Source organism: Mycolicibacterium sp. Y3 (genome assembly GCF_051188035.1).
Classification (GTDB): Bacteria; Actinomycetota; Actinomycetes; order Mycobacteriales; family Mycobacteriaceae; genus Mycobacterium; species Mycobacterium fluoranthenivorans.
The window spans coordinates 343280-458622 of record NZ_JAVQLT010000001.1 but is presented as its reverse complement, the minus strand read 5'-3'; the positions used below and the strand labels follow the sequence as shown (position 1 = coordinate 458622).

The 115343-nt window shown below is 66.7% G+C and carries 109 protein-coding genes, 3 tRNA genes and 1 pseudogene (2 of these 113 running past the window's edge); 64 read left to right on the top strand and 49 right to left on the bottom strand.

All coding sequences use genetic code 11. From position 1 onward, the window contains the following. From gyrB to QN239_RS02190, 6 genes are all read left to right on the top strand, one after another. Positions 1 to 1624, top strand: partial view of a DNA topoisomerase (ATP-hydrolyzing) subunit B gene (gyrB, locus tag QN239_RS02215; RefSeq protein ID WP_499016503.1) — the 3' portion only. 443 nt of this gene lie to the left of the window's left edge; the window shows 1624 of its 2067 coding nt (coding positions 444–2067); the start codon falls outside the window, past its left edge; its stop codon occupies positions 1622 to 1624. 26 nt (positions 1625 to 1650) lie between these two features. Next, a complete protein-coding gene (gene gyrA / locus QN239_RS02210) occupies positions 1651 to 4161 on the top strand; it encodes a DNA gyrase subunit A (protein ID WP_187097529.1) in 2511 nt (836 codons plus the stop codon). Between the two features lie 54 nt (positions 4162 to 4215). Continuing rightward, complete coding sequence (locus QN239_RS02205; RefSeq protein WP_499007993.1) at positions 4216 to 5100, top strand: DUF3566 domain-containing protein; 885 nt, start codon at positions 4216 to 4218, stop codon at positions 5098 to 5100. Between the two features lie 68 nt (positions 5101 to 5168). Then, a tRNA-Ile gene (locus QN239_RS02200) sits at positions 5169 to 5242 on the top strand. A gap of 115 nt (positions 5243 to 5357) precedes the next feature. Further along, positions 5358 to 5430 (top strand) — tRNA-Ala (locus QN239_RS02195). Between the two features lie 289 nt (positions 5431 to 5719). Next, the gene (locus QN239_RS02190; RefSeq protein ID WP_499007991.1) at positions 5720 to 6352 is read left to right on the top strand and encodes a hypothetical protein; all 633 of its coding nucleotides are present in this window, start codon (positions 5720 to 5722) and stop codon (positions 6350 to 6352) included. A 6-nt stretch (positions 6353 to 6358) separates the two neighbouring features. On the opposite strand, the gene cwsA is transcribed toward QN239_RS02190, so the two are convergent. Further along, positions 6359 to 6685 (bottom strand): cell wall synthesis protein CwsA, encoded by a 327-nt coding sequence (cwsA, locus tag QN239_RS02185; protein ID WP_499007990.1) that lies wholly within the window; start codon positions 6683 to 6685, stop codon positions 6359 to 6361. Between the two features lie 141 nt (positions 6686 to 6826). Between cwsA and QN239_RS02180 the strand changes: the two genes are divergently transcribed. Further along, a complete protein-coding gene (locus tag QN239_RS02180; protein WP_499007988.1) occupies positions 6827 to 7354 on the top strand; it encodes a peptidylprolyl isomerase in 528 nt (175 codons plus the stop codon). A gap of 66 nt (positions 7355 to 7420) precedes the next feature. Here QN239_RS02180 and QN239_RS02175 read toward each other — a convergent pair whose 3' ends face one another. Next, the gene (locus tag QN239_RS02175; protein ID WP_499007987.1) at positions 7421 to 7837 is read right to left on the bottom strand and encodes a PH domain-containing protein; all 417 of its coding nucleotides are present in this window, start codon (positions 7835 to 7837) and stop codon (positions 7421 to 7423) included. 155 nt (positions 7838 to 7992) lie between these two features. Beyond that, positions 7993 to 8274, bottom strand: a complete 282-nt coding sequence (gene crgA / locus QN239_RS02170) for a cell division protein CrgA (protein ID WP_090359595.1) — start codon at positions 8272 to 8274, stop codon at positions 7993 to 7995. Positions 8275 to 8291: 17 nt separating this feature from the next. On the opposite strand from crgA, the gene QN239_RS02165 reads away from it, so the two are divergent. Together QN239_RS02165 and QN239_RS02160 are read left to right on the top strand one after the other, a co-directional pair. Then, the gene (locus QN239_RS02165; protein WP_499007986.1) at positions 8292 to 9101 is read left to right on the top strand and encodes a DUF881 domain-containing protein; all 810 of its coding nucleotides are present in this window, start codon (positions 8292 to 8294) and stop codon (positions 9099 to 9101) included. A 30-nt stretch (positions 9102 to 9131) separates the two neighbouring features. Beyond that, positions 9132 to 9785 (top strand): aminodeoxychorismate/anthranilate synthase component II, encoded by a 654-nt coding sequence (locus QN239_RS02160; protein WP_167154685.1) that lies wholly within the window; start codon positions 9132 to 9134, stop codon positions 9783 to 9785. A 12-nt stretch (positions 9786 to 9797) separates the two neighbouring features. Here QN239_RS02160 and pknB read toward each other — a convergent pair whose 3' ends face one another. The 7 genes from pknB to QN239_RS02125 form a co-directional block, all read right to left on the bottom strand. After that, a complete protein-coding gene (gene pknB, locus QN239_RS02155; protein WP_499016502.1) occupies positions 9798 to 11609 on the bottom strand; it encodes a Stk1 family PASTA domain-containing Ser/Thr kinase in 1812 nt (603 codons plus the stop codon). 62 nt (positions 11610 to 11671) lie between these two features. Continuing rightward, positions 11672 to 12871 carry a protein kinase domain-containing protein gene (locus QN239_RS02150; protein WP_499007984.1) on the bottom strand — a complete coding sequence of 400 codons (1200 nt, stop codon included), beginning with the start codon at positions 12869 to 12871 and terminating at the stop codon, positions 11672 to 11674. Next, positions 12868 to 14343 carry a D,D-transpeptidase PbpA gene (gene pbpA / locus QN239_RS02145; protein WP_090359601.1) on the bottom strand — a complete coding sequence of 492 codons (1476 nt, stop codon included), beginning with the start codon at positions 14341 to 14343 and terminating at the stop codon, positions 12868 to 12870. Before pbpA ends, QN239_RS02150 begins: the two co-directional genes overlap by 4 nt. Next, complete coding sequence (locus QN239_RS02140) at positions 14340 to 15749, bottom strand: peptidoglycan glycosyltransferase RodA (protein ID WP_499007982.1); 1410 nt, start codon at positions 15747 to 15749, stop codon at positions 14340 to 14342. Before QN239_RS02140 ends, pbpA begins: the two co-directional genes overlap by 4 nt. Further along, a complete protein-coding gene (locus tag QN239_RS02135; RefSeq protein WP_499007981.1) occupies positions 15746 to 17299 on the bottom strand; it encodes a PP2C family protein-serine/threonine phosphatase in 1554 nt (517 codons plus the stop codon). The genes QN239_RS02140 and QN239_RS02135 overlap by 4 nt, the downstream gene beginning before the upstream one ends. Then, entirely contained in the window at positions 17296 to 17763 is a 468-nt protein-coding gene (locus QN239_RS02130) for an FHA domain-containing protein FhaB/FipA (protein WP_090359607.1), read from the bottom strand. The genes QN239_RS02135 and QN239_RS02130 overlap by 4 nt, the downstream gene beginning before the upstream one ends. A gap of 105 nt (positions 17764 to 17868) precedes the next feature. After that, positions 17869 to 19293, bottom strand: a complete 1425-nt coding sequence (locus QN239_RS02125; RefSeq protein ID WP_499007979.1) for an FHA domain-containing protein — start codon at positions 19291 to 19293, stop codon at positions 17869 to 17871. A 216-nt stretch (positions 19294 to 19509) separates the two neighbouring features. Between QN239_RS02125 and QN239_RS02120 the strand changes: the two genes are divergently transcribed. The 9 genes from QN239_RS02120 (at position 19510) to QN239_RS02080 (ending at position 33330) form a co-directional block, all read left to right on the top strand. Beyond that, a tRNA-Leu gene (locus QN239_RS02120) sits at positions 19510 to 19592 on the top strand. 386 nt (positions 19593 to 19978) lie between these two features. Then, entirely contained in the window at positions 19979 to 21529 is a 1551-nt protein-coding gene (locus QN239_RS02115) for a type I restriction-modification system subunit M (protein WP_499007978.1), read from the top strand. Continuing rightward, on the top strand, positions 21526 to 22767 hold the full coding sequence (locus QN239_RS02110; protein ID WP_499007977.1) for a restriction endonuclease subunit S: 1242 nt from the start codon (positions 21526 to 21528) through the stop codon (positions 22765 to 22767). Before QN239_RS02115 ends, QN239_RS02110 begins: the two co-directional genes overlap by 4 nt. Positions 22768 to 22811: 44 nt before the next feature. After that, positions 22812 to 26093, top strand: a complete 3282-nt coding sequence (locus QN239_RS02105) for a type I restriction endonuclease subunit R (RefSeq protein WP_499007975.1) — start codon at positions 22812 to 22814, stop codon at positions 26091 to 26093. Between the two features lie 106 nt (positions 26094 to 26199). Beyond that, positions 26200 to 27393 carry a hypothetical protein gene (locus tag QN239_RS02100; RefSeq protein WP_499007974.1) on the top strand — a complete coding sequence of 398 codons (1194 nt, stop codon included), beginning with the start codon at positions 26200 to 26202 and terminating at the stop codon, positions 27391 to 27393. After that, on the top strand, positions 27375 to 28457 hold the full coding sequence (locus tag QN239_RS02095; protein ID WP_499007972.1) for a hypothetical protein: 1083 nt from the start codon (positions 27375 to 27377) through the stop codon (positions 28455 to 28457). The genes QN239_RS02100 and QN239_RS02095 overlap by 19 nt, the downstream gene beginning before the upstream one ends. Positions 28458 to 28731: 274 nt before the next feature. Then, complete coding sequence (locus QN239_RS02090) at positions 28732 to 30159, top strand: hypothetical protein (RefSeq protein WP_499007970.1); 1428 nt, start codon at positions 28732 to 28734, stop codon at positions 30157 to 30159. Then, positions 30156 to 32768 carry a phospholipase D-like domain-containing protein gene (locus QN239_RS02085; RefSeq protein ID WP_499007969.1) on the top strand — a complete coding sequence of 871 codons (2613 nt, stop codon included), beginning with the start codon at positions 30156 to 30158 and terminating at the stop codon, positions 32766 to 32768. Before QN239_RS02090 ends, QN239_RS02085 begins: the two co-directional genes overlap by 4 nt. 343 nt (positions 32769 to 33111) lie before the next feature. Then, entirely contained in the window at positions 33112 to 33330 is a 219-nt protein-coding gene (locus tag QN239_RS02080) for a hypothetical protein (protein ID WP_499007968.1), read from the top strand. Between the two features lie 142 nt (positions 33331 to 33472). Here QN239_RS02080 and QN239_RS02075 read toward each other — a convergent pair whose 3' ends face one another. Further along, positions 33473 to 34186: an SDR family NAD(P)-dependent oxidoreductase gene (locus QN239_RS02075; protein ID WP_499007966.1), complete on the bottom strand. Its 714-nt coding sequence runs from the start codon at positions 34184 to 34186 to the stop codon at positions 33473 to 33475. Positions 34187 to 34297: 111 nt separating this feature from the next. On the opposite strand from QN239_RS02075, the gene QN239_RS02070 reads away from it, so the two are divergent. Beyond that, positions 34298 to 34900, top strand: a complete 603-nt coding sequence (locus QN239_RS02070) for a TetR/AcrR family transcriptional regulator (RefSeq protein WP_499007965.1) — start codon at positions 34298 to 34300, stop codon at positions 34898 to 34900. A 51-nt stretch (positions 34901 to 34951) separates the two neighbouring features. On the opposite strand, the gene QN239_RS02065 is transcribed toward QN239_RS02070, so the two are convergent. After that, positions 34952 to 35947 (bottom strand): AraC family transcriptional regulator, encoded by a 996-nt coding sequence (locus tag QN239_RS02065; RefSeq protein WP_499007964.1) that lies wholly within the window; start codon positions 35945 to 35947, stop codon positions 34952 to 34954. Between the two features lie 262 nt (positions 35948 to 36209). Here QN239_RS02065 and QN239_RS02060 point away from each other — a divergent pair, with 262 nt between their 5' ends. From QN239_RS02060 to QN239_RS02035, 6 genes are all read left to right on the top strand, one after another. Continuing rightward, positions 36210 to 37028 (top strand): alpha/beta fold hydrolase, encoded by an 819-nt coding sequence (locus QN239_RS02060; protein ID WP_499007963.1) that lies wholly within the window; start codon positions 36210 to 36212, stop codon positions 37026 to 37028. Between the two features lie 77 nt (positions 37029 to 37105). Then, positions 37106 to 37978: an SDR family NAD(P)-dependent oxidoreductase gene (locus tag QN239_RS02055; protein WP_499007961.1), complete on the top strand. Its 873-nt coding sequence runs from the start codon at positions 37106 to 37108 to the stop codon at positions 37976 to 37978. A gap of 8 nt (positions 37979 to 37986) precedes the next feature. Then, the gene (locus QN239_RS02050) at positions 37987 to 38460 is read left to right on the top strand and encodes a MerR family transcriptional regulator (RefSeq protein ID WP_499007960.1); all 474 of its coding nucleotides are present in this window, start codon (positions 37987 to 37989) and stop codon (positions 38458 to 38460) included. Positions 38461 to 38957: 497 nt separating this feature from the next. Then, the gene (locus QN239_RS02045) at positions 38958 to 40952 is read left to right on the top strand and encodes a GIY-YIG nuclease family protein (protein WP_499007959.1); all 1995 of its coding nucleotides are present in this window, start codon (positions 38958 to 38960) and stop codon (positions 40950 to 40952) included. A 100-nt stretch (positions 40953 to 41052) separates the two neighbouring features. After that, positions 41053 to 42195: a leucine-rich repeat domain-containing protein gene (locus QN239_RS02040; RefSeq protein ID WP_499007958.1), complete on the top strand. Its 1143-nt coding sequence runs from the start codon at positions 41053 to 41055 to the stop codon at positions 42193 to 42195. A 115-nt stretch (positions 42196 to 42310) separates the two neighbouring features. After that, the gene (locus QN239_RS02035) at positions 42311 to 42655 is read left to right on the top strand and encodes an Imm51 family immunity protein (RefSeq protein WP_499007957.1); all 345 of its coding nucleotides are present in this window, start codon (positions 42311 to 42313) and stop codon (positions 42653 to 42655) included. 476 nt (positions 42656 to 43131) lie between these two features. On the opposite strand, the gene QN239_RS02030 is transcribed toward QN239_RS02035, so the two are convergent. Then, entirely contained in the window at positions 43132 to 43281 is a 150-nt protein-coding gene (locus QN239_RS02030; RefSeq protein WP_499007955.1) for a hypothetical protein, read from the bottom strand. Between the two features lie 61 nt (positions 43282 to 43342). Between QN239_RS02030 and QN239_RS02025 the strand changes: the two genes are divergently transcribed. After that, positions 43343 to 43759: a hypothetical protein gene (locus QN239_RS02025; RefSeq protein WP_499007954.1), complete on the top strand. Its 417-nt coding sequence runs from the start codon at positions 43343 to 43345 to the stop codon at positions 43757 to 43759. A gap of 326 nt (positions 43760 to 44085) precedes the next feature. Here the strand turns inward: QN239_RS02025 and QN239_RS02020 are convergent, their stop codons facing one another. After that, positions 44086 to 44628, bottom strand: coding sequence for a GNAT family N-acetyltransferase (locus QN239_RS02020; RefSeq protein ID WP_499007953.1), 543 nt, complete (start codon positions 44626 to 44628; stop codon positions 44086 to 44088). A 150-nt stretch (positions 44629 to 44778) separates the two neighbouring features. Further along, positions 44779 to 46611, bottom strand: coding sequence for a fatty acyl-AMP ligase (locus tag QN239_RS02015; protein ID WP_499007951.1), 1833 nt, complete (start codon positions 46609 to 46611; stop codon positions 44779 to 44781). 418 nt (positions 46612 to 47029) lie between these two features. Between QN239_RS02015 and QN239_RS02010 the strand changes: the two genes are divergently transcribed. Then, a complete protein-coding gene (locus QN239_RS02010) occupies positions 47030 to 47479 on the top strand; it encodes an STAS domain-containing protein (protein WP_499007949.1) in 450 nt (149 codons plus the stop codon). A 43-nt stretch (positions 47480 to 47522) separates the two neighbouring features. On the opposite strand, the gene QN239_RS02005 is transcribed toward QN239_RS02010, so the two are convergent. Then, positions 47523 to 48278: an STAS domain-containing protein gene (locus QN239_RS02005; protein WP_499007947.1), complete on the bottom strand. Its 756-nt coding sequence runs from the start codon at positions 48276 to 48278 to the stop codon at positions 47523 to 47525. 190 nt (positions 48279 to 48468) lie between these two features. Between QN239_RS02005 and QN239_RS02000 the strand changes: the two genes are divergently transcribed. The 5 genes from QN239_RS02000 (at position 48469) to katG (ending at position 53357) form a co-directional block, all read left to right on the top strand. After that, positions 48469 to 49476 carry a helix-turn-helix transcriptional regulator gene (locus tag QN239_RS02000; protein WP_499007946.1) on the top strand — a complete coding sequence of 336 codons (1008 nt, stop codon included), beginning with the start codon at positions 48469 to 48471 and terminating at the stop codon, positions 49474 to 49476. A gap of 35 nt (positions 49477 to 49511) precedes the next feature. Beyond that, a complete protein-coding gene (locus tag QN239_RS01995; RefSeq protein ID WP_499007945.1) occupies positions 49512 to 50228 on the top strand; it encodes a GAF and ANTAR domain-containing protein in 717 nt (238 codons plus the stop codon). Positions 50229 to 50299: 71 nt separating this feature from the next. Beyond that, a complete protein-coding gene (locus QN239_RS01990) occupies positions 50300 to 50578 on the top strand; it encodes a GlsB/YeaQ/YmgE family stress response membrane protein (protein WP_187097394.1) in 279 nt (92 codons plus the stop codon). Between the two features lie 145 nt (positions 50579 to 50723). Next, the gene (locus tag QN239_RS01985; RefSeq protein WP_181953126.1) at positions 50724 to 51128 is read left to right on the top strand and encodes a Fur family transcriptional regulator; all 405 of its coding nucleotides are present in this window, start codon (positions 50724 to 50726) and stop codon (positions 51126 to 51128) included. Positions 51129 to 51167: 39 nt separating this feature from the next. After that, positions 51168 to 53357: a catalase/peroxidase HPI gene (gene katG / locus QN239_RS01980; RefSeq protein WP_499007943.1), complete on the top strand. Its 2190-nt coding sequence runs from the start codon at positions 51168 to 51170 to the stop codon at positions 53355 to 53357. 65 nt (positions 53358 to 53422) lie between these two features. On the opposite strand, the gene QN239_RS01975 is transcribed toward katG, so the two are convergent. Beyond that, positions 53423 to 54304: an SDR family oxidoreductase gene (locus QN239_RS01975; RefSeq protein ID WP_499007941.1), complete on the bottom strand. Its 882-nt coding sequence runs from the start codon at positions 54302 to 54304 to the stop codon at positions 53423 to 53425. A gap of 84 nt (positions 54305 to 54388) precedes the next feature. On the opposite strand from QN239_RS01975, the gene QN239_RS01970 reads away from it, so the two are divergent. After that, positions 54389 to 54952: a TetR family transcriptional regulator gene (locus QN239_RS01970; RefSeq protein WP_499007940.1), complete on the top strand. Its 564-nt coding sequence runs from the start codon at positions 54389 to 54391 to the stop codon at positions 54950 to 54952. A 40-nt stretch (positions 54953 to 54992) separates the two neighbouring features. Continuing rightward, the gene (locus tag QN239_RS01965; protein WP_499007939.1) at positions 54993 to 55370 is read left to right on the top strand and encodes a hypothetical protein; all 378 of its coding nucleotides are present in this window, start codon (positions 54993 to 54995) and stop codon (positions 55368 to 55370) included. Here the strand turns inward: QN239_RS01965 and QN239_RS01960 are convergent. Both QN239_RS01960 and QN239_RS01955 read right to left on the bottom strand, forming a co-directional pair. Beyond that, positions 55351 to 55773, bottom strand: a complete 423-nt coding sequence (locus tag QN239_RS01960; RefSeq protein WP_499007938.1) for an EVE domain-containing protein — start codon at positions 55771 to 55773, stop codon at positions 55351 to 55353. The genes QN239_RS01965 and QN239_RS01960 overlap by 20 nt on opposite strands. A gap of 31 nt (positions 55774 to 55804) precedes the next feature. Then, a complete protein-coding gene (locus QN239_RS01955) occupies positions 55805 to 56749 on the bottom strand; it encodes a DUF808 domain-containing protein (RefSeq protein WP_499007937.1) in 945 nt (314 codons plus the stop codon). Between the two features lie 76 nt (positions 56750 to 56825). Between QN239_RS01955 and QN239_RS01950 the strand changes: the two genes are divergently transcribed. The 3 genes from QN239_RS01950 (at position 56826) to QN239_RS01940 (ending at position 58682) form a co-directional block, all read left to right on the top strand. Next, positions 56826 to 57437, top strand: a complete 612-nt coding sequence (locus tag QN239_RS01950; RefSeq protein WP_499007936.1) for a TetR/AcrR family transcriptional regulator — start codon at positions 56826 to 56828, stop codon at positions 57435 to 57437. Continuing rightward, positions 57434 to 58093, top strand: a complete 660-nt coding sequence (locus QN239_RS01945; RefSeq protein WP_499007934.1) for an enoyl-CoA hydratase-related protein — start codon at positions 57434 to 57436, stop codon at positions 58091 to 58093. Before QN239_RS01950 ends, QN239_RS01945 begins: the two co-directional genes overlap by 4 nt. A gap of 70 nt (positions 58094 to 58163) precedes the next feature. Beyond that, the gene (locus QN239_RS01940) at positions 58164 to 58682 is read left to right on the top strand and encodes a pyridoxamine 5'-phosphate oxidase family protein (RefSeq protein ID WP_499007932.1); all 519 of its coding nucleotides are present in this window, start codon (positions 58164 to 58166) and stop codon (positions 58680 to 58682) included. Here QN239_RS01940 and QN239_RS01935 read toward each other — a convergent pair. From QN239_RS01935 to QN239_RS01925, 3 genes are read right to left on the bottom strand one after another with little or no spacing between them, the layout of a single operon-like run. Then, positions 58660 to 59457: an acyl-CoA thioesterase domain-containing protein gene (locus QN239_RS01935; RefSeq protein ID WP_499007931.1), complete on the bottom strand. Its 798-nt coding sequence runs from the start codon at positions 59455 to 59457 to the stop codon at positions 58660 to 58662. The two genes, QN239_RS01940 and QN239_RS01935, sit on opposite strands and share 23 nt — an antisense overlap. Then, positions 59454 to 59723 carry a GNAT family N-acetyltransferase gene (locus tag QN239_RS01930; RefSeq protein WP_499007929.1) on the bottom strand — a complete coding sequence of 90 codons (270 nt, stop codon included), beginning with the start codon at positions 59721 to 59723 and terminating at the stop codon, positions 59454 to 59456. Before QN239_RS01930 ends, QN239_RS01935 begins: the two co-directional genes overlap by 4 nt. Further along, positions 59713 to 60669 (bottom strand): pirin family protein, encoded by a 957-nt coding sequence (locus QN239_RS01925; protein ID WP_499007927.1) that lies wholly within the window; start codon positions 60667 to 60669, stop codon positions 59713 to 59715. Before QN239_RS01925 ends, QN239_RS01930 begins: the two co-directional genes overlap by 11 nt. A gap of 266 nt (positions 60670 to 60935) precedes the next feature. Between QN239_RS01925 and QN239_RS01920 the strand changes: the two genes are divergently transcribed. Further along, positions 60936 to 61406, top strand: coding sequence for a cupredoxin domain-containing protein (locus QN239_RS01920; RefSeq protein ID WP_499007925.1), 471 nt, complete (start codon positions 60936 to 60938; stop codon positions 61404 to 61406). Positions 61407 to 61466: 60 nt separating this feature from the next. Here QN239_RS01920 and QN239_RS01915 read toward each other — a convergent pair whose 3' ends face one another. After that, complete coding sequence (locus QN239_RS01915) at positions 61467 to 61757, bottom strand: WhiB family transcriptional regulator (protein ID WP_090364731.1); 291 nt, start codon at positions 61755 to 61757, stop codon at positions 61467 to 61469. A 322-nt stretch (positions 61758 to 62079) separates the two neighbouring features. Between QN239_RS01915 and QN239_RS01910 the strand changes: the two genes are divergently transcribed. Next, positions 62080 to 62757: a transcriptional regulator gene (locus QN239_RS01910; protein ID WP_499016500.1), complete on the top strand. Its 678-nt coding sequence runs from the start codon at positions 62080 to 62082 to the stop codon at positions 62755 to 62757. Positions 62758 to 62781: 24 nt separating this feature from the next. On the opposite strand, the gene QN239_RS01905 is transcribed toward QN239_RS01910, so the two are convergent. Then, on the bottom strand, positions 62782 to 64155 hold the full coding sequence (locus QN239_RS01905; protein WP_499007923.1) for a MinD/ParA family ATP-binding protein: 1374 nt from the start codon (positions 64153 to 64155) through the stop codon (positions 62782 to 62784). Between the two features lie 371 nt (positions 64156 to 64526). On the opposite strand from QN239_RS01905, the gene QN239_RS01900 reads away from it, so the two are divergent. The 4 genes and pseudogenes from QN239_RS01900 to eccD all read left to right on the top strand — a co-directional run bounded on the left by QN239_RS01900 (position 64527) and on the right by eccD (position 68014). Beyond that, the gene (locus tag QN239_RS01900) at positions 64527 to 65549 is read left to right on the top strand and encodes an EspA/EspE family type VII secretion system effector (protein WP_499007922.1); all 1023 of its coding nucleotides are present in this window, start codon (positions 64527 to 64529) and stop codon (positions 65547 to 65549) included. 6 nt (positions 65550 to 65555) lie between these two features. After that, positions 65556 to 65876 (top strand): type VII secretion target, encoded by a 321-nt coding sequence (locus QN239_RS01895; RefSeq protein WP_499007921.1) that lies wholly within the window; start codon positions 65556 to 65558, stop codon positions 65874 to 65876. Further along, positions 65876 to 66337 (top strand): annotated as a pseudogene (locus QN239_RS01890) (ESX secretion-associated protein EspG); the annotation flags it as partial. The gene QN239_RS01895 and the pseudogene QN239_RS01890, both read left to right, overlap by 1 nt. 138 nt (positions 66338 to 66475) lie before the next feature. Continuing rightward, positions 66476 to 68014 carry a type VII secretion integral membrane protein EccD gene (eccD, locus tag QN239_RS01885; RefSeq protein ID WP_499016499.1) on the top strand — a complete coding sequence of 513 codons (1539 nt, stop codon included), beginning with the start codon at positions 66476 to 66478 and terminating at the stop codon, positions 68012 to 68014. Here eccD and pyrE read toward each other — a convergent pair. Both pyrE and QN239_RS01875 read right to left on the bottom strand, forming a co-directional pair. Further along, positions 68011 to 68577, bottom strand: a complete 567-nt coding sequence (gene pyrE / locus QN239_RS01880; protein WP_499007920.1) for an orotate phosphoribosyltransferase — start codon at positions 68575 to 68577, stop codon at positions 68011 to 68013. The genes eccD and pyrE overlap by 4 nt on opposite strands. Positions 68578 to 68610: 33 nt before the next feature. Further along, a complete protein-coding gene (locus tag QN239_RS01875) occupies positions 68611 to 69426 on the bottom strand; it encodes a HugZ family pyridoxamine 5'-phosphate oxidase (RefSeq protein WP_499007919.1) in 816 nt (271 codons plus the stop codon). A gap of 73 nt (positions 69427 to 69499) precedes the next feature. On the opposite strand from QN239_RS01875, the gene QN239_RS01870 reads away from it, so the two are divergent. Together QN239_RS01870 and QN239_RS01865 are read left to right on the top strand one after the other, a co-directional pair. Next, complete coding sequence (locus tag QN239_RS01870) at positions 69500 to 70726, top strand: maltokinase N-terminal cap-like domain-containing protein (RefSeq protein ID WP_499016497.1); 1227 nt, start codon at positions 69500 to 69502, stop codon at positions 70724 to 70726. Positions 70727 to 70809: 83 nt separating this feature from the next. Further along, entirely contained in the window at positions 70810 to 72594 is a 1785-nt protein-coding gene (locus QN239_RS01865; RefSeq protein WP_499007918.1) for an ArnT family glycosyltransferase, read from the top strand. Here QN239_RS01865 and QN239_RS01860 read toward each other — a convergent pair. Genes QN239_RS01860 through QN239_RS01845 form a run of 4 tightly spaced genes read right to left on the bottom strand, consistent with a single transcriptional unit; the run spans position 72554 to position 75019 of the window. Continuing rightward, positions 72554 to 72901 carry an SDR family NAD(P)-dependent oxidoreductase gene (locus QN239_RS01860; protein WP_499007916.1) on the bottom strand — a complete coding sequence of 116 codons (348 nt, stop codon included), beginning with the start codon at positions 72899 to 72901 and terminating at the stop codon, positions 72554 to 72556. The genes QN239_RS01865 and QN239_RS01860 overlap by 41 nt on opposite strands. A gap of 51 nt (positions 72902 to 72952) precedes the next feature. Then, positions 72953 to 73699, bottom strand: coding sequence for an ABC transporter permease (locus QN239_RS01855; protein WP_499016496.1), 747 nt, complete (start codon positions 73697 to 73699; stop codon positions 72953 to 72955). Positions 73700 to 73754: 55 nt separating this feature from the next. Then, positions 73755 to 74567 carry an ATP-binding cassette domain-containing protein gene (locus tag QN239_RS01850; RefSeq protein WP_499007914.1) on the bottom strand — a complete coding sequence of 271 codons (813 nt, stop codon included), beginning with the start codon at positions 74565 to 74567 and terminating at the stop codon, positions 73755 to 73757. Further along, on the bottom strand, positions 74564 to 75019 hold the full coding sequence (locus tag QN239_RS01845) for a MarR family winged helix-turn-helix transcriptional regulator (RefSeq protein WP_167154532.1): 456 nt from the start codon (positions 75017 to 75019) through the stop codon (positions 74564 to 74566). Before QN239_RS01845 ends, QN239_RS01850 begins: the two co-directional genes overlap by 4 nt. A gap of 72 nt (positions 75020 to 75091) precedes the next feature. On the opposite strand from QN239_RS01845, the gene QN239_RS01840 reads away from it, so the two are divergent. Further along, the gene (locus QN239_RS01840; RefSeq protein WP_499016495.1) at positions 75092 to 75892 is read left to right on the top strand and encodes an enoyl-CoA hydratase/isomerase family protein; all 801 of its coding nucleotides are present in this window, start codon (positions 75092 to 75094) and stop codon (positions 75890 to 75892) included. 6 nt (positions 75893 to 75898) lie between these two features. Here QN239_RS01840 and QN239_RS01835 read toward each other — a convergent pair whose 3' ends face one another. The 6 genes from QN239_RS01835 to QN239_RS01810 all read right to left on the bottom strand — a co-directional run bounded on the left by QN239_RS01835 (position 75899) and on the right by QN239_RS01810 (position 81777). Then, entirely contained in the window at positions 75899 to 77452 is a 1554-nt protein-coding gene (locus tag QN239_RS01835) for an HNH endonuclease signature motif containing protein (protein WP_499007912.1), read from the bottom strand. Between the two features lie 98 nt (positions 77453 to 77550). Beyond that, positions 77551 to 78099, bottom strand: a complete 549-nt coding sequence (locus QN239_RS01830) for an isochorismatase family protein (protein WP_499007910.1) — start codon at positions 78097 to 78099, stop codon at positions 77551 to 77553. Between the two features lie 9 nt (positions 78100 to 78108). Then, positions 78109 to 79380 (bottom strand): hypothetical protein, encoded by a 1272-nt coding sequence (locus tag QN239_RS01825; protein ID WP_499007909.1) that lies wholly within the window; start codon positions 79378 to 79380, stop codon positions 78109 to 78111. Next, positions 79377 to 79787: a hypothetical protein gene (locus tag QN239_RS01820; protein WP_267291915.1), complete on the bottom strand. Its 411-nt coding sequence runs from the start codon at positions 79785 to 79787 to the stop codon at positions 79377 to 79379. The genes QN239_RS01825 and QN239_RS01820 overlap by 4 nt, the downstream gene beginning before the upstream one ends. Continuing rightward, complete coding sequence (locus QN239_RS01815; RefSeq protein ID WP_499007908.1) at positions 79784 to 79954, bottom strand: hypothetical protein; 171 nt, start codon at positions 79952 to 79954, stop codon at positions 79784 to 79786. Before QN239_RS01815 ends, QN239_RS01820 begins: the two co-directional genes overlap by 4 nt. Next, positions 79951 to 81777, bottom strand: coding sequence for a hypothetical protein (locus tag QN239_RS01810; RefSeq protein ID WP_499007906.1), 1827 nt, complete (start codon positions 81775 to 81777; stop codon positions 79951 to 79953). The genes QN239_RS01815 and QN239_RS01810 overlap by 4 nt, the downstream gene beginning before the upstream one ends. A gap of 137 nt (positions 81778 to 81914) precedes the next feature. On the opposite strand from QN239_RS01810, the gene QN239_RS01805 reads away from it, so the two are divergent. From QN239_RS01805 to mmpH, 4 genes are all read left to right on the top strand, one after another. Next, positions 81915 to 82427, top strand: coding sequence for a hypothetical protein (locus tag QN239_RS01805; RefSeq protein WP_499007904.1), 513 nt, complete (start codon positions 81915 to 81917; stop codon positions 82425 to 82427). Positions 82428 to 82519: 92 nt separating this feature from the next. Continuing rightward, positions 82520 to 83752 carry an MMP alpha-(1->4)-mannosyltransferase gene (gene manT / locus QN239_RS01800; protein ID WP_499007903.1) on the top strand — a complete coding sequence of 411 codons (1233 nt, stop codon included), beginning with the start codon at positions 82520 to 82522 and terminating at the stop codon, positions 83750 to 83752. A gap of 4 nt (positions 83753 to 83756) precedes the next feature. After that, a complete protein-coding gene (locus QN239_RS01795; protein ID WP_499007901.1) occupies positions 83757 to 84473 on the top strand; it encodes a class I SAM-dependent methyltransferase in 717 nt (238 codons plus the stop codon). Between the two features lie 6 nt (positions 84474 to 84479). Further along, positions 84480 to 85550 (top strand): MMP endo-(1,4)-3-O-methyl-alpha-D-mannosidase, encoded by a 1071-nt coding sequence (gene mmpH, locus QN239_RS01790; protein ID WP_499007900.1) that lies wholly within the window; start codon positions 84480 to 84482, stop codon positions 85548 to 85550. On the opposite strand, the gene QN239_RS01785 is transcribed toward mmpH, so the two are convergent. Further along, positions 85547 to 86860: a cytochrome P450 gene (locus tag QN239_RS01785; RefSeq protein WP_499007899.1), complete on the bottom strand. Its 1314-nt coding sequence runs from the start codon at positions 86858 to 86860 to the stop codon at positions 85547 to 85549. The two genes, mmpH and QN239_RS01785, sit on opposite strands and share 4 nt — an antisense overlap. Positions 86861 to 86908: 48 nt before the next feature. Continuing rightward, complete coding sequence (locus QN239_RS01780; RefSeq protein WP_499007897.1) at positions 86909 to 87559, bottom strand: class I SAM-dependent methyltransferase; 651 nt, start codon at positions 87557 to 87559, stop codon at positions 86909 to 86911. 53 nt (positions 87560 to 87612) lie between these two features. On the opposite strand from QN239_RS01780, the gene QN239_RS01775 reads away from it, so the two are divergent. Together QN239_RS01775 and QN239_RS01770 are read left to right on the top strand one after the other, a co-directional pair. Beyond that, positions 87613 to 88182 carry a TetR family transcriptional regulator gene (locus QN239_RS01775; protein ID WP_499007896.1) on the top strand — a complete coding sequence of 190 codons (570 nt, stop codon included), beginning with the start codon at positions 87613 to 87615 and terminating at the stop codon, positions 88180 to 88182. A gap of 133 nt (positions 88183 to 88315) precedes the next feature. Further along, the gene (locus QN239_RS01770) at positions 88316 to 89674 is read left to right on the top strand and encodes a cytochrome P450 (protein WP_499007894.1); all 1359 of its coding nucleotides are present in this window, start codon (positions 88316 to 88318) and stop codon (positions 89672 to 89674) included. Here QN239_RS01770 and msrA read toward each other — a convergent pair. The 6 genes from msrA to QN239_RS01740 form a co-directional block, all read right to left on the bottom strand. Then, on the bottom strand, positions 89664 to 90176 hold the full coding sequence (gene msrA / locus QN239_RS01765) for a peptide-methionine (S)-S-oxide reductase MsrA (RefSeq protein WP_499007893.1): 513 nt from the start codon (positions 90174 to 90176) through the stop codon (positions 89664 to 89666). The genes QN239_RS01770 and msrA overlap by 11 nt on opposite strands. Continuing rightward, positions 90173 to 90625 (bottom strand): peptide-methionine (R)-S-oxide reductase MsrB, encoded by a 453-nt coding sequence (msrB, locus tag QN239_RS01760; protein WP_090362122.1) that lies wholly within the window; start codon positions 90623 to 90625, stop codon positions 90173 to 90175. Before msrB ends, msrA begins: the two co-directional genes overlap by 4 nt. A 26-nt stretch (positions 90626 to 90651) precedes the next feature. Then, positions 90652 to 91563 carry an alpha/beta fold hydrolase gene (locus tag QN239_RS01755; protein WP_499007891.1) on the bottom strand — a complete coding sequence of 304 codons (912 nt, stop codon included), beginning with the start codon at positions 91561 to 91563 and terminating at the stop codon, positions 90652 to 90654. A 29-nt stretch (positions 91564 to 91592) separates the two neighbouring features. Further along, entirely contained in the window at positions 91593 to 91901 is a 309-nt protein-coding gene (locus tag QN239_RS01750; protein WP_499007889.1) for a putative quinol monooxygenase, read from the bottom strand. Beyond that, a complete protein-coding gene (locus tag QN239_RS01745; protein WP_499007887.1) occupies positions 91901 to 92575 on the bottom strand; it encodes a type 1 glutamine amidotransferase domain-containing protein in 675 nt (224 codons plus the stop codon). The genes QN239_RS01750 and QN239_RS01745 overlap by 1 nt, the downstream gene beginning before the upstream one ends. Before the next feature lie 93 nt (positions 92576 to 92668). After that, a complete protein-coding gene (locus QN239_RS01740; protein ID WP_499007885.1) occupies positions 92669 to 93100 on the bottom strand; it encodes a VOC family protein in 432 nt (143 codons plus the stop codon). 201 nt (positions 93101 to 93301) lie between these two features. Between QN239_RS01740 and QN239_RS01735 the strand changes: the two genes are divergently transcribed. The 8 genes from QN239_RS01735 (at position 93302) to QN239_RS01700 (ending at position 102696) form a co-directional block, all read left to right on the top strand. Then, positions 93302 to 96490: an ATP-binding protein gene (locus QN239_RS01735; RefSeq protein WP_499007884.1), complete on the top strand. Its 3189-nt coding sequence runs from the start codon at positions 93302 to 93304 to the stop codon at positions 96488 to 96490. 58 nt (positions 96491 to 96548) lie between these two features. Then, a complete protein-coding gene (locus tag QN239_RS01730; protein WP_499007883.1) occupies positions 96549 to 97649 on the top strand; it encodes an NAD(P)-dependent alcohol dehydrogenase in 1101 nt (366 codons plus the stop codon). Positions 97650 to 97659: 10 nt separating this feature from the next. Beyond that, the gene (locus tag QN239_RS01725; RefSeq protein WP_499007881.1) at positions 97660 to 98463 is read left to right on the top strand and encodes an alpha/beta hydrolase; all 804 of its coding nucleotides are present in this window, start codon (positions 97660 to 97662) and stop codon (positions 98461 to 98463) included. Further along, on the top strand, positions 98463 to 99347 hold the full coding sequence (locus tag QN239_RS01720; protein WP_499007880.1) for an AraC family transcriptional regulator: 885 nt from the start codon (positions 98463 to 98465) through the stop codon (positions 99345 to 99347). Before QN239_RS01725 ends, QN239_RS01720 begins: the two co-directional genes overlap by 1 nt. 92 nt (positions 99348 to 99439) lie before the next feature. Then, the gene (locus QN239_RS01715; RefSeq protein ID WP_499016494.1) at positions 99440 to 100252 is read left to right on the top strand and encodes a DUF4349 domain-containing protein; all 813 of its coding nucleotides are present in this window, start codon (positions 99440 to 99442) and stop codon (positions 100250 to 100252) included. 42 nt (positions 100253 to 100294) lie between these two features. Then, a complete protein-coding gene (locus QN239_RS01710) occupies positions 100295 to 100801 on the top strand; it encodes a nuclear transport factor 2 family protein (RefSeq protein ID WP_090362104.1) in 507 nt (168 codons plus the stop codon). Continuing rightward, complete coding sequence (locus QN239_RS01705) at positions 100798 to 101814, top strand: NAD-dependent epimerase/dehydratase family protein (RefSeq protein ID WP_499007878.1); 1017 nt, start codon at positions 100798 to 100800, stop codon at positions 101812 to 101814. Before QN239_RS01710 ends, QN239_RS01705 begins: the two co-directional genes overlap by 4 nt. Positions 101815 to 101922: 108 nt before the next feature. After that, positions 101923 to 102696, top strand: a complete 774-nt coding sequence (locus QN239_RS01700) for a class I SAM-dependent methyltransferase (protein ID WP_499016492.1) — start codon at positions 101923 to 101925, stop codon at positions 102694 to 102696. Between the two features lie 36 nt (positions 102697 to 102732). Here QN239_RS01700 and QN239_RS01695 read toward each other — a convergent pair whose 3' ends face one another. Then, entirely contained in the window at positions 102733 to 103200 is a 468-nt protein-coding gene (locus QN239_RS01695; protein WP_499007876.1) for an SRPBCC family protein, read from the bottom strand. 65 nt (positions 103201 to 103265) lie between these two features. Between QN239_RS01695 and QN239_RS01690 the strand changes: the two genes are divergently transcribed. Both QN239_RS01690 and QN239_RS01685 read left to right on the top strand, forming a co-directional pair. Continuing rightward, a complete protein-coding gene (locus tag QN239_RS01690) occupies positions 103266 to 103628 on the top strand; it encodes a DUF427 domain-containing protein (RefSeq protein WP_499007875.1) in 363 nt (120 codons plus the stop codon). Between the two features lie 9 nt (positions 103629 to 103637). Beyond that, positions 103638 to 104522 carry a DNA-3-methyladenine glycosylase family protein gene (locus QN239_RS01685; protein ID WP_499007874.1) on the top strand — a complete coding sequence of 295 codons (885 nt, stop codon included), beginning with the start codon at positions 103638 to 103640 and terminating at the stop codon, positions 104520 to 104522. On the opposite strand, the gene aqpZ is transcribed toward QN239_RS01685, so the two are convergent. From aqpZ to QN239_RS01670, 3 genes are all read right to left on the bottom strand, one after another. Then, a complete protein-coding gene (aqpZ, locus tag QN239_RS01680; protein WP_499007872.1) occupies positions 104519 to 105289 on the bottom strand; it encodes an aquaporin Z in 771 nt (256 codons plus the stop codon). The two genes, QN239_RS01685 and aqpZ, sit on opposite strands and share 4 nt — an antisense overlap. A gap of 101 nt (positions 105290 to 105390) precedes the next feature. Then, on the bottom strand, positions 105391 to 106749 hold the full coding sequence (locus QN239_RS01675) for a chloride channel protein (RefSeq protein ID WP_499007871.1): 1359 nt from the start codon (positions 106747 to 106749) through the stop codon (positions 105391 to 105393). A gap of 32 nt (positions 106750 to 106781) precedes the next feature. Continuing rightward, positions 106782 to 107606 (bottom strand): PaaI family thioesterase, encoded by an 825-nt coding sequence (locus tag QN239_RS01670; RefSeq protein WP_499007870.1) that lies wholly within the window; start codon positions 107604 to 107606, stop codon positions 106782 to 106784. Between the two features lie 543 nt (positions 107607 to 108149). On the opposite strand from QN239_RS01670, the gene gltB reads away from it, so the two are divergent. Next, the gene (gene gltB, locus QN239_RS01665; RefSeq protein WP_499007869.1) at positions 108150 to 112754 is read left to right on the top strand and encodes a glutamate synthase large subunit; all 4605 of its coding nucleotides are present in this window, start codon (positions 108150 to 108152) and stop codon (positions 112752 to 112754) included. Continuing rightward, entirely contained in the window at positions 112747 to 114213 is a 1467-nt protein-coding gene (locus tag QN239_RS01660; protein ID WP_090362080.1) for a glutamate synthase subunit beta, read from the top strand. The genes gltB and QN239_RS01660 overlap by 8 nt, the downstream gene beginning before the upstream one ends. A 740-nt stretch (positions 114214 to 114953) precedes the next feature. Here the strand turns inward: QN239_RS01660 and QN239_RS01655 are convergent. Beyond that, on the bottom strand, positions 114954 to 115343 hold the 3' end of the coding sequence (locus tag QN239_RS01655; RefSeq protein WP_499007867.1) for an LLM class F420-dependent oxidoreductase. It continues 453 nt past the right edge of the window; only the last 390 of its 843 coding nucleotides appear in the window; the start codon falls outside the window, past its right edge; its stop codon occupies positions 114954 to 114956.

Here is a 115343-nt window from a genome sequence, read left to right as displayed (position 1 = left end):
GGAAGCCGATGTCCGCAAGGACGGTATGGAGTGGTTCCAGACCTATGACCGGTCGGTCCCGGGCACCCTGCGCCAGGGCGAGCCGACCAAGAAGACTGGAACCACCATCCGGTTCTGGGCCGACCCGGACATCTTCGAGACCACCACCTATGACTTCGAGACGATCGCCCGCCGCCTGCAGGAGATGGCCTTCCTGAACAAGGGCCTGACCATCGAACTGACCGATGAGCGCGTGACACCGGAACAGGTCGTCGACGAGATCGTCAGCGATCACGCGGAGGCTCCGAAGTCCGCCGAGGAGAAAGCGGCCGAGGTCGCCGCACCGCACAAGGTCAAGCACCGGGTGTTTCACTACCCGGGCGGCCTGGTCGATTTCGTCAAGCACATCAACCGCACCAAGACCGCGATCCAGCCCAGCGTCATCGATTTCGAGGGGAAGGGCCCCGGTCACGAGGTTGAGATCGCGATGCAGTGGAACGCGGGCTACTCCGAGTCGGTGCACACCTTCGCCAACACCATCAACACCCATGAGGGCGGCACCCACGAGGAGGGTTTCCGCGCGGCCTTGACCACGGTGGTCAACAAGTACGCCAAGGACAAGAAGCTCCTCAAGGACAAGGATCCCAACCTCACCGGCGACGATATCCGTGAGGGTCTGGCCGCGGTGATCTCGGTGAAGGTGTCCCAGCCTCAGTTCGAGGGTCAGACCAAGACCAAGCTCGGTAACACCGAGGTCAAGTCGTTCGTGCAGAAGATCTGCAACGAGGAACTCCAGCACTGGTTCGATGCCAACCCGGCGGAAGCCAAAACCGTTGTCAACAAAGCGGTCTCGTCGGCACAGGCGCGTATCGCGGCTCGCAAGGCGCGTGAGCTGGTGCGCCGCAAGAGTGCCACCGATATCGGTGGTCTGCCCGGCAAGCTGGCGGACTGCCGCTCCACCGACCCGAGCAAGTCCGAACTCTATGTGGTGGAGGGTGACTCGGCCGGCGGCTCGGCCAAGAGTGGCCGGGACTCGATGTTCCAGGCGATCCTGCCGTTGCGCGGCAAGATCATCAACGTCGAGAAGGCCCGTATCGACCGGGTGCTCAAGAACACCGAAGTCCAGGCCATCATCACCGCGCTCGGTACCGGTATCCACGACGAGTTCGACATCGCCAAACTGCGCTATCACAAGATCGTGCTGATGGCCGACGCCGATGTCGACGGCCAGCACATCTCGACGCTGCTGTTGACCCTGTTGTTCCGTTTCATGAAGCCGCTGGTGGAGAACGGGCACATCTTCCTGGCGCAGCCGCCGCTGTACAAGCTGAAATGGCAACGCTCCGAACCGGAGTTCGCCTATTCGGACCGCGAGCGCGACGGTCTGCTGGAAGCTGGAAAGAAGGCCGGTAAGCGGATCAACGTCGACGACGGTATCCAGCGTTACAAAGGTCTCGGTGAGATGGACGCCAAGGAGCTGTGGGAGACCACCATGGATCCGTCGGTGCGGGTGCTGCGCCAGATCACCCTCGACGACGCGGCCGCTGCCGACGAGTTGTTCTCCATCCTGATGGGCGAGGACGTCGAAGCGCGTCGCAGCTTCATCACCCGCAACGCCAAAGACGTTCGCTTCCTTGACGTTTAACGTCAGAAAAACGCGATAGGAATCAGATGACTGACACCACTCTGCCGCCTGGCGACGACGGCGCAACGACTGACCGCATCGAACCGGTCGACATCCAGCACGAGATGCAGCGCAGCTACATCGATTACGCGATGAGCGTCATCGTCGGCCGTGCGCTACCGGAGGTCCGCGACGGCCTCAAGCCCGTGCACCGCCGCGTGCTCTACGCCATGTTCGACTCCGGCTTCCGCCCCGACCGTGGGCACGCCAAGTCCGCCCGCTCGGTTGCCGAGACGATGGGTAACTACCACCCACACGGTGACTCGTCGATCTACGACACCCTGGTCCGGATGGCCCAGCCGTGGTCACTGCGCTACCCGCTGGTCGACGGGCAGGGCAACTTCGGTTCGCCGGGTAACGACCCCGCCGCCGCCATGCGTTACACCGAAGCCCGGCTCACCCCGCTGGCGATGGAGATGCTGCGCGAAATCGATGAGGAGACAGTCGATTTCATCCCGAACTACGACGGTCGGGTGCAAGAGCCGACGGTTCTGCCCAGCCGGTTCCCGAACCTGCTGGCCAACGGCTCCGGCGGTATCGCCGTCGGTATGGCCACCAACATCCCGCCGCACAACCTCAACGAGCTCGCCGAGGCGGTGTACTGGTGCCTGGAGAACCACGAGGCCGACGAGGAAGCCACGCTGGCCGCGTGCTGCGAGCGGGTCAAGGGCCCGGACTTCCCCACCCACGGTCTGATCGTCGGTTCACAGGGCATCAACGACACCTACACCACGGGTCGCGGCTCCATCCGCATGCGCGGTGTCGTTGAGATCGAAGAGGATTCGCGCGGCCGGACCTCGATCGTCATCACCGAGTTGCCCTACCAGGTCAACCACGACAACTTCATCACGTCGATCGCCGAGCAGGTCCGCGACGCCAAGCTGACCGGTATCTCCAATATCGAGGACCAGTCCAGCGACCGCGTGGGTCTGCGAATCGTGGTGGAGCTCAAGCGCGATGCCGTGGCCAAGGTGGTGCTGAACAACCTCTACAAGCACACCCAGCTGCAGACCAGCTTCGGTGCCAACATGCTGTCCATCGTCGACGGGGTGCCGCGCACCCTGCGCCTGGACCAGATGATCCGGTACTACGTCGAGCACCAACTCGATGTCATCATCCGGCGCACCCGCTACCGGCTGCGCAAGGCCAATGAGCGCGCCCATATCCTGCGCGGTTTGGTCAAGGCCCTCGATGCGCTCGACGAGGTCATCGCGTTGATCCGGGCGTCGGCCAACGCCGATGTCGCGCGCAGCGGGTTGATGGAGCTGCTCGACGTCGACGAGATCCAGGCCCAGGCCATCCTCGATATGCAGCTGCGCCGGCTGGCCGCCCTGGAACGTCAGCGCATCGTCGACGATCTGGCCAAGATCGAAGCCGAGATCGCCGACCTCGAGGACATCCTGGCCAAGCCGGAGCGCCAGCGCGCGATCGTCCGCGATGAGCTCAAGGAGATCGTCGAGAAGCACGGCGACGAACGTCGCACCCGGATCATCGCTGCCGACGGTGACGTGACCGACGAAGACCTCATCCAGCGTGAGGATGTCGTCGTCACCATCACCGAGACCGGGTACGCCAAGCGCACCAAGACCGATCTCTACCGCAGCCAGAAGCGCGGCGGCAAGGGTGTGCAGGGTGCAGGCCTCAAACAGGACGACATCGTCAACCACTTCTTCGTCTGCTCCACCCACGACTGGATCCTGTTCTTCACCACCCAGGGCCGCGTGTACCGGGCCAAGGCGTACGACCTGCCCGAGGCGTCCCGCACGGCGCGCGGCCAGCATGTGGCGAACCTGCTGGCCTTCCAGCCGGAGGAACGCATCGCCCAGGTCATCCAGATCCAGAGCTATGAGGACGCGCCGTACCTGGTGCTTGCCACCCGTAACGGCTTGGTGAAGAAGTCCAAGCTCGTCGACTTCGACTCCAACCGCTCCGGTGGCATCGTCGCGGTCAACCTGCGTGACGGGGACGAACTGGTCGGGGCCGTGCTCTGCTCGGCCGAGGACGACCTGCTGCTGGTGTCCGCGAACGGGCAGTCGATTCGGTTCTCGGCCACCGACGAGGCGCTGCGGCCGATGGGCCGGGCCACCTCGGGCGTACAGGGTATGCGGTTCAACGAAGACGACCGGCTGCTGTCGCTCAACGTGGTGCGCGAAGGCACGTACCTGCTGGTCGCCACGGCCGGCGGGTATGCCAAGCGCACGGATATCGAGGAGTACACGGTCCAGGGCCGCGGCGGTAAGGGCATCCTGACGATCCAGTACGACCGGCGCCGCGGCAGCCTGGTGGGTGCCTTGATCGTCGACGACGACACCGAGCTGTATGCGATCACGTCGGGCGGCGGTGTCATCCGCACCGCGGCGCGCCAGGTGCGCAAGGCCGGGCGGCAGACCAAGGGCGTGCGCTTGATGAACCTCGGTGAGGGCGACACACTGATTGCCGTTGCACGCAACGCGGAGGGCCCCGAGGAGCCCGAGGACGACGAGACGCCCGATGAGTAGCGTGAATGCTGATTGCCACCGGCCCCCCGGGGCCAGAGCTAAGGAGCACCTCTGGTGACGTCCCCCAAGGAACCGGGTCACTCACGGGCGGGTGAGGGCCCCGGCGGCGCCAACGGCACGGCCGGCGCTCCCTCAGCCACGCCCGACGGTGAGGTGCCCCCGTGGCAGCGCGGCCCGGCGGCCCGGGCCGGTGCGGCCCGCCCGGCCGAGCAGCCGCCCCGCCCCGCTGAGGGCGGCGCCAGGCCGGTACCGCACGCCCCCGGCGTGGACGCCCGGCTGAACCGTTTCATCGCCGGCGGTAACGCCCCGGCTCGCGACACCCCGCAACGGGAGGCTCCGCAGCGCGAGGCCCCGCAGCGTGAGACCCCCCAGCGCGAGACGGAGGTGATCCCCACGCGCGTCGAGGCGCCGCGGCCCGAGCCGACCCGGTCGGAGAACTACGCGAGTGAGCTCCCCGACCTGTCCGGCCCGGCACCGCGTCCCGCACGCGCGTCCGCCCCACCGGCACCGGCTCCCGCGGCCGAGTCCCGGCCCGCTCCGGCGGCTACCCGGGTGCAGGTCGCCAACCGCAAGCAGGGCCCGGTACGGGCCAGCATGCAGATCCGGCGGATCGACCCGTGGAGCACCCTGAAGGTCTCGCTGGTGCTCTCGGCGGCGCTGTTCTTCGTGTGGATGATCGCCGTGGCGTTCCTCTACCTGGTGCTCGGCGGTATGGGCGTGTGGAGCAAGCTGAACAGCAACGTGGGCGATCTGCTCACCAGCAACAGCGGGACCGGCGGCGAACTCGTCTCCAGCGGAACCATTTTCGGTGGCGCGGCGCTGATCGGCCTGGTCAACATCGTGCTCTTGACGGCGATGGCGACCGCCGGCGCGTTCATCTACAACCTCACCACGGACCTGGTCGGCGGCGTCGAGGTGACCCTCGCCGATCGCGACTGATTCCACCGGTTTGGGAAGACGGGTGCCGTTACGGTAATCTCGTCGCTCGGCCGTAGTGCGGTACATACGGGCCTATAGCTCAGGCGGTTAGAGCGCTTCGCTGATAACGAAGAGGTCGGAGGTTCGAGTCCTCCTAGGCCCACGGAAGGGTTACACCTTGAGGCTGGTGGTGGTGCTGGCGGTGATCGCAGCCGCAGCAGTCGTGTGGCGGTCGCGACACGGCGCCGAAGTGTGGCACACCGCCGATCACCCGTAGAGGGGCCTTAGCTCAGTTGGTAGAGCGCTGCCTTTGCAAGGCAGATGTCAGGAGTTCGAATCTCCTAGGCTCCACAACCTCTCTTTCTCGCCGCGCCGTAGATGCGCTGGCCCCCCTCTCGAGCACCGATCGGATTCGGTTGAGCGCGCGCAATTTTCGTTAAGGTAACCGCCCGATCTCTTACTCCGCGTTTAGTAAACCGGGCATCCTCTCATCAACCCGCCACAGCTCGACGCTGTGAAACGCATAGGGTTCGAACGGTTACCGTGCCGTGTTAAAAATGTGACCTTTGTAGCCCAACGTTACCGAAGTGACATCGCGTCTCGATCCACGCGATGCCATCGGGGAACAAAGGGGAACGACATGACCATTGCGCTTTACCACCAGACACTGCCGGACTGGGCCAACCGCCGGACCCTCGGACGTGCCCTGGTGCGCACCGGAGACGTGATCGCGACGGTGCTGCGGCCCGTGGTGGTCGCGGTGGCCATCCTGATCGCCGCGATGTGGTGGTCGATGCCGCGCGCCGCGGCCGATCCGGTCACTACCGTCCTCAACGATGTGGGCGTCGGCAACAACGGACCGATCAGTTCGATGATCGCGCAAGTCGGTGAGATGTTCTGCCCGCTGATCGCGCAGGCCGGCACCAACTTCGCCAGCGGCTCCTACAAGTCCAACGGCAACCCGATCGGCGGTGCGATCGCGGGTGGGGTGACCAACGCCGTCATCCAGAACCAGTGCCCGTCGTGGATCAACGACATCGCCAACGGGCATCTACCCGGCGTGCTGACGGGTGCGAGTTCGGCACTCAATCCGCTGCAGTCGGTGACCGGTGCGACGACCAATCCCCTGCAGGCACTCACCGGTGCGGCGACCAATGCCGCCCCGCTGCAGACACTCAGCGGGACGGCGGCCGCCATCCCGGGACTCTCGACCGCCGGGATCCCTTCCGTCCCGACGACAGGGCTGCCCGCGTTGACCGGCGCGGCGGGCTGAGCGGCGCTACGGCTTCGGCGCGACCTCGACGCTCGGCGGCAGCGGCGAGGGGTCCGGGCGGGTCGAGCGGCGCACGATCGAGAAGGTGGCGGCTCCGCCCGCCAACACCACCACACCGATCACGATCCACAGCAGCAGCCGACGGCGGCGCGGTTCCTCGACGGCCTCGTCGCTGCGGAGCTTGCTTCCGAGCCAGGATGCCGAGGACGCAGCCGATTTCAGGCCGACGCCGAGGCCGCCGAGGGTGAGGTCGACAGGGCCCACCACGGAGTACTTCAGGCCACGCGCGAGTCGTTGTCCCGACGTCAGCCGGACATCCGTGTCAGAACTCATGGGCACCTCTTTCGCAGGCGAACGGGAAACGCCTCCAGCCTGCCATCAACCGCGCCGGGGCGGTACGGGATGTGCCCGCACGGGGCGCCGGCGCAGGGGCCGTGAAATCGGCCCCGATGAGCGAGTGGCAGACTGCAACTCGTGACGAGCCCCATTCAGACAGCCACCGCGACGCTGCACACCAACCGCGGCGATATCAAGATCGCCCTGTTCGGTAACCACGCCCCCAAGACGGTCGCCAACTTCGTCGGCCTGGCGCAGGGCACCAAGGACTACAGCACCGAGAACGCCTCCGGCGGAACCTCGGGTCCGTTCTACGACGGCGCGGTGTTCCACCGGGTCATCGACGGATTCATGATCCAGGGCGGCGACCCGACCGGCACCGGTCGCGGCGGCCCGGGCTACCGCTTCGCCGACGAGTTCCACCCGGAACTTCAGTTCGACAAGCCCTACCTGCTGGCGATGGCCAACGCAGGGCCGGGCACCAACGGTTCGCAGTTCTTCATCACCGTGGGCCAGACCCCGCACCTGAACCGCAAGCACACCATCTTCGGTGAGGTCGTCGACGAGGAATCGCAGAAGGTCGTCGACGCCATCGCCACCACGTCCGTCGACCGGAGCGATCGGCCGACCGAGGCCGTCGTGATCGAGTCGGTCACCATTTCCTGAACTACGCAGTCCTGAACTACGCACGACCAGCGCACGTCCGCAGCACGCGGGCGTGCGCTGTTTGCGTTATCGGCCGGTGTAGCCGGCGTCGGTGAGGGCGTCGAGCACGTCGAGCGGGCTGGTTCCCAGGTCCCAGCGGGTGAACACGTAGAGCCGGTCGTCGGTGGTGTCGAGCTCGAGCAGCCGGACCTTGCGGGCCAGCCTGCGGAACTCGGTGATCCGGACGAGGGCGATGTCCTCCCGCCGCAACACCCGGGTGCGCCACCATCCCCGCACCGCCAGCCCCTCACCGGAGATTGCCAGCTTCGGGCGTGTGACCCACGACATAGTTGCAAACGCCAGCAAACCCACCGCGGCAAAGCCACCCAGAACACGTCCCGGACCGTCTGTGACCACAGTCACAACGGCTACGGCCATCAGTAATCCCGCGAATCCGATCGCGGCGATGCCCGCGGGTGCGGGGCCCCAACTTGTTTGCTGCATCGCGTCAATACCTGGTCTCACCGTGCAGTTTGGAGTTATCCACAGGCGCTATCCCCAATGGGGATGAATAACAACGTTGTGATTGGATGACGCTGCGGTTGCGAGATGGGTAACACTCCGCAGCCAGAATGAATTCATTCCGGCGTGCTGCGGTCTCAGCGCCACCGCATGGTGAGCAACAGACCTGAGATCATGAAGGCAAAGGCGATCGCGTAGTTCCACGGACCGAGGTTCGCCATCCAATTCAGCCAGGTCGGAGCGTTCAGTCCGGTGGCTCCCAGCTGGAACACCAGCAGCCAGAACAGGCCGACGAGCATCAGCCCGACGAACAGCACCACAAACCACACGCTCGACGGCCCGGCCTTCACCTTGACCGGGGTCCGGCTCACCGGGTTGATGGTGAAGTCGTTCTTCTTGCGAACTTTGGACTTGGGCATGGTTACCTTTGGAGACGATGGGTGATGACGGCCGAAAATTTAACCCCGAGCCTAACGCAGCGCCTGCCCGCGTCGAGAATTCTGCGAGGTCGCGTTCGGCCTGGCGATTCGGTGTGCCGGTGGTCTGTCTGCTCGCCGGCCTGCTGCTGGCGACCACCCACGGGGTCTCCGCCGGTGGCGAGATCCGCCGCAGTGACGCCCCGCGGCTGGTCGATCTGGTGCGTGAGGCCCAGAGCGGGGTGGATCGGCTCACCGCACAGCGGGACCGACTGGTATCGGCCGTCGACAATCATCACGGCGGCTCCCCCGGTGCCACGGCCGCCCTGCAGGCCATCACCCGGCGGTCCGATCAGCTGGCCGAGCAGGCCGGATTGAATCCGCTGCGTGGACCCGGGCTGGTGGTCACCCTCAACGATGCGCAACGCGACGCCGAGGGCCGCTTCCCCCGGGACGCCGCGCCCGACGACCTGGTCGTTCACCAGCAGGACATCGTGGCGGTCCTCAACGCGCTCTGGAGCGCCGGCGCCGAAGGCATCCAGGTCCAGGACCAGCGCATCATCGGCACGTCCGCGCCGCGCTGCGTCGGCAACACCTTGCTGCTGGGCGGGCGCACCTACAGCCCGCCCTATGTCGTCAGCGCGATCGGCGACGTGCGCGCCATGCAGGCTGCGCTGACCGCTGCCCCGTTGGTCACGCTGTACAAGCAGTACGCCGTGCGGTTCGGCCTCGGTTACACCGAGGTGCCCGGTTCGGCCGTCGAGCTGGCGGGATACTCCGCGCCGGTCCGGATGAAGTATGCCAAGCCGGCCGGGCCGCTCGGGTATTAACCGTTTTGCGTGCCCACGTACCCTGACCGCATGCAGGTTCTGGTCGTCGACAACTACGACAGCTTCGTGTTCAACCTGGTCCAGTACCTGGGCCAACTCGGCGTGCAGGCGCAGGTCTGGCGCAACGACGACGAGCGCCTGGCCGACCCCGGCAGCATCGCCGAGCAGTTCGACGGCATCCTGCTATCCCCCGGCCCCGGTACCCCCGAGCGGGCCGGCGCGTCCATCCCGCTGGTCCACGCCGCCGCCGAAACCGGCACGCCGCTGCTCGGGGTGTGTCTGGGGCACCAGGCCATCGGGGTGGCGTTCGGCGGCACCGTGGACCGTGCCCCGGAACTGCTGCACGGCAAGACCAGCCTGGTACATCATTCCAATGTCGGTGTGCTGCAAGGACTTCCAGATCCTTTTACCGCCACGCGCTACCACTCGCTGACCATCCTGCCGGAGACCAAACCCGACGTCCTGGAGGCCACCGGTCACACGGACAGCGGAGTGATCATGGCGGTCCGGCACACCGAGCTGCCGATCCACGGGGTGCAGTTCCACCCCGAGTCCATCCTCACCGAGGGCGGGCACCGGATGCTGGCCAACTGGCTGGGCTTCTGCGGTGCGGCCCCGGACGAGCAGCTGGTGGCCAAGCTCGAGCAGGAAGTCGCCGACACCGTCCGGAGGGCAGGAGCGTAGCGACCGGGGAAGCTACGAGGCGAAGCTCAGGGTGATCGAGTCGCCGTAGCCGACGCCGCTACCCGGCGCCGGGCTCTGCGTCACCACGGCGTTCGAGCGCAGTCCGCTGTTGTCGACGTTGGCACCCTTGATCAGCACGCCGGTCCACCCCAGTGCCCGTAGGTTCGGTTCCGCGTCCACCCAGAACTGGCCCGTCAGGTTCGGCATCACGAACTGGTTGCCCAGGGACACCTTCAGCGTGACCGGCGCATCCAGCGGCACCACCGTGCCAGCGATCGGATCGGTGGCCACCACCTCCCCGGCCGGGCGCGGGCTGGCCACCGGAGCGGTCAGGATCGCGGTGAAGCCGAGGATCTTCAGGTTGGTCGTCGCGCCGTCGGCGGTCTGATTGGTGACATCGGGCAGGGCTTTGGTCTGCGGGCCGGTGCCCACCACCACGGTGATCTCGTTGGTGATCGCCGACGTCGAGTTCGCCGGCGGCACCGTGCTCACCACCCGGTCCTTGAGCTCGGGCACGGAGGACGACGGGGCCTGTTTGAACTTGCCGAAGCCGGCGTCGGTGAGCTTGCGCACCGCGTCGGCGTAGCTCAGGCCGGACACGTCGGGCACCTCACGCTGCTCGGGTCCGGTCGAGACGTTGATGGTGATCTCGTCCCCTGCGCTCACCGAGGTGTTGGCATTCGGGTCGGTACCGATGACGTGATCCGGCGGCACCTTCGAGTCGGGGTTGCGCTGGACGTTGGTCTTGAAGCCGCGGTTCTGCAGTGTCGCGATGGCGTCGGCCGACGCCTGGCCGGCCACATCGGGAACCTGCACGTCGCGGGGCTTGCCGCCGATCGCGTTGATCGCGATGGTGACCACCACGGTCAGCACGGCCAGCACGGCGACGGCGATCAGCCAGCGCCCCACCGATCCCCCGCCCGAGGGCGGGTTGTAGGCGCCGGTGGCCGGGATGTGCTCGGTCGGCAACGCCCGGGCGTGCGGCTGGCTGATGGTCAGGATGTTGGTGCGCTCGGCGTCGGTGAGCACCTTGGGTGCCTCGGGCGCTTCGCCGCTGTGCACGCGGATCAGGTCGGTGCGCATCTCGGCCGCGGTCTGGTAGCGGTTCTCCGGATTCTTGGTGAGCGCCTTGAGCACGACCGCGTCGAGTTCCGGGGAGATGCCCGGGTGACGCTTGGACGGTGGGTCGGCGTCCTCGCGGACATGCTGATAGGCCACGGCCACCGGCGAGTCACCGATGAAAGGTGGCTCCCCCGTGAGGATTTCGTACAACACGCAGCCCAGCGAGTACACGTCGGAGCGGGCGTCGACGGGCTCGCCGCGGGCCTGTTCAGGCGACAGATACTGCGCTGTGCCGATCACCGCGGCGGTCTGGGTGACGCTGTTGCCGGTGTCGGCCAGGGCGCGGGCGATGCCGAAGTCCATCACCTTCACAGCGCTGTTCTTGCTGATCATGATGTTCGCGGGCTTGACGTCGCGGTGGATGATGCCGTGCTGATGGCTGAAGTTCAGGGCCTGGCACGCGTCGGCGATGATCTCGATGGCGCGCTTGGGCTCCATCGGTCCGTCGGTGTGCACGATATCGCGCAGCGTCACCCCGTCGACGTACTCCATCACGATGTAGGGCAGCGGGCCGGTGGGGGTCTCCGCCTCCCCGGTGTCGTACACGGCGACGATGGCCGGGTGGTTCAGCGCAGCGGCATTCTGCGCTTCGCGGCGGAACCGCAGATAGAAGCTCGGGTCGCGGGCCAGGTCGGCGCGCAGCACCTTGACCGCGACATCCCGGTGCAACCGGACGTCGCGGGCGATGTGGACCTCGGACATCCCACCGAAGCCGAGGATCTCCCCGAGCTCGTAACGGTCCGACAGATGCTGAGGTGGGGTTGTCACGGTGACCCGCTGGGCGGTGCGCCGCTGGGCGGCGGCACGCCGATGACGGTGGTGCTGGTGGAGGTCTCCTGCTGCACCGGGCGGTCCTTCTTGTCCTGTGCGTTGAGCACGATCAGCACCGCGATGATGATGGCCAGCGCACCCAGCACACCGGCGGCCCACAGCAGTGCGCGCTGACCGGGCGAGAAGGTACGGCGCGGCGGCGGCGTGCGGTGGCTACCCGTGACCGGGCGGGGCCGTGCGGCGGTCGGCGGTGGCCGGTACTCGGCGGCTGCTGCGGCCCGGGCCTGGGTGGTCGACGGGATGGCTGCGGGGGTGGCCCGGCCGATGGTGGGCGCGTGGTTGGGCCGTGGCGGCCGGCGCCCGGCGCGCACCGCGGCGACGGCGTCGGCGAACGGACCGCCCGAGCGGTACCGGTGGTTGGCTTCCTTGGCCAGGGTGATCTCGATGAGCTCGCGCACGTTGGGCGGCAGATCGGCGGGCAGCGGGGCGGGCTGCTCCTTGATGTGTTTCATGGCGACGGTGAGTGCGCCGTCGCCGGTGAACGGCCTTTTGCCGGAAAGGGATTCGTAGCCGACGACACCGAGTGAGTACACGTCGCTGGCGGCGGTGGCGTCGCGGCCCAGTGCCTGCTCTGGCGCGATGTACTGCGCGGTGCCCATCACCATGCCGGTCTGGGTGACCGGGGCCGCGTCGACGGCCTTGGCGATACCGAAGTCGGTCAGCTTCACCTGGCCGGTCGGGGTGATCAGAATGTTGCCGGGCTTGACGTCGCGGTGCACCAGCCCGGCGGTGTGCGCGACCTGCAGAGCCCGGCCGGTCTGCTCGAGCATGTCCAGGGCGTGGCGCAGCGACAGCCGCCCGGTGCGTTTGATGACGGAGTTCAGCGGCTCCCCGTTGACCAGTTCCATCACCAGGTACGCGGTGCGACCTTCACCGGCCTCGATCTCGGTCTCGCCGTAGTCGTACACGCTGGCGATGCCGGGGTGGTTGAGCATCGCGACGGTGCGCGCTTCACCGCGGAACCGGTCGACGAACTCGGAGTCCTCGGAGAACTCGGCCTTGAGGACCTTGATCGCCACCTGGCGGCCGAGCCGAGTGTCGAGTCCTTCCCACACCTGGCCCATACCGCCGGTCGCGATCAGACGCTGCAGCCGGTAACGGCCGGACAGCGTCACACCCACCCGGGCCGTCATGATGCCTCCCGCAGAGCAGCGGCGATGGTGGCCCGCCCGATGGGGGCAGCCACCGCACCGCCGGTGGCGGACAATCGGTCTCCCCCATTCTCCACAAGCACGGCTATGGCCACTTTGGGGGCCTGTGCCGGGGCGAATGCGATGTACCACGCGTGCGGCGGGGTGTTGCGGGGATCCGTGCCGTGCTCGGCGGTGCCCGTCTTCGATGCGATCTGCACGCCGGCGATGGCTCCCTTCTGCTGTGTCACCTGCTCGGCGCCGACCATCAGATCAGTAAGTGTAGCCGCGACCTGCGGCGACACAGCCCGCCTCAGCTCCTGCGGGGCAGTGGTGGCGATATTGGAGAGGTCCGGGCCCTTGAGGGCGTCGACCAGGTAGGGCGTCATGGTGACGCCGTCGTTGGCGATGGTGGCGGCCACCATCGCGTTCTGTAGCGGTGTCACCGCGACATCCTTCTGTCCGATGCTGGACATACCCAGCGCGGCGCCATCTTCGATGGGGCCGATGGTCGAATTGGCCACCTGCAGCGGGATCGGGGCCGGGGGTTCATCGAGTCCGAACGACCGTGCGGTGGCACGCAGCTTGTCGGCCCCGGTGTTGATACCCAATTGCACGAAGGCGGTGTTGCAGGACCGCGCGAACGCCTCCCGCAGCGTGGCCGTCGGGCCGTTGCCGCAGGTCGATCCGCCGTAGTTCTCCAACGTCGCGGTGCTGTCCGGCAACGGGATGCGCGACGCGGCGGTCAACTGGGTGTCCGGGGTGGAGCCGGCCGCCAACGCGGCCGCGGTGGTGATCACCTTGAACGTCGAACCCGGTGGGTAGGTTTCCGAGATCGCGCGGTTCACCAGGGGGGAATCCGGGTTGTCGCGTAGCCGTTGCCACGCCGCGGACTGCTCGCTGCCGTCGTGGCTGGCCAGTTCGTTGGGGTCGTACGACGGTGCGGACACCATCGCGAGGATCTTGCCGGTGGCGGGCTCGAGTGCCACCACGGACCCCTTGCACGGGCCGTCGCAGCCGCGCTGCATGGCGTCCCAGGCGGCCTGCTGTACCTGGGGGTTGATCGTGGTCGACACATTGCCGCCGCGCGGGTCACGGCCGGTGAAGAAGTCGGCCAGGCGCCGTCCGAACAGGCGCTCGTCGGAGCCGTTGAGGACGGTGTCCTCGGCGCGCTCGAGCCCGGTGCTGGAGTACTGCAGTGAGTAGAAGCCGGTGACCGGCGCGTAGGCCAGCGGATTGGGATACACGCGCAGGAACCGGAACCGGCCGTTGGTAGACACCGAGTAGGCCAGCAGCTGGCCGCCGGCCGAGATCTGGCCGCGCTGACGGGAGTATTCGTCGAGCAGCACCCGCTGGTTGCGCGGATCGGCGCGGTAGCCGTCGGCCGCGAACACCTGGGTGAAGGTGGCGTTGGCGAGCAGCAGCACGATCAGCGCCATGATCGTGACGGAGAGACGACGCAGAGAGGTGTTCATGCCTTCGCGATCACCTCCGTGCTGGCGGCGGCGATGGGGGTGGGGTTCGGTCCGCGGCTGGCGGTGATCGGCCGCCGGGCGGCATGCGAGATCCGCATCAGGATGGCCAGCAGGATGTAGTTGGCCACCAGAGACGAACCGCCGTAGGACATCCACGGGGTGGTGAGGCCGGTCAGCGGGATCAGTTTGGTCACCCCGCCGACGACGATGAACAGCTGGATGCCCAGTGCGGATGCTAACCCCGCGGCAAGCAATTTGCCGAAGCTGTCACGCACGGCGACCGCGGTCCGCAGGCCCCGGATGATGACGATGGTGTAGAGCATCAGCACGCCGGCCAGGCCCACCAGGCCGAGCTCCTCACCGATGGCCGCGATGATGAAATCCGTTGAGGCAGCAGGGACGGTGCCCGGCTGGCCGTTGCCGAGGCCGGTGCCGAAGATGCCCCCGGTGGCGAAGCTGAACAGGGATTGCACCATCTGGAACCCGGCGCCGTCGGGGTCGGCGAACGGGTCGATCCAGTTCTGCACCCGAACCCGGACATGACCGAAAAGCTGGTAGGCCACCACGCTTCCCAAGGCGAACAGCACGAGACCGATGAGCACCCAGGACAGCCGGCCGGTCGCCACGTAGACGAGCACCAGGAACGAGGTGTACAGCAGCAGAGAGGTGCCGAGGTCCTTCTCGAAGACCATCACCCCCACCGAGGCGACCCAGGCCACCAGCAGGGGCGCCAGATCGCGCGGGCGGGGCAGATCCATTCCGAGAACGTGCTTTCCGGCACTGATGAACAGTTCGCGCTTGTCGACGAGTACGGCCGAGAAGAAGATCAGCAGCAGGATCTTGGAGAATTCCGCGGGCTGGATGGAGAAACCGGGGAACTGGATCCAGATCTTCGCGCCGTTCTGTTCGGAGAACTTCGAGGGCAGCAAGGCCGGAATCACAAGCAGCACAAGGCCGGTCAATCCGCAGAGGTAGCCGTAGCGGGCCAGTACGCGGTGGTCGGGTACCGCGATCACGATCACCGAGAAGGCGATGACGCCAACGAGCGTCCACAGCATCTGCTGGTTGGCGGTCGGGCTGTCCGGGTTCATCGGTGCGGCGGCCAGGTCGAGGCGGTGAATCATGACCAGCCCCAAGCCATTCAGCAACGCGACTACCGGAAGCAGCAGAGGGTCGGCATAGGGCGCGAATCGGCGGACGGCCAGGTGCGCGCCCGCGAACAGGGCCAGGTAGGCCACGGTGTACTGCAGCAGATCCCAGTTCAGGCCCTGCTCCTGATTGGCCTCCACGATGAGCAGTGCCACCGTGGTGATGACCGCGGCGAAGCCCAACAGCCCCAGTTCGGCGTTGCGCCGGTTGGGCAGCGGCGGCGTGACGGCGACGGGTGACTGGGGCGCGGTGGTCATGACGCCGTCCGGCAGGTGGTGCCCGGCTCCGGCGGTGAGGGAGGCAGGGCCGTGACGGTCGATGCCTGGGTGGGACTGGGACTGGGTGGGAGCGGCGTGGCGGTGGGCTGCGGTGTCGGAGCCGGGCTGGGAACGGGGGCTGATGCGGGCGCCGGTGCGGGCGCGCTGCTCGTGGGCGCCACGGGTGTCCCGGAGGTGGTGGGAGGCGGTGCGACTGGCGAAGTGGGGGCAGGACTCGGCGTCGGGGTGGGCTTGGGTGTCGTCTTGGCTGTGGTGGCGGGCGGCGCGCAGATCGGCAGCAGCGAGCTGCGGGCCAGTTCGTTGATCTGGCTGATCGCGTCGTCGAGGGTGCCGGCCGGCAATCCCGCGGCGACCTGGGCGCGCTCGGATTCCCGGATATCGTTGACGCCGAGCAGTGCGCAGTCCAGGTTGGTCTTGGACTGGCCGAAACTGATCAGCGACAACTCGTTTCGTTGGTTGAGGCAACCGACCAGAAACGGTTCCTGAAGTGAGAGCCCGAGAAACGAGCCCTGCACGCCGCGCATGATGGAGACGGTGCCGTCCTGCTCACCGACGTAATAGTTGTTGCGGATGATCTCCCGTGCGACCGCCAAGCCGGCCAGCACGATCAGCAACACCACGACTCCCGCGATCACCAGACGCCGCTTGGAGCGGTGTGCTTTTGGGAGTTCCTCCGGTGCGGTCACAACCCTTTTCGGGGCGGTCCGGCGGGGGTTGAACGCCGATGCCCGTCCCGCCGAGGTGTTCGGCGGGAGGGTGTCGTCGTCCACCCCGGAGACCGCGCCGGCCAGGATCGGCTGGGTTTGGCCGTAGTCGTAGTCGACGACATCGGCCACCACCACGGTGACGTTGTCGGGGCCGCCGCCGCGAAGGGCCAGCTCGATCAGCCGGTCGGCGCTGTCGACCACATCCGGTATCTGCAGGGCCTCGTGGATAGTGTCGTGGCTGACCGGGTCGGACAATCCGTCCGAACAGAGCAGGTAGCGGTCGCCGACCCGGGCCTCGCGCACGATGAGCGTCGGTTCGACCTCATGGCCGGTGAGGGCCCGCATGATCAGTGACCGCTGCGGGTGGCTGTGCGCCTCTTCCGCGGTGATACGGCCCTCGTCCACCAGGGTCTGGACGAATGTGTCGTCCTTGGTGATCTGGCTCAGCTCGCCGTCGCGCAGCAGGTAGCCGCGGGAATCGCCGATGTGAACCAGGCCCAGTCGGCCGCCCGCGAACAGGATCGCGGTGAGCGTGGTGCCCATGCCTTCCAGCTCGGGGTCAGCCTCCACATGGGCGGCGATGGCCGAGTTGCCCTCGTGCACCGCGTCGTTGAGTTTTTTGAGCAGGTCGCCGCCGGGTTCGTCGTCGTCGAGATGAGCGAGTGCCGCGATCACCAGCTGTGAGGCGACCTCACCGGCGGCGTGGCCGCCCATCCCGTCGGCCAGCGCCAGCAGGCGTGCCCCGGCGTACACCGAATCCTCGTTGTTCGCGCGGACCAGGCCGCGGTCGCTGCGTGCTGCGTAACGCAATACAAGTGTCACGGCCGCAACTCGATTACCGTCTTGCCGATTCGTACCGGCGTTCCCATCGGAACCCTTACCGCCGTCGTCACCTTCGCCCTGTCAAGGTATGTACCGTTGGTCGATCCTAGGTCCTCGACGTACCATTCCGAGCCCCGTGGGGACAGCCTGGCATGCCGTGTCGATGCGTAGTCGTCGGTGAGCACCAGGGTGGAGTCGTCCGCCCGGCCGATGAGCACCGGCTGGCTGCCCAGGGTGATGCGGGTGCCCGCCAGCGCGCCCTCCGTGACGATCATGTGCCGGGCGATGTGCAGCCGCTGCCGGTTGGGCAGCAGCGAGCCCCGCAGGGCCAGCCCGCGCCGGACCATCACCGCCCCGGTCGGGGCGTAGATATCGGTGCGCAGAATGCGCAGCACCGACCAGATGAACAACCACAGCAACAGCAGGAAACCGACCCTTGTCAGCTGCAGTACTAGCCCCTGCATCTGACGTCCTTCCCGCCTCGCCTATCGACTTTCGGCACCGTCACGATACTGGGGCGCTCGCCGGCTCGAGGGCCGAGCGGTGCGCCTCTCCCCAGTTCGGGGCGTTCAGTGGACGCGGACGATGATCTCGGAGTGGCCCAGCCGGATCACGTCTCCGTCGGCGAGCTGCCACTCCTGCACCGGCGCGTTGTTCACCGTGGTGCCGTTGGTGGAGTTCAGATCCGACAGCAGCGCGATCTGACCGTCCCAGCGGATCTCCAGATGGCGGCGTGACACCCCGGTGTCCGGGAGGCGGAACTGGGCGTCCTGGCCGCGACCGATGACATTGGCGCCCTCACGCAGCTGGTACGTGCGGCCGCTGCCGTCGTCGAGCTGAAGCGTCACGGTGGCGGCGCCCGCGGCGTAACCGCCGTAGGCCCCGGCGGCCGGAGCCGCGGGTTCGGCGCCGTAGCCCTGCCCGTAGTCCTGGCCGTAGCCCTGTCCGTACCCGTAGCCCTCCGGTTCGCCGTAGCCGGCGTCGGGGTAGCCCGGGGCGGCCGGCGGTTCGCCGTAGCGGCCGTAGTCGGGTGCCTGCGGGGCCGGGGGCGCGGCGTAGTCCTGGCGGCCGTAGTCGGCGCGGCCGTAGCCCTGGTCCTGGTACGGCGGCTGCTCGTAAGACGGCGCCGGCGGCGCGGGCGGGCGACCATAGCCCTCGTCCGGGCGCGGCGGGGCCGGCGGGCGGCCGTAGTCGTACTCGCCGTAGCCCGGCGGCGGCGAGGCCGGCGGCTGCGGGTAACCGGGCGGCGGCGGCTGCTGGCGGTAACCCTGATCGGGGTAACCGGCGGGGGGCTGCTGGCCACCCTGCGGGCCGCCGTAGCCGGCGGGCGGACGCTGCTCGTAGGACGGCTGGGCCGGCGGGGGCGGGTAACCCTGGTCGGGGTAGCCGCCCTGGCGCGGCGGGTAGCCGCCCTGGTCAGGGTAGGCAGCCGGGTCTGGGCGCTCGGCGGCATGGCCGGCGCGCGGCTCATCCTGCTGGCGGTAGCGGTCGTCGTACTGGTCGTCGCCGGGCCGCCCCTGTCCCTGGCCGCGGTAGCTCGGGTTGTCGGTCATCGCTGGTACTCCTGGTTGTGCGGTGGACGGGCGGTCGTGCTGTGGTGGGACGGGCGTGCCGGCGGCCGAGTCGGGGTTCACCGCGCCGCGGGCACGAAACTGTCCGGTGTGCAGCGTCGATGAGGCCTCGAATCTGACGACCACATCACCATACGTTTGCCAACCCTGCTCATGAATAAAACCTTGCAGGTGCCGGGCAAAAGTCGTAGACGTCCGTTCCGGATCCGCGCTCACCTTCTGGTAGTCGGTGTCACTGAGCGTAATGATGTAGTCGTTGGGGGCCAAAATGCGACCGCCGCCGACCGGCTGGGCGTGGGCCTCGGCTTCGCGGCGCAACAGGGCTTCGACTTCCTGCGGAACGATCGATCCGCCGAAGACCCGGGCGAAAGCGTCGCCGACAGTCGACTCGAGGCGACGTTCGATACGGTCCGCCAGACCCATCTCACCGCCCCATCTGTTGTCGTCGTGCTGTGCCCCCGCGCATGGAGTGTCGCTCTGGCCACACTGCTCACACGCATGTTATCGGCCAAGTGCGCCGATGCGGGACCAACAGAACTCTGAGAATCACGTCACGCCAGGTCAGGGTGGGTGATCTTGATTCGGATCCAACGGTTTGGGTCCGGTGCCGGTGTGGTGATACGGTTGCGCGGTCAATCCGGGCGAGTGGCGGAATGGCAGACGCGCTGGCTTCAGGTGCCAGTGTCCTTCGGGACGTGGGGGTTCAAGTCCCCCTTCGCCCACAAAGAGCGGTTTTACGTAACCGCAGGCATAGAGGTCACGAACTCGAAAGAGGTCGTGACCTTTGTGTTTGGGTGGGGTGGGCGGATCGGTTCGTGCCGGCTGGGTCGTCGCGGGACTTCGTCGCGCGGATCCCCAGCGAGATCGTTGGTCGGCCCCCTGCATGGCCGCCTGCCCTGCTTTCGCAACCCTGGGCCTTCGACATAAGGTTTGGAACCCGGCCATCCTCGCCCCATTCGAGCCCACAGCTATGCGATGATCCGCGCTTGACGGCCGTTGGCGCCCACAGTTTGTTCAGACTTGTGCTCGCGGAGAGTTACCGCCATCGGATTCTTAGGTAGGGATAGTTCGTGGCCAAGGCGCCTCGAACCGATAGAACGGAATGTGGTTGAAGACGACTGACCTCGCCAAGGTGCGCCGTACGCTGTGGTCCGCTGCTGACGAATTGCGAGCCAACTCGAAGTTGACGCCGGTCCAGTATCGCAATCCGGTACTCGGCTTGGTGTTCCTCGCCTACGCGGAGAACCGTTTCGAGGCTGTCCGCGGTGAGGTCGAGTCGAAGGCCTCAGCTCGCAACCCCGCAACGCCCGCCGACTATAAGGCCAAGTCCGTGTTGTATGTGCCGGAGGAATCGCGGCTGTCGTACCTCAACGATCTTCCGGAGGGGGACGACATTGGCAAGGCAGTCGATGAGGCGATCAAGGCGATTGAAGCGGCCAATCCCGAACTCAAGGACATCCTGCCGCGTGGCTACCAGAAGCTCGAACGTTCAACTCTGATCGAGCTGCTGCGCTTGTTTGCGCCGTTGCCGACACAGCTGGAAGGGGACGCCTTCGGCTTCATCTACGAAGACTTTCTTTCCAACTTCGCCGCGCAAGAAGGCAAGGGCGGTGGCGAGTACTTCACTCCCTATTCGATCGTCCGGCTCATCGTAGAGATTCTGGAACCGTTTCACGGCCGCGTCTTCGACCCTGCGTGCGGGTCGGGTGGCATGTTTGTACAGTGCGCGAAATTCGTTGAACGCCATCATGAATCAGCGACGAGAAAGCTCTCCATCTTCGGTACGGAGAAGACTGAGGACACTGTGCCGCTGGCGAAGATGAACCTCGCGCTGCACGGGCTCTCTGGTGACATCCGGCAAGCCAATAGCTATTACGAAGACCCGCACAAGGCGGTCGGGGCCTTCGACTACGTAATGGCTAACCCGCCCTTCAACGTCGACAAAGTGAAGAAGGACCAGCTCTCCGGTGACAAGCGATTCCACTTCGGAATCCCCAAGCCGGACAACGCAAACTACCTTTGGATCCAGCAGTTCTACGCGGCGCTTGGGCCAAAGGGCCGCGCCGGATTCGTTATGGCCAACTCAGCGGGTGACGCAGGGCATTCGGAGAAGGACATCCGCAAGCAGATCGTCGAGTCTGGTGCGTTGGATGTGATGGTCGCAATCAGTTCCAACTTCTTCTACACGGTTACTCTCCCCGTGACGCTTTGGTTCTTGGACAAGGCCAAGGCGGGAACCCGACGCAAAGACAGTGTCTTGTTCCTTGATGCACGGCATATATACCGGCAGATAGACCGCGCCCACCGCGACTTCACGGCGGAGCAGATCGAGTTTCTCGCCAACGTCGTGCGGCTGTACCGAGGTGAAGACATCGAAACCGCGACGGGCAGTAACGCTTTACTCACGGAGAATTTTCCTGATGGGAAGTACGCAGACGTTGCTGGTCTGTGCAAGGTCGCGACTCGTTCTGAGATCGAAGATCAAGGATGGAGTCTCAACCCCGGTCGTTACACAGGCTCTGCTGTTGTGGCTGAGAACGACGAGGATTTCGCTGTGAAACTCGAAGAGCTTTACGAAGAGTTCACTTTTCTGAGCGACCAAGCCGAGGCCTTGCGCGTCAAAGTCGACGTCGCGGTCCGCGGGATTCTCGGCGTATGACAGACTGGCGCGAATTCGCAATCGGGGAACTGGGCCGGGTTGTTACTGGAAAGACGCCTCCTGCCGCACGTCCCGATGCCTTCGGAAACGAGCATCCTTTCGTGACTCCGACCGACATGGTCGACCAACGATTCATCGCGGCGACTGAAAGGTGTCTGTCGGCTGACGGTGCTGAGTTATTGCGGCGTCTCAGGGTTCCATCGGGCGCGTTGATAGTTTCGTGCATCGGGTGGCAGTTGGGAAAGGTTGCGATCTCGACCGCAGACTCGTTCACCAATCAGCAGATTAATACGATTATTCCGAACGACTCTAAGGTTGATCCTTTGTTTCTCTATTACCACTTACGAACTCGGAGGGAGGAACTGAAGCGTTTAGCTTCGGGAGGCACGCGAACGCCGATCCTGAACAAGTCACGATTTGAAGCGTTGAAGATCAATCTCCCCTCTCGGTTCTATCAAGAACGTGTTGTCGCCGTCATCGGGTCGATCGATGACCTTATCGAGAACAACCTTCGCCGGGTGGAGTTGCTGGAAGAGATGGCGCGGGCCGTCTACCGTGAGTGGTTTGTGAAGTTTCGCTACCCAGGACACAGAGCCGTCCCCCTCGTTGACTCGGCCCTCGGCCCGATCCCCGACGGGTGGGGTACGGATCCGTTCGATGTCGTCGCATCGTTTGTGAACGGCTTTGCTTTCAAGCCTTCACATTGGGGACCAGATGGCAGGCCGATCATCAAGATCAAAGAACTCAAGGCGGGTATCACGGCTGGGACGCCCCGTTGTCCCGAAGGACCCATCGATAAGAAGTACTGGGTCGAAGGTGGCGACCTCCTAATGAGTTGGAGCGCCGATCTAGGTGTTTACCTCTGGGCAGACGAACCGGGACTTCTTAATCAGCACCTCTTCGTCGTACGGCCATCAAATGACTCGGTGACGCTGCTCTACCTATTACACGCCCTCGACAACGCGATGCCGGAGTTCCGTGCGCGCGCCCAGGGAACGACCATGAAGCACATCAAGCGCGCCGCGCTCCATGAGGTATCGGCGCTCATTGCACCGCCAATGCTCTTGGCGCGGTTCGATCAGGTGGTGGGGCCGATACATGAAGAATCGACGACACTTCAGGCGCAGACGCGCTATCTCAGGGCCATGCGTGATCTCCTTCTGCCCAAGCTGGTCAGCGGACAAATCGACGTTTCCGCACTCGACTTGGATGCACTGGTAGGAGAACAGGTGGCGTGATGATGGCAAGGGGTCCAGAGTACGACTACGTCGAGAAGCCCAGCATGGAGTTGTTGGCTGAGCTCGGCTGGACCCCTGTCGATGCCTTCCACGAAATTCTTGGCGTCGAAGGCACCCTTGGGCGTGATTCTCAGCACGACGTGATTCTGACGCATCGCCTGCGCATAGCGATGCGGAACCTAAACGCCGAGGACGTGCCCGACATCGCAATCGACGAAGCGATTGAGGCGCTGACAAAGGACCGCTCGGTGATGGATCGGGTCCGCGCCAACCGCGAAGTCTATGACCTGCTGCGCGACGGCTACCAGGCCGAGTGGGTAGATGACAACGGAGACAAGCAGATTGGGATACTGCGGTACCTCGATCTGCGGGACTCCACAAACAACGACCGGCTGGCTGTTCAGCAAATGTGGGTTAAGGGCCCATTGCACAGCCGCCGCCTCGACGTTGCCCTGTTCGTCAACGGCGTACCGCTGGCAGTGCTGGAATTCAAGGAGCCGAATGCGCCGGTCAAGTCGGCCTTCGACGACAACGTCACCGACTACCGCGACACCATCCCGCAGCTCTTCATACCAAACTGTCTTGTCCTGCTGTCCAACGGAAGCGAGGCGAAAGTCGGGTCGACATATGCCCCGTGGGAGTACTTCTCGGACTGGAAGGTTATCGACGCCTTCGGGGCACGTAGCGAGATCGCATTGCAGACAGCTCTACGAGGCACCTGCGATCCTGCGAACCTGCTCGACCTGTTCGAGAACTTCGTCGGTTACATGGAACGCCCCGGCGGATTGATCAAGATCGTCGCACGTTCGCACCAGTACCTCGGCGTCAACGCTGCGATTGAGAATCTCGATCGGGCGCGCGCTGTGCACGACAAACGCCTTGGCGTCTTCTGGCATACCCAGGGGTCGGGCAAGAGTCTGTCGATGTTGTGGTTCACTCAAAAGGTGCTCCGGCATGTCCGGGGCAAGTGGACCTTCGTAATGGTCACTGACAGAACCGAACTCGACACGCAACTCCACGGAGAGTTCGCTGACGCCGGTGCGATCCCACCCGAAGCGCGGATCCACGCAGACTCCATAGCGCACCTGCGTGAACTGTTGGCGGCCGACCACCGTTACGTCTTCACCCTCATCCAGAAGTTCCAACCGTCCAAGGGTGAACGAGAGATGCCGGTGCTGTCCGACCGGTCAGACATCATCGTCATCACCGATGAGGCACACCGCAGCCAATATGACACCCTCGCTCTCAACATGCGGACCGCGCTGCCCAACGCCTCGATGATGGGCTTTACCGGAACCCCGCTGATTGCTGGCGAAGAGCAGGCGACCCGTCAGCAGTTCGGTGACTACGTGAGCATCTACAACTTCGGTGATGCCGTCGAAGATGGCGCCACGGTCCCGCTCTACTACGAAAACCGGATCCCAGAGCTACAACTCACGAACGTTGAGTTCGCAGACGAACTCGACGCGCTCCTGGAGGAAGCCGAGCTCGATGAAGACGCTGAGGGTGCGCTGGCACGCAAATTCGGTACGCAGTACACCCTGCTGACTCGTCCCGAACGCCTGAAAACCCTCGCCAAAGACCTAGTTGCGCACTTCGTCGGGCGGGGATTCTCCGGAAAGGCGATGTACGTTGGCCTCGACAAAGCAGCGGCCGTGAGGATGTATGACCTCGTTAAGGAGGCGTGGGCCGAGCACCTTTCTGACCTGCGACGCCAGCACGATGCGCTACCGGAGCTGGAACGGCCGTGGGTGGTATCGCGGATTGAGCTGATGGAAACCACCGACATGGCGGTCGTGGTTTCGCAAAGTCAGAACGAGCTGAAGATGCTCGATGACCTGGGCCTCGACATCCGTCCGCACCGCGAGCGGATGAACCGCGAAGACCTTGCCGAGAAGTTCAAAGACCCGACCGATCCTTTGCGGCTGGTGTTTGTGTGCGCGATGTGGATGACCGGCTTCGACGCCCCGAGCGTGTCGACCGTCTACCTCGACAGGCCGATGAAAAACCACACCCTCATGCAGACCATCGCTCGCGCCAACCGCGTCTTCCCGGAGAAGGACAACGGTCTCATTGTCGATTACGTCGGAGTCTTCCGGAACTTGGAGAAGGCTCTCGCCGTCTACGGCGCAGCCAAGGAGGGGGAATCGCCTATTGAGATCATCGATTCCCTCGCGGGTGAACTCGACGCGGCCGTCGCAGATATGATCGCTTTCTGTGCGGGCGTCGGCGTTGAGCTGATCGCAATGCGCGATGCCCAGGGCTTCGACCACGTGGCTAAACGGGACGCTGCCGTCGAGGCGTTGTTGGTTAACGAACAGACCCGCAACGACTTCACGACTAGGGCTCGGCAGGTCCGCCGGCTATTCAAGGCACTGCTCCCAAACCCGAAAGCGGCTGCACAGCAACGTACCGTCGCTGCAATCCGGGTGTTGGCCGAGCGTATTCACGAAGTTACTAAGCCGCCGACACCTGACATTGGAGTTGTCGCCGACGCCGTAGACGCCCTGCTGGATCGATCGGTGGGGGCCGCGGAGTACATCATCCGCGCTGCTGCCGAGGGTCGCAAGCCGGACCCACTGATCGACCTATCGCAGATCGATTTTGACGGACTCGCAGCGAGACTGGCCGGCCGCAAGCGCGCAGAGACCGACAGGATGGCTCAGCTTCTTCGGCAGCAAGCCATCGGCGCGGCGTTGCGGAACCCGACGCGCTACGAGCTGGTCGAGCGTATCGAGCAGCTGATTGCCGACTACAACGCGGGCAGCGTCAATATCGATGAGTATCTGCGTCGTCTCATCGAGCTTTCGAGGACTCTCACGTCTGAAGAGGAACGAGCGGTTCGCGAAGGCATGACCGAGGAAGAACTTGCGATCTTCGACCTCCTAACGCAACCCGATCCCGTGCTCACCGCGGAGGAACGAGAAAGAGTTCAGGCGAGCGCGAAGACACTGCTTCAGCACCTGCATGAAAAGCTCGTCGAGGATTGGCGACGCAAGGTCGACGTGATGAACGACGTCAACAGCACCATCCGCCGCGTACTCGACGACGGTTTACCGGAGACGCCATACACAGTCGATGTCTTCCGCGAGAAGGTTCAGCTCGTATACGACCATGTTCTGAGTGCGTACGGAGATGACGGTGAGAGTGTGTACACCCGACGCGTGGACGTCGGCTTTCCGCCTCAGACAGCGGGGCAAGTGCCTTTGGGTCCGATTGATGTAGACAAGATCGCCGATGACGTCGTGGCGCGCATCCACGCCGATCCTGCCTTCGCCGAGCACGTTGCACGACAGCTGATTGACCGGCCGGATGCGGCAGTCTGATGAGTCAACTAGCTCATGACGACCTGGCAAGCAAAGCTCGGGTGGTCGCGGTATCCCCGTTTCGACGCTTGCTCTTGATCATTCCTCTGTTAACGGAAGGCTGCTCATGAATGAGCCGGTAGTCACAGGTGATCGGGTTCCTGTGGATGCGATTTACGATTCCCGAATTGACTGCTACTCCGTCATGACCCAGATGGCGATCGGCGATTATCTGCAGGTCGTCGCGAAGCCCCTTGCCAGCCAAGGGGGGATCGAAGGACAACGCGCTGTCCTGGGCACGACAACGGCTCGTCGGATACGAGACCGTATGGTTTCGGACCTTGTAAAGGGGACGGTGTTACCGCCCATAGTCATCGGGGTTGTTGTCGACCAGTCCACATTTAAGGAGTTGCCACCCCCGGACTACGACGCTCTCCGCACAATCTTGACGGGCGTCCCTGGCGAGGCCGTTTCTATCATCGACGGAATGCAGCGCACCGCTGCTCTGCGCGCGGCAAGTGACAAGGATGAGTCGGTTCTCAGCCGGCCGATTCGAGTCGAGTTCTGGTTAACGGAGAGTGTGCGCGCCCTGATCTATCGCATGCTGGTGCTTAACACCGGCCAAGTGCCCTGGACCCTTGATCGTCAGATCGCCGTGGTGTTCGCATCGATGCTTGGAGAACTCCGGGAACGAGTTCCCACGATTGAGAAGCTGATCACCCCGGATGAGCCGGGGCGCAGGGTGGGCCCCGCGCAACTAAGGTTCGACTCGATTGTCGAGATGTACATGGCGTTCTCGTTGCGGAAGGCAACGATAGACACCAAGGAGCAGGTCTCGGACGAGTTCTCCCGGCTGGACTTTGTCGAGAACTTAGACGATGCCAACTTTCAGGATCAGTTCTACGAGGTGCTTCGCATGCTGGTCGATCTCGACAAGGCCTTCGCGCGCGCCACGTCAACTGATGAGGCCGGGCTAAGCGGACGCCAGGTGTTCGACAGGCAACCAGCGCGCATCGGATTCGCTGTTGCGCTTGGGATTAAGATCATCGGCCGTCCGGGCGAGGAACGCGATTCTGAGCAGAAAGCGGCCGCCTTGAATCGGCTGAAGTCCGAGCATGGAGCGTTCCTCGCCAAACTTGAGACGCTGGATGATCAAGACCTCCGCGACTTCCTCCGCCTCGATGTTCTCGAGGAAGTCCTTGATAGGCGCGTCGGTCAAGTCGGGCGCTACGAACGCGGAGTCTTTCAAGAGGCCTTCAAAGTGCTCGTCGATGAGCACTTCGACGTCGTGTCTATGGAGATTTGCTGGCGGGCGGCATAGCAGTGTCACGCAGTGCCGAGGACACCGCAGCCACCATTTTCGGAAAGCTTGGTAAGTACGCCGCCGATCGCGGAACGTCGGTCCCCGACGGAGAACGCTACATTTTTCTCGATGAGACCGAGTACGACGTTCTCGTCGCGTCCAAACGGGTCGCGCACCTGAAGTTCGGACGAGCCCAGGCCGCCGCTCTCATCAAGACACCGGGCGGCGAAGTACTGGCGCTCGCCGGGTTCGATGCCGAGGGGTTGGCCCGGGCGGAGCGGATTCGAGAGGTCGACCTAGCCCCCGGACTCGTGGTCGCGATGCTTGCCGACCTTGAGGTAGACCCATCAGTCAGTCCCGCGCTGGTCCTCAACGTCGTTGGAGCGGGGAGCAAGGCCGACGCCGAATATCAAGGCCATGATGTCGCCGACGTAATGAAGCTCTATCCACCCTTACGCATGTTAGAGATCGACGACGACGTGGCCGGCACACCGAACTTCCATGCCAACGTCCTCGCCGTCTGCGCGAAACAGGGCGCACATGGCAATGGGTGGATCGAACCGGACCTCGCAGAAGAGCTCGCATTGCTCGCGGAGCAGCGGGTTGCCGGCCTTCCGTACGAGTTCCTGACCCGAGCGGTGCTGGACCTCAACCCATCGAATCTGTTTCTGGCTTTGTACCGCTGTCTAGAAGCTACCTATGCATACGCCAAGGCCACGGAATTGGCGAGCACTCTCGGGATAGATGGGTCTTGGGTTGACGTTGCGCGGGCACTTGGCGACACGCTCAGCTGGTACCCACGCCATGATCAGTCGCTGGCCGCAGTGCTCGCGATGCCGACGATTGACGCCACCGACCTCGAAGCCTTGGCCCTCGCGTTCGGCCATGACGCGGACAGTGACACTGCGTCGGTTCGCGTTGCCACGGGGTTGAGGGAGCTACGAAACAGCCTCGTTCACTACGGTCCGACGACCCGGCAAGTAGCCATCCCTACCGACTGGAATGGGTTGTGCGCTCCGCTAGCACGTGTCGTGGCCAGTGTCTTCGCGCACGCGTACGCGGCGCCGGCGCCAGCAGAGTAGTTTTCCAGCCAATTTCGTTGGAATTGCGGGCGCGTCGCGCGTTAAGGGGAGCGTTCCGCATTGCCGATAATCGCGACATACGTCAGGCGGTTCCGCCAAATGCAGCTCGACCTTCTGCCCTGAACTGCGATTCGTGGGCCTGCCGAACGGTCTATGGTTCATAACTTGTTGGGGGTGACCACTGAACGGCGAAACAGCATCCTTGCTTTCGACCGACGGGCCGGCGTGGTCGGCGCCCGGGATGAGCAAGCGAACGAGCCGCTACCCATTGGCCGTGGAAGCGCCCGTTCTGCGCATGGTCAGTGTGTTGGTGCCCGGTATCTCCACGCTGAGCGATAGCGCTCTGCACTTTGCGTTGTACTGGGCGCTTGCTGATCTTGCGTCTGCGCGCGACTCCGACGCCGCCGGTTGCCGAACTTTGATTCGACGTGCGGAGTCGGCCCTCGCCTGGGCATCGCTGATTTCCCCGACGACCGGCGACCGCTCTGGGCCCGGCCACCTACACGGCGCGGACACGGTGCGGAAGCTCCTCGCCGACGGCCTGGCCGACCGTCTGAGCGAAGTCGGTGCGCAAACATACTCGGATCGAGTATCGGGCTTCTGGTCGCAGTACATCGGGCCGGCTACCACTGTCGGTCTCGTGACGACGGACAAGAATGCGCTGCGGGTGGGTCGGCGTCGCTGTCCGGACGCGATCCTGGACATGTTCGCTCCGCTCACAGAGATCATCGCGGCCCGTCCCGTGACCAACGACGATCTTCCGGACATCCTTCCCATCGCGCACGGCGGGCCATCCGCACCGTATGTAGCCCCGCTACGCGAGGTGATGACCGCTAGTGGCGCGGCCGAGTGGACAGGCGATGACCAAACTCGCCGCGCGACACTGCGGATCTTCTGCCGCGCCGTGCAATTGCAGCCCGGACAAAGCGATTGGCGGCGAGTTGCCTATGACGGCATCGCCTATGGCGAGCAGCTGACCAGCGACGTCATCTTCCGGCAGGAGAGTGCCCGGGCCGCGGCATGGCGGGGATTGCTGCTGCGGCACCGGTTCGTGGGAGCCTGGCGACTGTGGTGGGCACGGCTGGTCGATGAGGTGCGTGAAGCACCAGAGCCCGTGCAACGGAACGAACTGCACGACTGGGTGCGTGGACAGATGCCAGAAGGGCAGTTGGACGCATTCCTGGCAGACCTTCCGCCGACGGCGGATGCCGCCGGCCATCCGCGCCCGGCCGAGGACGAACTGGCCGATCGCGGAGAGCTTGAAATAGCTCTGGCCACGTTGCTGTTGGGTGCTCGCCGCTTGGGTGAGCTCCACGGGGAGGCGTTGGCGGCCTTCCGCGGTGGACGGCAGGCGCCACGGCGGGCATACCTCGACCCACTGTGGGTGGGTTCTCGCGCGTCCGAGGCATCACACGAAACGGTGCGGGACTTCGCATCGCTGATCGTCGACGACATGCTCGCGCAATCGCATCGCATTGCTCTGAGCAAGCTCGAGGTCACCGATGGCGGTCGGATCGTGCTCCCGACAAAACTCGCTGAGAGAGAGGGGCGTTACTTCGCGTTGGGAACCGAAAGCGCGGACAACGTCGGATTTCGAGCTGAATCCCTGGGCAGGATCGCTCACCAGCTCGGCATGCTGTCCTCGGATGCCGATGGGGTTACCGTCACCGAAGTGGGTAGTAGCGTGATGGGGCTGCCGTGAGCGAGCGGGTGCGATTCGACTTCTGCTCACCGTTGACACTGCTACGGCAATGGTATGACGCCGGCGCAGCACTGAGCGAAGTGTTGCTCACCGGCTACACCCTGGATCTGTTGTTCGTTGAGCAGCGAGTGATCGCATTGGCTCGGGGCTTGGGCGCACGGGTGACGATTCTCAGCGATGCGCATCACGCCGTTCACGACCCCGTGGACGTGCGGCGCGCCGGCCGCTCTTATCAGCACGCACATGTTGTTTGTACCGGCGCGTTCCACCCGAAGCTCGCAGTCTTCGTCGGTGAGAACGACGTGTGGGTGGCGATCGGCTCGGGCAATCCGACGACCGCCGGGTGGGGCCACAACGACGAACTCTGGATTGTGTTGCGCGGCGGCCGATCACACGGCCCGGCAGCACTCGTCGACCTCGCCGACTGGCTGAGGGATCTCGCCGGCCATCCTGCGGTGCACATGCCGAGCTGGATCGCTGCCGTCGTCACCCAGATCGCGGACATGGTCCGCCCGCAGACGATCGAGAACTCGGCGGTGCGGATTCTCGGCAATCTCGACCGCCCGATCCTCGACCAACTGCCTGAGCTCGCGGTGGATACGTTGGGTGTCAGCGCCCCGTTCCTCGACCCCGATGCCGCGGCCCTCGCCGCCCTGGTCGCTCGACTGCAACCCAAATCGCTAACGGTGGCGCTGCAACCCGAACTCAGCAGCTACGACGGAGGGAAGGTGGCCGCAGCCGCACGCGGCGTCGATCGGGTCGAATTCCGGTGGCTGTCTGAGCAAGGTAAGCGCCTCAGTCACGGAAAGCTCGTCGAGTGGCGGATAGGTGATGCGCTCAGCGCCATGGTGGGCAGCCCGAACCTCAGCCGGGTCGCGCTACTGATCGCCACCCGCCACGGGGGGAACTGCGAACTCGCCGCTGTCAGTTCGGTCACCGATTCGCTGCTGCCCGATGGCGTCGCGGTCGAGGAATCCGAAATTCAGCTCCGCCATACCATCTCGCCCGTCGACAACCGCGCGACCGCAGTCGTCACATTGCTCGGAGCACGGGCCAGCGACATAGGAATCTCCGTCGAAATGATCTGCCGCAAGCCTGCGCGAATCACGATTGAGATGGCATCGACAGCCGCACCAGCACAGTGGCGTCCGTACCACACACTCGAAGTAGCCGAGGGCCGCCATGGCGTCGTCGTTGCAGAGTATCTGGCACCAGAGCCGGCCGGCGCCGCCGTTCGAGCGACGGCCACGATCGGTGATCAGACAGTCACCAGTTCAGTGGTGTTCCTGACCGACACCGCAGCGTGCCTGCCGCGAACCGGCCAGGCCTCGACACCCCGGCTCACACGCGACTACACGACCATCTTCACCGATGACGAGCTGCGAGCCCGGTTCGAGAGCGACCTACTGAACTTGTTGAAGGCCAATGCCGCCCACCGAGCTGCGGCTCCCTCGGGTGCCGCGACCCCGCGCGACGTCGCCGTGGACGACAACGACCGATGGGGGTCCTGGCTCAACGATGTTGAGGTGGCGCTGGGACCGGCACTGACAACGGGACTCTTTCCTACAGCCCTGGCCACTACCCGTACCCCTGACTCGACGTGGGCCGTCGACTCTACGGTCTCCCTGGACGCCGAGGAACCCCCCGACGACGAGCGCGAAGGCGAGGACGAGGCCGTCGAGGACCTCTCGGATCGTCGCCCCCCGCCGGACATCCCCGCGGAACAACGCCAGCGAATGCGGGCTTGGGCGTCACAGTTACGCCGAGCCGTCACCGCGAATCCGGCGCCCGCCGTCGAACTTCGCATGCTGGTATCGCAACTGCACCTCGACTTACTTGCCGCCGGAGTGTGGGGGTCGGACGACGAAGAGTGGGCCGACCAACTCGCCGACGTCCTCATCGCGATGCCACCGACTGCAGTGGATGACCTGCCAGACAGGGTCGAGCCATACGTCGGCGCCCTCGTTGGCGTAGGTTTGGCGCTACTCGCTCAGGACGCCACGCTGCACGGAGGACGGCCGCGGGACATCGTTCTGCAGCGAGCGTGGACAGCGATCGGTGACCGTGCCGCCGACGCCGACCCAGAACTCATCGAGAAATACCTGTATCAGCCAGCGCAGCGTTTCAGCCGTGTCGCAGATTGGCGGGACGTGGAGAGGGTCATCTCGCTGGCAAAGGCGTCCCGGGAAGACCCCTACGCCGAACTTCTCGCCGCCTTCGCGGCTGAAGGGATCGCCGTGGACTTGATAAATGCGGCATGGGTTGCCGATTGCGGGAACCTAGTCCCGAGGCGTTTCGCGGCCCGGATCGCCACACTCGTCGAGCGTCACCAGAAAACCTACGCCGTTGTAGCCCGAGGCGCCCGGGGCAGCTGTGTCCTGCTGTGCCACAACAACACTCTCCTGCTCGCCGAAACACGCTCGCAGATTTGGAGGATCTTCCGGCGGCCATCGCCGCTAAGCACTCCAACGACAATGCTCGCGGAGGGACTACCGGCAGGGAGTAGCTATCCGCGAGGTAAGAGCCCGGAGAAAATGCCTGAAAGCGTTGCACAACTGGCTAATTCAATTGGCGTGAACATCGCGATGGTTCTGGCCGCGCTCGCCTGAACAGTGTCGTGATCCACGCGGGTGCGTGGAATGCGCCGCGAAGCTTGCTGAGCTCAACCGACTGACCCAAAAATCAGGAAAGCCGGCCTCACCACGGAAGTCGGCACGGGTCACCGCGTTGCGCCGAAAGCCTCGAATCCGTGGTCAAGATCCTGCTTCGATTCAGTCGGCACATCCGACTCCGGACCCAGGCTGACTGGCATCGGGGACAGGCCGCGTTCTCTTGCACACCGGCATTGGAATGTCACGACGGCACTCTTGACGTCGATCCCCCTGGACAAACACATCAGCCAGTTCGCCGTCGACCGGGCCGGTATCTAGGAATCGACACAATTTGCGCTGCTTGTTCGACTTCGAGGACGACGTCTCGGACGTGAAGTTTGCGCCAAGCGATAACGGCATGAAGAAGGGCCTCGGGTTCAGTTTCGGCGGCGGCGACGATGGCCGCTATGAGTTCATTGCGTCGAGTGTTCGCGCCGGCTTCGTTGGCGCGGGACACAAGCTGGTCTACGCGCCGGTCGATTGCAAAGGGCCAACTGATAGCCGCCGGCTTGGTTGCTGACTTGGACGCCACAACACGGTCGAACCCGTCCACTTCGCACTCTCCCCCAGTAGCGTCCGGGCGACAGTATCCGAACCGAGTCGTCTTTCACGGTGTGGGGCCGCGCGGTTTCGCTTCTAGAGGAACGACAGCGGGCATTTGCCTACAACGCAAATGCGCGCGGCGGCCCGGTGAGACTCGCCTTCGCGTCGACCGCTATCGGGTCCAGGATCTCGATCTCGTCGGCTTCCAGCCCGTCGAGCGCCAACCGAACGAGATCGGCCGGGTCCATCACGGCGCCGTCAGGGAACTCGATGCCGTGACGCTCTGCGAAGTCGAGAAGGGTCTGCGTGCCGATCAGTCCGGGCACCAGGGCGGCCACCTGAGTCCCTTGCGAGGCAAGTTCGAGTCGCACGCCATTGGTCAAACCCCACTGCGCCGACTTCGCGGCCGCGTAGGCAGTGTTCCCCTCGACAGTGGTCCACGCCGCCGCCGACAGGACGTTGAGGATGGCTCCCCCGCCGTTGCGCGCAAGGATGGGCGCGAAGGCTCGGATCATGGCCAGGGTGCCGTAGTAGTTCGAATCTATCGTTGACCGGATCGCGTCCAGATCTCCGGTGACGAGGTTTCCCCCAGCGGTGTCGGCGGCATTGTTGATCAGGACATCCACATCGCCGGCCAAGGCGGCGACGGCGTCCACCGACGACTGGTCGGTGATGTCCAGACGGACGACCTCTGCACCGGGGACGTCTACCAGTTCTGGGCGACGTGCCGTGGCATAGACCTTGGCTCCGCGGCGCAGCAGTTCCACGGCGAAGTGGTGGCCGATTCCCCGGTTTGTCCCGGTTACCAATGCGGTCGCGCCGCGTAGCTTCATATGTCCTCCAAGGCTTTTCGCGTGCCCAGCGTTAATATGACCACTCGGTCATATTGCTGAATCCAGGTTCGCACAAGATGACCGAGTGGTCAACTTGATACTCTCGACCCAGTGACTACCAGTGATCGACCCACCCGCGCGGACGCAGCACGCAACCGCGCCTTGTTGTTGGCCGCGGCCGAGGACGAGTTCGCCGAACGTGGTGCATCGGCGTCGGTGGCCGATATCGCCCGCCGGGCTGGGGTGGCGAAGGGAACCGTGTTCCGGCACTTCCCGACGAAAGAGGATCTGGTCGCTGCCATTGTCTGCGGGCACATCGCCGTGCTGGCAGAGGCCGCGCGGGGGCTGGCCGACTCGCCGGAAGCGGGCGCCGCGCTCCTGGAGTTCCTGACCATCGCAGCCGACCAACGCCAACGGCACGATCTGACGTTCCTGCAGTCAGCCAGCGCCGGCGACCCGAGGGTCACTGAGGTTCGCGATGTGCTGCACAAGCACCTCGAAACGTTGGTTGACCGAGCGCGCACGTCGGGTGCCATCAGAGCAGACATCACCGAGGCCGACGTCTTCCTCATGATGTGCGCGCCCATCCACATCGTCGAAAACCTCGCAGCCCCACCGCCGCTGCTGTGGCAGCGGTATCTGGCCATCATCTTCGATGGGTTACGAACTGACGGCGCCCATCCGCTGCCGCAACCGGCGCCCGTCGCGCCCTGACCCGACCGCTCTCGCGTCTCTAGTGCATGAAGACGTCTCAGATTTTGACCCTCACGGAATGGGGTGCGGTGGGGAGTTGATGTCTGTGACGTTTTTCCATTGTCTCGGGGGCTGACCGTAGCGGCGGCGGAAGGCCCGACTGAAGGCGGCTTCGGATGAGTAGCCGACCTGGTTGGCGATGGCGGCTACGGGCGAGGTGCTGGTGCGAAGTAGCTCGGCGGCGTGACTGAGCCGACGATCGGCGATGTAGGTCAACGGCGGCCGGCCGAGGAGTCGAGTGAACCGCTGGGCCAGCGCAGTCCGGGAGACGTTGGCGATGCTGGCGAGGTGAGCGACCGACCATGGGTAACTGAGGTCGCGATGGATAGCCGTGAGGACGGTGCTTAGCGCGGGATCCATTGCAGCGGTCAGCCATCCAGCAGTGGTGGGTTGCTGCCGTGACCATTCGCGTAGGACGTGGATGAACAACAGATCCAACAGGCGCGAAATCATCACCGAGGAGCCTGGGCTTGGAGACGTGACCTCGACAAGCAACAGTTGCAGGGTCACCGGCAACCATTCTTGGCCGTGCGGCTGGGCGCTCACGACGATCGCGGAAGGGAGCACCGAAAAGACCGGATTGGCGATGGTGTCGTTGGCGATGAATGTGCCGGTCAGCCACCGCGGCGCCTGGGCGTCGCTGGGTGTGGCGGCATTGGGCGGGCAACGATCAGCATCCTGGGGCGCCCGTGCGCTTATCGGCTGTCCGGCTTGCAGGTGATGGCCATCCCCGCGGGCGCACAGTACGAGATCGCCGGTATTCAAAGGCTGGATCGCAGGCATGCCTGGCGCCTGGATCCGTATCGGGCCTTGTTCGACTATGTGGAACCGGCGGGTACCGGCTGGCAGGGCGATGTTGAAGGGTGCACGCCGGGAGTAGCGGGCGACGGACTGACCCTGAAGCTGCACGATGTGGAGAATTTCCGACAGCGCGTCCTCGGCTTCAGACGATGCCCGCCATTCTGCTGGAGGTGGCGGTTCGGCAAAGTAATCCGACTTTTCGGGCATTGTTCTTCGCCGATCGTACACATAGCATCGGATGAGACCGGCAAATGCTGGCCACCAGACTTTTTCGATCTAAGTCAGAACGGTCTGACGATGAGTTCATCTGCGCCACAACGCAGCACTACATGACTACGTGATCGACGCGCGCCTGATGATCGTTCGGGACTAGCACTTTTACAGACACATTTGCAGATCGTGTAGGCCGACATTGACTGCCTCTCGATCGCGGGAGAGCCCCGCAAAAAGGACGACAGAGGAGCCACCAATGCCAACCATCACCACATCGGACGGCGTCGAGATCTTCTACAAGGACTGGGGCTCTGGCCAGCCGATCGTTTTCAGCCATGGCTGGCCGCTGACGGCTGACGACTGGGACGCCCAAATGATGTTCTTCCTGCACCAGGGCTATCGGGTGATCGCCCATGACCGACGCGGCCACGGCCGATCCGAGCAGGCTTGGACTGGCAATGACATCGAGCACTGGGTGGCCGACCTGGCCACGTTGACCGAACAGCTGGATCTGCGCGACGCGGTCCACATTGGGCACTCCACCGGCGGCGCGGAGGTAGCGCGCTACGTGGCGCGCCACCAGGACCGCGTCGCCAAGGCAGTACTGGTGTCCTCCCCAACGCCGAGCATGGCACGGGCCGAAAACAATCCGGGTGGCCAACCCCCGGAGTGGTTCGAGGCGGTGCGGGCGGGTGTTCTGGGAAATCGGTCGGAGTTCTACCGCGCGGTACCCGAGGGTCCGTTCTACGGATTCAACCGACCTGGGGTTGAACCGTCGGAAGCGGTCATCGCTAACTGGTGGCGGCAGGGCATGTCTGGTAGCGCCCACGCGCACTACGAGACCGTCGTTTCCTGGCTGCAGGACTACACCGAGGATCTGCGGACGATAACCGTTCCCGTTCTGGTGATGCACGGCGACGACGATCAGATTGTTCCGTTCACCAGCGCGGTGCCCAGAGCGGTCGACGTACTTCAGAACGGCGCATTGAAGACGTATGTCGGCTATCCGCACGGCATGCTGACCACGCACGCGGATGTCCTCAACCCCGATCTGCTGGCGTTCATCACGGCCTGAACGCCGCCATCGGCAAGATACGACCCGGCGGGGTTAGGTTTGCGTTCGAGCGCGCTCGAACTCCTAACGTCGCGGGTATGACAACACCGACGCCATCACAGACCTGGATCATCACCGGAGCATCGAAGGGCCTCGGTCGTGCCTTGACCGAGGCTGCCCTTGCCGCGGGAGATCACGTCGTGGCCGCAGTGCGTAACCCCCACAGCATCGCGCATCTGACGAACAGCTATGGCGGCCAAGTCAAATGCGTGGCATTCGACGCTCGAGACACCACCGCGGCCGAGGGCCTCGTCCAGGTGGCGGTCGAAAGCTACGGCCGGTTGGACGTCGTGGTGAACAATGCCGGCCGCGCCATCGTCGGCGCCGCGGAGGAAGTCACCGATACCCAGCTGCGCGACCTGATGGACCTGCACCTGTTCGGTCCCGCCGCCCTGGTGCGCGCGGCGTTGCCGGTCATGCGGGCACAGGGAAGCGGGACGATCGTGCAGATGAGCAGCCAGGGCGGCCGGATGTCCTTCCCGGGAGTCTCGACGTATTCGGCGTCGAAGTTCGCGTTGGAGGGTTGGTCAGAGGCCTTGGCCGGCGAGGTCGCGCCGTTCGGGATCCGCGTGATGTTGGTCGAGCCCAGCCGATTTCGTACAGCCTTCAACGCCGCCGACGTGCTCGACTTCACCGATACCTCAGAGATCTACCGCGAGATACTGGCCGACGTGCGAGCCGATATGTCTGGTGCGGACGGGAACCAGGAAGGCGACCCCGTCAAGGCCGCGCAGATCATCGTCTCCCTGGCCCACTCCGCGGAAGTCCCCCTCCGGCTGCCGCTGGGTGCCGAGGCTGTCGAGCGGCTTACGGGGAGCTACCAACGCGGTCTGGACGGGGTCGACCGGTGGGCTGAACTGGCGCGTAGCGCGGACTTCGCCGACGCCGCCACCTCGGCCCGTCCGATCTAGGATCGGGTATGTCCACCGACGACCTGATGACCAGGGCACTCGCCTCACTCGGCGAGGTCGACGGCCCGATGTCGGTCGAGGTGATCCATCGGCTTGCTGACACCGGTGATCTCAGCGAGCCGATGACCATCGCCGCGGTCGCCGCTCTGCTCGACGTCTCCGCGCACACCCTGCGCTATTACGAACGCGCCGGCCTGGTCGAGGTTGACCGTGACAGCAGCGGGCATCGCAGCTACCGACCCGAGGCAGTGCGCCGACTCGTCTTCCTTACCCGGATGCGGTTGTCCGGCATGGCAATCCGCGATCTGCAGCACTACATATCGCTCGTCGACGGCGGCGATCAAACCGTACCCGAACGCCTCGACATGCTCCTCGAACATCGAGACACCATCCGCCGCCAGATCCGCGAGCTCACCCTCTCCCTCGCCGCCACCGAGTACAAGATCGCCACCTACGGCGGCACCACCGGTGACACCGGCTAACTGCGGATCGGTCAATCATCGCGCCCGGTCCCTGCGGCCCGTGTCAGGTCATTGATCGTCGACTCTTGGCTTCACACTCGGCAGACCGGATGACCGTTCTGGGCGACGGCGGTGAGAAGGCTGATGAGCGGAACGCCATCACTGTGTGCGAGTTCTCCCACCGATCGGCGTGACCGTGCCTCCGCGATCCGTTGCTCGCTGCAGCGTGGGCCGCGTCGGTGAGATGGCTGGGCTCTGCTCATGAAAGGTTGCCCGATAGCCACCACTTTTACGAGATTGACATTCCAGTCACGTATATGTGAGGGTGCGCCATCGAGGTTGTGCTGGGATCTTCCGCATCTGTGACGGGTGAATATGCGCTGCGCAGTATCGGGCGAGATCGCCGAGAGTGTTGCTGTGGGCTAGATCACCGTTCGGTTTTGGGGTTGGTTCCCGACTACACCTTGCAGATGCTCGTCGTAGCTGACGGGCCGGGGATCTGATGTGGGGGAATGATCGTGGGGGATTTTCTGCCGGGTGACCGGTCGGGGTGGAGTATCGGTCGGTGGTGGCAGGTCAGCTTCGCGTTGATCGTCACGGTGGCGCTCACCGTGGGCGGGTTGCACTGGCTTTCTGACCGTGATCGGCCCGGTGCCGGTGCAGGGTCGGTATCGCTGGCTCAAGGATTCGCCGATGCCGCGTTGGCCGCATTCAGTGGATCCACCACCGTCACCGCAACCGATTCGGCGATGACGGCGGGGCAGCGGTCGGCGGGCTTGCCGGCTGACCCCGTTGCCGGGTTGACCTCGAACACTGCGGCGGGGTCGGTGCAGGTGGTACTGCCCGGCGGCCTGGGTGCTGCTCAGCACACCAGCGGTGGGCAGGTGGTCTACCCCGATACTGGTGCCGGGTTCGACATGCTGGCCGAGAACACCGCCACCGGGACCCGCACGGTGGCCCGCATCAACACCGCTGGTGGGGTGCGGATGGTCACCACCTTCGTGCGCACCCCGGCCGATACGGTGATGCTGGCCCACACCAACGGCTACCTGACGATCAACCGGGCCACCACGACCGCCGAGACCGTCGGCATGTTCGCCCCGGCGGAAACCCGCGACGCCACAGGCAAACTCGTCCCGTCGTCGTATGTGGTCAAGAAGGTGGCCCCGCAGCTGTATGTGTTGGCCGAGGTCATCGATCCCCGTCCTGAGACGGTGTGGCCGGTCTTCGTGGACCCGCCGCTGCATGTGGGTGGTTTGGGTGGGGCACCGTTGCCGACCGGATTGTTCGATTCGATCACCTCCACGATCAGCAGTGCTGCCAGCGCAGTGGGGGATGCGGTCACTACTGCCGCCTCGGCCACGGTGGCCGGCGCGCAGACGGTCGGGCGGGTCGTCAAAGCGCATCCGTTGGAATCAGCGATGCTCGTCGGTGGGGTCGCGATGGCCCTGACCGGTGTGGGTGGGCCGGCCGGGGCGGCGATGATCGCTTCCGCTGGGGTCAATATCGCTTCTGCGGGTGTGGATTTCGCTGCCGCGCTCAATCCCGACAATCAGGCCCTCGGTGTCGTGTCGAACGTGCTGGGGGTGGCCTCGATGGTCACCCCACAAGGCGCAGCGAAGGCCGCGGTCAAAGAGGTCGCCGAAAAGGCCACCGAAGAACTGGCCACCCACGCCGATGACCTCGCCAACACCGCCAAGAAGGTCATCGACACCGCCACCGAAGCCCCGACCCCGCCAACACAACTGGCCAACGACATCGCCGGGGCACCGGCTGCAGCTAAACCACCGCTGCCCGGCGTCGACACCCCCAAAATGCCTAACGCGCCACCGGCGAAAACGTCTGATCTTCCGATCGCTACCTCCCCTAAAGCAGGGGGCCCGTGTGAGTGCAACGCGATCACTCCTGAGCCCAAAGGCGGGGTGTATGTCATCTACAACGCCAAGGGGGAACCGAAGTACGTGGGACAGTCGATCCATATCGATGAGCGGCTCAACCAGCACATCAGCGACAGTCTCAAACCCACCACAAAGCCCGGCGCGGCGCGCTACGACCCCGCTGCTGGTGATCGCGCCTACGTGCTGCACCGCACCGATGACCCCGATGCGCTCAACGGGCTCGAACAACACGAGATCGACCGGCACAACACCTACACCACGAAGACCAATCCAAACCCCAAATACAACGGCGTCGGTCTCAACAAGCAGAAGGTGTACCGCGATACGCATCGGAATGCCGGTGTCTATGACGCTGCCCGCGATGCGCACCTGCAGCAATACCAGCGTCCATCCTCGCCGGCTGATCAACGCCAAATCCAGCAGGCCAGTACCCGGCAAAGCACCAACCTGCAGCGCCAGGACGCCCAACGCAGTGCACGCGAGGCCAACCAGACCGGTAGCCGGTCCTCGTCATCGGCGAGCAACAACGGCAGCTCACACAAGTCCTCGGACAACAAGAAGAAGAAACCCAAGAGAAAGAAGAGCAGCCAAAACCATCCGAAACCGAAAGGCTGAGCCGTCCCGTGATGCCACGACGAACCCGGGACGTCACCCCGCCACCAAGTGTCGTGTGTCGGGTGGGACAAGCCCGGAAGCGTAGGTAGGTTTCACACTGATGAGCTTCAACGACACTTACGGGGCCGGGGATGATCTCAGCGTGATCATCGATGACCCCGATGCACTGTTGGCCTGGTTCGAGAAGGCGTCGACAACAGCGGCATCCCGCCGCGCGCAGATCCAGGCCGCTAGTCGCGCGGCACAGGATGAATTCGATGCCGAGCTGGGTCTCCCCGGCTGCGACATCTCCATCAACCAGAACGCGATCGGCGGGATCACGCGCAGTGCCCGGCTGGATTCCCGCGCGGACCTGTCCGATGCGCAGTGGGAACAGTTGGGGGCGTTCATGGCCGCCCACGACATCACCGGGCTGGACACCACGTTCATTCCCCGCACTGACCTGGACTTCCTCCAGTATGTCCCGTTCATCACCGCATTGAACTTCGCCGAGCGAGCGACCAGCATCGAGGGATTGCACTGCCTGTCTGATCAGCTGCAGTGGCTAGCGTGGTCCACGCAACGCAAATACTCCCTGGATGTTTTGCGTCGGTTTCCGCACCTGCGGGTCTTAGCGATCGGGCGCGGTAAAGACTTCGACGTGCTCGCTGAACTGCGCGAGCTGCGCTGGATCAGCGTCAACAACACCGCAATGCCGACCCTCGACGTCCTCACCGGGCTGCCGAACATCCAGCGAGTCACCCTCGGGTCCGGGAAACCACCAGACCTCTCAGCGCTGGCCACCCTGCCCCAGCTGCAGTTCCTCGACATCGGGCAGTGGCGGCAGCTCACCAACACCGACCTGGCAGTACTGAGTGACTGCACCGGATTGCGGGCCCTGGAATTGAGCGGGCTGCCCAGTGTCACGGCGCTGCCTGATCTGTCCCGGCTCACCCACCTACAGGTTGTGGCGATCGAATCGATGAAGTCGTTGGTCGATATCGGCGGTCTCGCCGCCGCGCCTAACCTCACCTGGCTGTGGGCCTATTCCAAAGCCTTCACCAACCAGTCCTTCGCCCCATTCCTGGGCCACCCCACGCTGACATCGCTGGCCCCCGGGGAATCCACCGCCGTCTATAACGCTGTCGCCGAACAGTTCCCCAACCCACCCTTCCCTGGCAAGCGCTACGACAGCGCCTACATCAACTACCGTGCCGCCCTCTACCACCACACCGGCGGGCTTCCCTCAGCGCACACCAGCTGATCCGGGCCGCCCCCGAGGCCGTCTGGAGAAGCTGACGAAACCCCCTGCGCTGCGGCGGAACACGACTCAAACCGGATGTGACCATCCACCACTGGAGACAAGGAGCGCCGAGCTCATGGAACCATTCGAACCATTCGAACTCTTCAAGGGCGACAGCGAAGACGTCGACCACACACTCCTGCTCAACGCAGATGAGTATCTTCCCGTCGAGGACGTCGTGGACGATGCCGGGCACATCGCCAACGGGCATTTCTGGACTGCGGTCGCCCGATACCTGATCAGTCAGCACCAACCAGCCTTAGCCAGCACCATCGAATTCGATCCCGAGGCCGGAACATTCGCCGCCTACGGAGACCGTGACAGCCTCATTCAGCTGCACGCCCTCATGCTCCCCGCGGTCACCGACCCCGACACCATCGCCACACTCATTGACGCCGCGGGGAACGACCTCTTCACGTAACGACCGCCCCATATTCGCGAATCCGTCTCGTTTCTAAAGAACTTTGATGGCTCACTTCTTGTCTCGTTTGGCGTGATCGCGTGTTCGTTGCTGAGTCCTGGCGAATCAGCTGTTGAATGGGGCGCCCCGATCCGGCGCATGAGACATTGCCCAGTGCGCGGTGTTTGACCCGTAACCCCGCGGTCTACCTTTCGGGGCTTCTCCGCTTTCAACACCTTCTTTGGTTAACGGCCACATCGACCATCAGTACGCCGCGTACCGCTTCGCGTTCATTGCTGTGGGCTAGATCACCGTTCGGTTTAGGGGTTGGTTCCCGACTACACCTTGCAGATGCCCGTCGTAGCTGACGGGCGATGTTGATCGATGTAGGGGGAACTGGGTCGTGGGTCGTTGGGGATTTTCTGCCGGGATGGATCATCCCGACATGCCTGGGCGGATCGCGTTTCTATTTGATAAGGATGGTCAATCATGAAATCTCACCCGCGGTCTGCGGTACGTGCCATCAGCACCGCGCTGGTGGTGGTGGCTTTGGCTTCTTGCGGCCAGCCCATTCGGAATGTGTCGTCACCGCCCAGCGACCCTGCCGCGGGCACGTGTCCGGCGGCGACTGCGGACCGCTGGGCCACTGCACCCCCAACGGCGGACGGTCCCGGCGTCCGAGTACCCCAGCCGCCCTCATGGGATTCTGTGCCCGAGTTGATCACCGCCGCTGCACCCATCGTGCTGCGCAACATGAGCCTTCAGCAGGGGAACTACGCGCCAGCGCTCACTGCCGTGGTCGGGGACTCTACGAATCAAAAGACGCCACAACTTCTGCTGGACGGCAGTTACAAGGCCCTCACCAAGAACCGCATCAACCCCCAGCTCAAGAGCCAGCAGAACACCGTCGTATGCGGGTACCCCGCCCTCACCCTCAACTACACCGTGGATGCGGCGCCAGGCGGTCCCACTCGAACCGTGACCGCGCTCGTCATTGCCCCCACAGTCGGCGCCAAGCTTTATACCGTGGCCGTCACCAGTGTGACCACCCAGCCCAACGACCCGACGTATCAACGTGATTCACAAGCCATGCTGAACGGCACCCAAGTCCTAGCACCCACGTGAACGTTCGGTTTGTCAAAACAACGGTGGCAGCGGCTCGGCGCTCAAACACGGCGCCTGCCTTGGGTGAGGTGACCGTGTCTCGCTAGGCGCAGGCCTGGCGGCGTGAACTTGGCATGACTGGGGGTGAGGTCGTGGTAGTCGGGCTTCGGCAACATCGCCAATCGGCAACGCCTGCCCATCGGCAGCAACAGCCCCCGGCGTTGTCGTGGTGTTCGAGACGGGTCGGGAATGCGGGTGATCGTGCGTCCACCCGCGCCGTTGTTCTCGGCGATCGCAGCGTTCGGAAACGGAACCGAGAAATCAAGTTCTTGAGTCCTTGATGCCGGCTACCAGAGATCGCCGAGCCGCCAATCGCAGATCAGCGGCAACGAGGCCGAGAACCGATCGGCGCCATCGGCCGTCGCCAAGAGGAAGATCCGATCATCGGGGTGGTAGGTGTCGACCACCCCGTCGGGAGTGTCCCCTTGAGTGTGCCCCGTCCAGGGCATCCAGCCCCGTGCCGCGTAGAACGGTGCCGCACTCTCGACCGCATTGAGGGCGCCCAGTTGGTGCTGAGCGCGGATGATCGATTCCGCGTGGTCCATGACGACACGCCCCAGCCCACGGCCTTGTTGGTCGGAGCGAACGGCAACGCTTTCCACGTAGCCGGTGGCGAAGGCCTCGCCGTCGTAGCGCAGGGTGCGAGTCACCACCGACGCATGAGCCAACAGCGCATCATCCTCGGTGATCAGCACGTGTACGCCATCAACGCCGTGCAACCAGTCATGTGTTCGGAAGGTGTCCCCGAAAGCCGCCCGAACCAGCGCCTCGGCGGAAGCCAAATCTTGTTGCGTCAGCTCACCAGGCTCGGCGATCACCACATCAATCATCACGCCAGAATGACACGCCGACAACACGATTCTTGGGGACGACGCGCTGTCGAACGCCAGTCGCCTGAACAACCACCGACGTCAACGGGTTCAGCAAAGCTGACCCACCATGATCACCGGGACCGTGTACCCGGCCCGACACAGTCGTGCCTAGCGGTCGAACTTGCCGGCCAAATACTCTGTCCGGCAGGCATTTCGGGCCAGCTTGCCCGACGTCGTGCGCGGGATGACCCCGGCGGCGACCATCTGTATGTCGGCCACGCGCACCTGGTGATTCCGTGACACCGCCGCACGGATCGCGTCCACGATGGGGCCGGGCTCGGCCCGGCCCGACCCGGCGGCGCGTTCGGCGACGATGACGAGTTCCTCGCTGGCACTGCCGGGCACCGAGAATGCGGCGACGTAACCGGAGCGGACGGCGGGGGAGGCGGCGCTCACCGTGGTTTCGATATCGGTGGGGTAGTGGTTGCGGCCGTCGACGATGATCATGTCTTTGATCCGGCCGGTGAGGTACAGCTCCCCGTCCAGATAGACGCCGAGATCGCCTGTGGCAAGCCATAATCCATTGTCGGGGACATCGTCGGCGTGGCTGTCGTTGCGCAGCCGGGTCTGCAACTTGTTGCCGAACACACGCAGGGTCTCCTCGGCCCGGCCGAAGTAGCCGCGCCCGACATTGTTGCCGTGCAGCCAGATCTCACCGACGGTCCCGTCGGGAAGCTCTTCGCCGTCGGGGCTGGCGATCACCGCCCACTGATTGGGGATCGGCTGACCACAGGACACATGGGCCACCGCACCGTCGGCGCCGGCATCCACGACCACGGCACGCCCGGCGTTGAGCTCGGCGCGGTCCAGGTAGACCGCCTCGGCTGCCGCAGACGGGGCGATGCTGGCCACCGACAGGGTGGCTTCGGCCATACCGTAGGACGGTTTGATCGCGGTGACGGGCAGCCCGTAGGGCGCGAATGCCGCGGTGAACTTCTCGATGGACGACAGCGTCACGGGCTCTGAGCCGTTGAGGAGGGTGACCACGTTGGTGAGGTCCAGGTCGTCACCGCTGGGCGGCAGGCCCCGTTCGGCGGCCAAATCGAAGGCGAAGTTGGGAGCCGCGGCGAAGGTGCGCCCGTGGGCGGACTCGATGCCGAGCGCCTTGATCCAACGGTAGGGCCGGCGGACGAAGGCCATCGGGTCCATCAGGGTGATGTGCGCGCCGCACAGCGCCGGGAACATGATCATGATCAGTCCCATGTCGTGGTAGAGCGGCAGCCAGCTGACACTGCGCACGCCCATATCCAGATCGCCGGCCAGGACCATCTGCAGCACGTTGGTACAGACGTTGCGGTGGGTGATCTCCACACCGGCGGGCGTACGGGTGGATCCCGAGGTGTACTGCAGGTAGGCGACGTCGTCGGTCTCCAGCGGGACCGGCGTGAAGGTCTGCGCGACGGTGTCGGGCACGGCGTCCACGGCGATCATCCGGGGACGTTCGGCGGCGGGCAGGGTACGCAGGAAGTTGCGTACGGCCTCCGACCCGGCGGTGGTGGTCAGCACCACGGTGGGTTTGGCATCGGCGAGCACCGCCGCCAGCCGTTCGGTGTGTCCGGCCAGGGCCGGGGCGAACAGCGGCACCGCGATATTGCCTGCATGGATCGCCGCGAAGAACGCCGCCACGTAGTCCACGCCCTGGGGGGCCAGGATCGCGACGCGGTCACCGCGGGTGGTGACCTGTTGCAACCGGGCGCCGACCGCGCCGACCTTGGCCCACATCCCGTTCCAGCTGAGCTCGATCGCGCGGCCGTCGGTGCCCTGGGTGTAGTCCAGGAACCGGTACGCCGGCGCGTCGCCGTAAGCCTCGCGATTGCGGTCCAGAAAAGAGGTCAGCGTGATGCCGTCGGGTATGACGATGGTGCCGTCTGGCCGGACGTATTCTTCGATACTCGGCACGGCAGATTCAACGATCTTGGCACTCAACGCTTCCCGACCCATAGCACAAATATAGTAGCAGCGCTAACTATTCGGTGAATCGTGGAGTGATGGGAGTTCTCACTCCGGTGCCGTTCTGTGACGTACAGCGCATAGCGATGAAGCGTACCGCCGCCTGCGGCAATGCCCGACGGCGTGCGTGCCGAGGCTATTCGTTTCGTGGACATCGCGGCCGCGCATCTGTCGCGCTGTGCCACTCGCGGCAAACCATTGGGCGCCATGGGCTCTGTGCGCACGCCAGTTCAGCCCCGTCGATGGTCGGTAGTCCGCAAACCGAAGACCTTCGGGCGGGGATCGCCTTCTGTGTGATAGCTCACTAGCCTGAACAAAGTTGAAACAACAGCTTGCTCGAAACCACATGGAGTGTGGACCGGCGGCTGTACGGCGGCGGCCGGGCATCCCGAGAGTGAGGAAGTTGCCCATGGCGTCGACTCGGAACCGGACCGGCAACCTTTTTCGGCCTCCCCGCCGCGGGGATACCGCGCTGACGGTGGCGACCCGGTGGTACGACCCGGCGGTCATCGTGACGACCATCGCCGGCGTCGTCGATGCGGCGAATGTCGACACCCTCGTCGACGTGGTGTTGGACCGGGCCATGCTGTGCTGCTCGTTGATCGTCGACCTACGCGATGTCACTGATATGTCCATATCCGGACTTGAGGCGCTGCTTCTCCTGCACGAGCGCTGCGAGATCGCGGACACCAGGTGGACGATCATCCCCTCGGACGCGGTCCAGCGGCTATTGCATCGGTTCGACACCACCGGCATGGTGCCGACGACGACGTGTCTGGAAGACGCGTTCGCCGCCGCAGAACTACATGTGCCCATCATGCAGGTGGCAGGCGCCGGCGACGAGGGCCGGATCGCCTGAACCGGTCGTCGAAAACCCGTGCTGCACAGCACCATCCGGGCGCTTACAAAGCGTTCTCGGGACCGAACACGGCCCAGACCGTCTTACCGGCCCGCTTGGGTGTGCATCCCCAGGACCGGCTCAATGCGGCGACGACCGCCAGGCCTGAGACCGGGTTGGTGCCATGAGTGGCGTCTTCTCTGCGCTGGGCGCGCACTCGGCTGGTGTCCTCGACGGCGACCGCGACCAGCTCTCCGTCGTACTCGATGGTGAGCCGTGGTGCCGAATTCGTATGCAGGAGAGTATTTTCCACCAGTTCGGATGCCACGGTGGCGGCCGCGGAGATCATCGCCGGGCAGGACCAAGCCGTCAGCCAGCGATGCACCAGGCGCCGCGCCCAGGCCGCGCTGAGTACCGTCGCGGGCAGCCGGGTGCAGGCCCGCTGCCTGCGCGGCCGTCTCTGGGCCACGCAGGCTCGGCGGGCCTCCTCCAGGCTGCGGTACACGGGCACCTGCCGGGTGATGCCCCTGCCGCGCAGCGCGTCACGGACGGCGGAGTCCGGGCACACCAGCATCAGCGGAACGTTAGGCCACGTGTGGACGTGCCAGTATGCGCTGGTGATCGCAGACCACGCCGTCGTCGCGGGCACGTCGAGGGCGCTGACGTCGACGATGACCGCCCGCGGCTCCTCGAGCGCGGCATCGATCACGCTGTCGCGCAACGTCACATACGAAGTCCCGTCGAGGGTCCCGGCGCAGCTCAACAGAGACTCACCGCACGCCCCGCGTACGGGTCCGTCCACCTGAATCGACGCGGTCACCAGTCCACGCGCTGACGGCCGCCCACTCTCATATCCGCTGGGCTACCCCTTGTCCGGGCGGTGGAAACGGTATCGGTGCGGCGGCGGTATGCTGGCGACGTCTGGCTGAGCAAGAGCCGTCCCGATCCTTCGGCGCCCCTGTGTGCGCGGATCGGTGTCAACTGGCCCATCTTGGCAGAGCGGACAGATCGTGAAATCAATCCCCGACGTGGATACCACGGCACCGCCATCTGCGCCGATCCTTCGGCACGGTGACGGCCGGCGCGGGTCCGGGGGATGGCTGATCGAATTCGGCGCCGCCGACTGGGACGCGGAACGGACCTATCTCGACGCGACATATGGGAGGGCCCTGTCCATCGACGGCCTCGGTCCGGGCAGTTCGGTCCGGCACCGGTACGGCACGGCCAGTGGGTTCACGGTGGACGAGGTGAGCCTTCGGCGCGGTGTCCGGCTGGTCGCCCGGCCCGGGACCGGCGTGTTGATCGCCCTCGCGGTGGACGGCGCCGTGCAGTTGGGGGACACCGAACTCGGACCCGGCGAGTCGGTCCTGGCGGATGAGCGGCGCGGCTGGACCGCCACGGCGCGCTCGGGCACCGTCGTGCTGATCATGCTCGAGGCGTGGCTGATTCAGCGAGCCGCGGATGAACGGGGTGCGTCAGGACTGCTCACGATGCGCAACCTGCACCCCCGACCGGTGGTGCAGCAGTTGGACGAAGCCTGGCAACGCAGCGTGCACTACGTCGTGGAGATGATGGACGCGCGGGCGCCGCGCGCTCTCGTCGATGCCGGCGGCCAGGTACTCGCCGCCGCGGTGCTCGCCTGCTTCGCGCCACCTCCCGCACCGCCCACGCCGGGGGGCGCGCACGTCGGGGATCTGCCCACGCCGTTGCGGCGCGCCATGGCTTTCATCGCGGCCGGCGCGCGCGAGATGATCGGCGTCAACGAGATCGCCGAAGCGGTGCACCTGTCGCCGCGGGCCGTCCAGTACCTGTTTCGTAAGCACCTCGACGAAACCCCGACCGAACACCTACGTCGGGTGCGGCTCCAGCGCGCCCACCTGGACCTGCTCGCGGCCGACCGAAGCAGCAGCACGGTGTCCGAGGTGGCGCGGCGCTGGGGATTCGGCCATACCGGACGTTTTGCGGTCCTCTACCGGGAGACTTATGGAGTCAGCCCGCATATGACATTGCGAAGTTAGTGAGAAGGTGTGCAGATGACGGAGAAGACGGCGCGGTGACGCACAGCTACGACGACGCCCTCAGGACGGCCATGGCGGACCTGGCCGGCACCGCCGAGGACGCCCGCAAGCCGATCGAACGCACCCTGTCCGAATTGACCGAGGCCGCGGTGGCGCTCATCGAGGGCGTGGACTGTGCCGGCGTGCTGCTGATCAAAGACGGTGAATTCTCCTCGCTCGCAGGTACATCGGATGTCGCGAGAGCACTCGACCACGCGCAGCGCGATACCGGGGAGGGTCCCTGTGTCGATGCGGCGGAGCGCGATGTCATCGTGCGGTGCAACGATCTGCGCAAGGACTCTCGCTGGCCGCGCTTCAGTGAGGTCGCGATATCCACCGGTGTGCTCAGCGTGATGTCGTTCCGGTTGTACACCAAGGGTGTGGACAGCGGTGCGCTGAATCTGTTCGGTTTCGGAACCGGCTCGTTCACCGCCGAACCCGAGGCTCTGGGCGCCATGCTGGCCACGCACGCGGCCATCTCCCTGGTGGCGGCCAACCGGCAGCAGCAGTTCGACTCGGCGCTGGCCAGCCGGGACCTGATCGGGCAGGCCAAGGGCATCATCATGGAACGTTTCGACGTCGACGCGGTCCGGGCCTTCGAGCTGTTGCGCCGGGTGTCGCAGGAGTCCAACACGCCGGTGAAGGTGATCGCGGCCCGACTGGCCGAGCGCAATTCGACCGACAACGACGGGTCGGTCGTCGGGTCGGTTTGAGACTCCTCGCCAGCGGGCAATCCTGAGCTGGGCGCACCATCGGGGTGCACCGCATCGACAGGAGTACGACCATGATCGGGACCATCATCAGCGCTCTCGTCGTCGGATTGATCATCGGCGCCCTGGCTCGGCTTGTCATGCCGGGCAAGCAGGACATCGGCATTCTCATGACCATCGGGCTCGGCGCCCTCGGCTCGCTCATCGGCAGCTGGGCGACCTACCAACTGGGCTACCACAACGCCAACGGTGGGTGGGAGATCATCCCGTTCGTCGTCGGTATCGCCGTGGCCGCCGCGCTGATCGCGGTGTACCTGGCCGTCCGCGGCCGGTCGCATCACGTCACGCACTGATACTTCCGCGACACCGAAAGCCCCGGCCACGGTCGGGGCTTTCGCATGTCCGGACTTCACCCGAAGATCACCAACCTTTTTCTTGACTAATTCCAGATAAGGGGCGAGACTCGACTGCGTGGGTACGGCAGAGGAATTCCAGCAGATGCTGCGGGACGCCTCTCTGCGCGTCACCCGTCCCCGGGTCGCCGTGCTGGGCGCCGTGCACGGTCATCCGCATGCCGATACCGACACGGTCATCCGTTCGGTGCGGGCGGACCTTCCGGAGGTGTCGCATCAGACGGTGTACGACGCGCTCAATGCGCTGACCGCCGCGGGTCTGGTACGGCGAATCCAGCCGTCGGGTTCGGTGGCTCGCTATGAGTCCCGAGTCGGGGACAACCACCACCATGTGGTGTGCCGAAAGTGCGGCGTGATCGCCGACGTCGACTGTGCGGTCGGCGAGGCGCCGTGTCTGACGGCATCCGACGACCTCGGTTTCGCGATCGATGAGGCCGAAGTCATCTACTGGGGCGTTTGCCCCGATTGTGCTATCGCACAAACTGTTTGATCACCTGTAGTCAGTCCGACAGCCCCGGAAAGGTTTCACATGCCAGAGACATCCCCACCGATCGGTGAAGCCCAGACAGAACCCGCCGAGAGTGGTTGTCCCATGCTCATCAAGCCGCCCGTCGAGGGTGGCAGCAACCGCGACTGGTGGCCCAACGCGGTCAACCTGAAGATCCTGCAGAAGGATCCCGACGTCATCAACCCGCTGGACCCGGACTTCGACTACAGCGCGGCCGTGCAGACCCTCGATTTCGATCAGCTCGCCGCTGACGTCGACGCCGTGATGACCGATTCGCAGGACTGGTGGCCCGCGGACTTCGGGCACTACGGACCGTTCTTCATCCGGATGTCCTGGCACGCCGCCGGCACCTACCGGGTCGCGGACGGCCGCGGTGGCGGCGGTAAGGGCATGCAGCGGTTCGCGCCGCTGAACAGCTGGCCCGACAACGTCAGCCTGGACAAGGCCCGCCGTCTGCTGTGGCCGGTGAAGAAGAAGTACGGCAAGAAGCTGTCCTGGTCCGACCTGCTCGTGTACGCAGGCAACCGCGCCCTGGAGAACATGGGCTTCAAGACCGCGGGCTTCGCGTTCGGCCGCCCCGACTACTGGGAGCCCGAAGAGGACATCTACTGGGGTGCCGAGCACGAGTGGCTGGGCTCCCAGGAGCGCTACGCCGGTGCAGGCAAGGACCGGACCAAGCTGGAGAACCCGCTGGGCGCCAGCCACATGGGTCTGATCTACGTCAACCCCGAAGGCCCCGAAGGCAATCCGGATCCGGTGGCCGCGGCCATCGATATCCGCGAGACGTTCGGCCGGATGGCGATGAACGACGAAGAGACCGCAGCCCTGATCGTCGGTGGTCACACCTTCGGCAAGACCCACGGCGCCACCGAGGTGGAGAACGGCGTGGAGCCCGAAGCCGCGCCGCTGGAGATGCAGGGCCTGGGCTGGGCGAACTCGGGTGTGGGCAACGAGACCGTCAGCAGCGGTCTCGAGGTGACCTGGACCCACACGCCCACCAAGTGGGACAACTCGTTCCTGGAGATCCTCTACGGCAACGAGTGGGAGCTGTTCAAGAGCCCCGCGGGTGCCAACCAGTGGCGGCCCAAGGACGGCGGCTGGGCCAACTCGGTACCGATGGCCCAGGGCAACGGCAAGACTCATCCGGCGATGCTCACCACCGACCTGTCGATGCGGATGGACCCGATCTACGGCGCCATCACCCGGCGCTGGCTGGATCACCCGGAGGAGCTGGCCGACGCGTTCGCCAAGGCCTGGTTCAAGCTTCTGCACCGTGACCTGGGGCCGGTCTCGCGCTACCTCGGGCCGCTGGTGCCCAAGGAGACCTGGCTGTGGCAGGACATCGTGCCCGCCGGCCAGAAGATCGGCGATGCCGATGTCGCGACGCTCAAGGCGGCCATCGCCGAGTCGGGACTGACGGTGCCGCAGCTGGTGTCGACCGCGTGGAAGGCGGCCGCGTCCTACCGGCACAGCGATATGCGCGGCGGCGCCAACGGCGGGCGGATCCGGCTGCAGCCGCAGCTGGGCTGGGAAGCCAACGAGACCGACGATCTGGTCCCGGTGATCGCCAAGCTGGAGGAGATCCAGGCCTCCGCCGGCGTGCCCGTGTCCTTCGCCGATCTGGTTGTGCTGGCCGGCAACGTGGGTGTCGAAAAGGCTGCCAAGGCAGCCGGATTCGATATCACCGTGCCGTTCACCTCCGGGCGTGGCGATGCCACCCAGGAACAGACCGACGTCGAGTCGTTCGCCTACCTGGAGCCCAAGGCCGATGGCTTCCGCAACTACGCGGGCAAGGGTCTGCCGCTGCCGTCGGAGTACGTGCTCATCGACCGGGCCAACCAGCTGAACCTGTCCGGCCCGGAGATGACGGTGCTGATCGGTGGCCTGCGGGTGCTGGGCGCCAACTACCAGGGCACCGACCTCGGTGTGCTCACCGACAAGCCGGGGCAGTTGACGACCGATTTCTTCGTGAACCTGCTGGACATGAGCACCAAGTGGACGCCGTCCTCGGCCGAGGACGGCACCTACGTCGGCACCGACCGGGCCACCGGTGCGCCGAAGTGGACCGCCAGCCGCGTCGACCTGCTGTTCGGGTCGAACTCCCAGCTGCGGGCCCTGGTTGAGGTGTACGCCGAGGACGACGCGAAGGAGAAGTTCGTCAAGGACTTCGTCGCCGCGTGGACCAAGGTCGCCAACGCCGACCTTTTCTAGGCGATCTGTTCTAACTGCAGCCCCTCGATCCAGGCCGGTCCCTTCGGGGGCCGGCCTGGACCGTTTCACGGCGCAGGCGTGAAGTAGTGGCCCTGTGCCAGATCTTCCATCAGGCCGATCTCGGTGGGCTTCCAGCCCAACGCTTTCCGGGTGTGCACGCTGGAGGCCGCCACATCGAGGGCGAAGAAGGCGCCGAGCCAGCCGAAATGGTCGGGCTGTGCCGAGCGCACCGGCAGATCGAGATGGGCGCCGATCGTCTCGGCGATGACCCGGGTGGGGATGCCCTCCTCGGCGACCGCGTGCACGATGCTGCCGGCCGGGATATCGCCCTCGAGCGCCAGCCGGAACGCGCGCGCCGCGTCGAACCGGTGGACCGCCGGCCACCGGTTGGCCCCTTCGCCCGGATAGGCCGCCACCCCGGTCTCGCGGGCGATGTCGATGAGCCGCGGCACGAAGCCGTGATCACCCTTGCCATGCACGGTCGGCGGCAGCCGCACGGCGACCGCGCGGACCCCGCGCTGCGCGAAGCCGAGTGCGGCCGCTTCGGACTGCCGGGGAATTCCGGGCGATGCCGGATCGGCCTCGGTGATCAGCCCGGCGGATCTCACCACCGCCATCCCCGAGGTGACGACCAACGGGCGGTGCGAGCCGGCCAGCGCCTCGCCGAGGGCCGCTATGGCGGCTTGATCCATTGCGCTCGCCCGTTCGAAGTCGGTGAAATCGTGGTGGAACGCCAGATGTGCGACAGCGTCGGCGCCCTCGGCCGCTGCCCGCAGGCCGGCGAGGTCGGTGAGGTCGCCGCGGTGCGGGACGGCGCCCGCGCCGGCGACGGCGTCGGCCGACTCCGGTGACCGGGCCAGGCCGGTGACCTCGTGACCAGCGCCGACCAGCTCGGCAACGACCGCCGATCCGACGAAGCCGGATGCTCCGGTGACGAAGATACGCATGTGATCCTCCCAGTGATGTCAGTAGCTGTCATGGGGTTAACGTCGATGACAGTCGCTGTCATTCCCCCGGGCTAGGATCTCTGCGTGAGCCGGTGGCAGCCCAACGCCCGTGGCCGTCTCGAGGAGGCGGCACTCGAGCTCTACGCGTCGCACGGTTTCGATGCGACGACGGTGGCGGAGATCGCCGCACATGCCGGGCTCACCGAACGCACCTTCTTCCGGTACTTCGCCGACAAGCGCGAGGTGCTGTTCTCCGGGCAGGCGGTGCTGATCGAATCGATGACCGGCGCGGTGGCCGGGATGCCCGCGGGCACCGCGCCCCTCGACGCGGTGGGCGCCGGACTGGATGCGGCGGCGCGCATCATCGGTGGCCGGCGCGACGGTGCCCGTCGCCGGCAGGCGGTGATCGACGCCAATCCCGGTCTGCAGGAACGGGAGCTGAGCAAGCTCGCGACATTGGGCGCTGCCCTGACCGAGGCGCTGCGGGGCCGCGGGGTGACAGAACTGACGGCGCGGGTCACCGCGGAGGCGGGTATCGCGGTGTTCAAAGTGGCATTCGAGCGGTGGATCCAGGCCGAGGAAAGCGAGCTGACGGAGGCCGTCGAGGACGCGCTCGAGGCGCTGAAGGTGCTGAGTGCGAACGGCTAAAGCCGTTCCCTTACAGCGGGAATCGGCCTAGCATCAAGGGGTGTCATTCCCGGTATGGGCCGGCGAATGGGGAGCCGCTCCGCACCGGGCGTACGGGCGGTCGCAGTCGCTGAGCAGACGGCAGGCACGGCACTGGAGCCGGCGGTTCTCCGGGGTCGGGGTCACCATTTCCGCGCCCCGGCTGCGGGAGTTGGTTGCGGGCACCGCCGAAGTGGGCCACGAGGCGACCGATGCGGAAGTGACAGACGTGCGGTTCGCGCTCACCGCCCTCGATATCGAGGAACAGCGACACCAGGCCACGATGCGGCGCGCCCGCGCGAGTGCCGTGCAGGCGGCGATCTTCGTCGCGGTGGCGCTGATAGCGCTCAACGCGATGCTGTGCCTGGCCTACCTGATGCTCAGCGCGGTACCGCACTGACGCCGGGGCACATCGCCGCGCGGATCACCTCGAAGTCGCTCTGCTCAATCGGGAACAGCCCGAACCGGAACCGGTAGCCCCAGCGCGCCTTGTCGACGATGAAGTCCAGCCGCTCCAGGAGCGGACGGATGGGAGTCTCGGTACACGTCACGAACTCGACCCGGCGTCGCCAGTGCTCGTTGTCGGCCTGATACGGCGCGTCGTCGGACACCCGACCCAGCGCCGTGAACGCTTGTAGCGGTGCACCTTCGGGGTAGTCGGTCTTCGGTGAATAGAAGGCGATCCAGTCATCGCGAGCCAGTTTGCGCAGCCCGTGCGCCTTGCCGTGGTTGGCCTGGGTGAAGCCGCCGGCGACGCCGCGTTCGACGTGACCGCGACTCACGGTGTTGATCCAGTACGTCATGCCCGCAGGGTAGGCGCGGGCCCCGACAGGTTCAGTCGTGCTTCTTCTTGCCGAACGGCAGCACGTGGACGACACCCACCACGATGGCGCCGACGACGAGGCCGACGACGGCGGAGGCCGCAGTGTTCGTCAGCCAGGCCAGCAGGCCGCCGATGCCCTGCACCGCGTGGTGCACGAAGTCCTCGGCGTGGTGCACCAGACCGTAGGGCGCATGCCAGCCGAGATTGTCGGTACCGGTGAGCAGGATGTGCCCGCCCACCCACAGCATCGCGACGGTGCCGATGGTCGACAGCGCGGCCAGCACCTTCGGCATTCCCGTGACCAGGCCGCGGCCGATCTTCTGGGTGAAGCGGGATTGCCGCTGCGCCAGGCTGAGCCCCACATCGTCCATCTTGACCAGAACGCCGACGACGCCGTAGACGGCGGCGGTGATCACCAGCGCGACGATCACCAGGATGATCAACCGCGGTACGAACGGCTGATGGGCCACCTCGTTGAGCGCGATCACCATGATCTCGGCGGAGAGGATGAAATCGGTCCGGATGGCACCGGCCGTCATCGCCTTCTCGTCGACCGCCCCGGCGGACGCGTCCGCGTCGTCAGACCCGTGCGCGTCGTGATGCAGGAACCGGCCCAGCACCTTCTCGGCGCCTTCGAAACACAGATAGGTCGCGCCGATCATCAGGATCGGTGTCAGCAGCCACGGTGCGAACTGGCTCAACAGCAGCGCCGCCGGGAGGATGAACACCAACTTGTTGCGCAGTGACCCGATGGCGATGCGTTTGATCATCGGCAGTTCGCGGTCGGCGGTGATGCCGTGGACGTACTGGGGCGTCACCGCGGTGTCGTCGATCACCACGCCCGCCGCCTTGGCCGTTGCCTTGCCCGTGGCCGCGCCGATGTCGTCGATGGACGCGGCCGCCAACCGGGCCAGGGCGGCGACGTCGTCGAGTAGTCCGAACAGCCCGGCGCTCATGCCCGAAGGGTACCCGGTATGCAGGAACCGCTCAGGCCGGGCAATAACAGAGCGGCTGCTCTGTTATGGTGGCACCATGGCCCGCCCGCGCGTGTACGACCCGGACGCCGTCCTCGACGCCGTCGAGACGCTGGTGGTCCACCAGGGTCCGGCGGCCGTGACCGTGCGCGCCGTCGCCACCGCCGCCGGCATCTCGAACGGCGCGCTCTACCACAGCTTCTCGTCGCGGTCGGAGCTACTGGGCCGGGCGTGGCTGCGGGCCGGTAACCGGTTCCTGCAGGTTCAGGACGCCCTCATCGACCAGGCACCGGACCCGGTGGCCGCTGTGATCACCGCCGCCGGAGCGCCCGCGGTGCTGGCGGACCGCTACCCGGATTCCGGTCGTCTGGTGCTGACCGTGCGACGCGAGGACATCCTGGATGCCGAGCTGCCCGACGAACTGGCCCGCGAACTGCACCACCTGCAGACCCGGTTGGTCGACACGATGGTGCGACTGGCCGACGGGCTGTGGCACCGCCGCGACCGCGCCGCGGCGGACACCATCACCACCTGCGTCGTCGACCTGCCGACCGCCATCCTGCTCACCCGCGATCGACTGGCCAGCCCGACCGCCCGCAATCACCTGAGCGCGGCCGTACGCGCCGTGCTCGAAATCGGACCGCCACCCCTGAAAGGAACCCGACCATGACAGCCACCCTCGAATACACCGACAAGATCGCCGTGCTCAACCTCGGTGACGACGAGAACCGTTTCACCCCAGACTTTCTCGATACCGTCAATGCACATCTGGACAGCGTGCTCGCGGACGGGGCCGCCGGGCTGCTCACCACGGCGAGCGGGAAGTTCTACACCAACGGGCTGGACCTGGACTGGCTGGCGGCCAACGCCGACCGCACCCCGTGGTATGTCGGACGGGTGCAGGGCCTGCTGGCCCGGATGCTGACCCTGCCCATCCCGACCGCCGCCGCGATCGTCGGGCACGCGTTCGGCGCCGGGGCGATGCTCGCCGTCGCGCACGACTTCCGGGTGATGCGTGCCGACCGCGGCTTCTTCTGTTTCCCCGAGGCCGATATCCGCATCCCGTTCACCGACGGGATGGCGGCGCTCATCCAGGCCAAGCTCACCCCGCAGGCCGCCGTCGCGTCGATGACCACCGGCCGCCGGTTCGGAGGTGTCGACGCACAGGCCTACGCCATCGTCGACTGCACCGCCGGTGAGGGTGCGGTCGACGGTGCCGCTCTCGACATCCTGCGGCCGCTGGCCGGGAAAGACCCCGGCACGCTGGGGGCGATCAAGCAGACCATGTTCGGTGCTGCCGCCGAAGTCCTCAGGGCCGGCCGGTAGCCCGGTCGACAGGGGGCGCAACGGTATCCCGGTGACGGTGGCCGCCGCGGCCCCCTGGTAAGGATTGATCATGGGAACCAATCAGCGCGCCGCGATCGTGATGGCCGATGACGAGATCACCGAGTTCATCGAGCGCAGCCGCACCGCCACGATGGCGACGGTGCTGCCGAACGGCCGGCCCCACCTGGTGGCGATGTGGTACGCCGTCCTCGACGGTGAGATCTGGTTCGAGACCAAGGCCAAATCGCAGAAGGCGGTGAACCTGCGCCGCGATCCGACCATCACCGTGATGATCGAGGACGGGTTGACCTACAACACTTTGCGCGGAGTGTCGATCGACGGCACCGCGGAGATCATCGACGATCCCGAGACCAACCTGCGGGTCGGCATCAGTGTGTGGGAGCGCTACACCGGTCCCTATACCGACGAGATGAAACCCTTTGTGGACCAGATGATGAACAACCGGGTCTGCATTCGGGTGGTGGAGTCGCGGCGGCGCAGTTGGGATCACCGCAAGCTGGGCTTGCCGGAGATGCCGGTCAGCGGCAGCACCGCCCAGTATCTGGCTAGCGACTCGGCGGCGGGCTGAAGCCGCCGCTGGTCACCGCGGTCGCCATGCCACTGCCGATCGGTCCGCTGCGATCGAACAACGTCGCGGTCCCGGTCGCGACGCCGGCACTGCTGTAGTGGGTCAGCGCGGTGAGACCGATATCAGGTCCGACGGGCAGGCGGCTCAGCGTCAAGGTGTAGTCGGCGTTGATGTAGTGCAGCCCGCCCGGCCCGAAATGCGTCAGTGAGCTCACCACGTCGCCGGCCATGGCCGCCCGGGTGAACGGTGTCATCGGTTCGGCGTCGACCACCGGTGCCGTGTTGCGCACCCATGCGTGTTTGGGTCCGGTGTGCTGCCAGGCGGTCAGATCCGAACTCGGTTCCGACCCGGCTCCGTGCGCGACGATCGGCATCGGCCGGTCGTCATCGTGGTCGGGCGGCGGCGCGGCCGGGATGGCGATCTCGGATGTCCAGATATCGGTCGGGGCGGGCTCGCCACGGCGCAGGAACACGGTGCTGGCCCGCGCCACCATGACGTCACCTTGAAATGCCTGAGCATCAACAACTTTGATGCGTTTGCCGGAGCGGACCACTTGGGTGCGCACCGCGACCGGCTCGAGTGCGGCAGGCCGGAAGAGGTCGACGGTGAGCCGGGCCGGTTGCATCTGCGGGTCGCCCGCGTCGCGGTCGAGGACGAATCCGAGCAGACCGCCCAGCACGTTGCCGCTGATGGTCTGACCCCACGGGCCCTGGGCGAGCGGCGTCGGCGCGAACCCGTTCCCGGCGGTCCGAAAGTAGGCCGCGGGCAAGCTCACTCGGGGTTCTTCGCGATGTATTGGGTGACCATCGAGCAGTACGACTCGATGGACAGCCCGGCGGCACGAGTGGCCGCCACGATCTCGGCGACCAGCTGCGTCCCCAGGCCCCGTCCGCCGAATGCGGGATCGATCTCGGTGTGCGTGAACACCCGTACGCCGTCGCGGTCGTGGAAGTCGACCAGACCGACCTGCCTGCCGTCCAAGGAGATGGTGAACCGGTTATCGCCGGGTGTCACCACGGCTGCCGTGCGTTCAGCGCTCACGGGGTTTGAGCCTAGCTCCGGGCAGCACGGGCGCGGGCAGTCGGGGGAGTGCACCGGAATAGCCCTCGACGGCGCCGAACCGTGCATCCCCGGCCTGCCAGGCCTCGCGGTATTGCACGATGTCCTCGTGGCTGCGGCCGACGAAGTTCCACCACATGACCAGCCGCTCGGGAAACGGCGGACCGCCCAACAGGATCAGCCGTGCCGGCGCGTCGGCGCGGTTGACGATCTGCAGCCGATCGCAGCCGGGGGATTGGTAGGCGAGATCGGCGACCTGCAATTGATCGCCGGCGACCTCGACCTCACCCTGGTCCAGCAGCGCACCGTGTTCGAAATCCGGGTCGACGTCCAACTCGATGGTCGCCCCGGGGGCCACATCGATTTGGGCGCCCAGCAGCGCGGTGGCGGTGGACACCGGCGAGCGGCTTGCGCCCAACTCGCCGAGGAACACCCGCAGCGTGGCACCTCCGATGGAGACGGCGGGCGGGGCATAGTGCGCGAAATCGCGGCCGCCGTCGCGGGCCGTGTCGGGTAGCGCCACCCACAACTGGACGCCGTGCAACACGGTGGTGGCCGCGGTCGACACCTCGGAATGGCAGATCCCCGCACCGGCGGTCATCAGGTTCAGCTCACCGGGCCGGACCATGGCGTGCACCCCGGCGCTGTCACGGTGTTCGATCTCACCGCTGAAAAGCCAACTGACGGTCTGCAATCCGGTGTGCGGGTGGGGCGGGACGTCCATCCCGGGACCGCCACGGACGTCTTGGGGCCCGTAGTGGTCGGCGAAACACCACGCCCCCACCATGGAGCGTTCCTTTGCGGGCAGTGTGCGCCGCACCGTCATCGCTCGCGGACCGCCCAGCGGCACCTCGCGAGCATGTAACACCCCACTGAATCGCGATGCGCCGCAGTCGACTTCATCCGGGTTCGCATCCGCGTTGCTCACGCTGCCACAGTAGCCCCGGCGTGCGGCAGGGAGCAGAAGTTTGGGGACGGTACCGGCATGGCGCCTCTCGGCAAGTGGTCGCTCGAGGCGACGATTCTGATGTGGTACCCGGGGCATGACCGGCACCGTCGGACTGTTCAACGGGCCGGGGGCCGTGGGTATTCCGTCGGTGGCGCGGTGAGCAGTATCACCGCGGCGGCCACTCCCGCGGCAATCAACGCGGCGGTAAAATTACCGGCAAGTAACTTTAGGGAGACCGGAACCACATGCAAAAGCGTGTCAGGGTGACTGCGGCCGGACTGGGCGCGGTGATGGCGGCGCTGTCGGCGGTTTTCCCGGTGGGTACGGCCGCGGCCGACGCCACCATCATGCCGTTCACCAGTACCGTGCGGGCCTGCGATTACACCCCGGCGGAGCGCACGTGGGCCACCGGTTATGCGCGACCGCTGGCGCATGTGCGGACCGAGGGCGACACGCTCGTCGTCGATGTCGAGTTGTTGACCGCACGACCCGACACCCAGTACTTCGCCCGGGTGTTCCAGATGCCGCGTGCCTCGAACGACTGCGGTGTCGCCCCGGTGTTGCTGCAGACCGACGGGGTCGGCACGGCGCACGCGACCATCCGCACGGCGATCAATCCGGGCGCTACCGGAGTCTGGATCTCCGTCGAACGTCCCAGTGCGTATTCGCAGCAGCCCGCGGAGGCGTACACCACGGACTTCATCGCCAAGATCTGAGGGCCGAGAAGGCCACTCCCGCTACCGGCCCCTCGAATGCGGTAGCGGGAGCAGCCGGTCTCAGGCCGACTCGAGGTAGAGCCGGCGTGCCCGGACGGGATAACCGTTGCGTTCGGCCAGCGATCGCAGCTGCCGTAACGCGAAGGTGCGGCCGCGTCCTCCTTCGGGGATGACGATGCCTGCCCACAATCCTTCGGCACGGGGCAGTTCGCAGGCTTCCCTCGCGCAGGCCCAGCGGCGCGGGCACATCCGGCAGATCGTTTTCGCATCCTCGTCGGCCGCCGAGGTCCAACGCTCGGGATCCCGCGTGCACTCGCCGATGGGCAGTCCGTCTGCGCTCAATGGGCTCATGGTGATCCTCCTGTCGGCGGCGGGTCTGCCGCATTGCAGACGAATGTAGAACACAAACTGTAGCGATGCAACAGTTTGACGGGCGACGGAGTTTCGACCCCGGTTGAACTGTTTGCGCTGGAAAGTAGCGAGAAATGCTTACATCGATGCAATTCAGCAGCTCGGATGCAACGTAAGTAAGGGTGTCGATGCAACAGTTTTATGGCGAGTTGTAGATGGTGCCGCTGTAGTTTCGCTACTATTGCCGCACCGAGTCGCATCCGGTCCAGGGTTCAGGGAGGTCACGCGCGTGGTCGAACCCGACCCTGGCGAAGACCCGGGAATGGTCCGTGCCGGTGCCGCCGCCGCCGCCCGTCGCCGCGAACTCAATGTCAGTCAGCGCAGCCTCGCGGCCGAGGGGGTCATCAATGCGGGCGCCCTGATCGCCTTCGAGAAGGGCCGCAGCTGGCCGCGGCAGGGCACCCGGGCCAAGCTCGAAGCGATCCTGCAATGGCCGCCCGGCGCCATCGAGCGCCTGCGCCGGGGCGAACCGGCGGAGGCGCGGACCGAGCGTCGAACGGCCGCGGATGAGATCCCCCTGATCGCGCAGGCGGTGACGGCGGCGGCGAACACGTTCGGGTCGACGATCACCGCCCTGCCCGACCCCGAGCACCCGGAGTTCATCCCGCGTGCGACCGCGATCCTGTCCGATCTGCGTCAGTTGGAGGCGGTCGCCGCCCGGGCCACCCGGATCCAGGTGACACCCGCGCTGATCCGGGCGCTGAGTACCGTCCGCAATCTGATGGACGAGCTCACCCTGCGTGCCGCAGCCGCCCCGGGAGCGACCCTGGGGCAACGGCTCTACGCGACGCGCAGACGGGCCAACCTCACCATCGCCGAGACCGCGCAGGCCGCCGGACTACCCGAGGACGTCGTCACCCGTGTCGAGGCCGAGGAGCAGGTGCCCGCCGACGCGTCGGCCGCCGTCGACGAACTCATCGCTCAGATCGACTGGCGCTGAACGACGAAGCGACCTGCAACGTGGTCAGAAGCGTTCCCGGTTCCGGTCGTCGGTGCGGGGAAAGTGGGCGGCCAGCGCCGCGGCGATCTCGACGAACTTTCGCCGGGTCTGCGGTGACATTCCCCTGGTGCCGGGTATCACTCCGCCGGGCCTGATCTGGCTGTCGAAGGGCACCTCGACCACGGCCTGGCCTTGCCCGGCGAACTGCTGGACCAAGATCGAGCGGGTGCGTTTGTCGGAGTGCCCGTCGGAGTCGTTGAGCACCACGACGGTGCGCTGCAGCAGGTTCGTGTGTCCACGACTGGCCAGCCAGTCCATCGTCTGCCCGGCCGCGGCGGCACCGTCCACCCAGGGCGAGGAGACCACGATCAGCGCGTCGAGATCGCGGAGCACTTCTTGGGTCACCGGAGTGTCCATGGTGGAACTGCAGTCGACGATCGAGATGGAGAAGTACCGGTCCAACCGTGAGGTCGCTTCCCGGTAGATGGCCGGGTCGAGGATGCGCCGGCGCGCGGGGCTGGCCTCGCCCGCCAGCACGAACAACCCTGCGGCGTTGTTTCCGACCCGGTTGCGGATATCGGCGAACGTGTCCAGATGCTGGTCGGACGCCAGCTCCCAGTATGAGCCGACCGCGCGCGGATCCACCCGGCTGCCCAGCTTCCCGAAGGCGGTGTCCGCATCGACGGCCACCACTCGGTCGTCAGGCCTCAGCTCTGCGAAAACCGAACCGACACTTGCGGATACGGTCGTCTTGCCGACGCCGCCTTTGCCCATGACCCCGATCTTGTAGTGGCCGCGCAGCACGCCGCGGATGCCGGCCTCGAGCTCGGCCTCCCGGATCTCGTCGGGCGAGGGGCCGAGGTTCACCAGCCCGAAGGTGAGCGTGTGCAGCGCGCGGCGCCAGCCACGGGTGGGTGGTGCGGGCCGGGTGGGAACCAGATCCCTGACCGGGATCCGGTCGGCGTACGACGAAGGAGCGGCCGGGGCGTACCCGGCGGGCGGCGGCCACGGGTGGCCCGGGTGCGGATGGCCGGGACCCTGGGGCGCCGGGCGCGGGGGCGGTGCAGCGGGTTGCGGCGGCCAGTCGGAACGGGCGGGCGCGGCGTGCTCGGGGCGGGAGTGGGCGGGCGGGTGTTCGGCTCGGAGGTGACCGGGAACGGGCTCGGGCCGCACGGCGGCGATCGGTCCGGTGTCATCACCGGCGTCGGACCGGTGATGCTGCGCGGGCGGACGCGACTCGTCGGGTGTGGGCGCCACGAAATCCACCGGCGGGTGGGCGGGCACAGCGGCAGGGGCCGGCGCCGCCGAGCGCGCCTTCGTGGTCGGCGGTTCGTAGTCGGATTCCTCCGGCCCGGTCCAACCGAGCTCGTGACGCAGCGCGTCGTCACGGTCGCTCACCGTGGTCCTCCTCCTGCGCAGTCACCCGACACGGACGTCAGGTCCCACCAGTATCAACCACGGCCCTCGGCGACGGGGTGAGGCTGCACCGGGCAGCAAACACATTGGCCTGGAGGTGCGGCGACTGCGCGGTGACGTTCGGCCGGCGCGTCATTGGTCGGCGCATCGGCGCCGCCGGTGCGGATACTATCCAGATAGGCCACTTGTAGTGCAGAAATGTGGCCCGACGGCGGACGGAAATTGGTGCGTGGGATGGCCGGAATCCGCTGTTATGGTCGTTTCCGGAGGCGGATGGACCTGCGATCCGACAGGTACCGGAATGGGGTTGGCAAAGTGAGATTCGGGCGCGCCGGATGGTTGGCGGGGGCACGGTGAGCACACGACCGACGCCCCCCGGCCCGTCGAGGAAGGACGGCGAGCTCACCGGCGCCCTCGTCGAGGCGGTCGGCTCGCACATCCTCGCGGGCGGTCAGTGGCTGCTCACCGAGATGAAGCGCACTCTCGGTGACGGTGATCCCGATGACGGGCGGGCGTTCGGCGCGGCGGCGGAGGGATTCCGCAGCGCGGACGCGGAACTCGGTGGGGTGGTCGCCGCGGACCACTGGGCGGGGGAGGGGGCGGACGCCTACGCAGACCAGAACGCCCGGCAGCGGCTGCGCGCGGAATCCGTGGCCGACGCCGACCGCGAGGTGCACCGCGTGCTGGCCGGCGAGGCCTACCAGGTGAGCTTTCACCGCAGGCAGATCGACGAGCTCTACAACTGGCTCGGCGAGCTGTCGGAGTACACCCGATGGCTGGATCTGGTGCCGCGGTACGGCGACGCGGCCAAACTTGTGGTCGAGAGCGCAGCGGTGCACACGGCGCTGGCATCTGCGGGGTTCGAGGTCGCCAATATGCACCAGGAGGCCGCAGACAACGCGGACAAGCTGAAGGATCTCGTCGGCCGCTACCAGGCCATCGCCGCCGGCGCGGAACTGCCTGACGGTGGGTTCGGCGGACCCGGCGGTGCCGAGGATCTCGCGGAGTCGACCGGTGTGGACACCGCCGACCAACCGGGTCCGCCGGCCGCACTCGCCGGTCTGTTCGGGATGGTGGGCGCGCTGCCCGCGCTGGCCACGGCGTTCACCGCCCCGCTGGCCGCGCTGCTCGCCCCCGCCGGAGGGCTTGTCGCCGCGGCGGTGCAGGCGGCCGCGCAGGGTGTGGCGGCCGGCCCGCGCGAGCACCAGGCCGAGGACGAGGACGAAAGCGAACCCGAGCCGTCCTCGAGGGCTGTTCCGGATGAGCTAATTCACGTCCGCGCAGAAGACAGTGGTCCTGGCGCCTCCGACCCGGCTAACGTTAACCCCGGCCATACGCCCGTATCGGACGCCGCCACGCCATCACCTGGGAGGTAAGACCACGTGTCTGACGATCTGCGCGTCACCACCGCGTGCTTACGTGGCCTGGCCGCCGTCCAAGAGCGCGCCGCCGGTGAACTCGCCGCCGCCACCGCAATGCCCGAGGCAACGCCGCCGGCCGTGCGCGCCACCCACGGTGTGGTCGCCTCCGCGACCGCCGCGGCGCTCGCGGCTGTACAGGCGGCCCGCACGGACGCCGGCACGCGGATGGCGTCGGTGTCGCAGGGTCTCGGTGTCCGGCTCGGCGAGTCGGCCGGGCGGTATGACCGCACCGATGAAGCGCAGCGGTCGGCTCTGGACCGGCAGATCGCAGGGGGCCGGTGATGACGAGCTTCCACCGCGAACCCACGCACTACGACGACGTCGTCGCGGTGGAGGTCACCATCGACGGAATGCTGGTGATCGCCGACCGGCTCAACCTGGTGGAGTTCCCGACCTCGTTGGGCATCCGGCCCAACATCCCGCAGCCCGAACTCCGTGACCTGGTGTGGGAGCAGGTCGCGCGCGACCTCACGGCGCAGGGCGTGCTCGACGTCTTCGGTGCACCGCACCCCGAGGTGGCGGCGATGACCGACACCCTGGCCCGCCCGGACAGGACCCTGGAGGGCCGGTGGTGGCGTCGCGATGTGGGTGGGAAGATGGTGCGATTCGTGGTGTGTCGCAAGCGGCTATCAAGATCTGCTGGGCCGGTCGTGTGTGGTGATCAACCACGTCACACCGGGCAAGACCAACATCGACGTGGAAGACCTCGTGCAGCAGTTCGAGCGACATGTCGCACCCGGCCGGGTCATTGTGCTGCCCTGGGACAAGCACATCGCCGCCGGCACCGAGATCCAGCTCGAACTGCTGGGCCGCACATTCCAGCGCCGGATCGTGGAACTCGCTGCGGCGCTGTCCGACGACTTCGACCGCCTCGAACGTCGTTGACCGCCACCTCCACCGGTGCGGCCGCACCCGCGTCCTCGAGTGTGACGCCCGGCCGCCCGGCAACGACCCGAGTCACCATCCTGACCGGACGCCGTCTCACGGACCTGGTGCTGCCGGCCGCCGCATCGATCGAGACCTACATCGACGAGACGGTGGCCGTACTGGCGGATCTGCTGGATGACACACCGGCCGAGGTGCTGGCGGGGTTCGATTTCAAGGCGCAGGGCGAGTGGGCGTTCGCACGGCCGGGTGCTCCGCCGCTGAAGGCCACCGAGTCGCTCGACGATGCGGGCGTCGTCGACGGATCGCTGCTGACCTTGGTGTCGGTCAGCCGCACCGAGCGCTACCGGCCGCTCGTCGAGGACGTCATCGATGCGATCGCCGTACTCGACGAATCCCCGGTGTTCGACCGCTCCGCGCTGAACCGGTTTGTCGGGCTGGCGGTTCCGGTCGTGTCGACGGTCGTGGTCATCACCGCTCTGCTGGCCTGGTCGCAGTCCGGCCACGGCTGGTGGTGGACCGTGGCGCTGGGCGTGCTGGGGCTGGGTCTGCTCGGCGGCAGCATGCTCTCGAAGAGCCGGTTCGGCAATGTCGACATGACCGAAAGTCTGTTGGTGGCAGCGCTTCCCGCGCTGGCGGGTGCCGTCGCGCTGGCGGTGCCGCTGCCACGGGATGCCGACGGTCTCGGCGCCCCCCAGATCGCCGCGGCGGCCGGCGTCGTCCTGCTCTATGCCCTGGCCACCCGGGGCGGCCCGCGCAGGCGTGCGGATCTGGCGTCCTTTCTCGCGGTGGCGGCGACGGCCCTCACCGCGGCGGCGGTCGCCTACGGGTACGGCGCCCAGGACTGGGTGCCTGCCGGGGCCATCGCCTTCGGCCTCATCGTGGTGACCAATGCGGCCAAGCTGACGGTGGCCGTTGCGCGTATCGCGCTCCCGCCGATCCCGGCGCCGGGGGAGACGGTGGCCAACGATGAACTGCTGGACCCGGTGTCGCACCCCGACGGCGCCGACGAGGAAAGCCCGACGTGGCAGGCGATCATCGCCTCGGTCCCCGAATCGGCCGCGCGCCTCAGCGAGCGCAGTCAGCTCTCCAAGCAGCTTCTCAACGGTTTCCTCACCGCGGGTGCGGTGGTGTTGGCCGCCGGCGCGATCGCGGTGGTGGAGCAGGGCCACTTCTTCGTGCACAGCCTGATCGTGGCCGCACTGGTGGCCGCGGTGAGTGGCTTCCGCTCCCGGCTGTACGCCGAACGCTGGTGCGCCTGGGCCCTTTTGGCTGTCACCGTGGCGGTACCGACCGGGGTGATGATCCGGCTGTGCCTCTGGTACCCGCACTCGGCCTGGTTGGTGCTGGCCGTCTACACCGCGCTCGCGGTGGTGGCACTGATCATCGTCGGCGCCACCGCCGATGTGCAGCGCGTCTCACCGGTCACCAAACGCATCCTGGAACTGCTCGACGGCGCGGCCATCGCCGCGGTGATCCCGCTGCTGCTCTGGATAGCGGGCGTCTACGACCTGTTGCGCAATCTCCGCTTCTAGACGGCTTTGACCGGGTCGATGCCCAGGTCCTTGTAGGTGACCAGAGCGACGAACGGCACCCCTTTACCGCCGAACAGTTCGGCGGCCACGTCGCCGCGGTCCACCATCGGGATGACACCGGTGACCACGGCGCCGACCTGTTGCACCCGCTCGTACGCCTTCTCCGTCGACCCGCCGGTGCTGATCACGTCGTCGACCAGCAGGACCCGGTCACCCTCCTTCAGGCGGGTGCCCTCGATCCACTGCTCACGCCCGCGCTGCTTCTGCTCCTTGCGTACCGAGAACCAGGCCTTGCCCGTCACCATCGCAATACCGTGCGCCAACGGGTCCGCCCCCATGGTCAGACCGCCGACGGCGTCGAACTCGATACCGTTCAGCGCCGCCAGATCAGCCACCGCCCGGCTGACGATGGTGAGCCGCTCACCGTTGTCGATGGCGTACTTGCCGTCGATGTAGTCGTGGCTCAGCTGGCCGCTGACCAGCCGGAACGGTTCTTCACGCCGTTCGTGGGCGCGGGTGCGGATCAGGTCGAAGGCCGCCTGCCAGGTGTCCGGTCGCTGCATACCCGGAATCGTATTGCACCGGGCACGCAGCGCTCAGGCCCGCCGGGCCCGATGCGTCAATTCGACTGAGGCCGCGCGCAATTCACCGATGGAGTTGATGGGCTCGGAATAACCGGCCCGGGTGTAGGCCATGCCCCGCGGAGTGAGCACCCGCAGGTCCAGGCCATAACGGTCGGCGGCGGTGCAGGTGACGGCGGTGGCGTCCGGGTAGCCGCCGAGGGTTTGGGCGATGGCCGTCAGTGCGTCGGCGTGGTCGGCGTTGAGATGGGCGATGGCGCCGGCGGCATGCGGGGACACCGGATCGGGTTCTGCGGCGGCGTAGTCGGCACCGGTGGTGGAATCCATCCGACCGTAACCCCCGACCCAGCGGACCCGCTGCACCTGCAGCACCCAGAGGGTGAAGTCGCTGTAGTCGATGTAGTACTTGGCGGCGGGCACCGCATCCAGATGTGCCTGCCGAGCGGCGTCGAGTTCGGCGCCGGTGGGCCGGGTGACCACCCCGGCCAGGGTGATCCGGCCCGACGCCAGCGGGTCCTCCGGCGCGTCCGGCGCCACGATCGAGATGCTGGCCCGCTGATCACCGGCCAGGTTGCGGCCGTGCTCGGCCATATTGGACACGCACAACACCGGCGCACCGCCCACCAGGCCGTAGGTGATGAACGACGCCCACGGGTCGCCGTCGGCGGTGAGGGTGGCCAGGGTGCCGGCATTGGTGGAGGAGGCGATGGTGCGGGCCTCTTCGGCCGCCGACGGCCGGGTCGCGTTGACGACGGGGGTCAGGGCCGGCGGGATGCTCGGGGCGTCGCCGGGGTCGCCGTGATCACGCAGGGTAGAGCTTTGGTCAGCCACGTCGGCACCATACCCACAAACTCCCGGGGTGTACGAAGATCAGCAGTCGGGTACGGATGGATACGTGGCTTTGGTGAATCTTGCGTTCGACACGTGGCTGCCTGCGCAGCGCTGGTACTCGGGACGCGGCAGGCAACTGCGCGCGGTGGTGCCGGCGCAGACGGTGCAGCTGACCCACGATCTGGAACTCGCGCTGCTGGACGTCGGCTACACCGACGGCTCGGTCGAGCAGTACCAGGTGCTGGTGCGGTGGCAGGACGGAGACGGCCGCGATGACCCCGCGCTGATCGGCGTCGACGGTGACCGCGCCGGCTATGACGCGATGGCCGATCCCGCCGCGGCAGGCATCCTGCTGAATCTGCTGGAGGCGTCCGAGACCGTCGGGCCGGTGACCTTTCGCCTGGAGCCGGGGGCGGTGCTCCCGGCCGACCGGGTGGGCCGCCGGCTGGGTGCCGAACAGTCCAATACCAGCGTCGTGTTCGGTGAGCAGGCCATCCTCAAGGTATTCCGGCACGTCATCGCCGGTATCAATCCCGATATCGAACTGACCCGCGCCCTGGCCGGCAACCCACATGTGACCCCGCTCCTGGGCTGCTACGAGCTGGCCGGCGACGGTGAGCCGTATGCGTTGGGAATGCTCACCACCTTCGCCGCCGGCTCGACCGACGGATGGGACCTGGCCCTGGCCGCCGCCGGAGACTCCTCCGTCGACTTCGACGCCGATTCCTACGCCTTGGGTCAGGCGGTCGGCAGTGTGCACGCGGCACTGGCCGGCACGCTCGGCACCTCGACCGCACCGTTCCCCGTCGACACCTGGGTTCGGCGGTTGCGCGGCGTGGCCGCTGCGGTGCCCCAGCTGCATGACTACGTCCCGCGGATCGAAACCCGCTATCGCGCCCTGACCGATGCGCCGAGCACGGTCCAGCGGATCCACGGCGACCTGCACCTGGGTCAGGTGCTGCGCACCCCGAGCACCTGGCTGGTGATCGACTTCGAAGGCGAGCCGGGCCAGCCGCTGGCGGATCGCCGCCGCCCGGACTCGGCACTGCGCGACGTCGCCGGCATGCTGCGGTCCTACGACTACGCGGCACGCGGCACGCGGGCGTGGGTGGACCGCAACTGCGCGGTGTTCTGCGACGGCTACGCCGCCGTCAGCGGCACCGACCCGCGCCACGAGGCCGCGGCGCTGGCGGCCTACGAACTGGACAAGGCGGTGTACGAGGTCGGGTACGAAGCGCGGTACCGCCCGGACTGGTTGTCTATCCCGCTGGCCGCCGTCGGCAGGATCGTGGCCGGATAGCCTCGCGCCGACGTCACCGACCCGCAGCGTCCTCGCGGCGGACTCACAGGTTCGCTCACGGTCGGGATGGCTGACTGTTGGGCGTGACCTACCTTCGGGCCAAGGCCGACCTGGCCGTGCTGCTGATCGGCACTGCCGTGCTCTATCTGTGGAATATCACCGTCAACGGGATGGGCAATCAGTTCTATGCTGCGGCCGCGCAGGCTGGGTCGGTGAACTGGGAGGCGTTGTTGTTCGGGTCGTTGGATCCGCACAACTTCATCACGGTGGACAAGCCGCCGGTGTCGCAATGGGTGATGGGTCTGTCGGGTCAGCTGTTCGGGTTCAGCAGTGCGAGCATGCTGGTGCCCGAGGCGTTGATGGCGGTCGGGTCGGTGTGGCTGCTCTATGGGGCGGTGCGCCGGATCGGTGGGCGGTGGGCCGGGCTGCTGGCCGGTGCGGGGTTGGCGTTGACGCCGGTGGCGGCGTTGATGTTCCGGTTCAACAATCCCGATGCGGTGATGGTGTTGTTGATGACCGCGGCGGCGTATTGCACGGTGCGGGCCCTGGAGCGGAATGGCTTGCGGTGGATGGCCTTGGCCGGTGTCGCGCTGGGTTTCGCGTTCCTGGCCAAGATGCTCGAAGGGTTGCTGGTGCTGCCGGCGATCGGGGCCACCTACTGGCTGGCCGCGCCGGTGTCGTGGCGCGCCCGAGCCGCGCACACGGCGGCCGCGCTGGGGGCGTTTCTGGTCTCGGCGGGCTGGTACGTGCTGCTGACGCTGGCGTGGCCGGCGTCGTCGAGGCCGTATCTCGCCGGTTCCACCGATAACAACTTCATGAACCTGGTGCTGGGCTACAACGGTGTGGCCCGTGTCCTGGGTAGGCACAGCGAGACCAGTTTCGGATCGATGGGAATCCAGGGCGGCAGCGTCGGCAGCTGGGGTGGCCAATCGCAGGGACTGGCACGGCTTTTCAACGGCGAGTTCGGCTTCGAGATCGGCTGGCTGCTGCCCGGTGCGTTGTTGGCCACCGTGCTGGTGCTGGTGGAACGGGGCCGGGCGCCGCGCACCGACCGGGTGCGGGCGGGCGCCGTGCTGTTCGGCGGCTGGCTGCTGGTGGACGGATTGGTGCTCAGCTTCATGCACGGCACCGCACACGCGTACTACTGCCTGTCGGTGGCTCCCGCCGTGGCCGCGATGTTCGCCCTCGGTGTGCGCCGGATGTGGGAGTGCCGGGACACCTGGTTCGGCCGGTTGGGTTTGACGGCACTGCTGGCCGGTACCGCCGGCTGGGGATGGTGGTTGCTGCACCGAAACCCGCACTGGCTGCCGGTGGTTCGCTGGGGCATCGTCGTGCTGGCGGTCGCCGGTCTGGCGTTCTGGATTCGCAAGCCGGTGATCGCGCAAGGGGCACTCGTGCTTGCCCTCTGCGCCGCGCTGCTCGGGCCGACCGCCTACGCCGTGGCGACCGTCGCCAACGCGCACCAGGGCGGCGGGCCGTTGGTCGGCCCGCACCGATCGGGTAAGGACACCGGTATGTGGGGCCGCGACGCCGACACCCCCGCACTGGAGGCGCTGCTCTCGGCCAGCGCCGCGCCGTGGTCGGCGGCCATCGAACGCTCCTCCAGCGCAGCCGGTTTGGAGCTGTCGACGCATACGGCGGTGATGGCGATCGGGGGCTTCTCCGGAACAGACCCGGTGCCGACACTGAAGCAGTTCCAGGATGACGTGGCGGGCCACCAGATCGGGTACTACCTCGTCGAGAAGGCGCCCGGGCACGGGCCGTCGCTGAACACCCGCGCTCACGGTGACATCACGCAGTGGGTGGCCGCGCACTTTCCGGCTCAGCTCATCGGATCCACGACGGTGTACGACCTGTCAGGCCGATAGTGCCAGCGGCAGCCCGGCCGGCCGGATCACCGAGTCCACCCGGCCGGATCACCGAGTCCACCCGGCCGAACCGGGCTTTCGCTTTGGCCAGCACCAGGTTGCGCTGGGAGTCGTCGGCGGCCAGCAGCAACAGACGATCCGCGGGCTGGTCGTGCAGTATGCGTACCAGCGCCGCGGCGTGCCGGTCGGTGGCGACCACGCGGCAGCCGTCGGCCAGCAGCGCGCGGGCGGTGCGGTATCCCTCGGTGGTGCCGGCGTCCAGCACGATGACGACTCTGCCTGCGCTGTCACGATTCTCGGTGCTCATGACTCAACTCAACGCCGTGAATCTGGGTGCGCGATATGTGCTGAATATGTCTTACCGCACCAGGCGGCGTAGCAGCGCCGACGCGGTGGCGATGCTGAGCACGGCCGCGACGATCAGGACCGCGATATCGAGCCAACCGTTGGTGGGCGTGCCGATCAACAGGCCGCGCAACGCATTCACCTCGTAGCTCAGCGGGTTGACCGCGGAGAGCCAGCGCAACCACTGCGGCATCACATCCACCGGGTAGAGCGCGTTGGAGGCGAAGAACAGCGGCATGGTGATGGCCTGGCCGATGCCCATCAGCCGGTCGCGGTGCCGGACCAGACCCGCCAGGGACATGGACAGACAGGCGAAGAACGCCGATCCCAGCACCACCACGCCCATCGCGCCGAGGATGCGTAGCGGGTTGACGGTCATGTGCACACCCAGCAGGTAGGCCAGGCGCACCACGCCGATCACCTGCACCACCGAGCGCACACCTGCGGCGAAGGCCTTCCCGGTGACCAGTGCCGACGGTGGTGCCGGGGTCACCATGAGCTTGGCCAGGATGCCCGCGTCGCGGTCCCAGATGATCTGGATTCCGTAGAAGATCGAGATGAACAGGGCGGACTGGGCGATGATGCCCGGGGCCAGGAAGGCCAGGTAGTCGACGTGGCCGGTATCGATGACGCGCAGCCGGCTGAAGGTCTGCCCGAAGATCAGCAGCCACAGCGCCGGTTGCACCATGCGGGTGAACAACTCGGTGCGGTCGTGGCGCAGCTTCTGTAGTTCGACCAAGGAGAAGGCGCCGATGCGCATGGCCAGTCCGCGCAACCGGCGCCAGCCCCGCGGTGCCCGGACCAGGGTGAGTGTTTCAGCTGACACGGCGTGCCGTCCGTCGAGCGGCCTGAACCTCACGCAGGCCCGCTTGCGTGGGCTCGTCGAGATCGGATCCCGCGTAGTGCCGGAAGACGTCTTCGAGGGTGGCGGTGGGGCTCACCGTGGCTTTGAGCTCCGCCGGAGTGCCGATCGCCTGTAGCCGGCCGTGGTGCATCAGTGCCACCCGGTCGCAGAGCGCATCGGCTTCGCCCATGTAGTGCGTCGTGAGAAGTACTGTCATGCCGAAGTCCGCCTTCATCCGGCCGACCTGCTCCCACACGCTGTCCCGCGCGATGGGGTCCAGGCCCACGGTCGGTTCGTCGAGTAACAGCAGTGACGGCCGGTTCACCAGGGCCTGTGCCAATTCCAGCCGACGGACCATCCCGCCGGAGTAGGTTCCCGCCACATTGTCGGCGACGTCGGCGAGCTGCATGGCGTCCAGCGCAGCGGCGACCCGCTCGGCCCGTTCGCGGCGCGGCACATCGTAGAGCCGGGCGAACAGCTCCACGTTCTGCCGTCCGGTGAGCGCTGCCTCGATGGAAAGTTGTTGCGGGACATAGCCGATGTTGAAGCGGATGTCCATGGTGTCGCGTCGCGCGTCCAGCCCGAAGATCCGGACGTCGCCTTCTTGCACGGGGGCCAGCGTGGTGAGTACCCGGATCACGGTGGTCTTCCCGGCGCCGTTGGGGCCGAGAAGGCCCACCGTCTCGCCGGTGGACACCTGCAGGTCGAGTTCGTGCACGGCGGTGAACTGGCCGTAGCGATGGGTGAGCCGGCGGCATTCGATTGCCGGCGGGGTGGTGGTCATGGCTGCCTTTCCTGGAGTATCCGGGTCAGTTCGGCGAGGACCGTCAAACCTTTTGCGAGTTGGTCGATCTGGGAGGGGTCGAGTTCATCGAGGGCATCGGCCATCGCGGCACGGCGGGCGTGGCGCGAGTCGTCGGCGATGCGTTGCGCCGGCACCGCCAGGCGCAACCGTCCGACCCTGCGATCGGCGTCGTCCACCTCCCGGATGAGCAGTCCGTCCGCGGCGAGCCGGGAGACCAGGGTGGAGGCGCTGTTGGCAGCCAGGCTGAGTTCGGTGGCAGCCTCCCGCACCGAGATTCCGGGCTTGCGCCCGACCAGCCGCAGCAGCTCGGCCTGGGATTGGGTCAGCCCGGACCGGTCGAATCCGCCGCCCCCGGTCGAGCGGCGCAACTGTCTCCGGAATCGCCCCACCACACCGAACAGTTCGGTGACGAGGTCGTCGTAGGCGTCCACCGTCACATATTACCTCTGTTACAGAGGTAATATCGATTGGTCGAACATCTTGACGCGCTGCCCCATGATGAAGTGGTGCACGAGAACCGGACCCTGCTGCTCGACACCGACGGCGGCGTCGCCGTCATCACGTTGAACCGGCCCGAACGGCGCAACGCCGTCGGTGACGGGATGCGTGCGGAGTTGGCCGACGCCTACCGCCGGTGCGATGCCGACGACACGATCCGTGCTGTGGTGCTCACCGGTGCACCGCCCGCCTTCTGTGCAGGCGCCGATCTCGGAGCCGGGGACCAGACCTTCGCCGAACCGGGAGCGGGGTTCAGCGCCGCCGGGATCGAGGTGCCGGCCTGGAGCCTGGACAAACCGGTGATCGCGGCGGTCAACGGCCACGCCATCGGTCTCGGTCTGACGCTGGCTCTGCAGTGCGATATCCGGATCTTCGCGGCCGACGCCCGTTATGGCGTCGTGCAGGTACGACGCGGTGTGGTAGGCGACGCGTATTCGCACTGGGTGCTGCCCCGGCTGGTGGGAATCTCAGCGGCCGCGGAAATCCTTTTGACCGGAGCAACTTTCGACGGCAGGCAGGCTGTGGATATGGGGCTCGGGAGTAGGGCGCTCCCCGCGGCAGAGGTGCTGCCCACCGCAAGGGAGATCGCCCGCGATATCGCCGAGAACACCGCGCCCATGTCGGTTGCCGCGAGCAAGCGGCTGCTGTGGGATTCGTTCGGGCTCACGCGCGAGCAGGTGGGTGCTAGGGAGACCGAGATCCACCGGCAGGTGATGGCCCACGAGGACGCCCGTGAGGGTGTGCGCGCGCATCTCGCGGGGCGGGCGCCGCGGTGGACGGGTGCTCCGGTGGATCCGACGCGCTGAGTTCTCTCAGAACGGTGGTGGTTTGGCGTTTTCGTCGAGGGTTTGTTGGTTGAGGCGGCGTTCGGTGTTGATGCGGGCGGCGTGGGTGTGGGCGCGGGTGTGGCGGCGTCGGGGCATGGCCAGTCGCCGATCCCCGACACCGGTGCTGGTGGTTGGTGTCGGTGGTGGTGGCGGGGTGTGGATGCGTTTGTCGGGGAACAGGATCCGGGTCAGCGGCACGGTGGTGTAGGTGTGTCCGGTGGGGTTGGTCCAGGTGTGTGTCCCGTCGGGGTGCTGGAGGGTGGTCCAGCCGCCGAAGGTTTTGAGTAGGTGATGGGTGCGGCACAGCGCGGAGAGGTTGCCGGGGTGGGTGGCCCCGCCCGGCCACGGCACGCTGTGGTCGAGGTCGCAGTGTTGGGCGCCGCGGTGGCAGCCGGGGAAGATACAGGTGAGGTCGCGGGTGCGGACCCAGGCCGCCAGTCTTGCCGAGGGCCGGTACCGCGGTTCAGCGGTCAGTGCCGCGGTGTCGGTGAGGGTGTTGACCCGGGCGCCGGTGGCGACGAGTTCGGCGACCAGCGGGGCGGGCAGGACACCGCCACCGGCAATGACCGCCGGTGCGCCGGTGACCGCGGCCGGGGCGCGCAGGGCCTGCAGGTCGTCACCGTGCACACTGGGGTCGCGCGCCGGGGTGTCGGGTTCGGGGGCGGGTTCTGGGCCCGGTTGCGGGTCCGCGGGTCCCGGCGCGGGATTTCCGGGAACCACACCCGTTGCCGCACCGGGCACTGTGTCGGTGAGGACATAGACCGTCACCGCGGCCGAGCGGGGATCCACCCCGGCGGCCGGGCAGCCAGGGTCCCCACACAAACACGTCAGCCGGTCGGCGTTCGGGTCGACGGCCAGTAACCCCATGGCATCGGCGCGGCGTTGCCCCACCGTCCGCGGATCGCCATCGCACACCGTGTCCGCGAGGGCGGTGAGCCGGGCCCGCAACACCGCGGCGTCGGTGGCCAGCAGCCGCCCCCACACCGCGACGGTGCCGGCGGGATCCTCCTGGGCACCGAACTCGATACACCGGGATCGGGCCGCGGTGCGGGCGCAGAGCACCGCGACCGGATCGAACTTCTCGATCCACACATCGATAGCGGTTTCGGTGTTCTTCTGCGAGAGCACCCCCAGGGTGGGGGCGATCCCGGCCAGCGCGGCATCGATCAACGCCAACGCCTCGGTATCGGTGACCAGTCGGGTGCGCCAGGTGATCGCGGCCGCGGTTTTGGCCGAAATCTCCCCGTGCTCCAGTAGCGCCCCCACTTTCGGGAGCCGATCCCGCAAGGCGAGGGCGATGCGCATCTGCCCGGCCGCGCTCTCCCGGGACAACCCGCAGGCCGCCGACACTTCGGCGGCGGCGTACTCCCACCCATCCAGCGCGGCAGAGGCCTGAGCCTGGTCTTCGTCCTTGCAGTGCCAGTCGACCAGGGCGGCGATGATCGCCCACCGCTGCGCCGCGGCCACCGCCTCAGCCCGGGTCGCTGCTCGTAGCGCATCGATCAGTGCCGCGTCATCCGCACCGGCCAGATCGAACATATGTTCACACTACAGCGACCCGCCGACACCAGACGGAAGTTATCCACAGGCTCGAAACTATCCACGGCCCCACGCCCGCAGCAGGATTCGAGCGTCGTTCAGACGACGTCGACACCCGCCGCACGCAACGCGGTCACCGCCTCGTCGGTGCTCGTCGGGGCCACGCCCGCAGTCAGATCCAGCAGCACGCGGGTGTGGAAAGCCTCGGCCGCGGCATCGGCGGCGGTGGCCTTCACGCAATAGTCGGTGGCGATACCCACTACGTCCACGTCGGTCACTCCGCGCTCGCGTAGCCATGAAGCCAGGCCGGCCCCGGATGCTTCCGCGCCCTCGAAACCGCTGTACGCCGCGGAGTACTCACCCTTGGTGAACACCGCCTCCACCGCCGACGGATCGAACGACGGATGGAACTCGACACCCGGGGTGCCGACGACGCAGTGCCGCGGCCAGGAATCCCGGTAGTCGGGAGTGTCGGAGAAATGGGACCCCGGATCGATGTGATTGTCCTTGGTGGCCACCACATGGTCGTAGTCGTGCGAACCCAGCAGTGCGGTCACTGCGCGAGCGACGTCGGCGCCGCCAGCCACGGCCAGGGAGCCACCCTCGCAGAAGTCCCGCTGTACGTCGACGACGATCAAAGCCCGCATGCCCAAAGCCTAACCGCCGAACAGCAGATACAGGCCGGTGAAGGTGTAGCCGACCATCACCAGCATCATCGCGAGCTGGCCGGTCAGCTGATGCCGCTTGGGCAGCACACGCAGTGCGCAGTCGTGTGCGGCGATCACCCCGGCGATATGGCCACCGACCACGAACAGGACCTTCAACGTGGCCAGTGCCGACGGATGCAGGGACAGCACGTAATACACGTGCGCATCGTGCATGCCCAGCAGCGTGTAGACGGTCTGCTGACCCTTCTCGACCAGATAGGTCAGGTAGTGCGCGAACACATAGCCGATGACGATCGGGATGAGGGAGTGCGCCATCAGCCCCGGCAACTCCCGGCGCCGCTCCCGGCTCACCCCGCCGGTGGCCCGGGCCGCGAGACTGAACGTCAGCGCCACGATCAAGACGAACACCGCAAGCCCGACTGTCTTGAAAACCGTTGGCTGCCAAGCGCCCGAGGTGTGCGCGTCGACGAATCCGCGCCACGCCGGTGTCGCCGAGAAGCTGTCGAAGGCCGTCGACCCCAGCAGGACGGCGAGGACCGTCACCGTCGCGGGCCGGACCGGCAACGTCGGAAGGTGGTCGAACGGGTTGCCGACCGCGATGCGCCCATCGGCGTTGCGCCGCAACGGGGAGCATCGTGAAGCCACCACGCTGTACACCTCGAACGGGTCGGCGTGTGAGCACCACCGGGTGCCTAAGGCGAAAGTCCCACCCAGGGTGACACCGAGGTAGATCAACAACCAGATCTTCACGGCCCCAAGCGAACCGGGATCCGGGCTGGCCAGCTCGAGCCATACGAAGGCGAACAATCCGAAGGCGGCGGGCCAGTAGCCGAGTCGCTCGGGGTAGGACGAAGCGCGTACCCGGAACAGCCGGGCGACTGTCCGTACCGGCGAAAGCACCCGCCACACCGGTCCGAAAAGGACTGACAGCGCGACCAATCCGACCCACAGCAGCACGTAGAACACGCCGGGCAGGGCATTCGACGAGTTCTGCGGACCGAACGCCGCAGCCACCGCGACCCACCCCGCGAACGCCAGTCCCAGCAGACCGACCGTCCACCGGGTCGACGGCGAATCGACGAATTCCGTCACCCAGTGCGGCAACGGCCGCCCCGGCGTCGCGGGATCGAAGCGTGGTCTACGCCATGCCAGTGCCACCACGGCGAAGGTGAAGGTGAGTGCCCACGCCGCGCCGATCAGGGCATAGGTCAGCGGGATGGGCAGATCGGCCGAGCCGCCCAGCCCGTGCGCCAGGATCACTGCACCGTGATGGTCGCGACGGTCTTGTCCAGGTGGTGCAGTTCGACATCGACCTTGCCGGGCACGTCCACGGTGAATTGGAACGCCTGACCATTCTCCGGCTTGATGTCGAAGGTGTGCTCGGGGTTGGAGTGCACGTGCAGCTGATCGGCGGCGTCACTGTTGACCCGGACGATGATCGGCTGCTTGACCTTGGCCTGCACCTGCTGGTTGGTCGGGGTGACGTTGCCGCCGGCGATGGTGACGTCGATGACGACGCGTTCCGGCGGGGACTGTTGGTCCGTCATCTCGGGCGCGGCGGTCCCGGTGCTCGACGTCGTGCCGGTGTTCTCCGGCGTCGTCGAGCTACCGCAGCCGGCGATCAGGGCGACGGCGCACACGGCGGTAAGTGTCTTGATGAGAGTCACGCTGAACCATCCTCGTCGGTCGAACCTGCGTTCTCGCTGTCAGAATCGTCATCGGGTCCGGCTCGCCTGTCGCGGACGGCCACCCAGGCGACCACCCCGGCCACCACGACGGCCGGTGCGAACGCGGGCAGCGCCAGCCAGAGCGAATGGTCGGCGAGAACGGTCACGGCTGTCCGACGGGTTCCCGGGTCTCGGCGGTGCTGTGCTGCTCGCGCGAATTGATCCGTCCCGCACCCCAACTCAGCAGTGCCACCAGGATCAGCGAGCACACCAGCACCACCAGCGATGCCGCGCTGTACAGCCAGGACGGGACGTCGAGGTTGCGTTCGCGCTGCAAGACCTTGATCTCTTCGGTGAAGTCACGCGAGGTCGAGGCCAGCGCCGGGGTCTCCTCGGCGCCGATACCGGGGTCGGCGGGCAGGAAGATCGGCACGGCGGCCATGGTCCGGCCGTCCTGCACCCGCAGCACCGTCTTCCAGGTACCCCACACCGGGATGGGCCGGGTGGAGCGGTAGTGGCCCGGGCCGACCCGCTCCAGGTGGTCGATGACCAGACCACGCTCGTGATCGAGCTTGCCCTGCCACGCCAGGATGGACACCCATTCGGGGTCGGCGCTGATCAGGTTGGCCGGCGTGATCTTGACGTCGGCGTTCGCCAGTCGCTGGCCAGCCTCGCTCGGCACGTCGGTGAGGGTGATTTGCGCGCTGGCATCCTCCGGCACCGTGGTGTTCAGCCCGTTGGCGACGGCGCCGGCGATGACCAGCACCGTAGCGGCGACGATGCCGATGCCGACGGGGCGCTGCGGCAGTTTCTGGCCGGTGAGCACGATGGCGAGGAGGGCACCGCACATGCCCATCCCGACGGCCACCGGCACCGAGGTGGCCAGCGCCTCGCCCCACATGCTCTGCGGCCACGGGTTGCGGAAGACGGCGTCGACCCAGAACGACTCCAGCCACATGCCCACGGACCCGACGCCCAGACCGGCAACCACACCGAACAGGATGGGCCGCTTGGCAAGTGGCGTGAGCCCGAGGAGTTCCACCACGATGGCCGACCCGAGGTAGAGCGCGAACCAGCTGTGCGGTGCGCCCAGTACGGGTCCGACGACCAGTGCCACCAGGCCGCGGATGACGAAGGCGAAGGCGATCGCACCGAAGGTGGCGAAGCGGCCGAGGAACAGCCGCGTGACGACCAGGGACATGGCGGCCGCCGCGGCGATGAGCATGGGGTGCAGCACCAATCGGAACTGCTCGATGCCGAAGTCGTATTCGACCGGGAACACCGACAGGCCGATGACCAGGCCGCCGCACGCCAGATACGCCAGGATGCTGCGGCGCTGCTCCGGCGCCTCGGCGCCCATGGCGATATCGCCCTCCCGGGTCAGCAGCAGCGTGGCCACCAGGGACAGGCCCGCGCCACCGATGAGCATGAGGTGAGTGGGACCCCACAGGGTGACGTCCTGGCCGAAGATCCGGTGCCAGATGTCATCCAGGGGGAAGCCGATGAGGGCGTACAGACCGCAGCCGGCCATCAGGATGCCGCCGACGGGTGCGTACCAGGTCCGGGTGATCTTCACCGCGGCCGGCCCGGGTTTCTCGTAGGGCAGGATGATCGAGAGGGATCCGGCGATGAACAGCAGGAACAAGCCGATCAGGATGAAGTAGTGGGCCGGGTTGGCCAGCGGGCCGGCGTCGCGGCCCTTGCCGATGTGCAGGCTGACATCCCAGATGAAGCCGAACATGGCGCAGATGATGGTCGAGGTGAACAGCAGCGCGGGCAGGGCCACCCAGCCGGGGCGATTCATCTTGCGGCCGGTCTTCTCGGCGAGATCGTGTAGCCAGGTGATCCGGCGCTGACGGTGCAGGTAGCCGATCCACAGCAGTCCGGCGGTGATGATGGCGGTGGCCACCGACATCCCGATGACCTGGTCCAGCGCCGCACCGCCGCCTTCGGTCCCGGCCGCGGCCAATACAGCAACCTGTTGCGCCATGTCCCACCCCGCTACGTTGAAGAGCTCGATACCTACTCGCCGGTAATGTTGTCAGAAAGCTGTATCCGAAACCAGGGGTACCGGACACAGTGTCGAGCCTAGGCAGTTTGCTGGCGGCGTCGCTAGCCTTGAGCATGATGAAACTCGCGGGCCTGCGGCAGCGCGATGGCGTCACCTGCGGACCGACCGTGGCGGTGGTGGCGGGTGCGCTGCTGGATCCGGGGTACCGCGAAGCGCTGCAGACCCCGCACCTCTTCCATGCCGAACAGGGCCGGGTGCACCGTCTGGTCAACCGGCTCTGGCCGCGCCGGCTGGGGACCACGCCGGTCGGGGTGGCCAGGGCCATCAGCGCGCACAGCCCGGTCCGGTACCGGTGGCGACTGTTCCGCGGCCTGCTGCCCGGTGGCCGGGACACCCTGTCCGATGTGCTCTCGGCGGTGCGGGCCGGGCGCCCGGTGGCGGTGCTCGTCGGCCGGTTCCTACCCCGGCACTGGATCCTCGTCGTCGGCGCGGGCGGGGGTCGGTTGCATTGCTATGAGCCCAGTTCCGGACAGGTGCGCGAGGTGTCGATCGACGCCGTCCGGCGTGGCGGGCTGACCGGGCTGGGCTTCCCGACACCGTTTGCCTTCGTGCTGCCCCGCCGGTGGTGACTCAGCGGCCGCGTTGCGTCTGCTAGCTCGTCAAACTATAGTCTGGACACATGTCCAGTGTGTCTCGCCGCAGTTCAGCGGATTGAGCTGACGTGCGTATCGCCCTGCTTTCGTATCGAAGCAAGACGCACTGCGGTGGCCAAGGTGTGTACGTCCGACACCTGTCCCGCGGTCTGGTCGAGCTCGGCCACGACGTCGAGGTGTTCTCCGGCCAGCCGTATCCGGAAGGGCTGGATCCTCGCGTCCGGCTGACCGAGGTGCCGAGTCTGGATCTCTACCGCGAACCCGATCCGTTTCGGGTGCCGCGCCCCAGTGAGATCCGGGACGGCATCGATCTGCTGGAGCTGTTCACCATGTGGTCCGCCGGCTTCCCGGAGCCCCGTACGTTCTGCATGCGGGTGGCCCGGATCCTGGCCGACCGTCGCGACGAGTTCGACGTGGTGCACGACAACCAGAGCCTGGGCTCCGCCCTGCTGGGGATCGCCAGGGATATCCCGCTGGTCGCGACCGTGCACCATCCGATCACCCGGGACCGGGTGCTCGAGGTGGCCGCCGCCACCTGGTGGCGCAAACCCCTGGTGCGGCGCTGGTACGGATTCGCCGAGATGCAGAAGCGGGTGGCCCGCCGGATCCCCGAACTGCTGACGGTGTCGACGACGTCGGGCGCCGATATCGCCGAGGACTTCGGGGTGGCCGATGACCAGCTGCACGTGGTGCCGCTCGGGGTCGACACCGACCTGTTCCGGCCGGCCGACCACCGGGTGCCCGGCCGCATCATCGCGATCGCCAGCGCCGACGTTCCACTCAAGGGCGTCAGCAATCTGCTGCATGCGGTCTCGCGGCTGCGCGCTCACCATAATCTGGACGTGCAGCTGGTGTCCAAGCTCGAGCCCAACGGACCCACCGAGAAGTTGATCGCCGAACTCGGCATCTCCGATATCGTGCACAGCTCGTCGGGCCTGCCCGACGAGGAGTTGGCCCGCTTGCTGGCCTCGGCTGAGATCGCTTGTATTCCTTCGCTTTACGAGGGATTCTCGCTGCCGGCCGTGGAGGCGATGGCCAGCGGCACGCCCATCGTGGCGAGCCGCGCGGGAGCGCTGCCCGAAGTGCTGGGCGCCGAAGGTGAATGCGCCCGCCTGGTGCCGCCGGGCAATATCGATCGACTGACTGCCGTGCTCGGCGAGCTGTTGGACTCCCCGGCGCAACGCCGCAAGCTCGGCGCGGCCGGACGCCAGCGGGCCCTGGCCGTGTTCAGTTGGGAATCGGTTGCCGCACAAACAGTTTCGGTGTACGAGAAGGCAATCGAGAGGACCGCGAGAGGATGACGTCGTGCTGACCGTCGACTATGACCGCCTGGGTGTCGGACCCGGCACCTCGGTGATCGACGTGGGCTGCGGTGCCGGCCGGCACTCGTTCGAGGCCTACCGGCGCGGCGCCGACGTCATCGCCTTCGACCAGAGCGTCGAGGATCTCAACGACGTCGATGCCATCTTGACCGCGATGAAGGAACAGGGCGAGGCTCCGGCCGGGGCCCGTGCGGAAGCGGTCAAGGGCGACGCCCTGGATCTGCCCTACGCCGACGGCACCTTCGATGTTGTCATCGCTTCGGAAATCCTGGAACACGTGCCCGCCGATGACGCGGCGATCGCCGAACTGGTGCGGGTGCTCAAGCCGGGCGGCAAGCTCGCGGTCACGGTACCGCGGTGGCTGCCGGAGAAGGTGTGCTGGCTGCTGTCGGACGAGTACCACGCGAACGAGGGCGGACACATCCGCATCTATCGTGCCGACGAGTTGCGCGACAAGATCACCCCCCGCGGGGTGAAGTTCGTCCACGCGCATCACGCACACGCGCTGCACGCCCCGTTCTGGTGGCTGAAATGCGCTGTCGGCGTGGATAAACCGAAGCATCCCGCGGTCACCGCCTATCACAAGCTGCTGGTGTGGGACATGATGAGCCGGCCGTGGCTGACGCGCACCGCCGAGGACGTGCTGAACCCGCTGATCGGCAAGAGTGTGGCGCTCTACTTCGCCAAGCCGGCTGCGTAGGACACCATGCGCCACCACGAGATTCCCGGTGTGTCAGGTGTATTGACGCCGCTGCAGTGCCTGCAGACGGCTCAGTCCATCGCCGACACCCAGGAATCCGACGGTGCCGTGCCGTGGTCCGTGGGCGGTCACACCGACCCGTGGGATCACGTCGAGAACCTGATGGCGCTGACGGTCGCAGGTCTTCTCGAGCCGGCTCGGGCCGGATTCGACTGGTGCCGCAGCACCCAACGGGCCGACGGGTCATGGCCGATCCAAACGCGTAACGGTGCCATCGAGGATGCCAACACCGACAGCAACTTCTGCGCCTACATCGCCACCGGAGTCTGGCACCACGTGCTGATCACCGGGGACCGGCGCTTTGCGCTGCGGATGTGGCCGACGGTCAGCCGGGCGATCGAGCTGGTGCTCAGTATGCAGCTGCCCGGCGGCCAGATCAGCTGGGCCAGAAGCGATGCCGGGATGATGGACGAGGCCTTGCTGACCGGGTGCGCGAGCATCTACCACAGCATCAGGTGTGCGCTGGCGCTGGCGAACTATCTCGACGAACCTCAGCCCGAATGGGAGGTGGCCGTCGGCCGGCTCGGCCATGCGATCGCCGAGCACCCGGATGCGTTCAGTCCGAAAGACACTCACGCGATGGAGTGGTACTACCCGATACTGGGCGGAGCGGTGCGCGGTGCCGCCGCGCGGGCCCGGATCGAGGACCGCTGGGATGACTTCGTGGTCGACGGCCTGGGCATCCGGTGCGTGGACCATCGGCCGTGGGTCACCGGTGCGGAAACCTGCGAGCTGGTGATGGCGCTGGATGCGATCGGCGACCGGTCGCGGGCACACCAGCAGTTCGCCGCCATGCAGCACCTGCGTGAGACTGACGGCTCGTACTGGACGGGGCTGGTGTTCGCCGACGGCAAGCGCTGGCCCGAGGAGCGCACCACCTGGACCGGTGCGGCGATGATCCTGGCCGCCGACGCGTTGTCCTCGACCAGCCCGGCCAGCGGTATCTTCCGCGGTGCCGGGTTGCCGCGTGGGCTGGAGGACGAGTTCGACTGCGTCTGCGCGGCTTCGGGCCGCTAGGTCCGCCGGTCGAGCCGTACCCGGGCGCCCCGCGCCGGCGCGATCGCCACCCCGCGGGACCGGCACCGTTCACCCGGTGTGGTCGTGGTCGCGAGGGTGTGTTCGCGCAACAGCGTGCGCAACACTACCCGCATCTCCATCGTCGCGAATGCGGCGCCGATACAGCGCCGGACCCCACCCCCGTAGGGCATCCACTCGCCCGCGGTGGGTGGCCGGTGCAGGAAGCGGTCCGGGTCGAACCGATGCGGGTCGGGGAACACCGTCGGGTCCGAGTGCAGCAGTCCGATACCGGCGGCGATCGTCTGGCCCTGCGGTAGCCGCCACGGGCCGAGCTGCAGCACAGGGCTTTTCACCTGCCGGAAGGTGACATCGATGACGGGCCGGGCCCGCAGTACCTCGAGGATGGTGGCATCGAGCAGATCCGTCGCGCCCCGGTCCAGTTCGGCGGTGAGCCGGGCCAGTAAGGCGGGGTGCCGTTGCAGCCGTTCCACCGCCCAGGCCAGGGTGGTGGCCGTGGTCTCGTGGCCGGCCGCGAGCATCGTGAGGAGTTCATCGGCGATCTCGGCCCGGGCCATCGGGCTGCCGTCTTCGTATCTGCTCTGCAGCAGCGTGGCCAGTACGTCGTCGCGATCGCCCAATGCGGGATCGGCCAGCGCTTTGTCGATCAGCCGGTCCACGATGGCGTCGTACTCGCGGCGGTATCGGTATATCCGGCCCCACGGGCTCCAGCGTCCCCAATCCCATTGCGGTACAGGGATGAGTGACAACGCCGAGCCCAGCCGGATCGCCGGTGGCAGCACCGCGCGCAGCTGCTGCAACTCCTGGCCGTCGGCTCCGAACACCGCCCGCAGGATGACGTTCAACGTGATACGCATCATCGACGGCAGTATCGGGAACTCCTGTGCCACCGGCCAGTTCGCGGCCTCGCGAAGTGTCTCCTGTTCGGCGATCTGCTCGAAGGCCGTCAGCCGGCGGCCGTGGAACGGCGGTGTGAGCAGTTTGCGCCGGGCGAGGTGCCGGTCACCGGTCAGTGCGAACAATGAATGGGGGCCCATCACGCGGCCCAGATTGGCCTCGGTCGTGTCGACCACCGCGGGACCGCACCGGAACAGCTCGCGCACCTGGCCGGGATCGCTGAGCACCACCAGGTGACCGAAGATCGGCAGGTCGATCGAGAAAGCCGAGCCGTATCGCGAACGCAGGATCTGCAGTGCGCGAATCCGGTCGGCGACGCCGAGTGCGCCCTGCACCGCGCGCGGCAGCGGCGGACCGGGAGGCAGGTGCGGGTGTGCGGTCATGGCGCCGCGCACGATAGAGGGCCGAAACGTCGAACGGGTGGACGGCAGGCGTCCGTTCGTCTAGCTTGCGCGCTCCAGAAGCCGCAGTGAGCTGGTCACGGAGACCTCGCGGAAGTCACCGGAATCGATTGCGCGACGGTAGATGTGATACGGCGCTTGGCCGCCGTCATTCGGGTCGGGGAAGACATCGTGGATCACCAGGGCGCCGCCGGGGGCGACCCATTTGGCCCACCCGTCGTAGTCGCGCTGGGCATGTTCCTCGGTGTGGCCGCCGTCGATGAACAGGAATTGCAACGGCGTTCGCCACACCTGCGCCACGGTCGGGGACTTGCCGACGATCGGGATGACGCTGTCTTCGAGGCCGGCCAGGTCCAGGGTGTGCCGCAGCGTGGGCAGGGTGTCGAAACGTCCGGTGACCGGGTCGACCAGGGTGGTGTCGTGGTACTCCCAGCCGGGCTGGTGTTCCTCGGAGCCGTGGTGGTGGTCGACGGTGTAGATGACGCCGCCGACCTGGCGGGCGGCGGCCCCGAGCAACACCGTCGACTTGCCGCAGTAGGTGCCGATCTCGACGCCGATGCCACCGCAGAGGTAGTGCACGGCCGCGTCGTACAGCGCCCGGCCCTCGTCGGCGGGCATGAAGCCGATGACGGTCTCGGCGAACTCGAAGAGCCGCGCGGCGTCGGGGGGCAGGGCGATGTCGGCTGCACTCATGGCAGTCAACCTACCGTTGCTGGTACCGGGTCGTTGTAGTAGCGTCCAGACACGTGTCCGACGCGGCTGTGGAGTCGACTCGGCGGCGTCTGAGCGCCAAGCAGGCCGATACCGTCGAGCGCCTTGGCAACGCCGCGATCGGACTGCTCAACCGCGAAGGATTCGGCGCACTGACCGTGCGCCGGGTGGCCGCGGATGCGGGCGTGGGAGCGGCCACCGCCTACACCTACTTCTCCTCGAAGGAGCACCTTGTCGCAGAGGTGTTCTGGCGCCGGCTCGCGGCGTCGCCACCCACTGAGCCCGGTGACGGCGACGCGGCGGCCAGGGCGATCGGGGTGCTGCGTCACATCGCGCTGCTGGTGGCCGACGAACCCGAGTTCGCCGGTGCCGTCACCAGTGCCCTCCTGGCCCGCGATGCCGATGTCGAGGTGTTGCGCCAACGCATCGGCCTCGACATCCGGGAGCGGCTGATGGCCGCGCTCGGTCCCGGAACCGATATCGCCGTCATCGAGACGCTGGAGCTGCTCTATTCGGGTGCCCTGGTCCGCGCCGGCATGGGCTACGTCTCCTATGCCGATATCGCGCCGCGCCTGGAGCGTTCGGCGCGGCTGATCCTGGGCTGAAACTCGAGCACGGGGCCGCTGCGCGCCCTCGAATGTCCTACCGGAGGCTCTTGCGCCCCATCGGTACCGCGGAGTACCGTGACGCTCACGCCATTGGTACACAGTAGTACCAACGTACGGGTCTGGAGTGCGCATGACTGAGACGGCCTTGAAGACTTCGGAGCAGCCCGCTTCCGTCCGCGCGGCGCATCTGCCGCCCGGCCCGCGCACCGCCCGCTCGCTGCAGGGCATCGCCTTCGCCCTGTTCCGCCGGCCGATGACCGAGATGCTGGTTCGCCGGTACGGCCCCGCGATCACCATCAGCCTGCCGGTGTTCGGCCAGACCGTGATCGTCGCCGACCCACACCTGGCCAAGCAGCTTTTCACCGCCCACACCGACGATGTCGGCAACATCCAGCCGAATCTGTCCCGGGTGCTCGGCCCCGGCTCGGTGTTCGCGCTGGACCGGGCCGAACACCGGCGCCGCCGCAAGCTGCTGACCCCGCCGTTTCACGGCAAGAGCATCAAGAACTACGAGCGGATCTTCGAAGAGGAAACGTTGCGCGAGGCGGCCGACTGGCCCGTCGGGCAGGAGTTCCCGACGCTCGAGCCGATGATGCGGATCACCTTGAACGCGATCCTGCGGGCGGTGTTCGGCGCCGATGGCGCGCACCTGGACGAACTGCGCCGGATCATCCCGCCGTGGGTGACGCTGGGCTCCCGGGTGGCCACGATGCCCAGTCCGAAGCGCGATTACGGGCGGCTGAGCCCGTGGGGGCGGTTGGCCGAGTACCGCCGCCGGTACGACATGGTGGTGGGCCGGCTGATCGACGAGGTGCGCGCGGATCCCGGTTTGGCCGATCGCGACGATGTGCTGGCCTTGTTGCTGCGCAGCACCTACGAGGACGGAACCGCGATGTCACGCCAGGACATCGCCGACGAACTCCTGACGTTGCTGGCCGCCGGACACGAGACCACGGCCTCCACTCTGGCCTGGGTGTTCGAGCGGATCAGCCGGCATCCGCAGGTGCTGGCCCGGCTGGTCGACGAGGCGGACAGGGGCGGGGCGAGCGAAGCGACGGGAGATCATGGCGCTAACGAGTACCGGCAGGCCGTCATCCTGGAGACCCAGCGCAACCGCACCGTCATCGACTTCGCGGGTAGACATGTCCATTCGCCGACCTTCGAGATGGGTGAATGGGTTGTCCCGCAAGGGCATTCGATCATGGTCAGCCTCTCGCAGCTGCACCAGCGCGAGTTCGCGGACGCCGACCGATTCGATCCCGAGCGCTTCATGGGGACCCGGCCGCCGCTGGCCTGGGCGGCCTACGGCGGTGGCACCCGCCGGTGCGTCGGCGCCGTGTTCGCGAATGTAGAGATGGACATCGTGCTGCGAACGGTGTTGCGGCACTTCACCCTCACCACGACCACCGCGCCGGGGGAGAAGGTGCACTCGCGAGGAGTGGCCTTCACGCCCAAGCGCGGCGGCCGGGTGACGCTGGCTAGGCGCTAGCGTCGGCCCGCCTGGGCAGCTTCCAGCCCGGTCGCGGGAAGTGGCAGGTGTAGCCCGACGGGTAGCGCACCAGATAGTCCTGATGCTCCGGTTCGGCCTGCCAGAAGTCGGCCTCGGGCACCACTTCGGTCACCACCTTGCCGGGCCACAGGCCGGAGGCGTCCACATCGGCGATGGTGTCCAGCGCCACCTGCTTCTGCTCATCGTCGACGTAGAAGATCGCCGACCGGTAGCTGCTGCCGATGTCATTGCCCTGCCGGTCCTTCGTGGACGGGTCGTGGATCTGGAAGAAGAACTCCAGCAGCGCCCGGTAGTCGGTCAGCGCCGGGTCGTAGATGATCTCGATCGCCTCGGCGTGGCCGGGGTGGTTGCGGTAGGTCGGGTGGTCGTTTCGGCCGCCCGTGTAGCCGACCCGGGTGGACACCACACCGGGCTGCTTGCGGATCAGGTCCTGCATGCCCCAGAAGCAGCCGCCGGCCAGAATCGCCTTCTTGTTGCTCACTTGTCCTCCTGTGTCGGGAAAAGGGCCCGGTACTCGCCGTACCCCTGCGCCTCGAGGTCGTCGAGGTGGATGAATCTCAGCGAAGCCGAGTTGATGCAGTAGCGCAAGCCTCCCCGGTCGCGGGGCCCGTCGGTGAACAGGTGGCCGAGGTGGCTGTCGGCGTTCGCCGACCGCACTTCGGTTCTGATCATCAGGTGCGAGAAGTCGCGCTTCTCCACCACGTTCGAGCCGTCGATCGGTTTGGTGAAACTGGGCCAGCCGCTACCGCTGTCGAACTTGTCGGTCGAGGCGAACAGTGGCTCGCCTGACACCACATCGACGTAGATACCCGGTTCGTGGTTGTCCCAATACTCACCGGTGAAGGGCCGTTCCGTGCCGTCGCGCTGGGTGACCCGGTACTGCTCCGGGGTCAGGGCGTCGACTGCCCCGGGATTCTTGTTGTACGTCACGTAGTGATAACCCCGTTGACGTGCGGTTAGTTCCCGTCGCGGACCCGCGCGACGACGCCGGCGATCTGGTCGGCGACGGCCTGCGGCTGATACAGCATCTGGTTGTGGCCGGTGCCGGGGATGATCACATCGGTGGTGCCCAGCGCGGCCGCCAGCAGATCGTTGGCGGCGTGTATCTGCGCCTGCGTGTAATTGTCCGGTGTGAGCGCCCAGGGTGGCGCGAACTTGTCCGCACTGAGCACGATGGCGGGCACCCGGGGCAGGGGAGGTGCCGCGGCGATCTGCGCGAAGGCGTCATTGGCCAGGATCGCTTCGGGGCTCTGCGGGTCGATCACCATGCCGTCGCGGTCGAAGGCGGCGTTCTGATCCGGCCGGCCCAGCGCCATCAGGAACTCCGATGTCGGCTCGGAGAACACCATCCCGCTGACCAGTTCGGGATGGGTGCGGGCCAGCAGATCCAGGATCAGCGCGCCATAGGAGTGCGCGACGAACACCATGGGCGTCGGAAGGTGTGCCGCGGCAATGAGTTTCACGGCGTCGTCGACATCGTCGCGGACATGGTGCGGTTGGGCTACCGCGGTGGAGCGGTCGTGGCCGTCCGGGCGGGTGCCGGGGCGATCGTAGGTGCAGATCCGGGTGGTCCTGGCGACCAGCGGCTGCGCCGAGATCGGGGTCAGTTCGGGCTCGGCCTCCTCGATCAGGTCGTACGGGGACGCCCGGGCCGGGTCGTCGGGCGCGATGGCGGCGTTCCAGGCCTGCGCGTAACTGCCCTTGCCGGGGATGACGAACACCGTTGGCGCGCCGGATCCCTGGCAGTCCAGGAACAGGGAGCGCCCGTCGCCGATGGGCACCAGGCGCGAGGTGTCGGCGGCGGCGGGTGGCCCCGCGCCGACGGCGATGGCGAGCAGTGCGACGGCCAGGACCGGCCGGATCCACATGCGGTCACCCTATGGCCGCCTGTGCGGCCTCAGGTGGTTTTCCGCGGTTGCAGAAGTTCGACCTGCCTGTCGGTGAGCAGTGGGCGGACGCGTTCCACCGCCAGCTCCTGATAGTGCCGGGAGGCCAGGTGCTCGTCGAGGGCGGCCGCGTCACGGTAATGCTCGACGAGCAGCAGATGGGTGGGGTCGTCCACGCTCTGGAACGCCTGATAGCCGAGGCACCCGGGCTCGGCCAGTGCCTGGGGCCGGAGCGCGGCGATATGTGCCAGCACTGTGCCCAGTTCGGTCTCGGTCGTCTGCCAATGGGCCACCACGACAACAGGATCGGTCGATCCCATCAGCGCTTCCCGAGCGCTTCGGCCAGCGCCTCACCGACCAGCGTGCCCGATTGCGGATTCTGGCCGGTGATCAGGCGGCCGTCCACCACGAGCTTCGGCTGCCAGGGGTCGGTCGCCTGATACAGGGCGCCCTCCGCACGCAAGGCCGCCTCGAGATCGAACGGAACATCCTTGTCGGCATAGCCGTCCTCCTCGGCGGCCGAGAAGGACGTGAGGTGGCGACCACGCACCAGCGGCGACCCGTCGTCGAGTACGACACCCAGGAATGCGGACGGCCCGTGGCAGACCGCGGACACGATCAATCCCGCGTTCCACGCGCGCAGGACGGTGTCCTGGACCTCCGGATTGCCGGTGATGTCCACCATCGGTCCCAACCCGCCCGGAATGAAGACCGCGTCGTAGTCGAGCACGTCGACCTCGGACAGTTTGCGGCTTCGGCCCAACCGGCGGTAGGCCTTGGTGTCCAGGAACTCGGTCTGCGTCGGGTCGGCGGCGTCGAACCCGTCTTCGGGGGGTCGGCCGCCTTGCGGGGAGCAGAATTCGACTGCCACCCCGTGCCGGTTCAGCACCTCGTAGGGATGGGCCACCTCGGGGAAGAAGAAACCCGTTGCACGATTGTTCGGGCCGATCACGGCCGCGTTCGTCACGACGAACAGGACATAGGGAACGCTCACGGGTCGAGAATGCCGCACTGGACCCGCGAGTGAGTATCGTATTCCTCTCCGGCAGTAGCCCATTCGGAGATGATCACGATCGGGCGGTACGCGTCAGTCCATCGCAATGAGTTCGAGCTGGATGTTGTCCGGGTCGCGGAACACCACCGTCGAGTACCGGATCGGGTCCACCTCGTCCACGATGCCGGTGTGCTCGACTCCGAGTTCATCCAGCCAGGCGACCCAGGCTTCCAGCGCTGCCCGACCGGACACCCCGAACGACACGTGATCCAAGCCGGTTCGAGCCTCGTCGAACGGTTCACCCCGATTGCCGGTGTTGGTGTGCAGCCCGAAGATCAATCCGGATCGAGGCTCGGGTAACAGCACGCTGTACCCCGTCTCCTCTCGCCCGTAGTGCGGGATCGTGATGTCCAATCGCTGGGTCTGAAACACCCGCTGGTACCACTCGATGCTTGCCGTGAGATCGGTGACGGTCAACGACACATGGTGGACGCCGCTGAAAGTGGCGTCGTTGCTTGCACTCATACCGATGATTGTGGGCTGCCGTCCCGGCTGGGGTACAGGCCCACGCGAGCGGAAAGCCGATGCCCGCTACACCTCGACGGGAATGCGTCATACCGGGGGACAGCACGGACGCAGCACCAGGACAGCAACTTCGCAGTAAACTCAACTGGCAACTGAGCAGGCTGTGTGGCCGTTCAACGATCCCGAAACGGTGGACGGACTGTGCCGAACGGTCCAGTCGATGATCACGGCGGCGGCGAGTCGGCCTCCGCCAGTACCTTGCGCCTGCAGATTCTCGGGCCGTTACGGGTCTGGCGTGACGACGTCGAGCTGGATGCGGGTCCGCGGCAGCAGGGATACCTCCTCGCGCTGTTGTTGGCGCGGGTGGGGCGGGTCAGCAGCACCTCAGAACTGGTCGACCTGCTGTGGGGAGAGGACGCACCCGTCAGCGCCCTCAATGTGCTCCACAAGTACATCGGTGCGCTGCGGCGGCTGATCGAACCCAGTCTTCCCGCGCGCAAAGCCGGATCCCATCTGCTGCGGCGGGGCAACGGCTATGTGTTCACCGCTGACGCGAGCGAGCTGGATCTGCTCGGCTTCCGCGACCTCACGACAGCCGCCGACGCGGCTCTCTCGCAGCACCACCTTGACCGCGCACTCGATCTCTACGCGGCGGCGCTGCGACTGTGGACCGGGCCGGCGGGGGCAGGACTGCACCCGGCACCGGCAGCGATACCGATCTTCGCCGGCCTGGACGACGAGTTCTTCTCGGTATGCACCGTCGCGGCGGATCTCGCGGTACAGGTGGGTCGACCCGAACACGTCCTCGCTGCGGTGCGCCGGGCAGCAGTGCTGGCTCCGCTGCACGAACCCGTGCAGGCCGCCCTGATCGCACTGCTGGGAGCTGCCGGGCGACAGGTCGAGGCGTTGTCGGCGTTTCGCGCCGTGCGGACCCGCCTGGCCGAGGAACTCGGACTCGACCCGGGACCCGCCCTGGAGGATGCCCATCGGCGAGTGCTGAACGCGACGTTGCGCACCGCGGAACGCGGACCGACGGAACCCTTCAGCGGTCTGGTGGGTCGCCGCGACGAACTCGCCTTGCTGCGGCAGGCAGTGCACGCGGCCGTCCACGGACGTACCGGTCTGGTGGTCGTGGAAGGTGAGCCGGGGGTGGGCAAAACCCGCCTGCTGCAGGAGATCGCCGACGAGGCCGGAGCGGGCGACGCCGCGATCGTCTGGGGGCGCTGCCTGGAAGGCGACGGAACGCCGTCGATGTGGCCATGGCTGCAGGTCGTGAACGGCGTGCTGCGCTCACTGCCTGCCGCGCTCGCGCAGAAGTGGCGCACCGGAGACCTCGGCCGGCTCACCGAGCCCCGCGACATCGTGCTGGCCGGCGCCGCGTTGGTGGACACCGGCGCCCAGTTCCGGCTGTTCGAGGAGGTCGTCGCCCTCGTCGGCGAGGTATCGGCGCAGCGGCCACTGCTGATCGTGATCGATGATCTGCACTGGGCCGATATCGCCTCGTTGCAGTTGTTCACCCACTTGGCGGCACGATTGCCGGGCGGCGCCGTGGTCGTCGGCGCCCTGCGCGACCGCGCGCCGTCACCCGGCACCGAGTTGGCCCGGGTGCTGGCCGCCGCCAGCCGGGTTCCGGGCCACCGCCGGATCGCGCTCGGTCCGCTCAACCTCGCCGAAGTCGCCGAACTCGTCCGCCGTGAGACCGGGCACGAACCCAGTACCCGATCCGCGCGGGACATCCATGCGCGCACCGCGGGCAACCCCTTTTTCGTGCGTGAACTATCCCGGTTCCTCAACGACGGGGGCGTCTTCGCCGAGGACACGGCAGCGCATCGCGGCGTGCCTGCGACCGTCCGGGATGTGGTGCGGGACCGGATGTCCCGGCTCGACGACGACCTCATCCTGCTGTTGCAGATCGCGGCACTACTGGGGCGCGGTGTGGGCATCGGCCTGCTCGCCGCCGTGGCCGGTGTCGATATCCCGGACTGTTTGGCGAGGCTCGAACCCTTACGGGCCCTCGGACTGCTCGAGTCCGCACCCGATGACCCGCACTCGTTCCGGTACACCCACGATCTGGTCCGAGAGTCGGTGGCGGCGAGCACACCGCCGGGACGAGCGACCATGCTGCACTTGCGAATCGCCGACGCGCTGGAGGACAGCGATGCCGACGACGAGACCATCGCGGAACGGCTGGCCTACCACCTGTGGTCAGCCGGCCCGCTTGCCGACGCGGCGCGCACCGCTGAGGCGTTGGCGCGTGCGGGCGGCTGCGCGGCGGCGAAATCGGCACTCGAGGCCGCCGAGCGTCAGCTGCGGTCCGCCGTGCACATCGCGCGCGAGGCCGGCCTCGCGGAGCTCGAACTCTCGGCGCTGGCGCAGCTGACGGCGGTGGTCGGAATGCGTTCGATGTACGGCACCGCGGCCGTCGACTTGTTCGAGCGCGCAGAGCAATTGGCGCGTGGGCTGGGCCGCGAGGTCGAGGCGGCGGCCTTTCTCTTCTCGCGCTGGAGTGCACATCAACAAGCGCTCGAGCTCGATCGCAGCGGGCCGCTTGCCCGGCGTCTGCTGGATCAGGGTTACGCGTCCTCGGAACCGATGGTGCGCACATACGGTCTGCAGGCGTGGGGCCTTCACCAATGGGATGTCAGCAACATCGGCGAGGCCTACCGCTATCTGAGCCAGACCGAGAGTTCGCTGCTGGGCGGGCTCGAGCGACCCGAGGAGGACCCGGTGCGCGGGGATCTCGAGCTGCTGATGCTGGGCATGCTCGCGGAGATCACCGCGCTGCACGGCGATGTCCCCGCAGCGCGGGACCTTCTCGACACCCTGGAATCGGTAGCAGGTGACCATCCCTATCGGGTGACGATATGGGCCACGATGGCAGGCCGGATCGCGACCATCGTGGGCGATCCGGCGTGGGCCCTGTTGAGCGCGGAGCGCGGTACCACCGTGGATCCGGGGTTCTCGTTCGTCTTCCTGGGGACCTATCAACGACTGGCCGGATGCTGGGCGCGGGCGGTGACCGCGAACGACCCGGCCGCTGCCGCAGCCGCGATCTCCGAAGCTCAACGGCTCATCGCCGCGAACCTCCTTGATCCCCCACGTTCGTGTGTGGCCACCTGGTACGCGCTCCTCGGCGAGATGTACTTGACGGCCGGATCGCTGGACGATGCCGCCGCGGCGCTGGACCGGGCGGAGTTCTACCTCGACACCTTCGGGCAGCGCTACCCGGAGGGCCTGGTTCTGCTGCTGCGTGCCCGGCTGCTGCACGCGCGCGGCAAACCGATGGTGGAGGTGCGAGCCGCCGCGACGGTCGCCCGCACGCTGTCCGACGAGAGCGAAGCCCGCCTGTTCGTGCAGCGTGTCGACCGGTTCCTGGCCGAAATCGGCTGAGTGGGCCGGCGATCAACTAAGCATCCACAAGTCGTCAACACCGTCCGGATACCTTTCGGTGGACATTGAGACGAACGCAGAGGTGCAGACCATGCAGATGCGCGCGGCACGAATCCACCACTTCAATGAGCCTTTGGAACTGGACGAAGTACCGGTCCCCGAAGCCGGACCGAACCAGGTGTTGCTCAAGGTCGCCGCGGCAGGTATGTGCCGCAGCGACTATCAGCTCCTGGACGGCTACTTCCGACACGGCCTGCCCGTCGATCTGCCGTTCATCCCGGGGCACGAGGTCGCCGGCACCGTGGCGGCTCTGGGTGCCGGCGTGCCGAAATCCGCGGGACTGTCCGAGGGCGATCTGGTGGTCGTCGATGCGCAATGGGGCGACGGCACCTGCCGGCAATGTCATGAAGGCAACCAACAGCTCTGCAGTGGTGGACAACTCGCCGGATTCGGGCCGAACGGCGGTTTCGCCGAATACATGGTCGCACCGTTCGACCACGTCATACCCGTCGCCGACACCGGGCTGCCAGCTGAGTATCTGGCACCGCTGACCGACGCCGGGCTGACTCCCTACCGCGGAATGAAGAAGCTCCGCGATGCCGGCAAGCTGGGTCCAGGCCGGACCGTCGTCATCAACGGCATCGGCGGTCTGGGTGCCTACGGGGTGCAGTACGCGCGGCTTCTCGGCGCCGGCGCCACCGTTCTGGGGTTCGCCCGCAATGCCGAAAAGTTGTCCGTTGCCATGGAAAACGGAGCAGATCACACCATCAACGTGCGCGACAAGACGGCCGACGGTGTCCAGGACGAGCTCGAAGACCTCACCGGACGGCGCACGGTGGATGCCGTGCTCGACTGCGCGGGATCTCCGGATTCGCTCGGTCTGGCGGCCGCCATCCTGGCCACCGAAGGCGCCCTCTGCCAGGTGGGTCTGATGGGACAACGCGTGGAGTTGCCGCTCTTTCCGTTCGTGAGCGGGGAGAAGTCCTACTTCGGGTCGTTCTGGGGAAACTACAACGATCTACGGGACGTGCTCACTCTGGCTGGACAGGGCTTGATCAAGCACAACGTGGTGCCGGTGAAACTCGAGGACGTCAACGCCAACCTCGAAGCACTGGGGCGCGGTGACATCGTCGGCCGCGCTGTCATCGTGTTCGACTGAAAGCCCACGCATGGCAGCTATCGTCTTCATCCACGGGTTGTGGATCTCGTACACGGCGTGGCAACCGTGGATCGCCCATGTCGAGACCCACGGATATCGCGGCATTGCGCCGCGCTGGCTCGGAGAAGGTGAGTCGGCGGCCGAGTCCCGCGAAAACCCCGATGCCCAAGCCGGTTACGGCATCGAAGCACTCACCGAGCATTTCACCGCGGTGATCGAGCAGTTCGACACCCCGCCGATTGCGATCGGGCATTCGTTCGGCGGTTTGATCGCCCAGAAGCTGCTCGGACGGGGAAAGGTCGCCGCGGCGGTGGCGATCGATCCCGCGCCGATCAAGGGCGTCAAGCCGTTACCGCCGGCCCAGCTGCGATCCGCGTTCCCGGTGCTGAGCAATCCGCGTAACCGGGGTCGGGTGAAAGCCCTGACCCGCAACCAGTTTCGCTACGGCTTCGGCAATGGACTGGACGCCGAGGAGTCGGATGCCCTCTGGGAACGATGGTCCATCCCGTCGCCGGGTAAGCCGCTGTTCGAGGCGGCGATCGCAAACTTCTCGCCGCACTCGCCCGCCAAGGTCGACGTCGAGAACTCGACCAGGGGCCCACTGCTGATCACGGGCGGCACCATCGACCACACCGTGCCGTTCGTGAGCGCCCAAGCCACGTACAAGCAGTACGCGAGATCCTCTGCCGTGACCGACTTTCACCGGTTCGACGGAGCCGGACATTCCCTGACGGTGGATCACCGCTGGCGGGAGGTCGCCGACGTCGCATTGAGTTGGCTCGCCGAAAAGGGGTTTTCTGGAGACCCCCGGTAGTGGCCGTTTCCGAGCGCGCGGCGGCGTCGGCGCTGGTGTCCGAACTGAGCAAACTCGCCCGGCATGAGGGAGCCAATTCCGGCGCATGGCCGGGTCTGACGACGTATCGCTTCACCCGGCCCACGCGCCCGGGCTTCGATGACATCGACCGTCTCGCGCTCGCCGTCATCATTCCGGCGACCCGGGCGCCGGACGAGATGTGCTACTTGGTGCTCGGCGACCGTCGCGACACCGGGTGCGGTGTCGTGGCGGCCTCGGTCCCTCGTCCGGCGTGGTGTCTGGTCTTGCAGATCGAGCCGCAACTGGTTCGCGCGGTGGGCGAGAACGTGCGTGGTTGTGCGCAGGCCAACGACCTGGGCCCGCGCGGGGTCTCACCTCTCGACACCGAGATGTCGTACACGGTGGCACGCTTTCTCGGCGCGCTGGCGTCCGCCGATGACCGTCGAGTCCTGGCACCGTTGTGCCTGCAGGAGTTGGTGTATCGGGTGCTGCAGCGCGAGCAGCGGGTCACGCTGGTGGAACTGGCCGCCGCCCAGACGATCAGGAGTCCGATCGGGTCGGCGTTGAGCTACATTTCGGCGAATCTGGCAGAACCGCTGAGGGTGGACACGCTGGCTGCGCAGGCGTGTCTGAGCCCGTCGGCCTTCTCCCGGGCGTTTCGGGACCTGACGGCGCAGTCGCCGTATCAGTATGTGAAGGAAAAGCGGCTCGATCACGCCCGGCGGCTCCTGGATGGCGGGCAAGTCGGGGTGACGGCGGTATCCCGTGAGGTCGGGTATACCAGCGTGTCGCACTTCATCAAGGAATTCCACGGCCGGTACGGCGTGACACCCGGCCGCTACGCCGGTGCGCGCCCGGATTCGTGGGGTGCCGTCGCCGGGTAGGGCGAGCCGTCCCAAGCGTGATCTGAAGGAAGTTCACAGCTAATCGGTACATTCGATCTATGGCAAAGGCCCTCGCCCTGGTTCTTCTCCTGGTGGCGCTCACCGGATGTGCCGGCGGATCCCCGGTGCGTGACCACACCGCACCGGATGCGGCCGGAGCCCCGCAGTCCAAACTCTCCGATGCCGGCGGCGGCCCGCCGTTGGCGCCGCCCGGTGAGCCGGCACCGGACGTGAAACGCGACATCATCAAAACGGCGACCGTGACGATGACCGCCGCCGATGTGCCCGCCACGGCCGACAAGGCCGCCGACATCGCGACCGCGGCGGGTGGCCGCGTCGACAACCGGTCCGAGGACGCCGGTTCGGGGACCGGGCGGGCGCACATCTCGTTGGTGCTGCGGGTGCCCGCAGCGAAACTCGATGCGGCGCTGGGCGATATCAAGAAGCTCGGCACCGTGGACAGCATGCAGATCAGCTCCGACGACGTGACCGCACAGCGGGTTGACCTGGATGCGCGCATCACCGCACTGCAGACCTCGGTGGACCGGCTGCTGGGCATCATGCGCGATGCCAAGGATCCGGAGGCGCTGATCAAGGCCGAGGACGCGCTGTCGCAGCGGCAGGCGGATCTGGACAGCCTGCGCGCGCAGCGTGCCGCACTCGGTGCCCAGATCGACTACAGCACCGTGAACGTGGAGATCCGCGCCGAGCGTGTCGGAGGCCCCGCACCGCAGGAGTACCGCGGTTTCCTCGGGCAGGTGGAACGCGGCTGGGACCTGCTGGTGGCCGCGGTGTCGAATGTCGTGCTGGCCTTCGGGCTGATGCTCCCGTGGCTGGCGGCAGCGGCGGTCCTCGGCGCGATCGGATACGGAATCGTGAAGCTGGTGCGCGCCCGTCGTTCGTGAAAATCTCGACAAGAGTCGTTAGAACGTGTTCTAGTTTGAGATGTGACGAGCAGGTTGTTCACCCGTGACGAGCTGGCAGAGGCCTTCGCGCAATTCGAGCGGACCGTCGCCGGCGCCGCCGAGACGCGGAATTGGGATCCGTGGGTCGACCAGTACACCGAGGACGTCGAGTACATCGAACATGCGGCGGGCACCATGCGTGGCCGCGAACAGGTGCGGCCGTGGATCTGGAAGACCATGGAGTCCTTCCCCGGCAGCTACATGACCGCGTTCCCGTCGTTGTGGACGGTGATCGATGAGCCGACCGGCCGGGTGATCTGCGAGCTGGACAACCCGATGCGCGATCCCGGTGACGGCACCATCATCAGCGCCACGAACATCTCGATCGTCACCTACGCCGGTGACGGGCTGTGGCGGCGCCAGGAGGACATCTACAACCCGCTGCGGTTCGTGTCGGCGGCCATGAAGTGGTGCAAGAAGGCCGGGGAACTGGGCACGCTGCCCGACGAAGCGGCGGCATGGATGCGGGACATGAAGGGTGGGCGATGACGTCCCTGGTGATCGGTGGCAACGGCTACCTCGGTTCGCACGTGGTGCGCGCCCTGGTCGAGGACGGCGAGGAGGTCCGGGTGATGGTGCGTGAGGGCGCCAACACCGTCGGGATCGACGACCTGGACGTGACGCGCTTCGTCGGTGACATCTGGGACGACGACGCCCTGCGCGCGGCGATGACGGGAGTCGACGTCGTCTACTACTGCGTCGTCGACACCCGCGGCTGGCTACGCGACCCGGCACCGCTGTTCCGGACCAACGTCGAGGGCACGCGCCACGTGCTCGATATCGCAACCGAACCTGAAATCGCCTCTGGCCTCAAGAAGTTCGTGTTCACCAGCAGCTATGCCACGGTCGGCCGGCGCCGCGGGCGGGTGGCCACCGAAGCCGACGTCATCTCCGAGAAGGGGCTGACGCCCTATGTGCGGTCGCGGGTTCAGGCCGAACGGCTGGTGTTGCAGTATGCCCGTGAGCGCGGCCTGCCGGCGGTGGCCATGTGCGTGTCCACCACCTACGGCGGTAAGGACTGGGGCCGGACCCCGCACGGCGAGATCATCGCCGGCGCCGCGTTCGGCAAGCTACCGTTTGTGATGAGCGGGATCGAGCTGGAGGCCGTCGGGGTCAACGACGCCGCCCGTGCGCTGATCAAGGCCGCCGTCAAGGGCCGGGTCGGCGAGCGCTACCTGATCTCGGAAAAGATGATCAGCAATGCCGAGGTGGCACGGATCGCCGCGGAAGCCGCCGGAGTGCCCGCCCCGGCCCATTCGCTACCGCTGCCGGTGACCTACCTGCTGGCCACCCTGGGCACGGTGAAGGGCCGGCTGAAAGGCACCGACGAGAAACTCTCCTTGGCCGCGCTGCGGCTGATGCGTGCCGAGGCGCCGGTCGACTGCAGCAAGGCCAGACGCGAACTCGACTGGGCGCCAACACCTGTCGAGCAGTCCATTCGGGAGGCGGCGCGGTTCTGGGTGGGGCTGCGCGCGGCGCGGCACAAGAGCAAGGCCGGCTGAACGCCACGCCGGTCGGCGTTCAGTACGTCCACCGCGGCACCGCGCCCGGGTTAGCCTCGGGTGGTGACCGACCACGTGGAAGTCGACCTCAGTGGGGCCCCGCAGACCATGCTCGCGACGTTCTACGCCAAGGCCCTCGATGCCGACCTGCCGAATTCGATCTTGCACGACAGGTGGGCCAAACAGATCGTCGACCGCATCGACTACGACTGGTCCCGCACCAGCATCACCGCAAGGAATTCCCCTGCGGTGACCACCCGTTCGGCGCACTTCGACCACTGGACACGCCAGTTCCTCGCCGAGAACCCGCACGCCGTGGTGCTGCATCTGGGATGCGGACTGGACAGTCGGTTCTTCCGGATCGGGCCGGGACCTGACGTGCTGTGGTACGACATCGACTATCCCGAGGTGGCTGCGCTGCGGGAGCGGCTCTACCCCGCCGCCGACGGGTATCGGGTGGTTTCCGCCTCGGTGACCGACCCCGGCTGGCTGGCCGATGTCCCACGCGACCGCCCGGTGCTGATGCTCGGCGAAGGTCTCACCATGTACCTGACAGAGGCCGACGGCGTGGCGCTGCTGCGGCGGATCGTGGCGCACTTCCCCAGTGGGGAACTGCAATTCGACGCCTTCAGCCGGTTCGGGATCAGCACGCAGTGGAGCAACGCGGTGGTCCGCAGGTCGGGTGCGACGCTGTACTGGGGCATCAACCGGCCCGACGAGATCGTGGCAGCGGTGCCCGGCGTGCGACTGCTGGCGTGGCAGTCCCCGTTCGAAACGGCCAGCTTCCGCCAGGTGTCGTGGGCATTCCGGGTGCTGGGCCGGGCGATGTCGGGGGTCCGGGCGACGAAGTACATGGCGCAGTACCACCGCTACGCGTTCTGAGGCCTCGCTCCCGTGATCACCGGGCGCCGTGGCGCGTCAGCCCTCGGCCTTGGCCTTCAGTCGCGCCAAGGTGACCTTGATGTGTTCGGCATTCGCCGTGTCGCGGTCGCTGACACCGGTGGCCAGGCCGGCCAGCGGCTTGAACCAGCCGGGCCTGCGGTCCCAGGTCTGCTCGGTGACCGTGCACCCGCCGTCGGTCGCCGTGATGTCATACCGCCAGTGCGCGATCGGCAGGCCCGTGGACTTCACGTCGAAGGCGAAGGTCCGGCCCGGCTCGGCGGCGGTCACGGTGCACTTGGTGGTCCACTTCTTCGTCCCGTTGCGGTTGTGGCCCTTGAACACCGCGCCCGGGGCCGCCGCATTACCGGTGACCCACTCCATGGCGTGCGTCTCCTCGGCCAGCGTCGCCATCGTCTGCAGGTCGGTGATCAGCGCGTATACCGCCTCGGGTGAGGCGGCGATGGTGACGTCGGCGCTCGCAGCGGCCGGTGCGGAGGTTCCCATGCCGTCGATGGTAAACCTGGCGCGTGGCGGGAATCACAGGCCGGCTGTCACACGTTGTCCACCATATGACCGATCGTCTTGTGCTCGAGCCAGGCCCGGAGCACCCCATCACCATCACACCCACCGGCCGGCAGGTCACGGTGCGGGTCGACGGCGCTGTCGTCGCCGATACCGACGATGCGCTGACCCTGCAGGAGTCGAGCTATCCGGCCGTCCAGTACATACCGCTGGCCGATGTCGTTCCCGGCGTGCTGACCCGCAGCGACACCTCGACCTACTGCCCGTACAAGGGTGAGGCGGGGTACTACGACGTGGCCGGCGTGCCGGATGCCATCTGGACCTACGAGCGGCCTTATCCGGCGGTGGCCGCGATCGCGGGCCGGGTGGCGTTCTATCCGGACAAGGCCGATATCACCCTGGCCCCCTAACCTGGAGCGGTGCCGACGAGCAGTGTGGCCTTCACCGGTCCCGTCAGCCCGGGCCTGACGCTCTTCCCGTTGCGCCGCGGGCCCGGTGACCCCTGCTTCCGGGTGGTGGACGGCGTGATCTGGCGCGCCAGCCTGATGCCCACCGGTCCGGTGACGGCCCGGATCAGCAGCACCCGCAGCGTTGCCGAATGCGAGGCGTGGGGTGCCGGCGCGGACGAGTTCCTGGACGGGCTGCCCGCCTACCTGGGCGCCGATGACGACGCGTCGGGTTTCGCGCCGACCGAGCCGACGATCGCCGAGGCGCACCGCAGGGTGCCGCATTTGAGGCTGGGTCGGACCGGGCGGGTGCTGGAGGCACTGATCCCGGCGATCATCGAACAGCGGGTGTCGGGCAAGGATGCGTTCCGGGCCTGGCGGCTGTTGGTGACGAAATACGGTGCCCCGGCGCCGGGCCCGGCGCCGTCGGGGATGCGGGTGCCGCCGACGGCCGAGGTGTGGCGACGCATTCCGTCCTGGGAGTTCCACCGCGCCAATGTCGATCCCGGCCGGGCCCGCACCATCGTGGGCTGCGCGCAGCGGGCCGACGCATTGGAGCGCTGCCGTGGCGAGGCGGGTTTGCGGTCGTTGCCCGGCGTGGGGGAGTGGACCGCCGCCGAGACGATGCAACGCGCCTTCGGCGATGCCGACGCCGTGTCGGTGGGTGACTACCACCTGTCCAACATGGTGGGTATGACGTTGCTGGGGTACCGCATCGACGATGCGGCCATGCTCGAGCTGCTCGAGCCGATGCGGCCGCACCGCCAGCGGGTGGTGCGCCTACTCGAGGCCAGTGGCCTGGCGCGTAATCCGAGATTCGGTGCGCGCCAGGCCATTCCCGACTTGAAGGCGCTCTAGTTGGCTCGTTCCAGCGCGCTGTCGCGATCCGGCCGGTCCGCGAGTTGTTCGGCGACTCCGAACAGGAACGGATAGGCCACGCCGGCGATGGCCGCGCCCACCAGCGGCGCCAGCCAGAACGCCCACAGCTGGGCGGGTGCGCCGTCGCCGTTGAAGAACGCCACCGCCGTCGAACGGGCCGGGTTCACCGACGTGTTCGAGATCGGGATGGAGATCAGGTGGATCAGCGTCAGGGTGAGGCCGATGGAAAGACCGGCGAAGCCTTTCGGGGCCCGGTCATCGGTGGAGCCGAGGATCACCAACAGGAAGATCGCCGTCAGGACAACCTCGGTGACCAGCACGGCCACCAGCGAGAACCCGCCCGGTGAGTGCGCCCCGTAACCGTTGGCCGCCATGTTGCCGGTTGCGCTCCAGCCCTGCTGGCCGCTGGCCACCAAGTAGATGACACCGCCGGCCACCAGGCCGCCGAGCACCTGGGCCACCCAATAGAAGGGCAGCGCCGACCATTCCACCCGCCGGGCCAAGGCCGCGCCGAGAGTCACCGCCGGATTGAAATGACCGCCGGAGATGGTGCCGAAGGCGTAGATGCCGGTGAGCACCGTGAGTCCGAATGCCAGTGCAACGCCGAGGAATCCGATGCCGAGCGAGGTGCCGTCGCCGGCCACGAACTTGGCGGCGAAGACGGCGCTGCCGCAGCCGCCGAGGACGAGCCAGAATGTTCCGATGAATTCGGCGGCCAGCCGATGGCGCATGGTGGGTCTTGACATGACGAGCTCCTTTGCTGGACATGACGTCTGTCGTGAGGGTCGCACAGCAGGCGCCCAGCAAGGGGGAATGTGTCCGAATCTTGGCTGTTTAGAGACGGTTTCTAGATCGCGCTGTCGCTGAGGCGGTTCAGCCGCTGCGCTCGATAGATCGACACCGGGGTGCGACTTATCAGAAGATAGGCGATGCCGACGGTGATCATCGCACCGGGTAGCACCGCAAACGAGTTGGTCATCTCGGCCACCATGATCATCACCGCCAGCGGTGCGTGCGCCACGCTGCCGAAGCATGCCATCATCGCGACCACCACGAATACGCCGGGGCCGTCCGGGATTCCGGGCAGTCCGGTCAGCTCCGCGAGCCGCCAGATCGCGGCGCCGACGAATGCGCCGATGACGATGCCGGGCCCGAAGATACCGCCCGAGCCGCCGGTGCCGATGGACAGCGAGGTGGCGAGGATCTTGGCCAGGGGCAGCACCAGCACGATCCACAGAGGGAAGGCGGACAGGGTCGCTTCGGCGGCGGCCAGTTGCACCCAGCCGTACCCGCTGCCCAGGATCTGCGGGACCAGCAGTGCCAGCAGGCCCACCGCGAGGCCGCCCAGTGCGGGCTTGACGACGATGCCACCGGGTAGCCGTCCGGTCAGTGCCACGGTGCCGTAGAACCCCCGGGCATAGACGTATCCTATTGCCGCGGAGACGATTCCGATGAGGACGAACCAGCCCAGCTGCGCCGGGTCGAACACGTAGCCGGTGACGACGGTGCCGAACAGCGGCTGGAATCCGAGGATGCTGCCGTACACCGCATAGGCGGTACCCGAGGTGATGAATCCGGGGACCAGCGAGCGGTAATCGAAATCCTCGCGGTAGACGATCGACGCGGCCAGCACCGCCCCACCCAGGGGTGCGCCGAAGATCGCACCGATACCCGAGCCGATGCCCAGCGACACCGCGATCCGTCCGTCGGCATCGGAGAGGTCCAGTCGCCGGGTCAGCAGCGAACCGAAGCCCGCGGAGATCTGGGCGGTGGGTCCCTCTCGCCCGGCCGAACCGCCGGAGCCGATGGTGAGGGCGCTGGACACCATCTTCACCAGGACGGCGCGGGCCCGGATGGCGCGGGGATCGGTATGGACGGCCTCGATGGCGTTGTCCGTGCCGTGGCCCTGCGCCTCGGGGGCGAACCGCGCGACGATGAGCGCGGACACCAGGGCGCCGCCGAAGGTGATCAGCGGGATGGCCCAGGCGCGCTCGAAATGCCCGGAGCCCGGTTGCCCGCCGTCACCGGACGCGGTGGGGACGTCGTATCCGCCGAGGTAGCCGAGCAGGAAGCGGCCTGAGTAGTCGAGCATGAGATAGAAGAGCACCGCGCCGAGTCCGGCGATGACGCCGATCGCGATACCGAGGATGAGCCACTTGCGCAGGTAACCGGAGTTGCGCACGAACGCAGCGAGGGAGGCCAGCACAGTCGGATGTTAGTGGGGGAGCGGGGCGAGTGTCAGAGGTAAGCGGTGAGTCGCCCGACCAGGGCCAGACGGCCGTCGGCGTCGAACGCCTGCGCGTCGGCCACGCCACTGCTGCGCCCGCTGTGTAACGCGGTTGCGGTGTAGTGGGATCGCGGCCCGGAGATGAGCCGGCGCAGATAGTTCACCCGTAGCGAGGCGGTGTTCAGTGGCGCGTCACCCCGGTCGGCGTTGAGGGCTGCGGCGCCCACCAGTTCCAGGCCCGCCGCGGCGACGCCGCCATGAACCGCGCCCAGGGTGTTGTTCACGGCGGGGTGGACATGCTGCACGAGCACCGGCTCGGCGCCGCCGCCCTCGGCCACCTCGACGGCCATCAGGGCGTCGAGCGCGCCGGGCGCGGGCTCGGAAGTGGTCACGGGCTCCCCGGCGGGCGCCGCGGGTGCGGAGACGGCGATGTAGAAGGTCCGGACGGTGCCCACCCCGATCTGGACCCCGCCGTGGCTGAGATCACAGGCGGACAGCGACGTGGCGGTCGCGGTGCCCACCGACCGGCTCTCCGCGAGCACCGGGACGGCCGCGTCGGAGGCGATCACGGCCAGCGCGTCCGGGGTGAACTCCATGGTCAGCTCGCTGGAGACCGTCCAGTGGCCGTCGGGGCGGCGCAGGTGGTTGGCGAAGCCGGCGATGTGATCGACGAGGACGGCCAGCGGAGCGAGGCTCGGCGCACCGGTGAACGGGTTGCACAGGCCCGATACCGGCATGGTGGCGGCGCAGCGTTCGGCATCGGCAGACAGGTTGGTGATCCCGAACCGGCCTGGTGGGGTGTTCGGCGGATACTCCGCCGTCGTTGAATTCGACATCGTGATGAGCTTGACACGGCGGGCCGGCCGCGGCGCGCGCGGGAATTCGCTGTGCGACCGAAGTGTCGGATGTGGCCGGTGGGGTCGGTGAATCTGCGGGGTACGGCGGCGCCTAAGAATCTGACCAGGCTTTGAGCAAATATGCTATCCGGTATCAGTGCAGTTGATCGAGATATGACGCTACCCTAGCAAACATCGATGAGATATTGCCTCTAGTGCGGAATTGTGGCGCCGGTGTGGGCGTATTCGTGAAAACTCAAGAACTGCAAGCACTTTCACTGCTCGTGCGAATAGCGCACGGTGGCCGCGGGACGGCCTGGTCTCCGGGTTAGTTAGGTTTGACTAAGTTGGCATGTCAGGCGGTGTTTGTCATATCGTTTTTCCCAACTCAAGGCGAGCGGGACTGGCCGTCGTTCAATGCTGCACGAAAGGCACCGCGATCGCCTGGCCGGAAAGCCGGCGGATGCCGCTGGTCACAGCAGGCAGCAACACACCCGGCTTCACGCAAGCTCGGGCAAGATAGTGAAGGTCAGGTGGTATCCGGTGGGACCAGGGCCCAGTGGTCTGTACAACCCCGCATACGAGCACGACTCATGCGGTGTGGCCATGGTCGCCGATATGCACGGCCGCCGTAGCCGCGACATCGTCGACAAGGCCATCACGGCCCTGCTGAACCTGGAGCACCGCGGCGCCGCCGGCGCCGAACCGAACACCGGCGACGGTGCGGGCATCCTGCTGCAGGTTCCCCATGAATTCCTGAAGGGTTGCTGCGCCGATTTGGGCATCGACCTGCCCGAGGAGGGCAGCTACGTCACGGGCATCGCCTTCCTGCCGCAGTCGGCCCGCGACGCCAAGCTGGCCTGCGAGGCCGTCGAGAAGATCATCGAGGCCGAGGGCCTGACCCTGCTGGGCTGGCGGGATGTCCCGACCGACGATTCCTCGCTGGGCGCCTTGGCCCGCGACGCCATGCCGACGTTGCGTCAGGTGTTCATCGGCGGCGCCTCCGGGATGGACCTGGAGCGGCGCGCCTTCGTGATCCGCAAGCGTGCCGAGCACGAATTGGGCACCAAGGGCCCCGGGCAGGACGGCCCCGGCCGCGAGACCGTCTACTTCCCAAGTCTTTCCGGGCAGACCCTGGTCTACAAGGGCATGCTCACCACGCCCCAGCTGCGGGCGTTCTACCTGGATCTTCAGGATGACCGGCTGACCAGCGCGCTGGGCATCGTGCACTCGCGGTTCTCCACGAACACGTTCCCGTCGTGGCCGCTGGCGCATCCGTTCCGCCGCGTGGCGCACAACGGCGAGATCAACACCGTCACGGGTAACGAGAACTGGATGCGGGCGCGGGAAGCGCTGATCCACACCGACGTGTTCGGCTACCACAACGACCTGAACAAGATCTTCCCGGTCTGTACGCCCGGGGCCTCGGACACCGCGCGCTTCGACGAGGTCCTGGAACTGCTGCACCTGGGTGGACGCAGCATCGCGCACGCCGTGCTGATGATGATCCCCGAGGCGTGGGAGCGCAACGAGGACATGGACCCGGCCCGGCGGGCCTTCTACCGCTACCACGGTTCGCTGATGGAGCCGTGGGACGGCCCGGCCTCGGTGTGCTTCACCGACGGCACCGTCGTCGGCGCGGTGCTGGACCGCAACGGCCTGCGCCCGTCGCGCATCTGGGTGACCGACGACGGCCTGGTGGTGATGGCCTCGGAGGCCGGCGTGCTCGACCTCGACCCGGCCACCGTGGTGCAGAAGCTCCGTCTGCAGCCCGGCCGGATGTTCCTCGTGGACACCGCCCAGGGCCGCATCGTCTCCGATGAGGAGATCAAGGCCGAGCTGGCCGCCGAGCACCCCTACCAGGAATGGCTGGACGCCGGCCAGTTCCACGTCGACGATCTGCCGCCCGGCGATTACGTCAAGATGCCCCACCATCGGGTTGTCCTGCGGCAGCAGGCGTTTGGTTACACCTACGAAGAGCTCAACCTGCTGGTGGCGCCGATGGCGCGTACCGGCGCCGAGGCGCTGGGCTCGATGGGTACCGACACCCCGATCGCGGTGCTCTCGCAACGCCCCCGGATGCTCTACGACTACTTCCAGCAGTTGTTCGCGCAGGTCACCAACCCGCCGCTGGACGCCATCCGCGAAGAGGTGGTCACCAGCCTGGCGGGTGTCATCGGTCCCGAGGGCGATCTGCTGAACCCGGACGAGAACTCGTGCCGCCAGATCGTGCTGTCGCAGCCGATCCTGCGCAACGCCGATCTGTCCAAGCTCATCCACGTCGATCCCGACCACGAGATCCGCGGCCGCAAGCACGGCATGCGGGCCGCCGTGGTGAGCTGCCTGTACCCCGTCGCCGACGGTGGTCCCGGGCTGCGCCGTGCGCTGGAGGAAGTCCGCGCCAAGGTGAGCCAGGCCATCCGCAACGGCGCGCGCATCATCGTGCTCTCCGACCGCGAATCCACCGAGTGGCTGGCACCGATCCCGTCGCTGTTGTCCGTCGCCGCGGTGCACCACCACCTGGTCCGGGAGCGCACCCGCACCCAGGTCGGCCTGGTGGTCGAGACCGGTGACGCCCGCGAAGTGCACCACATGGCCATGCTGGTCGGCTTCGGCGCGGCCGCGATCAACCCGTACATGGCCTTCGAGTCCATCGAGGACATGGTCGACCGCGGCATCATCACCGGGCTGACCAGTGATGCGGCCAAGGCCAACTTCGTCAAGGCCGCCGGTAAGGGTGTGCTCAAGGTGATGTCCAAGATGGGCATCTCCACGCTGGCCTCCTACACCGGAGCGCAGCTGTTCCAGGCGGTCGGCATCAGCCAGCGGGTGCTCGACGAGTACTTCACCGGATTGCACTGCCCGACGGGCGGTATCGATCTGGACGATATCGCCGCCGACGTGTCCACCCGGCACCAGCTGGCCTACCTGGACCGGCCCGACGAGTGGGCGCACCGGGAGCTCGAGGTCGGTGGCGAGTACCAGTGGCGGCGTGAGGGTGAGTACCACCTGTTCAACCCCGACACGGTGTTCAAGCTGCAGCACTCGACCCGCACCGGGCAGTACTCGGTGTTCAAGGAGTACACCAAGCTGGTCGACGACCAGAGCGAGCGGATGGCCTCGCTTCGTGGCCTGTTCAAGTTCAAAGATGGTGTACGGCAGCCGGTTCCGCTCGATGAGGTGGAATCCGCCAGCGAGATCGTCAAGCGCTTCTCCACCGGTGCGATGAGCTACGGCTCGATCTCCGCCGAGGCGCACGAGACGCTGGCCATCGCGATGAACCGGCTCGGCGGCCGGTCCAACTCCGGCGAGGGCGGCGAGGCCGTCGAGCGATTCGAGCCGGACGCCAACGGTGACTGGCGCCGCAGCGCGATCAAGCAGGTCGCCTCGGGCCGCTTCGGTGTCACGAGCCACTACCTGACCAACTGCACCGATATCCAGATCAAGATGGCCCAGGGCGCGAAACCCGGTGAAGGCGGCCAACTTCCGGGACACAAGGTGTACCCCTGGGTGGCCGAGGTGCGGCATTCGACGCCCGGCGTCGGGCTGATCTCGCCCCCGCCGCACCACGACATCTACTCGATCGAGGATCTGGCGCAGCTGATCCACGACCTGAAGAACGCCAATCCGGCGGCGCGGGTGCACGTCAAGCTGGTGTCCGAGAACGGGGTCGGGACGGTGGCCGCGGGTGTGTCGAAGGCCCACGCCGACGTGGTGCTGATCTCCGGCCACGACGGAGGCACCGGCGCGACGCCGCTGACCTCGCAGAAGCATGCCGGCGCCCCGTGGGAGCTGGGCCTGGCCGAGACGCAGCAGACCCTGCTGCTCAACGGGTTGCGCGACCGCATCGTCGTGCAGGTCGACGGTCAGCTCAAGACCGGCCGCGATGTCGTGATCGCCGCGCTGCTGGGGGCCGAGGAGTTCGGCTTCGCCACGGCGCCGCTGGTGGTGTCGGGCTGCATCATGATGCGGGTCTGCCATCTCGACACCTGCCCGGTGGGCGTGGCCACTCAGAATCCGGTGCTGCGGCAGCGCTTCAACGGGAAGCCCGAGTTCGTGGAGAACTTCTTCCTGTTCATCGCCGAGGAAGTCCGGGAGCTCATGGCGCAGCTCGGCTTCCGCACCGTCAACGAGATGGTCGGCCAGGTCGGGACGCTGGACACCCAGCGGGCTGCCGAGCACTGGAAGGCGCACAAGCTCGACCTGTCGCCGGTGCTGCATGAGCCGGAGTCGGCGTTCATGAACCAGGACCTGTACTGCACGTCGGTCCAGGACCATGGGCTGGACAAGGCGCTGGATCAGCAGTTGATCGCGCAGAGTCGTGAGGCCATCGACAGTGGCACCGCCGTCAGCTTCACCACCAAGATCGCCAACGTGAATCGCACGGTCGGCACCATGCTGGGCCACGAGGTGACCAAAGTCTATGGCGCCGAAGGTCTTCCGGACGGAACCATCGACATCACGTTCGACGGATCGGCCGGTAACAGCTTCGGCGCGTTCGTGCCGCGCGGTATCACGCTGACGGTCCGCGGTGACGCCAACGACTATGTGGGCAAGGGCCTTTCGGGTGGGCGCATCGTGGTGCGTCCGTCGGCCAGCGCCCCGGCGAACTACGTTGCCGAGGAGAACATCATCGGCGGAAACGTGATCTTGTTCGGTGCCACCAGTGGGCAGGCGTTCCTGCGCGGAGTGGTCGGCGAGCGTTTCGCCGTCCGCAACTCCGGTGCGCACGCCGTCGTCGAGGGTGTGGGCGACCACGGATGTGAGTACATGACCGGTGGCAAGGTCGTCATCCTCGGTCAGACCGGGCGTAACTTCGCCGCCGGTATGTCGGGTGGCGCCGCGTATGTCTACGACCCCGACAAGGTCTTGCCGGGCAACGTGAATGGGGAGATGGTGGACTTGGAGGTTCTGGACTTCAGTACTCACGCAGCCGACCTCGAATGGTTGCACGGCATGATCACCGCGCATGTGGATGCCACGGATTCGGCCGTGGGCCACCGGATCCTGGCGGACTGGCCGGCGCATCAGTCGAAGTTCGTGAAGGTGATGCCACGCGATTACAAGCGCGTGCTGTCGGCGATCGCCGAGGCTGAGGCTTCGGGCAGCGACGTCGACGAGGCGATCATGGCGGCGGCTCGTGGCTGATCCGTTCGGTTTTCTCAAGCACACGGTCCGGGAGACCCCGGCCCGTCGTCCCGTGGACCTGCGTCTGCGGGACTGGAAAGAGGTCTACGAGGACTTCTCCAAGGACACTCTGCAGGTACAGGCATCACGCTGTATGGACTGCGGTATCCCGTTCTGCCACAACGGTTGCCCGTTGGGGAACCTGATCCCCGAGTGGAACGATCTGGTGTTCCGGGGCCGCTGGCGTGACGGTATCGAGCGCCTGCACGCGACCAACAACTTCCCGGAGTTCACCGGCCGGTTGTGCCCGGCGCCCTGTGAGGCGTCCTGTGTGCTGGGCATCAACCAGGACCCGGTGACCATCAAGCAGGTCGAGGTCGAGATCATCGACAACGCCTGGGAGCAGGGCTGGGTCAAGCCGCTGCCGCCGGATGTGCTGACGGGCAAGAAGGTCGCCGTGGTCGGCTCCGGGCCGGCCGGGTTGGCTGCGGCCCAGCAGCTCACGCGTGCCGGTCACGAGGTGACGGTGTTCGAGCGTGCTGACCGCATCGGCGGGCTGCTGCGCTACGGCATCCCCGAGTTCAAGATGGAGAAGCGCCACATCGACCGCCGCCTGGAGCAGATGGCGGCCGAGGGCACCCAGTTCCGCACCGGCGTCAACGTCGGCGTCGACATCACCGTCGAGCAGCTGCAGGACGATTTCGACGCGGTGGTGCTGGCCGGCGGTGCGACCGCGTGGCGTGACCTGCCGATCCCGGGCCGCGAGCTGGACGGGATCCACCAGGCCATGGAGTATTTGCCGTGGGCCAATCGCCTGCAGCAGGGCGATGACGTGGCCGGCCCCGACGGCCAGCCGCCGATCACGGCCAAGGGTAAGAAGGTCGTCATCATCGGCGGTGGCGATACCGGCGCGGACTGCCTGGGCACCGCGCACCGCCAGGGCGCGGCCAGCGTGCACCAGTTCGAGATCATGCCGCGCCCGCCGGAGACGCGGGCGGATTCGACGCCGTGGCCGACCTACCCGCTGATGTTCCGGGTGGCCTCTGCACACGAAGAGGGCGGCGAGCGGGTGTTCTCCGTCAACACCGAGCAGTTCGTCGGGACCGACGGCAAGGTGTCCTCGCTGAAGGTGCACGAGGTCAAGATGAATGCCGGGAAGTTCGAGAAGGTGGAGGGGTCGGATTTCGATCTGGATGCCGACATCGTCTTCCTGGCCATGGGCTTCGTGGGGCCGGAGCGTGAGGGTCTGCTGACCGATCTGGGCGTGGAGTTCACCGACCGCGGCAACGTGGCGCGCACCGATGACTTCCAGACGACCGTTCCGGGCGTGTTCGTGGCCGGTGACATGGGGCGTGGGCAGTCGTTGATCGTGTGGGCGATCGCCGAGGGCCGGGCCGCGGCCGCAGGCGTCGACCGGTTCCTGATGGGCGAGTCGGCCTTGCCTGTGCCGATCAAGCCCACCGCCGCGCCGCAGCGATGAGCGCTTGCGCGAAGAGCCGATAGGCGGATGAGCGCTTGCGCGAAGAGCCGCTAGACCAGCGGTAGATCGGGCGTTCACCGATTCGTCGCGAGATTGTTGTGGTTGCCCGCTGTCCTGGCAGAACGTGGCGCTGACAACAATTTCGCGGCGCGGGTTGGTCTCGGAGCGGTTGCGCAACGCAACTCCAGCAACTCCAGTCACAGGAAAAACATCCGATTTTATGTCGGCGCGCCTCGCTGTGTTTGCTCTGTGAGCGTTATCTAATGATCCGGTAGGGGTCGTGCGGTAAAGTGACCCCCCGGTGCAGCTATACGCCCGACCGCAGGAGTTTTCACCGTGTACAACTTCCCGGATTCACGGTCACGAATGAGCCGAATTGCCTGGTCATGGTTCCGCCATCCAGTGAAGAGCCGCGAGTTTCCAGCTAAGCACGAGCGCCTGATCACCGCCGCGGAAATGGTCCGCTTCGGCGTCTGATCCAGTTTCATGACTCACCCGTCACTGACGGGCGCGCTACTTTGCCCGTTGTGATCGTTTCGTTACCGTCAGCGCGGTGGCGCCGTTCGCCGGCCAGATCGGCTGTCGGCACAAAACTGATCACCACCGAACTGGCGTTTCACCGCGCGGATTCGCCGCGCAGTGCACAGGATGTACCCAGAGAGCAGCGGCGCCGTCCCTGTTCTCGGCCGGACCGGCGGTTCCCGCAGGGTGACCTGCCCCCTGCGGGAACCGTCCCGAGCTCAGAGCTTGGCGTCTCGAATGGTCTCGGCCAGCGGCTCCAGCACCGCGGTGTCATAGGGCGGTGGCAGGTAGACGATGGCCAGATCCAGCCCCTCCTCGCCGAGGGCGGCGGCCTCGGCGACGACCTTGGCGTAGTCGCGGTCCGCGCCGAGCCGGACGTGCGCGGACAGCGTGATCTCCTTCGGGTCGCGCCCGATGTCGGCACAGTGCGAGGCGAGCACATCGCGTTTACGTGCGAACTCCTCCGGCGGGCCGCCGACGAAGTTCCAGTGATCGGCGTACTTGGCCGTGATGCGCAGGGTACGCTTCTCGCCGCTGCCGCCGATACAGAACGGCGGGTGCGGCTGTTGTGGACCCTTCGGCTCGTTGCGGGCGTCCTTGAGTTGATA

Coding starts and splice junctions, on each gene's coding strand:
- gyrA (WP_187097529.1), top strand. CDS start 1,651: ATGACTGACACCACTCTGCCGCCTGGCGACGACGGCGCAACGACTGAC.
- QN239_RS02190 (WP_499007991.1), top strand. CDS start 5,720: ATGACCATTGCGCTTTACCACCAGACACTGCCGGACTGGGCCAACCGC.
- cwsA (WP_499007990.1), bottom strand. CDS start 6,685: ATGAGTTCTGACACGGATGTCCGGCTGACGTCGGGACAACGACTCGCG.
- QN239_RS02175 (WP_499007987.1), bottom strand. CDS start 7,837: ATGCAGCAAACAAGTTGGGGCCCCGCACCCGCGGGCATCGCCGCGATC.
- crgA (WP_090359595.1), bottom strand. CDS start 8,274: ATGCCCAAGTCCAAAGTTCGCAAGAAGAACGACTTCACCATCAACCCG.
- QN239_RS02165 (WP_499007986.1), top strand. CDS start 8,292: ATGGGTGATGACGGCCGAAAATTTAACCCCGAGCCTAACGCAGCGCCT.
- QN239_RS02160 (WP_167154685.1), top strand. CDS start 9,132: ATGCAGGTTCTGGTCGTCGACAACTACGACAGCTTCGTGTTCAACCTG.
- pknB (WP_499016502.1), bottom strand. CDS start 11,609: ATGTCCGAGGTCCACATCGCCCGCGACGTCCGGTTGCACCGGGATGTC.
- QN239_RS02150 (WP_499007984.1), bottom strand. CDS start 12,871: ATGACGGCCCGGGTGGGTGTGACGCTGTCCGGCCGTTACCGGCTGCAG.
- pbpA (WP_090359601.1), bottom strand. CDS start 14,343: ATGAACACCTCTCTGCGTCGTCTCTCCGTCACGATCATGGCGCTGATC.
- QN239_RS02140 (WP_499007982.1), bottom strand. CDS start 15,749: ATGACCACCGCGCCCCAGTCACCCGTCGCCGTCACGCCGCCGCTGCCC.
- QN239_RS02130 (WP_090359607.1), bottom strand. CDS start 17,763: ATGCAGGGGCTAGTACTGCAGCTGACAAGGGTCGGTTTCCTGCTGTTG.
- QN239_RS02125 (WP_499007979.1), bottom strand. CDS start 19,293: ATGGGTCTGGCGGACCGTATCGAACGTCGCCTCGAGTCGACTGTCGGC.
- QN239_RS02110 (WP_499007977.1), top strand. CDS start 21,526: ATGACAGACTGGCGCGAATTCGCAATCGGGGAACTGGGCCGGGTTGTT.
- QN239_RS02105 (WP_499007975.1), top strand. CDS start 22,812: ATGGAGTTGTTGGCTGAGCTCGGCTGGACCCCTGTCGATGCCTTCCAC.
- QN239_RS02100 (WP_499007974.1), top strand. CDS start 26,200: ATGAATGAGCCGGTAGTCACAGGTGATCGGGTTCCTGTGGATGCGATT.
- QN239_RS02075 (WP_499007966.1), bottom strand. CDS start 34,186: ATGAAGCTACGCGGCGCGACCGCATTGGTAACCGGGACAAACCGGGGA.
- QN239_RS02065 (WP_499007964.1), bottom strand. CDS start 35,947: ATGCCCGAAAAGTCGGATTACTTTGCCGAACCGCCACCTCCAGCAGAA.
- QN239_RS02060 (WP_499007963.1), top strand. CDS start 36,210: ATGCCAACCATCACCACATCGGACGGCGTCGAGATCTTCTACAAGGAC.
- QN239_RS02055 (WP_499007961.1), top strand. CDS start 37,106: ATGACAACACCGACGCCATCACAGACCTGGATCATCACCGGAGCATCG.
- QN239_RS02050 (WP_499007960.1), top strand. CDS start 37,987: ATGTCCACCGACGACCTGATGACCAGGGCACTCGCCTCACTCGGCGAG.
- QN239_RS02040 (WP_499007958.1), top strand. CDS start 41,053: ATGAGCTTCAACGACACTTACGGGGCCGGGGATGATCTCAGCGTGATC.
- QN239_RS02035 (WP_499007957.1), top strand. CDS start 42,311: ATGGAACCATTCGAACCATTCGAACTCTTCAAGGGCGACAGCGAAGAC.
- QN239_RS02020 (WP_499007953.1), bottom strand. CDS start 44,628: ATGATTGATGTGGTGATCGCCGAGCCTGGTGAGCTGACGCAACAAGAT.
- QN239_RS02015 (WP_499007951.1), bottom strand. CDS start 46,611: ATGGGTCGGGAAGCGTTGAGTGCCAAGATCGTTGAATCTGCCGTGCCG.
- QN239_RS02010 (WP_499007949.1), top strand. CDS start 47,030: ATGGCGTCGACTCGGAACCGGACCGGCAACCTTTTTCGGCCTCCCCGC.
- QN239_RS01990 (WP_187097394.1), top strand. CDS start 50,300: ATGATCGGGACCATCATCAGCGCTCTCGTCGTCGGATTGATCATCGGC.
- QN239_RS01985 (WP_181953126.1), top strand. CDS start 50,724: ATGCTGCGGGACGCCTCTCTGCGCGTCACCCGTCCCCGGGTCGCCGTG.
- katG (WP_499007943.1), top strand. CDS start 51,168: ATGCCAGAGACATCCCCACCGATCGGTGAAGCCCAGACAGAACCCGCC.
- QN239_RS01975 (WP_499007941.1), bottom strand. CDS start 54,304: ATGCGTATCTTCGTCACCGGAGCATCCGGCTTCGTCGGATCGGCGGTC.
- QN239_RS01960 (WP_499007938.1), bottom strand. CDS start 55,773: ATGACGTACTGGATCAACACCGTGAGTCGCGGTCACGTCGAACGCGGC.
- QN239_RS01955 (WP_499007937.1), bottom strand. CDS start 56,749: ATGAGCGCCGGGCTGTTCGGACTACTCGACGACGTCGCCGCCCTGGCC.
- QN239_RS01950 (WP_499007936.1), top strand. CDS start 56,826: ATGGCCCGCCCGCGCGTGTACGACCCGGACGCCGTCCTCGACGCCGTC.
- QN239_RS01945 (WP_499007934.1), top strand. CDS start 57,434: ATGACAGCCACCCTCGAATACACCGACAAGATCGCCGTGCTCAACCTC.
- QN239_RS01940 (WP_499007932.1), top strand. CDS start 58,164: ATGGGAACCAATCAGCGCGCCGCGATCGTGATGGCCGATGACGAGATC.
- QN239_RS01920 (WP_499007925.1), top strand. CDS start 60,936: ATGCAAAAGCGTGTCAGGGTGACTGCGGCCGGACTGGGCGCGGTGATG.
- QN239_RS01915 (WP_090364731.1), bottom strand. CDS start 61,757: ATGAGCCCATTGAGCGCAGACGGACTGCCCATCGGCGAGTGCACGCGG.
- QN239_RS01910 (WP_499016500.1), top strand. CDS start 62,080: ATGGTCCGTGCCGGTGCCGCCGCCGCCGCCCGTCGCCGCGAACTCAAT.
- pyrE (WP_499007920.1), bottom strand. CDS start 68,577: ATGCAGCGACCGGACACCTGGCAGGCGGCCTTCGACCTGATCCGCACC.
- QN239_RS01860 (WP_499007916.1), bottom strand. CDS start 72,901: ATGAGCACCGAGAATCGTGACAGCGCAGGCAGAGTCGTCATCGTGCTG.
- QN239_RS01855 (WP_499016496.1), bottom strand. CDS start 73,699: ATGCGCATCGGCGCCTTCTCCTTGGTCGAACTACAGAAGCTGCGCCAC.
- QN239_RS01850 (WP_499007914.1), bottom strand. CDS start 74,567: ATGACCACCACCCCGCCGGCAATCGAATGCCGCCGGCTCACCCATCGC.
- QN239_RS01835 (WP_499007912.1), bottom strand. CDS start 77,452: ATGTTCGATCTGGCCGGTGCGGATGACGCGGCACTGATCGATGCGCTA.
- QN239_RS01830 (WP_499007910.1), bottom strand. CDS start 78,099: ATGCGGGCTTTGATCGTCGTCGACGTACAGCGGGACTTCTGCGAGGGT.
- QN239_RS01810 (WP_499007906.1), bottom strand. CDS start 81,777: ATGGCGCAACAGGTTGCTGTATTGGCCGCGGCCGGGACCGAAGGCGGC.
- QN239_RS01805 (WP_499007904.1), top strand. CDS start 81,915: ATGAAACTCGCGGGCCTGCGGCAGCGCGATGGCGTCACCTGCGGACCG.
- mmpH (WP_499007900.1), top strand. CDS start 84,480: ATGCGCCACCACGAGATTCCCGGTGTGTCAGGTGTATTGACGCCGCTG.
- QN239_RS01780 (WP_499007897.1), bottom strand. CDS start 87,559: ATGAGTGCAGCCGACATCGCCCTGCCCCCCGACGCCGCGCGGCTCTTC.
- QN239_RS01770 (WP_499007894.1), top strand. CDS start 88,316: ATGACTGAGACGGCCTTGAAGACTTCGGAGCAGCCCGCTTCCGTCCGC.
- QN239_RS01755 (WP_499007891.1), bottom strand. CDS start 91,563: ATGTGGATCCGGCCGGTCCTGGCCGTCGCACTGCTCGCCATCGCCGTC.
- QN239_RS01750 (WP_499007889.1), bottom strand. CDS start 91,901: ATGGGATCGACCGATCCTGTTGTCGTGGTGGCCCATTGGCAGACGACC.
- QN239_RS01740 (WP_499007885.1), bottom strand. CDS start 93,100: ATGAGTGCAAGCAACGACGCCACTTTCAGCGGCGTCCACCATGTGTCG.
- QN239_RS01725 (WP_499007881.1), top strand. CDS start 97,660: ATGGCAGCTATCGTCTTCATCCACGGGTTGTGGATCTCGTACACGGCG.
- QN239_RS01705 (WP_499007878.1), top strand. CDS start 100,798: ATGACGTCCCTGGTGATCGGTGGCAACGGCTACCTCGGTTCGCACGTG.
- QN239_RS01700 (WP_499016492.1), top strand. CDS start 101,923: ATGCTCGCGACGTTCTACGCCAAGGCCCTCGATGCCGACCTGCCGAAT.
- QN239_RS01695 (WP_499007876.1), bottom strand. CDS start 103,200: ATGGGAACCTCCGCACCGGCCGCTGCGAGCGCCGACGTCACCATCGCC.
- QN239_RS01690 (WP_499007875.1), top strand. CDS start 103,266: ATGACCGATCGTCTTGTGCTCGAGCCAGGCCCGGAGCACCCCATCACC.
- aqpZ (WP_499007872.1), bottom strand. CDS start 105,289: ATGTCAAGACCCACCATGCGCCATCGGCTGGCCGCCGAATTCATCGGA.
- QN239_RS01670 (WP_499007870.1), bottom strand. CDS start 107,606: ATGTCGAATTCAACGACGGCGGAGTATCCGCCGAACACCCCACCAGGC.